Origin of the sequence: Brevundimonas pishanensis (assembly GCF_022750635.1) — a bacterium.
Lineage (GTDB): Bacteria > Pseudomonadota > Alphaproteobacteria > Caulobacterales > Caulobacteraceae > Brevundimonas > Brevundimonas pishanensis.
The window spans coordinates 221,759-336,372 of sequence record NZ_JAJKBG010000003.1; the positions used below are offsets into that span (position 1 = coordinate 221,759).

The 114,614-nt window shown below is 61.5% G+C and carries 109 protein-coding genes (2 of these 109 running past the window's edge); 74 read left to right on the forward strand and 35 right to left on the reverse strand.

Going from position 1 to position 114,614, the window contains the following annotated elements; all coding sequences use genetic code 11:
* Positions 1-982, forward strand: the 3' portion of a protein-coding gene (locus LOX95_RS07445) for a mechanosensitive ion channel family protein (RefSeq protein WP_242913842.1). The gene continues 152 nt to the left of window position 1, outside the view; 982 of the gene's 1,134 nt are visible here — the last part of the coding sequence; its start codon lies off the left edge, out of view; the stop codon is at positions 980-982.
* Here the strand turns inward: LOX95_RS07445 and LOX95_RS07450 are convergent.
* A complete protein-coding gene (locus LOX95_RS07450; RefSeq protein ID WP_242913843.1) occupies positions 979-1,428 on the reverse strand; it encodes a hypothetical protein in 450 nt (149 codons plus the stop codon). The genes LOX95_RS07445 and LOX95_RS07450 overlap by 4 nt on opposite strands.
* A gap of 46 nt (positions 1,429-1,474) precedes the next feature.
* Between LOX95_RS07450 and LOX95_RS07455 the strand changes: the two genes are divergently transcribed.
* On the forward strand, positions 1,475-2,284 hold the full coding sequence (locus LOX95_RS07455; protein WP_242913844.1) for a WecB/TagA/CpsF family glycosyltransferase: 810 nt from the start codon (positions 1,475-1,477) through the stop codon (positions 2,282-2,284).
* Here the strand turns inward: LOX95_RS07455 and smc are convergent.
* From smc to LOX95_RS07475, 4 genes are all read right to left on the reverse strand, one after another.
* Positions 2,274-5,714: a chromosome segregation protein SMC gene (smc, locus tag LOX95_RS07460; protein WP_242913845.1), complete on the reverse strand. Its 3,441-nt coding sequence runs from the start codon at positions 5,712-5,714 to the stop codon at positions 2,274-2,276. The two genes, LOX95_RS07455 and smc, sit on opposite strands and share 11 nt — an antisense overlap.
* Before the next feature lie 9 nt (positions 5,715-5,723).
* The gene (locus LOX95_RS07465) at positions 5,724-6,305 is read right to left on the reverse strand and encodes a thioredoxin domain-containing protein (RefSeq protein WP_242913846.1); all 582 of its coding nucleotides are present in this window, start codon (positions 6,303-6,305) and stop codon (positions 5,724-5,726) included.
* A 93-nt stretch (positions 6,306-6,398) separates the two neighbouring features.
* Complete coding sequence (locus LOX95_RS07470; RefSeq protein ID WP_242913847.1) at positions 6,399-7,004, reverse strand: DsbA family protein; 606 nt, start codon at positions 7,002-7,004, stop codon at positions 6,399-6,401.
* Between the two features lie 233 nt (positions 7,005-7,237).
* Positions 7,238-7,813, reverse strand: a complete 576-nt coding sequence (locus LOX95_RS07475; protein WP_242913848.1) for a DUF721 domain-containing protein — start codon at positions 7,811-7,813, stop codon at positions 7,238-7,240.
* A gap of 81 nt (positions 7,814-7,894) precedes the next feature.
* On the opposite strand from LOX95_RS07475, the gene mutY reads away from it, so the two are divergent.
* The gene (gene mutY, locus LOX95_RS07480) at positions 7,895-8,926 is read left to right on the forward strand and encodes an A/G-specific adenine glycosylase (protein WP_242913849.1); all 1,032 of its coding nucleotides are present in this window, start codon (positions 7,895-7,897) and stop codon (positions 8,924-8,926) included.
* A gap of 80 nt (positions 8,927-9,006) precedes the next feature.
* Here mutY and LOX95_RS07485 read toward each other — a convergent pair whose 3' ends face one another.
* Positions 9,007-10,086, reverse strand: coding sequence for a site-specific DNA-methyltransferase (locus tag LOX95_RS07485; protein ID WP_242913850.1), 1,080 nt, complete (start codon positions 10,084-10,086; stop codon positions 9,007-9,009).
* 288 nt (positions 10,087-10,374) lie between these two features.
* On the opposite strand from LOX95_RS07485, the gene murC reads away from it, so the two are divergent.
* Positions 10,375-11,814, forward strand: coding sequence for a UDP-N-acetylmuramate--L-alanine ligase (gene murC, locus LOX95_RS07490; protein ID WP_242913851.1), 1,440 nt, complete (start codon positions 10,375-10,377; stop codon positions 11,812-11,814).
* 16 nt (positions 11,815-11,830) lie between these two features.
* Here the strand turns inward: murC and LOX95_RS07495 are convergent, their stop codons facing one another.
* Positions 11,831-12,562, reverse strand: coding sequence for a hypothetical protein (locus LOX95_RS07495; RefSeq protein WP_242913852.1), 732 nt, complete (start codon positions 12,560-12,562; stop codon positions 11,831-11,833).
* Positions 12,563-12,619: 57 nt separating this feature from the next.
* On the opposite strand from LOX95_RS07495, the gene murB reads away from it, so the two are divergent.
* The 9 genes from murB to lpxC all read left to right on the forward strand — a co-directional run bounded on the left by murB (position 12,620) and on the right by lpxC (position 30,381).
* Complete coding sequence (gene murB / locus LOX95_RS07500; RefSeq protein WP_242913853.1) at positions 12,620-13,534, forward strand: UDP-N-acetylmuramate dehydrogenase; 915 nt, start codon at positions 12,620-12,622, stop codon at positions 13,532-13,534.
* Positions 13,535-13,681: 147 nt separating this feature from the next.
* Positions 13,682-14,620: a D-alanine--D-alanine ligase gene (locus LOX95_RS07505; protein WP_242913854.1), complete on the forward strand. Its 939-nt coding sequence runs from the start codon at positions 13,682-13,684 to the stop codon at positions 14,618-14,620.
* The gene (locus tag LOX95_RS07510) at positions 14,608-15,453 is read left to right on the forward strand and encodes a cell division protein FtsQ/DivIB (protein WP_242913855.1); all 846 of its coding nucleotides are present in this window, start codon (positions 14,608-14,610) and stop codon (positions 15,451-15,453) included. The genes LOX95_RS07505 and LOX95_RS07510 overlap by 13 nt, the downstream gene beginning before the upstream one ends.
* A 10-nt stretch (positions 15,454-15,463) precedes the next feature.
* Positions 15,464-16,789 carry a cell division protein FtsA gene (gene ftsA, locus LOX95_RS07515; protein WP_427846577.1) on the forward strand — a complete coding sequence of 442 codons (1,326 nt, stop codon included), beginning with the start codon at positions 15,464-15,466 and terminating at the stop codon, positions 16,787-16,789.
* Positions 16,790-17,033: 244 nt separating this feature from the next.
* Positions 17,034-20,375, forward strand: a complete 3,342-nt coding sequence (locus tag LOX95_RS07520; RefSeq protein ID WP_242913857.1) for a TonB-dependent receptor domain-containing protein — start codon at positions 17,034-17,036, stop codon at positions 20,373-20,375.
* A 404-nt stretch (positions 20,376-20,779) separates the two neighbouring features.
* Complete coding sequence (locus tag LOX95_RS07525; protein ID WP_242913858.1) at positions 20,780-24,040, forward strand: TonB-dependent receptor domain-containing protein; 3,261 nt, start codon at positions 20,780-20,782, stop codon at positions 24,038-24,040.
* Positions 24,041-24,444: 404 nt separating this feature from the next.
* The gene (locus LOX95_RS07530; RefSeq protein ID WP_242913859.1) at positions 24,445-27,477 is read left to right on the forward strand and encodes a TonB-dependent receptor plug domain-containing protein; all 3,033 of its coding nucleotides are present in this window, start codon (positions 24,445-24,447) and stop codon (positions 27,475-27,477) included.
* 264 nt (positions 27,478-27,741) lie between these two features.
* The gene (gene ftsZ, locus LOX95_RS07535) at positions 27,742-29,277 is read left to right on the forward strand and encodes a cell division protein FtsZ (RefSeq protein ID WP_242913860.1); all 1,536 of its coding nucleotides are present in this window, start codon (positions 27,742-27,744) and stop codon (positions 29,275-29,277) included.
* Positions 29,278-29,469: 192 nt separating this feature from the next.
* On the forward strand, positions 29,470-30,381 hold the full coding sequence (gene lpxC, locus LOX95_RS07540) for a UDP-3-O-acyl-N-acetylglucosamine deacetylase (protein WP_248286911.1): 912 nt from the start codon (positions 29,470-29,472) through the stop codon (positions 30,379-30,381).
* Between the two features lie 57 nt (positions 30,382-30,438).
* Here lpxC and pgeF read toward each other — a convergent pair whose 3' ends face one another.
* The 3 genes from pgeF to lgt all read right to left on the reverse strand — a co-directional run bounded on the left by pgeF (position 30,439) and on the right by lgt (position 33,183).
* Complete coding sequence (gene pgeF / locus LOX95_RS07545) at positions 30,439-31,206, reverse strand: peptidoglycan editing factor PgeF (RefSeq protein WP_242913862.1); 768 nt, start codon at positions 31,204-31,206, stop codon at positions 30,439-30,441.
* On the reverse strand, positions 31,203-32,228 hold the full coding sequence (locus LOX95_RS07550; protein WP_242914069.1) for a class I SAM-dependent methyltransferase: 1,026 nt from the start codon (positions 32,226-32,228) through the stop codon (positions 31,203-31,205). Before LOX95_RS07550 ends, pgeF begins: the two co-directional genes overlap by 4 nt.
* A gap of 85 nt (positions 32,229-32,313) precedes the next feature.
* Positions 32,314-33,183 carry a prolipoprotein diacylglyceryl transferase gene (gene lgt, locus LOX95_RS07555; RefSeq protein ID WP_242913863.1) on the reverse strand — a complete coding sequence of 290 codons (870 nt, stop codon included), beginning with the start codon at positions 33,181-33,183 and terminating at the stop codon, positions 32,314-32,316.
* 257 nt (positions 33,184-33,440) lie between these two features.
* On the opposite strand from lgt, the gene LOX95_RS07560 reads away from it, so the two are divergent.
* The 3 genes from LOX95_RS07560 (at position 33,441) to LOX95_RS07570 (ending at position 35,074) form a co-directional block, all read left to right on the forward strand.
* Positions 33,441-33,683 (forward strand): accessory factor UbiK family protein, encoded by a 243-nt coding sequence (locus LOX95_RS07560; protein WP_242913864.1) that lies wholly within the window; start codon positions 33,441-33,443, stop codon positions 33,681-33,683.
* Positions 33,684-33,774: 91 nt separating this feature from the next.
* Positions 33,775-34,278 (forward strand): type III secretion system chaperone family protein, encoded by a 504-nt coding sequence (locus LOX95_RS07565; RefSeq protein ID WP_242913865.1) that lies wholly within the window; start codon positions 33,775-33,777, stop codon positions 34,276-34,278.
* Between the two features lies 1 nt (position 34,279).
* Positions 34,280-35,074, forward strand: a complete 795-nt coding sequence (locus LOX95_RS07570) for a pyrroline-5-carboxylate reductase family protein (protein WP_242913866.1) — start codon at positions 34,280-34,282, stop codon at positions 35,072-35,074.
* On the opposite strand, the gene LOX95_RS07575 is transcribed toward LOX95_RS07570, so the two are convergent.
* The 3 genes from LOX95_RS07575 to LOX95_RS07585 all read right to left on the reverse strand — a co-directional run bounded on the left by LOX95_RS07575 (position 35,064) and on the right by LOX95_RS07585 (position 37,753).
* Positions 35,064-35,561 carry a hypothetical protein gene (locus LOX95_RS07575; protein WP_242913867.1) on the reverse strand — a complete coding sequence of 166 codons (498 nt, stop codon included), beginning with the start codon at positions 35,559-35,561 and terminating at the stop codon, positions 35,064-35,066. The two genes, LOX95_RS07570 and LOX95_RS07575, sit on opposite strands and share 11 nt — an antisense overlap.
* 82 nt (positions 35,562-35,643) lie before the next feature.
* The gene (locus tag LOX95_RS07580) at positions 35,644-36,996 is read right to left on the reverse strand and encodes an ATP-binding protein (RefSeq protein ID WP_242913868.1); all 1,353 of its coding nucleotides are present in this window, start codon (positions 36,994-36,996) and stop codon (positions 35,644-35,646) included.
* A 19-nt stretch (positions 36,997-37,015) separates the two neighbouring features.
* Positions 37,016-37,753, reverse strand: a complete 738-nt coding sequence (locus tag LOX95_RS07585) for a response regulator (RefSeq protein WP_242913869.1) — start codon at positions 37,751-37,753, stop codon at positions 37,016-37,018.
* A 96-nt stretch (positions 37,754-37,849) separates the two neighbouring features.
* On the opposite strand from LOX95_RS07585, the gene LOX95_RS07590 reads away from it, so the two are divergent.
* The 19 genes from LOX95_RS07590 (at position 37,850) to LOX95_RS07680 (ending at position 56,223) form a co-directional block, all read left to right on the forward strand.
* Positions 37,850-38,728, forward strand: a complete 879-nt coding sequence (locus tag LOX95_RS07590) for a branched-chain amino acid aminotransferase (protein ID WP_242913870.1) — start codon at positions 37,850-37,852, stop codon at positions 38,726-38,728.
* Between the two features lie 192 nt (positions 38,729-38,920).
* The gene (locus LOX95_RS07595; protein WP_242913871.1) at positions 38,921-40,195 is read left to right on the forward strand and encodes a NupC/NupG family nucleoside CNT transporter; all 1,275 of its coding nucleotides are present in this window, start codon (positions 38,921-38,923) and stop codon (positions 40,193-40,195) included.
* Positions 40,196-40,228: 33 nt separating this feature from the next.
* Positions 40,229-40,846, forward strand: coding sequence for a glutathione S-transferase family protein (locus LOX95_RS07600; protein ID WP_242913872.1), 618 nt, complete (start codon positions 40,229-40,231; stop codon positions 40,844-40,846).
* Between the two features lie 100 nt (positions 40,847-40,946).
* Positions 40,947-41,258 carry a DUF3253 domain-containing protein gene (locus LOX95_RS07605; protein WP_242913873.1) on the forward strand — a complete coding sequence of 104 codons (312 nt, stop codon included), beginning with the start codon at positions 40,947-40,949 and terminating at the stop codon, positions 41,256-41,258.
* Positions 41,242-41,883: a uracil-DNA glycosylase family protein gene (locus tag LOX95_RS07610; RefSeq protein ID WP_242913874.1), complete on the forward strand. Its 642-nt coding sequence runs from the start codon at positions 41,242-41,244 to the stop codon at positions 41,881-41,883. Before LOX95_RS07605 ends, LOX95_RS07610 begins: the two co-directional genes overlap by 17 nt.
* On the forward strand, positions 41,880-42,890 hold the full coding sequence (locus tag LOX95_RS07615) for an alpha/beta fold hydrolase (RefSeq protein ID WP_242913875.1): 1,011 nt from the start codon (positions 41,880-41,882) through the stop codon (positions 42,888-42,890). Before LOX95_RS07610 ends, LOX95_RS07615 begins: the two co-directional genes overlap by 4 nt.
* Before the next feature lie 105 nt (positions 42,891-42,995).
* Positions 42,996-44,084, forward strand: a complete 1,089-nt coding sequence (locus tag LOX95_RS07620) for a Glu/Leu/Phe/Val family dehydrogenase (protein ID WP_242913876.1) — start codon at positions 42,996-42,998, stop codon at positions 44,082-44,084.
* Between the two features lie 175 nt (positions 44,085-44,259).
* Positions 44,260-45,906, forward strand: a complete 1,647-nt coding sequence (gene fliF, locus LOX95_RS07625; RefSeq protein ID WP_242913877.1) for a flagellar basal-body MS-ring/collar protein FliF — start codon at positions 44,260-44,262, stop codon at positions 45,904-45,906.
* Complete coding sequence (gene fliG / locus LOX95_RS07630; protein WP_248286912.1) at positions 45,906-46,943, forward strand: flagellar motor switch protein FliG; 1,038 nt, start codon at positions 45,906-45,908, stop codon at positions 46,941-46,943. The genes fliF and fliG overlap by 1 nt, the downstream gene beginning before the upstream one ends.
* A complete protein-coding gene (locus tag LOX95_RS07635; RefSeq protein ID WP_242913878.1) occupies positions 46,943-47,602 on the forward strand; it encodes a FliH/SctL family protein in 660 nt (219 codons plus the stop codon). The genes fliG and LOX95_RS07635 overlap by 1 nt, the downstream gene beginning before the upstream one ends.
* Entirely contained in the window at positions 47,602-47,934 is a 333-nt protein-coding gene (gene fliN, locus LOX95_RS07640) for a flagellar motor switch protein FliN (protein WP_242913879.1), read from the forward strand. Before LOX95_RS07635 ends, fliN begins: the two co-directional genes overlap by 1 nt.
* Before the next feature lie 35 nt (positions 47,935-47,969).
* Complete coding sequence (gene flbD / locus LOX95_RS07645) at positions 47,970-49,379, forward strand: sigma-54-dependent transcriptional regulator FlbD (RefSeq protein ID WP_242914071.1); 1,410 nt, start codon at positions 47,970-47,972, stop codon at positions 49,377-49,379.
* 4 nt (positions 49,380-49,383) lie between these two features.
* Positions 49,384-50,256 (forward strand): class A beta-lactamase, encoded by an 873-nt coding sequence (gene bla / locus LOX95_RS07650; RefSeq protein ID WP_242913880.1) that lies wholly within the window; start codon positions 49,384-49,386, stop codon positions 50,254-50,256.
* A gap of 59 nt (positions 50,257-50,315) precedes the next feature.
* Positions 50,316-52,415: a flagellar biosynthesis protein FlhA gene (flhA, locus tag LOX95_RS07655; protein ID WP_242913881.1), complete on the forward strand. Its 2,100-nt coding sequence runs from the start codon at positions 50,316-50,318 to the stop codon at positions 52,413-52,415.
* Between the two features lie 50 nt (positions 52,416-52,465).
* A complete protein-coding gene (locus LOX95_RS07660) occupies positions 52,466-53,986 on the forward strand; it encodes a sensor histidine kinase (protein WP_242913882.1) in 1,521 nt (506 codons plus the stop codon).
* A gap of 8 nt (positions 53,987-53,994) precedes the next feature.
* Complete coding sequence (locus tag LOX95_RS07665; RefSeq protein ID WP_242913883.1) at positions 53,995-54,426, forward strand: response regulator; 432 nt, start codon at positions 53,995-53,997, stop codon at positions 54,424-54,426.
* Positions 54,423-55,481 carry a sensor histidine kinase gene (locus LOX95_RS07670; protein WP_242913884.1) on the forward strand — a complete coding sequence of 353 codons (1,059 nt, stop codon included), beginning with the start codon at positions 54,423-54,425 and terminating at the stop codon, positions 55,479-55,481. Before LOX95_RS07665 ends, LOX95_RS07670 begins: the two co-directional genes overlap by 4 nt.
* Positions 55,482-55,491: 10 nt before the next feature.
* The gene (locus tag LOX95_RS07675) at positions 55,492-55,947 is read left to right on the forward strand and encodes an NUDIX domain-containing protein (RefSeq protein WP_242913885.1); all 456 of its coding nucleotides are present in this window, start codon (positions 55,492-55,494) and stop codon (positions 55,945-55,947) included.
* 99 nt (positions 55,948-56,046) lie between these two features.
* A complete protein-coding gene (locus LOX95_RS07680; protein ID WP_242913886.1) occupies positions 56,047-56,223 on the forward strand; it encodes a CsbD family protein in 177 nt (58 codons plus the stop codon).
* A gap of 51 nt (positions 56,224-56,274) precedes the next feature.
* Here LOX95_RS07680 and LOX95_RS07685 read toward each other — a convergent pair whose 3' ends face one another.
* Together LOX95_RS07685 and LOX95_RS07690 are read right to left on the reverse strand one after the other, a co-directional pair.
* A complete protein-coding gene (locus tag LOX95_RS07685) occupies positions 56,275-57,453 on the reverse strand; it encodes a vWA domain-containing protein (protein ID WP_242913887.1) in 1,179 nt (392 codons plus the stop codon).
* A 40-nt stretch (positions 57,454-57,493) separates the two neighbouring features.
* Positions 57,494-58,021 (reverse strand): GNAT family N-acetyltransferase, encoded by a 528-nt coding sequence (locus LOX95_RS07690; protein WP_242913888.1) that lies wholly within the window; start codon positions 58,019-58,021, stop codon positions 57,494-57,496.
* A 120-nt stretch (positions 58,022-58,141) separates the two neighbouring features.
* Between LOX95_RS07690 and LOX95_RS07695 the strand changes: the two genes are divergently transcribed.
* The 4 genes from LOX95_RS07695 to dxs all read left to right on the forward strand — a co-directional run bounded on the left by LOX95_RS07695 (position 58,142) and on the right by dxs (position 61,968).
* Positions 58,142-58,738, forward strand: coding sequence for a histidine phosphatase family protein (locus LOX95_RS07695; protein ID WP_242913889.1), 597 nt, complete (start codon positions 58,142-58,144; stop codon positions 58,736-58,738).
* Between the two features lie 67 nt (positions 58,739-58,805).
* On the forward strand, positions 58,806-59,060 hold the full coding sequence (locus tag LOX95_RS07700) for an exodeoxyribonuclease VII small subunit (protein WP_242913890.1): 255 nt from the start codon (positions 58,806-58,808) through the stop codon (positions 59,058-59,060).
* A gap of 73 nt (positions 59,061-59,133) precedes the next feature.
* Positions 59,134-59,979, forward strand: a complete 846-nt coding sequence (locus tag LOX95_RS07705) for a polyprenyl synthetase family protein (protein WP_248286934.1) — start codon at positions 59,134-59,136, stop codon at positions 59,977-59,979.
* Positions 59,980-60,084: 105 nt separating this feature from the next.
* The gene (gene dxs, locus LOX95_RS07710) at positions 60,085-61,968 is read left to right on the forward strand and encodes a 1-deoxy-D-xylulose-5-phosphate synthase (RefSeq protein WP_242913892.1); all 1,884 of its coding nucleotides are present in this window, start codon (positions 60,085-60,087) and stop codon (positions 61,966-61,968) included.
* A gap of 51 nt (positions 61,969-62,019) precedes the next feature.
* On the opposite strand, the gene LOX95_RS07715 is transcribed toward dxs, so the two are convergent.
* From LOX95_RS07715 to folE, 4 genes are all read right to left on the reverse strand, one after another.
* Positions 62,020-62,847 carry a hypothetical protein gene (locus LOX95_RS07715; protein ID WP_242913893.1) on the reverse strand — a complete coding sequence of 276 codons (828 nt, stop codon included), beginning with the start codon at positions 62,845-62,847 and terminating at the stop codon, positions 62,020-62,022.
* Positions 62,844-64,676, reverse strand: coding sequence for a gamma-glutamyltransferase family protein (locus LOX95_RS07720; protein ID WP_242913894.1), 1,833 nt, complete (start codon positions 64,674-64,676; stop codon positions 62,844-62,846). The genes LOX95_RS07715 and LOX95_RS07720 overlap by 4 nt, the downstream gene beginning before the upstream one ends.
* A gap of 142 nt (positions 64,677-64,818) precedes the next feature.
* Positions 64,819-65,247 carry a biopolymer transporter ExbD gene (locus tag LOX95_RS07725; protein WP_242913895.1) on the reverse strand — a complete coding sequence of 143 codons (429 nt, stop codon included), beginning with the start codon at positions 65,245-65,247 and terminating at the stop codon, positions 64,819-64,821.
* Between the two features lie 223 nt (positions 65,248-65,470).
* Entirely contained in the window at positions 65,471-66,085 is a 615-nt protein-coding gene (folE, locus tag LOX95_RS07730; protein WP_242913896.1) for a GTP cyclohydrolase I FolE, read from the reverse strand.
* A gap of 156 nt (positions 66,086-66,241) precedes the next feature.
* Between folE and cysS the strand changes: the two genes are divergently transcribed.
* A complete protein-coding gene (gene cysS / locus LOX95_RS07735) occupies positions 66,242-67,693 on the forward strand; it encodes a cysteine--tRNA ligase (RefSeq protein WP_242913897.1) in 1,452 nt (483 codons plus the stop codon).
* 317 nt (positions 67,694-68,010) lie between these two features.
* The gene (locus LOX95_RS07740) at positions 68,011-68,220 is read left to right on the forward strand and encodes a cold-shock protein (RefSeq protein WP_242913898.1); all 210 of its coding nucleotides are present in this window, start codon (positions 68,011-68,013) and stop codon (positions 68,218-68,220) included.
* Positions 68,221-68,300: 80 nt separating this feature from the next.
* On the opposite strand, the gene LOX95_RS07745 is transcribed toward LOX95_RS07740, so the two are convergent.
* Entirely contained in the window at positions 68,301-68,918 is a 618-nt protein-coding gene (locus LOX95_RS07745) for a DJ-1/PfpI family protein (protein WP_242913899.1), read from the reverse strand.
* A gap of 371 nt (positions 68,919-69,289) precedes the next feature.
* Positions 69,290-70,582: a lytic murein transglycosylase gene (locus LOX95_RS07750; protein WP_242913900.1), complete on the reverse strand. Its 1,293-nt coding sequence runs from the start codon at positions 70,580-70,582 to the stop codon at positions 69,290-69,292.
* 271 nt (positions 70,583-70,853) lie between these two features.
* Between LOX95_RS07750 and ykgO the strand changes: the two genes are divergently transcribed.
* The 3 genes from ykgO (at position 70,854) to LOX95_RS07765 (ending at position 71,841) form a co-directional block, all read left to right on the forward strand.
* Complete coding sequence (ykgO, locus tag LOX95_RS07755; RefSeq protein WP_003165750.1) at positions 70,854-70,979, forward strand: type B 50S ribosomal protein L36; 126 nt, start codon at positions 70,854-70,856, stop codon at positions 70,977-70,979.
* Positions 70,980-71,202: 223 nt separating this feature from the next.
* The gene (gapR, locus tag LOX95_RS07760; RefSeq protein ID WP_461343633.1) at positions 71,203-71,472 is read left to right on the forward strand and encodes a nucleoid-associated protein GapR; all 270 of its coding nucleotides are present in this window, start codon (positions 71,203-71,205) and stop codon (positions 71,470-71,472) included.
* 24 nt (positions 71,473-71,496) lie between these two features.
* The gene (locus tag LOX95_RS07765; protein WP_242913901.1) at positions 71,497-71,841 is read left to right on the forward strand and encodes a hypothetical protein; all 345 of its coding nucleotides are present in this window, start codon (positions 71,497-71,499) and stop codon (positions 71,839-71,841) included.
* A gap of 2 nt (positions 71,842-71,843) precedes the next feature.
* On the opposite strand, the gene LOX95_RS07770 is transcribed toward LOX95_RS07765, so the two are convergent.
* Positions 71,844-72,488 (reverse strand): hypothetical protein, encoded by a 645-nt coding sequence (locus tag LOX95_RS07770; protein WP_242913902.1) that lies wholly within the window; start codon positions 72,486-72,488, stop codon positions 71,844-71,846.
* A 98-nt stretch (positions 72,489-72,586) separates the two neighbouring features.
* Between LOX95_RS07770 and LOX95_RS07775 the strand changes: the two genes are divergently transcribed.
* Positions 72,587-73,177 carry a DUF805 domain-containing protein gene (locus LOX95_RS07775; RefSeq protein ID WP_242913903.1) on the forward strand — a complete coding sequence of 197 codons (591 nt, stop codon included), beginning with the start codon at positions 72,587-72,589 and terminating at the stop codon, positions 73,175-73,177.
* A 20-nt stretch (positions 73,178-73,197) separates the two neighbouring features.
* On the opposite strand, the gene LOX95_RS07780 is transcribed toward LOX95_RS07775, so the two are convergent.
* Together LOX95_RS07780 and LOX95_RS07785 are read right to left on the reverse strand one after the other, a co-directional pair.
* Positions 73,198-74,673, reverse strand: a complete 1,476-nt coding sequence (locus LOX95_RS07780) for a sigma-54-dependent transcriptional regulator (protein ID WP_242913904.1) — start codon at positions 74,671-74,673, stop codon at positions 73,198-73,200.
* 130 nt (positions 74,674-74,803) lie between these two features.
* Positions 74,804-76,567: a DUF4153 domain-containing protein gene (locus LOX95_RS07785; protein ID WP_242913905.1), complete on the reverse strand. Its 1,764-nt coding sequence runs from the start codon at positions 76,565-76,567 to the stop codon at positions 74,804-74,806.
* A 79-nt stretch (positions 76,568-76,646) separates the two neighbouring features.
* Here LOX95_RS07785 and LOX95_RS07790 point away from each other — a divergent pair, with 79 nt between their 5' ends.
* The 10 genes from LOX95_RS07790 to LOX95_RS07835 all read left to right on the forward strand — a co-directional run bounded on the left by LOX95_RS07790 (position 76,647) and on the right by LOX95_RS07835 (position 84,690).
* Positions 76,647-78,443, forward strand: a complete 1,797-nt coding sequence (locus tag LOX95_RS07790) for a M3 family oligoendopeptidase (protein ID WP_242913906.1) — start codon at positions 76,647-76,649, stop codon at positions 78,441-78,443.
* 91 nt (positions 78,444-78,534) lie between these two features.
* The gene (locus tag LOX95_RS07795; protein ID WP_242913907.1) at positions 78,535-79,848 is read left to right on the forward strand and encodes a serine hydrolase domain-containing protein; all 1,314 of its coding nucleotides are present in this window, start codon (positions 78,535-78,537) and stop codon (positions 79,846-79,848) included.
* Positions 79,849-79,921: 73 nt separating this feature from the next.
* Positions 79,922-80,173 (forward strand): aa3-type cytochrome c oxidase subunit IV, encoded by a 252-nt coding sequence (locus LOX95_RS07800; RefSeq protein WP_242913908.1) that lies wholly within the window; start codon positions 79,922-79,924, stop codon positions 80,171-80,173.
* Positions 80,174-80,302: 129 nt separating this feature from the next.
* Positions 80,303-81,436, forward strand: coding sequence for a Re/Si-specific NAD(P)(+) transhydrogenase subunit alpha (locus LOX95_RS07805; RefSeq protein ID WP_242913909.1), 1,134 nt, complete (start codon positions 80,303-80,305; stop codon positions 81,434-81,436).
* 91 nt (positions 81,437-81,527) lie between these two features.
* The gene (locus LOX95_RS07810) at positions 81,528-81,848 is read left to right on the forward strand and encodes an NAD(P) transhydrogenase subunit alpha part 2 (protein WP_242913910.1); all 321 of its coding nucleotides are present in this window, start codon (positions 81,528-81,530) and stop codon (positions 81,846-81,848) included.
* Positions 81,845-82,144, forward strand: coding sequence for a hypothetical protein (locus LOX95_RS07815; RefSeq protein ID WP_242913911.1), 300 nt, complete (start codon positions 81,845-81,847; stop codon positions 82,142-82,144). Before LOX95_RS07810 ends, LOX95_RS07815 begins: the two co-directional genes overlap by 4 nt.
* Positions 82,144-82,425 (forward strand): hypothetical protein, encoded by a 282-nt coding sequence (locus tag LOX95_RS07820; protein ID WP_242913912.1) that lies wholly within the window; start codon positions 82,144-82,146, stop codon positions 82,423-82,425. Before LOX95_RS07815 ends, LOX95_RS07820 begins: the two co-directional genes overlap by 1 nt.
* 15 nt (positions 82,426-82,440) lie before the next feature.
* The gene (locus tag LOX95_RS07825) at positions 82,441-82,806 is read left to right on the forward strand and encodes a hypothetical protein (RefSeq protein WP_242913913.1); all 366 of its coding nucleotides are present in this window, start codon (positions 82,441-82,443) and stop codon (positions 82,804-82,806) included.
* 23 nt (positions 82,807-82,829) lie between these two features.
* Positions 82,830-84,248, forward strand: coding sequence for an NAD(P)(+) transhydrogenase (Re/Si-specific) subunit beta (locus LOX95_RS07830; RefSeq protein WP_242913914.1), 1,419 nt, complete (start codon positions 82,830-82,832; stop codon positions 84,246-84,248).
* A 64-nt stretch (positions 84,249-84,312) separates the two neighbouring features.
* The gene (locus LOX95_RS07835; protein ID WP_242913915.1) at positions 84,313-84,690 is read left to right on the forward strand and encodes a cupin domain-containing protein; all 378 of its coding nucleotides are present in this window, start codon (positions 84,313-84,315) and stop codon (positions 84,688-84,690) included.
* Between the two features lie 14 nt (positions 84,691-84,704).
* Here the strand turns inward: LOX95_RS07835 and LOX95_RS07840 are convergent, their stop codons facing one another.
* A complete protein-coding gene (locus LOX95_RS07840) occupies positions 84,705-84,986 on the reverse strand; it encodes a hypothetical protein (protein WP_242913916.1) in 282 nt (93 codons plus the stop codon).
* Positions 84,987-85,086: 100 nt separating this feature from the next.
* On the opposite strand from LOX95_RS07840, the gene LOX95_RS07845 reads away from it, so the two are divergent.
* The gene (locus tag LOX95_RS07845; protein ID WP_242913917.1) at positions 85,087-86,064 is read left to right on the forward strand and encodes a helix-turn-helix transcriptional regulator; all 978 of its coding nucleotides are present in this window, start codon (positions 85,087-85,089) and stop codon (positions 86,062-86,064) included.
* Between the two features lie 98 nt (positions 86,065-86,162).
* Entirely contained in the window at positions 86,163-87,584 is a 1,422-nt protein-coding gene (locus tag LOX95_RS07850; RefSeq protein WP_242913918.1) for a M1 aminopeptidase family protein, read from the forward strand.
* Here LOX95_RS07850 and LOX95_RS07855 read toward each other — a convergent pair.
* Positions 87,576-89,021, reverse strand: coding sequence for a helix-turn-helix domain-containing protein (locus tag LOX95_RS07855; RefSeq protein WP_242913919.1), 1,446 nt, complete (start codon positions 89,019-89,021; stop codon positions 87,576-87,578). The genes LOX95_RS07850 and LOX95_RS07855 overlap by 9 nt on opposite strands.
* A gap of 155 nt (positions 89,022-89,176) precedes the next feature.
* Here LOX95_RS07855 and aceA point away from each other — a divergent pair, with 155 nt between their 5' ends.
* The gene (gene aceA / locus LOX95_RS07860) at positions 89,177-90,454 is read left to right on the forward strand and encodes an isocitrate lyase (RefSeq protein ID WP_242913920.1); all 1,278 of its coding nucleotides are present in this window, start codon (positions 89,177-89,179) and stop codon (positions 90,452-90,454) included.
* Positions 90,455-90,489: 35 nt separating this feature from the next.
* Positions 90,490-90,699, forward strand: a complete 210-nt coding sequence (locus LOX95_RS07865; protein ID WP_242913921.1) for a hypothetical protein — start codon at positions 90,490-90,492, stop codon at positions 90,697-90,699.
* 43 nt (positions 90,700-90,742) lie between these two features.
* Here LOX95_RS07865 and LOX95_RS07870 read toward each other — a convergent pair whose 3' ends face one another.
* Positions 90,743-92,974 (reverse strand): ATP-binding protein, encoded by a 2,232-nt coding sequence (locus tag LOX95_RS07870; RefSeq protein WP_242913922.1) that lies wholly within the window; start codon positions 92,972-92,974, stop codon positions 90,743-90,745.
* 286 nt (positions 92,975-93,260) lie between these two features.
* Between LOX95_RS07870 and LOX95_RS07875 the strand changes: the two genes are divergently transcribed.
* From LOX95_RS07875 to phoB, 6 genes are all read left to right on the forward strand, one after another.
* On the forward strand, positions 93,261-94,607 hold the full coding sequence (locus LOX95_RS07875) for an ATP-binding protein (RefSeq protein ID WP_242913923.1): 1,347 nt from the start codon (positions 93,261-93,263) through the stop codon (positions 94,605-94,607).
* A gap of 175 nt (positions 94,608-94,782) precedes the next feature.
* Positions 94,783-96,213 carry a phosphate ABC transporter permease subunit PstC gene (gene pstC / locus LOX95_RS07880; RefSeq protein ID WP_242913924.1) on the forward strand — a complete coding sequence of 477 codons (1,431 nt, stop codon included), beginning with the start codon at positions 94,783-94,785 and terminating at the stop codon, positions 96,211-96,213.
* Positions 96,206-97,501: a phosphate ABC transporter permease PstA gene (gene pstA / locus LOX95_RS07885; protein ID WP_242913925.1), complete on the forward strand. Its 1,296-nt coding sequence runs from the start codon at positions 96,206-96,208 to the stop codon at positions 97,499-97,501. The genes pstC and pstA overlap by 8 nt, the downstream gene beginning before the upstream one ends.
* 59 nt (positions 97,502-97,560) lie before the next feature.
* Positions 97,561-98,364, forward strand: coding sequence for a phosphate ABC transporter ATP-binding protein PstB (gene pstB / locus LOX95_RS07890; protein ID WP_242914073.1), 804 nt, complete (start codon positions 97,561-97,563; stop codon positions 98,362-98,364).
* Between the two features lie 7 nt (positions 98,365-98,371).
* Positions 98,372-99,121 (forward strand): phosphate signaling complex protein PhoU, encoded by a 750-nt coding sequence (phoU, locus tag LOX95_RS07895; RefSeq protein ID WP_242913926.1) that lies wholly within the window; start codon positions 98,372-98,374, stop codon positions 99,119-99,121.
* A 42-nt stretch (positions 99,122-99,163) separates the two neighbouring features.
* Positions 99,164-99,853, forward strand: a complete 690-nt coding sequence (gene phoB / locus LOX95_RS07900; protein ID WP_242913927.1) for a phosphate regulon transcriptional regulator PhoB — start codon at positions 99,164-99,166, stop codon at positions 99,851-99,853.
* A gap of 73 nt (positions 99,854-99,926) precedes the next feature.
* Here phoB and LOX95_RS07905 read toward each other — a convergent pair whose 3' ends face one another.
* The gene (locus tag LOX95_RS07905; RefSeq protein WP_242913928.1) at positions 99,927-100,874 is read right to left on the reverse strand and encodes an Hsp33 family molecular chaperone; all 948 of its coding nucleotides are present in this window, start codon (positions 100,872-100,874) and stop codon (positions 99,927-99,929) included.
* A 193-nt stretch (positions 100,875-101,067) separates the two neighbouring features.
* On the opposite strand from LOX95_RS07905, the gene LOX95_RS07910 reads away from it, so the two are divergent.
* The 5 genes from LOX95_RS07910 (at position 101,068) to LOX95_RS07930 (ending at position 108,119) form a co-directional block, all read left to right on the forward strand.
* Complete coding sequence (locus LOX95_RS07910; RefSeq protein WP_242913929.1) at positions 101,068-101,658, forward strand: hypothetical protein; 591 nt, start codon at positions 101,068-101,070, stop codon at positions 101,656-101,658.
* Between the two features lie 96 nt (positions 101,659-101,754).
* A complete protein-coding gene (gene serA, locus LOX95_RS14320) occupies positions 101,755-103,659 on the forward strand; it encodes a phosphoglycerate dehydrogenase (protein ID WP_242913930.1) in 1,905 nt (634 codons plus the stop codon).
* Positions 103,660-103,785: 126 nt separating this feature from the next.
* Entirely contained in the window at positions 103,786-105,591 is a 1,806-nt protein-coding gene (locus LOX95_RS07920) for an autotransporter domain-containing protein (protein ID WP_242913931.1), read from the forward strand.
* Positions 105,592-105,708: 117 nt separating this feature from the next.
* The gene (locus tag LOX95_RS07925) at positions 105,709-106,677 is read left to right on the forward strand and encodes an ABC transporter ATP-binding protein (RefSeq protein WP_242913932.1); all 969 of its coding nucleotides are present in this window, start codon (positions 105,709-105,711) and stop codon (positions 106,675-106,677) included.
* A complete protein-coding gene (locus LOX95_RS07930; RefSeq protein WP_242913933.1) occupies positions 106,674-108,119 on the forward strand; it encodes an ABC transporter permease in 1,446 nt (481 codons plus the stop codon). Before LOX95_RS07925 ends, LOX95_RS07930 begins: the two co-directional genes overlap by 4 nt.
* 156 nt (positions 108,120-108,275) lie before the next feature.
* On the opposite strand, the gene rpsU is transcribed toward LOX95_RS07930, so the two are convergent.
* Complete coding sequence (gene rpsU, locus LOX95_RS07935) at positions 108,276-108,509, reverse strand: 30S ribosomal protein S21 (protein WP_087139870.1); 234 nt, start codon at positions 108,507-108,509, stop codon at positions 108,276-108,278.
* Positions 108,510-108,701: 192 nt separating this feature from the next.
* Between rpsU and LOX95_RS07940 the strand changes: the two genes are divergently transcribed.
* Positions 108,702-109,403 (forward strand): COQ9 family protein, encoded by a 702-nt coding sequence (locus LOX95_RS07940; RefSeq protein ID WP_242913934.1) that lies wholly within the window; start codon positions 108,702-108,704, stop codon positions 109,401-109,403.
* Positions 109,404-109,437: 34 nt separating this feature from the next.
* On the opposite strand, the gene LOX95_RS07945 is transcribed toward LOX95_RS07940, so the two are convergent.
* Positions 109,438-110,523 (reverse strand): 5-(carboxyamino)imidazole ribonucleotide synthase, encoded by a 1,086-nt coding sequence (locus LOX95_RS07945; protein WP_242913935.1) that lies wholly within the window; start codon positions 110,521-110,523, stop codon positions 109,438-109,440.
* A gap of 5 nt (positions 110,524-110,528) precedes the next feature.
* Positions 110,529-111,020: a 5-(carboxyamino)imidazole ribonucleotide mutase gene (gene purE / locus LOX95_RS07950; protein WP_242913936.1), complete on the reverse strand. Its 492-nt coding sequence runs from the start codon at positions 111,018-111,020 to the stop codon at positions 110,529-110,531.
* 127 nt (positions 111,021-111,147) lie between these two features.
* On the opposite strand from purE, the gene LOX95_RS07955 reads away from it, so the two are divergent.
* Both LOX95_RS07955 and LOX95_RS07960 read left to right on the forward strand, forming a co-directional pair.
* Positions 111,148-111,732, forward strand: a complete 585-nt coding sequence (locus LOX95_RS07955; protein ID WP_242913937.1) for a GGDEF domain-containing protein — start codon at positions 111,148-111,150, stop codon at positions 111,730-111,732.
* A 70-nt stretch (positions 111,733-111,802) separates the two neighbouring features.
* A complete protein-coding gene (locus LOX95_RS07960; RefSeq protein WP_242913938.1) occupies positions 111,803-112,276 on the forward strand; it encodes an Lrp/AsnC ligand binding domain-containing protein in 474 nt (157 codons plus the stop codon).
* 6 nt (positions 112,277-112,282) lie between these two features.
* Here the strand turns inward: LOX95_RS07960 and LOX95_RS07965 are convergent, their stop codons facing one another.
* Genes LOX95_RS07965 through LOX95_RS07975 form a run of 3 tightly spaced genes read right to left on the reverse strand, consistent with a single transcriptional unit; the run spans position 112,283 to position 113,589 of the window.
* Positions 112,283-112,507, reverse strand: coding sequence for a YdcH family protein (locus tag LOX95_RS07965; protein ID WP_242913939.1), 225 nt, complete (start codon positions 112,505-112,507; stop codon positions 112,283-112,285).
* Positions 112,508-112,546: 39 nt separating this feature from the next.
* Positions 112,547-113,011 carry a TIGR02444 family protein gene (locus tag LOX95_RS07970; protein ID WP_242913940.1) on the reverse strand — a complete coding sequence of 155 codons (465 nt, stop codon included), beginning with the start codon at positions 113,009-113,011 and terminating at the stop codon, positions 112,547-112,549.
* Positions 113,008-113,589 carry a UbiX family flavin prenyltransferase gene (locus LOX95_RS07975; RefSeq protein ID WP_242914074.1) on the reverse strand — a complete coding sequence of 194 codons (582 nt, stop codon included), beginning with the start codon at positions 113,587-113,589 and terminating at the stop codon, positions 113,008-113,010. Before LOX95_RS07975 ends, LOX95_RS07970 begins: the two co-directional genes overlap by 4 nt.
* Before the next feature lie 172 nt (positions 113,590-113,761).
* Here LOX95_RS07975 and LOX95_RS07980 point away from each other — a divergent pair, with 172 nt between their 5' ends.
* Complete coding sequence (locus LOX95_RS07980; protein WP_242913941.1) at positions 113,762-113,935, forward strand: YdcH family protein; 174 nt, start codon at positions 113,762-113,764, stop codon at positions 113,933-113,935.
* A 70-nt stretch (positions 113,936-114,005) separates the two neighbouring features.
* Here LOX95_RS07980 and LOX95_RS07985 read toward each other — a convergent pair whose 3' ends face one another.
* Positions 114,006-114,614, reverse strand: the 3' portion of a protein-coding gene (locus tag LOX95_RS07985) for a DUF1013 domain-containing protein (protein WP_242913942.1). 60 nt of this gene lie beyond the right edge of the window; only the last 609 of its 669 coding nucleotides appear in the window; its start codon lies beyond the right edge, outside the window; the stop codon is at positions 114,006-114,008.

A 114,614-nucleotide genomic window follows, 5' to 3' on the forward strand; every position in this document is an offset into this window, starting at 1 on the left:
GTTTTTAGCCCGCAAACGCGATGTCTTCTGGCAGCGCGCGCTCGAAAAGGCGCGGGTCCAGATCGGCGTGCTGGTGATGATAGTCGCGATGGCGCTGGCCGTGACGGTCTCGCCGCTGTCGGTCGAGATGTCGATCATCACGCGGCGGACGCTACTGTTTGCGTTCCTTCTGGTCACAGGCTGGACCTTGGCGGGGCTGGTCGATGCCGGGGCCACGGCCCAGCTCAAACGCTACGACACCGAAGACGACGCCAACACCCACGCTCGCAAGCGGGTAACCCAGACCCGCATTCTTCGCCGCGTTTTGCAGGTATTGATCCTGCTGGTGACGCTGGGTTTGGCGCTTCTGACTATACCGGGCGTTCGCCAGTGGGGCCTGTCGCTGCTGGCATCGGCGGGTGTGGTCGGTATCGTTGCGGGTCTGGCGCTACAGCCTTTCCTCGCCAACCTGATCGCCGGCATCCAGATTGCCACCGCCCAACCCATCCGCATTGACGACGCTGTTGTCGTTGAAGGCGAGTGGGGACGGGTCGAAGAGATCACCTCAACCTATGTGGTGGTCAAGCTCTGGGACTGGCGCCGTATCGTTCTGCCGCTGACCTATTTCATTCAGCGTCCTTTCGAGAACTGGACGCGCATGGATACGCGCCTTTTGGCTCCGGCCTTTCTGTGGGTGGACTATGAAGCGCCCATCGACCGTCTAAGGACCAAGCTGGAACAGATCGTCCATGGCTCCATCCATTGGGACGGCGATGTGGTCTCGCTGGTGGTGTTCGACATCACCGAGCGCACGGCCAAGATCCGTTGTACCGCCAGCGCCCGCAATGCTTCTGCGGCTTTCGACTTGAAGTGCGAGATACGCGAGAAGATGCTGGCCTTCATGCGCGACGAATGCCCCGAGGCCCTGCCGCGCGACCGCGTGGATGTGGCGCAGGCCAAGCCTTTGCCCAAGGGCGCGATCGTTCTTAACGAAGGCGCTTAATCAGCGTCACGTGTCAACTGGATAGCCTTCGACAAATGCGTCGCGTCCACGCGAGGCTCGACCCATCCGCAAGCCACAGCCGCCAGTTCGGCGGCTTCTCCTCCGGGCGATAGCTCGATGACCGGGCCGTCAATCGGCATCACGGGGCCTATCACCAAGTCGTCTCGCAAGGACGCATAGTCCATGCGTTGGCCTGTCTTGGCGATACAGTCGAACTGCCACCAGGAATAGCCGCCGATGTAGTTCTTTCCGCCAATGGCGGATGGCTCCGCGCTCAACTGCACGCTGCGCATGCGGGCGTTGGCCCCGTCGCGAGTGATGCTGTCCAGCTCGGCGAAATAGACGAACCGGCCTTCCCGCACCAACTGCATACGCACGTCTTCTGGCTCGGCAGTCTGGCCACCGGTGAATGCGAGAACTATCGCGAGCGTAGCAAGTTTTGACACTGTGTGAGAACTCATCGTTAATCGGCGTTAGCTAAGCTACAGGTTAATGACCCAACCGCATCTTAACGCCACAGCCACCACCAATATCAAATCGTCCCGACCCGTGGGACAAAGAGTGACTGTGCTCGGCCAACAGATGGACCTGATGACAGGGCGTCAGGTGTTGGAGTGGGTGGTCTATGCCGCGCGCGGCCGCCGGCGTGCGATTGTCGCCAACCACAATCTGCACAGCCTGTATCTGGTCGAGCGCCATCCCGAGATGGCGCGCCTGTATGACATGGCCAATCTCATTCAGGTCGACTCCATGCCGTTGATCCGGTTTGCGCAGATGACCGGAAAACCTGCCAAGGCGGAGCATCGCTCGACCTATCTCGACTGGCGCGACGACTTTTGGGGATTGGCCCAGCGGTTTGGCTTGCGCGTCTTCTATCTGGGCGGGGAGCCCGGCATCGCGACGGGTGCCGTGCGTATGATGGAGATGGCCTATCCCGACGTGCGCTTCTCGGGCCATGACGGCTTTTTCGACGTGACCAAGGACGGCGAGGCGAACCAGAAGGTTCTGTCGACCATTCGGCGCTTTGCTCCTGATATTCTGATGGTTGGCATGGGAATGCCGCGTCAGGAAATCTGGATCGCCGAAAACTATGAAGACCTACCGCCGTGCGTCGTCATGCCAGTAGGGGCCGCTTTCGACTATGAGGTCGGTGCCCAGAAAGCAGCGCCGCGTTGGATGGGCGACTGGGGGATCGAGTGGCTGTACCGACTGTGCAGCGATCCCAAGCGACTGGCGTCCCGCTACCTTTATGAGCCGTGGTTCCTGCTTAAACCCGCCTATCGGGACCTGATCAGGCGTTGATGATGGTCTCGGCCTGTTTCAGGTCGACGCTGACCAGCTGGCTCATGCCGCGTTCGGGCATGGTCACGCCATAGAGGCGGTCCATCCGGCTCATCGTCACCGGATTGTGGGTGATGCAGATGAAGCGGGTGTCGGTGCGCGAACGCATTTCGTGCAGCATCTTGCAGAAGCGGTCGACGTTGGCATCGTCCAGCGGCGCATCCACCTCGTCCAGCACGCAGACGGGGGCAGGGTTGGCCAGGAACACGCCAAAGATCAGCGCCGCTGCCGTCAGGGCCTGTTCGCCACCCGACATTAGGCTCATGACCGACAGGCGCTTGCCGGGCGGGCAGGCGTAGATTTCCAGACCGGCTTCCAGCGGGTCATCGCTTTCTACCAGCTTCAGTTCGGCCTGACCGCCACCGAACAGGGCCTCGAACAAGGCTTTGAAATTCTCGTTGATGATCTCGAAGGCGGCGAGCAGGCGCTCGCGGCCCTCGGCGTTCAGTTCATCAATGCCGTCGCGCAATTTGGCGATGGCTTGGGTCAGGTCGATGCGCTCGGACTTCATCGCGCCCAGGCGGTCGTCGTATTCGGCGGCTTCCTCCTCGGCCCGCAGATTGACCGCGCCCAGCGCCTCGCGCTCGCGTTCCAGCGCGAACAGCAGGTTCTCGGCCCCCTGCGTATCCGGCGGGCGGGCGATGGCATCTTCCTGAAGCTTCTTGCCCAGTTCTTCGGGCGTCATCTGCGCGGTTTCGCCCAAGTTGCGGTCGGCGTCGGCCAGCTTTTCATCGGCCGCTTCGGCGCGGGCCTGAAGGGCGGCGCGGGCTTCGCGGGCCTGACCGGCAGCGGCTTCGGCGGCGCGGGCGGCGCGGTCGGCCTCGGCGGCGTCGAACTCGACATGTTGCAGGGCGTCGGTCGCAGCCTTTTTGCGGTTCTCGGCAGCGATCAGCGTGTCCATCAGCTTGCCGCGTTGTTCGGCAAATCCGGCGGGCGCTTCCTCGGCTTTCTTGAGCTGGGCGGCGGCCTTTTCGGCGTCCTTTTCCAGCGTCTTGATGCGGGCGGTGGCTTCTTTCGAGCGTCCGATCCAGCTTTCATGGGCGCGGGACAGACTACCGAGGCGTTGTTCGCGCTGCTGGCGGTCACGCAGCTCCTCGTCGCGGCGTGAACGGGCGTTCTGCGCGGCCTGACGGGCGTTGTCGGCAGCGCCGCGCGCGGCGTTCAGATCACCGCGCAGGGTGGCGATAGTTTCGGACGCTTCCTCGATGTTTTGCGCGGCGCCGTATGCAGTCTGCGCCTCAGCTGTTTCGGCATCCAATCGAGCGACGGTCTCGTCCAGCGACTGTGCGCGGGCTTCCTTGCGGGTTTGCTCCCTGCGCAGATGCTCCAGCCGGTCGCGGGCACTGGCGACGGCCTTGTCCAGACCGAACGGGCGGGTACGTGCCTGTTTGACGGCTTCTTCGGCAGCGCGGAATGCGTCGGTAGCGGCACGCATGGCGGCTTGTGCCGCCTCCAGTGCAGGACGCCCCGCGTCGATCTCGGCTTCCAATTCCGACAGGCGCGTGCGCTGGGCCAGTCGCACGGCGGCGGGGCGCGGAGCCTCGGCGCGGCTGACGAAACCATCCCAGCGATAAAGGTCGCCTTCCTTGGTCACCAGACGCGCACCTCGCGGCAGACTGCGGGCGAGGTCGGCGACGCGGTCACGCGGGGCAACGCCGCAGAAAGCCAGACGTGCGGCAAGTTGTTCGGGCGCATTCACATGGGCCGACAAAGGCTCGACGCCATCCGGCCAGCTATGCGGCGAGGCCTCGGCTCCGGCCCAGTGCGCAGGGGCAGCATTGTCTAGCGCGGCATCCAGATCATCGCCCAGAGCAGCGGCCAGTGCGGCCTCATAGCCCTTACTGGCCGAAACCTTATCCAGCGCTGGGGCATGCTGGCGCTTACCCGTGACGAGCAGTTGCGCCAGACCACGCGCTTCGGTTTGCAGACGACCCAGACGGTCTTCCAGTTCGCGGGCCTTGGTGCGGGCGTCCTGCTCGGCGCGGGCGGCGTCACCACGAGAGGTCTCGGCAGCTTCCACAGCTTCGCGGGCAGCGACCAATTCGGCTTGGGCGTCGGCCAGCGCCTTTTCGGCGGCGGCAATCTCCGGCGTTTCCAGCGGACCGAGGGCCTCGCGTTCGCGCTTGGCCTGATCGCGCTGTGCGGTCACGCGGGACAAGCGGGCCTCGGCGTCGCGTTTGCGGGCGCTCTCGGCATTGGCGCGGGCCTCGACGGCAGCCAGCGTCCCTGCGAGGCGTTCCACCTCGGTATCGGCCTGTTTGCGGGCGTCTTCGGTCTCAAGGACGGCGCGTTCCAGTTCGGGCGTGCGTTCTGGTGCAGCGGCGATCTCGGCCTTCAGGCGCGACAGATCGTTTTCGATCCGGTCCAGTTCGCGCTGGGCATCGGCGGCCATGCGGCCTTCGCGCTCGATGTCGCTGTTGATGCGGGCGACCTCGGCCTTCAGGCGGTCGACCTCGGCTTTTGCAGCCTGTTCGGCCATGTCGAGGCGGTCGCGTTCCAGCGTGGCGCGGTGGAGCAGGGCCCCGGCGACGGCGTCCTCTTCACGCGCAGGCTTCATCGCCTCTTGCGCATTGAGTGCAGCCGTCTGGGCGGCGGCTGAAGCCGTGGTTGCCTCGGCCACAGCCTGCTCTGCGGCGCGCAGTTCGTTGCGTGAAGCGGCGGCAGCCTGTTTGGCATCGGACCAGCGCACATACAGAAGCGCCGCCTGAAGGGCGCGGATTTCGGCGCTGATCTTTTTGTATTTTTCGGCCTGACGGGCTTCACGCTTCAGGCGGTTGAGCGTGGATTCCAGCTCCTTGCCGATGTCGTCGAGGCGGTCGAGATTGGTCTCTGCCGCCTTGAGGCGCAGTTCGGCCTCGTGGCGCCGGGTGTGCAGACCCGACACGCCGCCCGCTTCCTCAAGGATGCGACGACGGTTCTGCGGCTTGGCCGCGATCAGTTCGGAAATCTGCCCCTGACGCACCAGGGCCGGAGAGTTGGCGCCCGTAGAGGCATCGGCGAACAGCAGCTGGACGTCACGCGCCCGCACTTCCTTGCCGTTGATACGATAGGTCGAACCACGCCCGCGCTCGATCTTGCGCGAGACTTCCAGCACGGCTTCGTCGGTGAAGGGCTGGGGCGCGCGACGCAGGGCGTTGTCGATGGTCAGGGTGACTTCGGCGTGGTTGCGCGGGGGCCTACCCGCCGCACCCGCAAAGATCACATCCTCCATGCCCTGACCGCGCATGGCCTTGGCCGAGTTGGCCCCCATGACCCAGCGCAGGCTTTCCAGCACATTCGACTTGCCGCAGCCGTTCGGTCCCACGATCCCGGTGAGGCCAGGTTCGATCTGGACCTCGGCAGGATCGACAAAGGACTTGAAGCCCGAAAGTCGAAGGCGCTGGAAATGCATCGCTCGGGTTTAGCGCGCCAGAGGCTGGATCGCCGCGACCATGCCTTGCAGCGAATGGTCTTCGACGCGGCGGCCATTCACGAACAGCGACGGCGTCGAGTCGACACCTGCGGCCAAAGCGGCGCTCGTATCGCGTGCCAGGCCTTCGGCGGTCGCGGGCAAACGCATGCAGGTTTGGAGCTCTTGCTCAGTACGGCCCGTGGTGCCGATCGCGGAGTACAGCCAATTTTGCACCGCACCCGAGGCAAAGGCCGAGGCTTGATTGGCCATTAGCTGGCTGGCCATATCAAAGAACTTGCTGGGGGCTGCACAGCGGCCAAGGGCTGCAGCGGCGTTTGCTACCTGAAGCGGCGGGGTCGGCAGATCGCGGAAGATCAGTTTGGCCTTGCCGGTGTCGATGTAACGCGCCTTGAGTTCCGGCAGCACCGTGTTGGCAAAGTCTGCACAGTGCGAGCAGGTGAAGCTGGCGTACTCGATGATGGTGATCGGGGCATCGGCGCGGCCCAGCACACGGTCGCTGGGCAGGGATGCCGGAACCGACACGACAGCCGGAGCTTGCCGTGCCGGAGCGGTGGAACGAGTGGGCGACATATCTGTCATCGCCGATGCACTGCCCGCTACGGCCGTAGCCATCGCAAACGCGGTCAGAAGAGGGATAAAACGCCCACCCATATCCATTCGTCCTTACTTGGCTAGTTCTGCGTCGACGGCAGCCGAAAGGCTGCTGAGCGACGAGTCTACGATCTTCTGATCATTGACGTAGAAGGCGGGCGTGCCGCTCACGCCTTTTTCGATACCGGCGCGGATGCGCTTCTCGAGAGCAGCCAGCGCGTCCTTGTCGTTCAGGCAGGTTTCGATCTCTGCTGCCGACATGCCGGCACCTTGTGCGATGCGGTTCAGGCTCTGGCGCGGCGGAACGCCGGCAGCCCATTCCTGTTGCGAGGCCATGATGGCATGCACGACGTCGAAGTATTTGTCGTTACCGGCACAACGGGCCAGCATGAAACCGGCGGCAGCAATGTCTTGCGGCGGGGTCGGGAACTCGCGGAAGATGAAGCGGACCTTGTTGGTGTCCACGTATTTGGCCTTGAATTCCGGCCAGACTTCCTGGTTCCAAACGGCGCAGTGACCGCAGGTAACCGACGCGTATTCGACCACGGTGACCTTGGCACCCTCTGCTGCGCCCAGCGCCATATCGCCTTCCGCGGCACCACCGGCCTTGGGCGAGCAACCCGCCATGGCAACCATCGCGCTGAGAGCGGCGGCAGTGATTGCTGCGCGGCGGCTCATAGCCGCAAATTTGTTCTTGGAAGCCATTGGTCGGACCTCAATCCTCAGAAGCTAAGATATGGGAACAGTGGGGGGTGTTGTCCTACACGACACCCAGTTCCGTCTAGATTAAACACGCCGATCTCGCTCGATAACGCTATTTCGCGTGGATGGCGGTTATTTAATCTCCAGTACCATTGCGGCACCATGCGAGAACAGTGGTTGTTCATTGCAAACAGCGCGCTATTGCGATGTCAACGATACGGGTCCTCGCCTTCGTCCTGCGAACGGGCGAGGGCGGCCTTGCCGAGTTTGGTCAGAGCTTTGCGTAAATGTTCGGGCAGGTCGGCAACCGACGCTTCCAACTCGGCTTCGGCAGCCGGAGCAATCGGCGGCAAGGGTTTGAGCGTGCGAGAGCGCGGGGCCTTGGTCGAGGTGACAAGCGGCTTTACCGGCCCCTGCTGGATGCGGATTTTTTCGATGGCATTGGCACCGAGGTACAGGTTCACCTGCTCGATGATTTCGTGCTGCTGATGCTGGACCAGAAGCGAGGCGGGGCCTACGACGCGCAGTTCCAGAATGCCCGGCGTATTGCCCTTGCCCTTGATGATTTTTAGCGGGCGCGAAACGCGGGCCATGCGCTCGCCGACAATCTCGGCCCAGCGGCCCTCGAGGCTGTTGGCGCTGCGTCCGAATTTGCTGTCCAGTTCCTTGATGAACTTCTGCAGCTTTTGCGAGGCGCGCGGAGGCGGACGCAGCGGCGGCTTGGTCCTTCGCTGTGCGAGGATCTGGCGGGCTTCTTCTTCGGTGGGCAGGGGTCTGCGCGACATGGAACTGTTATAGGCGAAAGTTGGCCGTTTGCCGATGCGAAGAAAGCTGTCGGCTGCGAATAAAGCCGCTATTCAGGCGGGATGAAGCCCTCCGAAATCGCCCGACTGCGTGCTGCCTTGCTCGATTGGTATGATGCCAACGCCCGCGACCTGCCGTGGCGAACTGAACCGGGCGAGGCAACGCGCACCGATCCTTATCGCGTGTGGATGTCTGAAGTCATGCTGCAACAGACGACGACCGTCCACGCGGCTCCATACTTCCACACCTTTACGAAGCGCTGGCCAACCGTCAGCGACTTGGCGGCAGCGGACGACGCCGATGTGATGGCAGCATGGGCGGGGCTTGGCTATTACGCCCGTGCCCGCAATCTGCTGGCCTGCGCGCGCATGGTCGCCGAGGATTACAACGGCGTGTTTCCCGATACAGAAGAGGCGCTTCTGAAGCTGAAGGGCGTGGGTGCCTATACAGCTGCGGCGGTGGCGGCGATTGCCTTTGGCCGTCCCGCCAATGTGGTCGACGGCAATGTCGAACGCGTCATGAGCCGCCTGTTTGCGGTAAAGAACGAGGTGCCCGCCGCGCGTCCGGAGTTGAAGCGTCTGGCGGGCCTGTTCGTCAGCGACCATCGCCCCAGTGATTGGCCTCAGGCCCTGATGGATCTTGGCGCTCGTATCTGTCGGCCCAAGTCGCCCCTGTGCGAGCAATGCCCGTTGTCGTTTGGCTGTGAAGCCTATGCCGAGGGCGAACCGCAGTCCTATCCGCGCAAGGCCAAAAAGGCCGAGCGCCCGCACCGTCTGGGCCATGCTTTTGTCCTGCGCGATGGCAAGGGCAGGGTGGCTTTGGTCAAGCGCCCCGAGAAAGGACTGCTGGGGGGCATGCTGGGGCTGTTCGGCTCGGAATGGTCTGCTGTTCCTGCCTATGAGCCGCCATTGACAGCGGACTGGGTCGAGGCAGGGACCATCAACCACGTCTTCACCCACTTCTCCCTCGACCTGACGGCGCATGTGGCGACGGGACATGCGGACGATCCATCGTTGATCTGGATAGACGAAGCAGAGGCGCTGAAATCCCTACCGACCGTGTTCAAGAAGGCGCTGGAGCGGGCGCTGGCGTGACAAAGAAAAAGGGCCGCTCCTTTTGGAAGCGGCCCTTGAAGTTTCGGGCGATGCGCCGCCCGCCGTTTGTCCGAGAAAGCTTACTGCATACCGGCGCGGATTTCGGCGCGCAGGCTGTCGATGGGGCGCAGACCCTGATCGGTCTTGAAGCGCCAGTAGGTCCAGCCGTTGCACGCCGGAGCATTTTCCAGCAGGGCACCCAGCTTGTGGATCGAACCCGTCAGTGAACCGGACACCAGCGAGCCGTCGGCGCGGACGCGAGCCTCGTGATCACCCTTGGGGCAATAGAGTTTGTCACCCGGCGACAGCAGACCGGCCTCAACTAGCGCGCCGAACGGAACCTTGGGCTCGGCCTTCTTGGAGCCGGTGACGACAAGGTCTTCTGGATTGGCAGGAATGATCGCGTCGATGCGGGCCTGTGCCAGTTCCGCATAGGTTTCGTCGCGCTCGATACCGATGAAGTGGCGGCCCAGACGCTTGGCAGCCGCACCCGTGGTGCCAGTGCCGAAGAATGGGTCGAGGATCACATCGCCCTGACGGGTCGCCGACAGGATCACTCGGTGCAGCAGGGCTTCCGGCTTTTGGGTCGGGTGGGCCTTGTTGCCGTCGGCATCTTTCAGCCGCTCGCCGCCGGTGCACAGGGCCAGCGTCCAGTCCGAACGCATCTGGGTGTCTTCGTTGAAGACCTTCAGGGCGTCGTAGTTGAAGGTGTAGCGCTTTTGATCGCGCGACTTGGCGGCCCAGATCAGGGTCTCGTGCGCATTGGTGAAACGCGTGCCCTTGAAGTTCGGCATCGGGTTCGACTTGCGCCAAATGATGTCGTTCAGAACCCAGAAGCCGAGGTCCTGCATCGCCGAGCCGAGACGGAAGATGTTGTGATAGCTGCCGATGACCCACAGCGTGCCGTCGTCTTTCAGCACGCGCTGGCATTCTTTCAGCCATGCACGGGTGAAGGCGTCGTAGGCGGCGAAGCTGTCGAACTTGTCCCAGTCGTCGTCGACGGCATCAACTTTCGAGTTGTCCGGACGCAGCAGGTCGCCGCCGAGTTGCAGGTTATAGGGCGGGTCGGCAAAGACCATGTCCACCGACTTGTCCGGCAGGCCCTTCAGACGCTCGATGCAGTCGCCGCGAAGGATGACGTCGGTTTGAATGTCGGACATGGATAATCGGCCCCAGTGGTGTTGAGGGCGCATCGTGAGTCATCGTGGTTAACGCTTGGTAATCAAATCGGTTTTGCGATTCTTCCAAGAGTCAAACGCTGATCTTTGGGACTCTCCAGAGTCCGATGGATAAGGGTTTTGGCAGATTCCGACTCCGCAAAATTTATTTTTGCAGACCCCGCTTGAGCGCGACTTCACTGCGTTCGCCCATCACCAGTTTGTTAATTTCCTCAAGATCGTCCGCATCGGACACTTCGCACGGCCTCAAGAGGGGTCTATGAGGCCCATATGATCCGTCGTCTTCGTCCCGTTCCGTTTGCCCTTGGCCCCGTCCACTTCGTCGGTATCGGCGGCATTGGCATGAGTGGCATCGCCGAAATCATGCTGAAAATCGGCTATCAGGTGCAGGGCTCTGACGCCAAGGCCAGCGCCAATACCGAGCGCCTCGAAAAGCTGGGTGCCCGCATCTACATCGGCCACGACGCTGCCCACATCACCGAGGGTGTGGCGGCGGTCGTCTATTCGACCGCCGTTAAGGCCGAGAACCCCGAGATGGTCGAGGCGCGCGAGCGCCGCATTCCGGTAGTACGTCGTGCAGAGATGCTGGCCGAGCTGATGCGTCTGCAGTTCTCGATTGGTGTCGGTGGTACCCACGGCAAGACGACGACGACCTCGATGGTCGCGGCGCTGCTGGATGCCGGCAACCTTGATCCGACCGTTGTGAACGGCGGCATCATCAACGCCTATGGTACCAACGCCAAGGTCGGCGACGGTGACTGGATTGTCGTCGAGGCCGACGAGTCCGATGGCTCGTTCCTTCGCCTGAAATGTACCGTGGCGATGATCACCAACATCGATCCGGAGCATCTGGATCATTACGGTGACTTTGACGCGGTGAAGAAGGCCTTCCGCGATTTTATCGAGGATACGCCCTTCTATGGTTTCGGCGTGGTCTGCCTTGATCATCCCGAAGTTCAGAAGCTGGCGGCCCAGATCGTTAACCGCCGCCTGATCACCTATGGCCTCAATCCGCAGGCCATGGTCCGCGCCGAGAATGTGCAGATGGATCCGGACGGCTCGACCTTCGACGTCGTGATCCGCGCTTCGCATGCCAGCGATGAAGACACCCGTATCGACGGCGTGCGTCTGCCGATGGCGGGCTGGCACAATGTGTCGAACGCACTGGCGGCCATCTCGGTCGCCCGTGAAGTCGGCGTTGACGATGATGGCATCCGTACGGGCCTTGCCAATTTTGGCGGTGTGAAGCGTCGCTTCACCACCACGGGCTTTGCCCACGGTGTACGTATCATTGACGACTATGGCCACCACCCGGTCGAAATCGCTGCGGTCCTCAAAGCCGCCCGGCAAGTGGTGCAAAACGCCGACCAATCGGGGCGAGTGATCGCTGTGGTACAGCCGCACCGTTACACCCGCCTGCGCGATCTGATGTCGGACTTCTCGACCTGCTTCATGGATGCCGACAGCGTTCTGGTCGCCGACGTGTATCCGGCCGGCGAGCAGCCGATCGAGGGCGTGGACAAACACGCTCTGGTCAGCGGCATCAAACAGTTCGGCCATCGCCACGTCGCGGCTCTTGAAAGTGCCGACGCACTGGCCAAGGTCATCCGCGAAGAAGCCAAGGAAGGCGATCTGGTCGTCTGCCTCGGCGCGGGCGACATCACGGCTTGGGCCTATGCCCTGCCTGAACAGTTGGAAGCGCTGGCCTAAACACCGCGGGCGATGATCAGGCGAGGTATCGCAGGACCAAGCTGCCCAGAAAATAGCACATGAAGCCGGTCATGGTGACGGCGGTCACAAAGGCCGCCAGCCAGTTGAGCCTCAGTTCAATCCGTTGTTTGTCCGCGCCCGTCACCTGACCGGCGCGGACTTTTTTCATGTCACGCTCCATGTAGGTGAATAGAGCGATCATGCCGCCGATCAGCGGCAGCCAGATGATGACGATGGTGGCCAAAGATGCTGCTGAAGCGCGACCCGAACTATAGCGGGCAATGAAGCGGTGAATGGCCTCCTGATGGCCCAAAGGCAGATAGATGAAGAGCAACAGACCAATGGCCGCGGCATAGAGCAGGGCATAGGCCAGCTTTTCACGAGGACTTGCCACTAGGGGAGGGGCAGGTTCAGTTTCCTCCGACCACATGGGCGGGATCTTCTCGCCGACGGCGTACTCTCCCGAGCGCTTCCTCGTTTCAACGTGCCAGAACCAGCGATGGCAGCCCGCATGGCAAATCGGCAGGAACACCAGGATCAGGAACAAGCTAAGCACGGCATTAAACGCCTGCTCGAATGACAGCAGTTGGCCCATGGACTCGGAAAGAAACAGCAGTCCGATAACCAGCGCCAACCCACCCCATACCGCCGGAACCACGACCATAATCAGGATCAGGATGGTACGTAGCGGCTCGCGCACAGACGCGAGTAGGCCTTTCCTCTTGCGCGGGGCAGGCGTTAGAGACATCTACGCATTCCCCTTTAGCCCGCAGACGGGCTTGATCGCACCGCGCACGAGAGATTTATGACTGACTGGACCAAGGCTCCCCCGAGCGTACGCGGCAAACTGCTGCTGAACGAAGCGCTGGCGCCTTATACTTGGTTCCGCGTCGGCGGTCCGGCGGATGCCCTGTTCATTCCGGCCGATGAAGACGATCTGATCGACTTCCTGAAAGCACTGCCCGAAGACGTGCCTGTCTATCCGCTGGGCGTTGGCTCGAACGTCATCGTGCGCGATGGTGGCGTGAAGGGTGTCGTCATTCGTCTGGCCGGACGTGCGTGGGGACAGGTGGTTGCTGACGGCATGACCATTACTGCTGGCGCGGGCGCTCTGGATTCCATGGTCGCGCGTGCGTCGGCCAAGGCGGGCATCGCGGGCATGGAGTTTTATGCTGGCATTCCGGGCTCCATCGGCGGTGCGCTGACGATGAATGCGGGCTGCTATGGCTCTGAGACCAAAGACATCCTCGTCTCTGCACGCGGCGTGAACCGCAAGGGCGAAAAGGTGGAGTTGACGGTCGAAGAGTTCGGCTACACCTACCGCCATTCGAATGCTCCGGCCGACATCATCTGGACCGAGGCGACTTATAAAGGCACCGCTGACGAACCGGAGGCGGTTGCCGCCCGTATCGCCGAGATCACCGAGCGTCGCGAAAAGACCCAGCCGATCCGTGAAAAGACCGGCGGCTCGACCTTTAAAAACCCCGAGGGCCATTCCTCGTGGAAGCTGGTCGATGAAGCGGGCTGGCGCGGCAAGCTATTCAAGATGACCGGCGGCGGCGCGAAGTTCAGCGAGCTGCACTCCAACTTCATGATCAACCCGGGCGAGGCCACCGCTGCCGACCTCGAAGGTCTGGGTGAGACCGTCCGTCAGGACGTTTTCTCCAAAACCAACATCCAGCTGAGCTGGGAAATCAAACGCATCGGCCGTCCGGGCTAAGGCGCTTTGGGCCGCACACGCGGGGGATGAAAAACATCCCCCGTTTCATGCACTTTTTTAAGCGTGGCCGGACGCTTCGGGGTCTATCGTTTCCAACCGGTTAACCCTATTGAGGCGATAGGGGGAGGCTAGTCTTCGGATTGTCTCATGCGCGCGCCTCTTGAAACCCTACATGTCGCTGTCCTTATGGGCGGCATCTCGTCGGAACGTGAAGTTTCGCTGACGTCCGGTGCCGGTTGCGCCGACGCGCTGGAGGGGCAGGTCGGCAAGGTCACGCGCGTAGATGCGGGCCGCGATCTGGCTCAGGTCCTCACCGAACTGAAGCCCGATGTCGTTTTCAACGCCCTGCATGGCGCGTGGGGCGAGGACGGTTGCGTTCAAGGCATCCTCGAGACGCTCGGCATTCCCTATACCCACTCGGGCGTGTTGGCCTCCGCGCTGGCGATGGACAAGGACAAGTCCAAGGCTGTGTTGCACGCAGCAGGTGTGGTCGTCCCGGGCGGCGGTCTTTTTGACCGTCACGAGGTCGCATCGCGCCACGTCATCGAGCCGCCCTATGTGATCAAGCCGAATGCCGAAGGGTCTTCGGTCGGCGTCTATCTGGTGCGCGAGGGCGCTAACCGTCCGGTGGCCGAAGTTGGCGAAGATAGCTGGACCTATGGCGAGCAGGTCATGGTAGAGCCCTTCATCGCGGGAAAAGAACTGGCGGTTGCGGTGATCGGCGATCTGAACGGTCCGCGCGCCCTGACCATCACCGACATTACGCCGACCAAGGGCTTCTACGATTACGAAGCGAAATATTCGCCCGGTGGTTCGCGCCACGTACTGCCTGCGGAACTGCCTGCGCACGTATTTGACAAGGCTTTACGTCAGGCGGAGCTCGCCCACGCGGCCATGGGCTGCCGTGGCGTATCGCGGTCCGATTTCCGTTATGACGACGTTAACGATGTTCTTGTCTTGCTGGAGGTGAACACCCAGCCCGGCATGACCCCGACCTCGCTCGCGCCCGAGCAGGCGGCCTACGTCGGTATGGATTATCGCACTCTGGTTCGTTGGTTGGTGGAGGACGCCTCATGCCGGCGGTAGTACGCGGCGGACGTCGACAATCTGGTAAGGGGCAAGCCCCGCGCGGTGCCCCCAAGGGACGCGTGGCCGATATCGGTCGCATGGATATGTCGCCGCGGGTCGTGGCTGTTTGCCTGGTTGCGGGCGTTGCCGTTCTGGCGGGCGTTCTGGCTACGGGAGCGCGTGCAGAGCGTATCTCTGCCTCCATGCAGGAAAAGTTCGATGCCGTAACAGTCGGCATGGGTCTGAAACTGGAGCAGGTGCACGTCAACGGGGCGTCGCCAGAGGCCAAGGGTCCGATCCAGCGCGCTGTCGGTCTGTATCAGGATCAGCCTATCGTCAGTCTGGACCTCAACGCTGTACGCGAGCGGGTAGAGCAGGTGGGCTGGGTAAAGGAAGCGCGCGTGGTGCGCCTGCTGCCCAACACCATCATCGTGGACGTTAAAGAACACAACCGGCTGGCCGTATGGCAGGTGGGTGGCAAGGCGCATGTCATCGATGCCGATGGCGTTGTAATCCCGGGTGCCGATGCCGGGCGCTATCCCGAATTGCCGCTCATTGTCGGCAAGGGAGCCGATCAGGCCGCCGCCGATATCGTGCCGCTGCTTCGCCAGCGTCCGCGTCTTATGAGCCGTATCGATGCACTGGTGCGGGTAGACGAGCGCCGCTGGGACCTTCGCTTGAAGGACGGTGCCTTGATCCAGCTTCCGGCTGTCGATCAGGACTCGGCCCTGATCCGTCTCGATGCGCTGGACCAGCGTGAACGCCTATTGGATCTGGGCTTTGCCCGGGTCGATCTAAGAACACCTGAAGAAGTGGCGATCCGCCCTTCCGAAGGTGACGCGAGAGGATAGAAGCACAATGATTGGACTTCTCCGCGACCGTAAAGACGATCAGGTCGGTAACTCGTCGCGCGCGCCCGCAGTGGCTGCGCTCGACCTTGGCCAATCCAAGGTCGCCTGTTTCATCATGAAGCCAGAAGGTGTGCGTCGTGCCGACAGCACCATTCGCGTCGCCGGTGCCGGGCACGTGCAATCGCGCGGTGTGCGCGGTGGGGTGATCGTCAACATGGAAGACGCCGCCGACGCCATCGCGCGCGCTGTCGAACGGGCCGAGCGTGCTGCTGGCGCGACGATTTCCGGAGTCGTCGTCACCACCTCGATTGGCCAGATGGCCAGCCACCGCGTGTCGGCCAGTGTCTCGCTCGGCGGCCAGCCGATTTCCGATCCGGACCTTGCTCGCGCCATCAGTGCGGCCTTGTCCAAGATCAGCCTGCCGAACCGCCGCCCGATCCACGTTCTGCCAGTCGCATGGTCTGTGGACGGCTCGCGCGGCGTCCACGATCCGCGTCACTTGCAAGGCCGCACCCTCGGCCTGGACCTGCTGGTGATTTCTATGGCGGAAGGGGCATTCGGTGCCCTCAGCAACTGTCTGGAACGCGCCCACCTCGATCTGCAAGGTGTGGCTTCGGCCCCGCTTGTCACCTCGCTGGCCGCGCTGGAAGAAGACGAGATGGAGCTGGGCTCGCTGTGTATCGACATGGGGGCAGGGACGACCTCTGCCGCTGTGTGGGGCGGGCGTTCTCTGCTGCACATCGAGAGCCTCAGCGTCGGTGGCGATCACGTCACCGCCGACATCGCTCGCGGCATGACAACCTCGCGTGCAGGGGCAGAGCGCCTTAAGACGCTGCATGGCTCGGCCATGGCCAGCAATAATGAAGACCGCGAAATGGTTGAAGCCCCGCCGCGCGGCGAGGATTCGTCATCTGGTCCGGTCGTTTGGCCGCGGGCCATGCTGAAAACCATCATCGCGCCGCGTGTCGAAGAGACGCTGGAGTTGATGCGCGACCGCCTCCGCGCCGCAGGCATGCGTATTGATCCGGGCATGGGAATCGTTCTGACCGGCGGGGCCAGTCAGTTGAACGGCGTGCGTGAACTGGCAGAGCGCGTGTTTGACCACCCTTCAGTGCGTCTGGGACGTCCCCAACGCGCGCCTCACCTTGCAGAAGCTGCGGCAGGACCAGCCTTCTCCTCGGCGGCGGGCGTATTACTGCGTGCTGCCTATGGACCGCGCGAAGCGGTGTCGGTGCACAAGCTCATGACCCGCCACATTACGGCCGCAGACGCTCCGCGTATCCACAGCGGCGGACCGTTCACCCGCGCGGCAACATGGTTGCGAGAGAACTTCTAAGTTCCTGTAACTTATAAATTAAATGATTGGGGTGCGCTGGTTATTGGATCGGCGCACCCTTTTTGATTGTGCGCCTCTACGGGATTCTCCCAATGCGAATTGTGTTAAACTGGTAACATTAGGACTGAAAGTGGCCCACATGATGCCATAATCATTGTTCCACCAACATTGATATGTGAGTTTCCACGCTCGGCGGCCCCCCTTTTGGGGGTCATGGGGAAGCCCCGAACGGGAGTTCGAACATATGAAAATCAAGCGCACTGCTTTGCTTGGCACAACCGTGCTGGCGAGCACTTTGCTCGTCACGGCTGCTCATGCGGAGCAGCAAACCAATCCGACTACGGATCAAGCCACCGAGGTTAGCGAGATCGTCGTTACGGGTTCGCGGATCCGTCGCGACCCGACGACGTCGCCGACCCCGCTTATCCAAGTCTCCCAAGAGCAAATCCTGGAAACCGGTCTGGCGACGGTTATCGACTATCTGTCGACCATTCCTGCGCTGTCGAACTCCGTAATTCCGTCGGACACGACCGGTTCGGGTCTGAACGATGGTGGTCTGTCGATCGCCAACCTGCGCGCACTGGGTTCGGGCCGTACGCTGACGCTGGTTGATGGTCGCCGTCACGTCGGTTCGGTCGGTGGTGGTCTGGGTGTGGACGTCGACACCATCCCGCGCCTGCTGATCCAGAACGTTGAAATCATCACCGGCGGTGCCTCGTCGATCTACGGCGCAGACGCTGTTGCCGGCGTGCTGAACTTCAACCTGCGCGACGACTACGAAGGCGCGGAAATCGACGCCAACTATTCGGTCATCAACCAGGACGGTCAGGCTGCGAAGCGCATCTCGGCCTTGGTCGGTAAGAACTTCTTCGACGATCGTCTGAACGTCTATGCCCACGCCGAGTGGGAGCAGCAGGACGAAGTGACCGGTCTGGACATGGACTGGCTGCGCCGCTCGCCGGTGCTGCTCGGCGTTGACGCTGACCCGACCTCGGCCGCCATTGGCCCTGCTGACGATGGCATCATTGATGCCCAACTGTTTTCGGGTACCAACCTGGTTCGTCTGGACCGTCCGCGCTGGTCGGTGATGACCCTTGCGAACGCCCAGCAGCCGAGCGCTTTGAGCAACCCGAACGTGCCGCTGGCGGCCTGTACCGCATACAACAGCGCGAACTGCTATTCGGTTGATCCGGCCAAGACTTGGTGGTTCGACGGCACGTCCGCTCGTTTGGCCAACTTCGGCCAGCGCATCGGCGCAACGGGTTCCAGCCGTCCGTACAACATCGGCGGTGACGGTGAATCGGCTGCAGTCTTCTCGACCGACTCGCGTCTGCCGCGTTCGGAATCGCAGCGCTATCAGGTCGGTTCGACCTTCAAGATCACGGACCGCATCACGGCCTACGCCGAAGCCAAATATATCACTGAAGAAACGAACGATACGTCGCAACCGTTCTTCTATGACATCAACTTCAGCGACGCCGCCATCTCGGCTGGCCGACATGTGCAGATCACGGCAACGTCGGGCGCAAACATGCGCTGGTCGGACAACGCCTTCATCCCGGCAAACCTGAAGGCCGCTATCGCCGCCAACACGGTCACCAACTATGCTGCTGGCACCCAGAACGCTCCGGGTGCTGTGACCACGACCACGGCTGCACCGTGGGCCCGTCTGTCGGGCTTCGGTAACGACCGCTTCCAGAACAACTTCCGCGACCTGCAGCGTTATGTTGTCGCCCTTAAAGGTGACTACGACCAAGTCGGCTTCGTGAAGAACTTCGGCTGGGATCTGTCCTACACCTACGGCCGTATGGACAACGAGAACCAAGAGTTCGCGGTTGACGCCGAACGCTTCTACTTCGCTGCTGACTCGGTCGTCGACACCGCCGGCGTTCTCGGTGCCGCAGGCGCAGTTGTCTGCCGTGCCAAGCTCCTGGCCGCTCAGGGCGTAAACCTGCCGGACCCGGTCCGCGGTGGTTTCGTTCAGAACAGCGAAGCTGGCCGTGCCGCCATTGATCAGTGCGTGCCGTACAACATCTTCGGTAAGGGCAATCAGTCCGCTGAAGGCACGGCCTACGTCGAAGCCTTCGTTGACGTGACCGAAATGAACGAACAGCACCACGCTGTTGCCGCTGCTTCGGGTCAGCTGTGGGACTTCTGGGGTGCCGGTTCGATCGGTGTCGCTCTGGGTGTCGAATGGCGTAAGGAAGCAACCGAAGGTACCGGCCGTGACCGCCTCTTCGGCGATCGCCTGCTGATGCTTAACGCCAGTGCTGACTTCCCGCTCGCTTCTTATGAGTCCAATGAAGTCTTCGCTGAAGTCTCGCTGCCGCTGCTGCGTGACAGCAAGCTCGGTGAGTATGCAGAACTGAGCGGTTCGTACCGCTTCTCGGACTACTCGACCGTTGGTGGTCAGGAAGTCTGGGGCGCGAACCTGGTCTACCGTCCGATCCCGGACATCGCCTTCAAGACCAGCTACAACACCTCGATCCGCGTTCCGACGCTGGCCGAAGTGTACCGTCCGTACTCGCAAACCTTCGTCGACGTCCAAGATCCCTGCACCACGGCCCGCATCACTGCGCCGACCCTGAGTGCCGAGATCAAGGCTAACCGTATCGCCAACTGTACTGCACTGGCTGCGGCAAAGGGCCTGACCTACGACTTCGCAGGTTCGACCGTTTCGACGCTGGACGACTACGTTCCGGAATACACCTCGACTGTGTCGGGTGTGAACGGCGGTAACATCTATCTGCAGCCGGAAGAGTCGACCTCGTTCACCTTCTCGACGGTTCTTCAGCCGCGCTTCATCCCGAACCTCAGCCTGGTTCTGGACTACTACGAGATCGAGATCACCAACGTGATCGCCGCCGTGGGCGCTGCTACGGTTGCTGCGAACTGCGTGAACGGCCCGACGCTGAACACCGCAGCTTGCGACACCATCTTCCGTAACGTTCCGGCCTCGGCTCTGAACGACACGGCGCAGCAGCGCTCGGAAGCCTTCAAGATCGGTGACCCGGCGACGGGCATCGGCTTCATCCAAGGCTCGATCAACTACGCGAAGCGTACCGTTCGCGGCATGGACTTCACCGGTCGTTACCGTCTCGATAGCCAAGACATGTTCGGTAAGAACTGGGGTGTCTTCGACTACTCGATCAACGGTTCGTGGCTGATTGAACAAAAGCAGTTCAACAACGCGCAAAACCCGGCCGACTTCACCGAGTACGCTTCGCTGGCGTCCACGGGCGGTTCGTTCCCGCGCGTTCGCTTCACCTCGACCCTCGCATGGCAACCGGTTGAAACGGTTCGCGTGGCCTGGATCGCTGACTGGCAGTCGTCGCAAGACATCATCCAGTACCGCGACTTCCTGGCTAACGCCGACTCGCGTCCGGTTGAATACCTGCGCACCGGCAACTTCGTCCGTAACGACCTGACGGTTCGTTGGGATGTCCGTGATAACGTGACGCTGCGTGCAGGCGTGACCAATATCTTCGACGCCGAGCAACCGGCGTGGTTGGGCACCACCCTGTACTCGAACTTCGACCCGTTCGGTCGTCGCTATAACATCGGCCTGAACTACAAGATCTTCTAAGTTCAGCTGATAGAATCGGAAAAGGGCGGTCCTCGAGGCCGCCCTTTTTTTGTTCTCAAAAGGGCATGCCTTATTTTGAAAATCGTCGTTATTGAAATACGCTGTTATATAAATATCCGCATTAGGCAGTTCATTCTAATATCTTCGCCTCGAACCAATTTTTATTTCAACAAGCTTGGCTTTTTAATCCCCCGATTTCAAACATCATGAGTTTTTAGGGATAACTACGTGAATCGGCATTGTGTCGGAAATGTTACGCCAACCTTGCCGTGGGTCGGGTTTTGAGGCGCAAATGCGGCGTTTAGGTTGCGCGTAATTGGTTAGCGTGACAGGCAGGCCACCCTTCAAGTGGCGGGTCCTCACAGGATCTGTCACCCCGTTCCTTTAGCGTGGTTTATTCTTAAATGCGTTCGAAGCGTACTATTCTGCTGGGCACTTCGGTGCTGGCAGGTGTTCTGGCGGCATCGGCCGCCGTGGCTCAAGAAGCCAACGGTTCCCAAGACGTCTCCGCAACCGAAGTCAGCGAAATCGTTGTCACCGGCTCGCGCATCCGCCGCGACCCGGTCACTGCCCCGACCCCGCTGATCCAAGTTAATCGTGAAGCCCTGCTGACCACCGGTCAGAACTCGGTGATCGACCACCTGGCGACCATCCCGGCTCTGATGAACTCGCAAGTTCCGTCGGACACCACTGCAGGCGTTCTGAACGCTGGTGGTCTGTCGCTGCCGAACCTGCGCTCGCTGGGTTCGGGCCGCACTCTGACGCTGGTTGACGGCCGTCGCCACGTTGGTTCGCCGCAAGGCACGCTGGCTGTCGACGTCGACACCATCCCGCGTCTGTTGATCGAAAGCGTTGAAATCGTCACCGGTGGCGCTTCGTCGATCTACGGCGCTGACGCAGTTTCGGGCGTTCTGAACTTCAAGCTCCGCAAGGACTTCGAAGGTCTGGAAATCGACACCCGCTGGGGTCAGATCAACGACGGTGGCCAAGACTCGGAACGCGTTTCGATCCTGGCTGGTAAGAACCTGTTCGACGGTCGCCTGAACGTTTACGGCTTCGCCGAATACGAGCGCCTGGACGAAGTTCTGGCTTCGGACATCGACTGGCTGCAAGACGGCTGGGGCATGGTCGGCCGCGACGCCGATCCGGCAGCTGCCCAGTTCGACGGCATCACCGACTCGGTCCTGTATCGCGACCGTCGCTCGATGCAGATGCGCAAGTGGGGTCAGGTTACCCTGGCTAACAACTACCAGCCGAGCGCTCTGAACAACCCGAACACCATTCCGGTTGCCAACTGCACCACCACCTCGATTACTTCGGCTTCGTGCTTCGGTGTTGCTCCGGGCAAGACCTGGGTCTTCGATGGTCCGGTTGCCCGTCTGGCTGACTTCGGCACCATCATCTCGAACACCGGCACCAACAAAGCCATCAGCATCGGCGGTGACGGCGAGAACCCGAACACGACCTTCAACGTCGATTCGACCCTGCCGCAGTCGGAAAACTCGCGCTTCCAAGTGGGCGCAAACTTCCAGATCACCCCGCGCATCAACCTGTATGCTGAAGCCAAGTACGTTCAAGAGCGTACCCACCTGGCAACCGGTAACTCGTTCGGCGACATCTACATCTCGGATACCCTGAATCCGAACAACTCGATGCAGATCCTGTCGACCTCGGCGTACACCACCCGTACCGACAACGCTTTCATGCCGCTGAACCTGGCTGAAGCGATCCGCAACAACACCGCGGTAACCTACGGCGCAGCGACCCAAACCGCTCCGGGCGCAGCGACCGGCACCACCGCCGCTCCGTTCGCTCGTTACAGCGCATGGCTGCTGGACCGCGCCCAGACCAATGACAAGCAACTGCAACGCTACGTCATCGGCCTGAACGGCAACGCCGGCGACATCGGCTTCGTCAAGAACGTCGACTGGGATCTGGGCTACACCTACGGTCGCGTCGACAACAAGAACGTCGAGCGCGGTCTGGACATCGAGCGTTTCTCGTATGCGATGGACGCCGTTCGTAACTCGGCCGGCCAAATCGTCTGCCGCGTTCAAGACCTGACCGCCAACGGCGGCACCGTCACCAGCCGTAACCCGAACGTACCGGGTACGCTGAACGCCAACTCGGACGTCGTTAAGAACTGCCAGCCGCTGAACGTCTTCGGTGCCGGCAACCAAAGCGCCGAGGCTCTGGCCTACGTCGCTGCCCAACTGCAGATCCAACAACAGAACCAACAGCACGACGTGCTGGGTACCGTTTCGGGTCAGCTGTGGGACTTCTGGGGTGCCGGTCCGATCGGCGTCGCTCTGGGCGCTGAATACCGCAAGGAAATGACCGAAGGTCTGGGCCGCAGCTCCTCGCTGGGCACCACCTACGCTCAGCTGAATGGCGGCGCTGACTTCCTGCCGGCTGAATACGACGCCACCGAAGGCTTCGCTGAAATCTCGGTCCCGCTGCTGCGTGACTCGAAGTTCGGTGAATACGCTGAAATCAGCGGTTCGTACCGCTACAGCGACTTCTCGACCTTCGGCGGTAGCGAAGTTTGGGGCGTAAACCTGGTTTACCGTCCGATCCGCGACATCGCGTTCAAGACCAGCTTCAACACCTCGGTCCGTGCTCCGACCCTGTCGGAAACCAACGCACCGCTGACGCAAACCTTCCTGTCGTTCACCGATCCGTGCGCTACTCTGAACATTCAGAACACCGCCGATCAGGAGAAGAAGGCTAACCGTATCAAGAACTGCGCCGCCTTGGCTCAGCAACACGGTCTGTCCTTCAACTTCACCGACCCGACGGCAGCCGACGCCTACAAGCCGGTCTATTCGTCGAGCGTCCCGGGCAACAACGGTGGCAACCCGTACCTGCAACCGGAAGAGTCGGAATCCTTCACCTTCTCGACCGTTCTGCAGCCGCGCTTCCTGCCGAACTTCGCAGTGGTCCTCGACTACTACGAAATCACCATCGACAAGGTCATCGCATCGGTTACGGCTCAAACCGCCGCTAACAACTGCGTTGAAGGCCCGTCGCTGAACAGCAGCGCCTGCGCCACCCTGACCCGTTCGCGCGTCGACATCGATGGCACCCCGGCCGACGACCGCTTCATGCTGACCGACTTCATCCAGTCGTCGATCAACTATGCCAAGCGTAACGTCCGTGGTCTGGACTTCACCACGACCTATCGCTTCGACACCGAAGAGATGCTGGGCCGTAACTGGGGTTCGTTCTCGCACAAGCTGGCCGGTTCTTGGCTGATTGAGCAGAAGAACTTCAACAACATCGACAACCCGGCTGACTTCACCGAGCTGTCGAGCACGCTGTACTACCCGCGCGTTCGCATGACCTCGACCCTGGCCTGGCAGACCCCGCACGAGCCGCTGCGCATCACCTGGACTGCTGACTGGCAGACCGCGCAAGACATCGTGCAGGCCCGTGACTTCATTTCGAACGCCGACCAGCGCGAAGCGAAGTACATGGACACCGAGAACTTCATGCGTAACGACATCTCGGTCCGCTATCAGGTCCGCGACGACGTCACCGTGACCGGTACCGTCCAGAACGTCTTCGATGCTGAACAAGCACGTTGGCTGGGCGCATCGCTCTACTCGAACTTCGACCCGTTCGGTCGTCGCTTCTCGGTGAGCGTGAACTACCGTCCTTGGTAAGTTCAGTCTGATTTCAGACTAGGAAAGGCGGCTCGAAAGAGCCGCCTTTTCTTTTGCCTGTTCGCATCGCAGGCCGTTTTGAAACGGGGCAGGGCGGAGGAGTAATTGCGGCGCAGGCGGCATTAAGATTGCCATAGCTTCACAAATCCACCCGCCACACGGAGGTGCTGAAAAAGCCTAATTCGCGAGCCATGTAATGTGAAACCCGTAATCTACTGATAAGTATTGAGATTTCGGATCGGTAATATTTCCAAAATCGATCCAGCGTGTCGGTTGTGTGTATTATTTGACACGAGACTTAGGTGTCGTGTTCCTGCGGTTATTGAAGGCCGCGTGCATCAATAATCAAAAACTCTCCATGGCGGACGGGCGAGGGGCCTGTTCCGTAAAGTTGGAGATGGCATTTGCACACGCGCCTAACGGCCCTTCTGGGCACCACCATACTGGCGGGGGCTTTGATTTCCGCCCCGGCTATCGCACAGGAAGTCGACACCGCGACACAGGTCGACGAGATCGTCGTAACCGGCACCCGTATCGTCCGTCCGAACCAGACTTCGGCCACCGCCGTCCAGTCAGTGAACTCTGAAGCGATCGCCTTGTCGGGTCAGACCAACGTGGGCGATATTCTGCGCTCGCTGCCCTCGGCAGGTCAGTCTGCCCTGACACCGTCGAGCAGTAACTTCCTCACCGCCAACAACGGCGTGACCTCGGTGAACCTGCGTTCGCTGGGCGAAGCCCGCACGCTGGTATTGGTCAACGGCCGTCGCTACATCGGCGGCGTGCCGGGAACCTCGACGGTCGACTTCGCGACCCTTCCAACCGAGTTCATCGACCGTATCGACGTCGTCACGGGCGGTGCTTCGTCGGTGTATGGCTCGGATGCTCTGGCAGGCGTGGTGAACATCATCACCCAGCGCAACTACCAGGGCTTTGAAGCCTTCGGCCAATACGGCATCACCGAGCGCGGCGACGGCGAGAACTACAAGTTCGGCTTCAAATTGGGTTCGAACTTTGCCGATGACCGCGGAAACTTCGTCGCCAGCCTGTCGTACAACGAGACCCACGGCATCTATGCTCGCGACCGCGGTGACCGCGGCATGGCGCTGGATGGCACTTCGGACACGTTCAAGAAAACCAAATACTTCTCGGGCTCGTCGGTGACGCCGGGCGGCGTAGCCATCATTCCAGGCCTCGAACAGAACGGCGTAACCCCCGCTTCGCAAAGCTGGACCCTGTGGGACGGCAAGCTGGTCCAGTTCGACAACTCGGTCCACGGCTACAACCGTCAGGACTACCGCGCCCTCATGGTGCCGACCGACGGCCTGCACCTGACGTCGCAAGCCCGCTACGACTTCAACAACGACCACAGCTTCTTCATGGAAGCGTCGGCCTATCGCGGTCGTGCGCAGTCGTCCATGGAGCCGACGGGCGTGCAGAACTCCGACCTTTACAAGGACGGCAGCAACATCACGCGCGACATCGCCTGCACCAGCACCGGCTGCGTGTACGGTATCCCGATCCTGTCGGAGGCTGTGCCGGTCGCCATTCGCGATCTGGTCCGTGCAGCCACCCCGGGCCTGACCGACGAACAGCGCGCCGTCGGTTTCAATCGCCGTTTCTCCGAAGCGCCGAACCGCAGCAACATCGAAGAGCGTAACCACTCGCGCATCGTGGTGGGCCTGCAGGGCAAGCTGGGGACCCCGCTCGACCTCAGCTACGAGATGAGCTTCAACTGGGGCCACCTGAGCAACCAGCGCACCAACGAGGGCGCGCTGCTCAAGGACAACCTGATCAACGCCATCGACGTGGTGAAGCTGGCCGACGGTTCGTTCGCCTGCCGCAGCGAACTGGCCCGCGCCCAAGGCTGTCTGCCGATCTTCGTCTTCGAGGAAGGCGGCGCGTCGAAGGAAGCGATGGACTATGTGCAGATCGTGCACAAGGTCGACAACATGATGGACCAGAAGGTCATCAACGGCTTCCTGTCGGGCACGGCATTCGAGCTTCCGGCGGGGCCGCTGCAGTTCGTCGTGGGTGGCGAATATCGCCGCGAGGAATCCGAACTGGTGCCGGACGTCGCCATGCAGCGCGGTCTGACCACCACCAACCTGACCCCCGTCACGCGCGGCAGCTATGACGTGAGCGAAGGGTTCATCGAGTTGAACATCCCGCTGCTGGCAGACCTGCCGTGGGCGCATCAACTGGACCTGAACCTGTCGGCACGCGTGTCGGACTATTCGACCGTTGGCAAGACCGATGCCTATGCAGCGTCGCTGGAATGGAAGCCGGTCGACTTCCTGAAGGTACGCTCGCAGTACGCCCGCTCGGTGCGTGCCCCGAACATCGCCGAACTGTACGCCGGCGTCAGCCAGACCTATCCAACCGACGCAGACCCGTGCCGTTCGCTGACCATCGTCAACGGTCAGGGGGCCTTCTTCAAGGAACGTAGCGGCTACGACGCCGGCAAGATCGTCGGCAGCGGTGTCGATAGCGGCACTGTCGGCAGCAATGCCGCCAAGGCCTGCCTGGCAGACCCTACGGTTGCGGCTCGTGTCGCCCGAGACGGCCACTACATCCAGACCCAGTCCGAAGCCCAGGGCTATTACGGCTTCAACTCGGGCAACGAGGATCTGGAAGCAGAAACCTCGACCAGCTTCACTGCGGGTCTGCTGTTCAATCCGCGTTGGAACGACTGGTGGTCGGGTCTGTCGGTCTCGGTGGACTACTTCCAGCTCGAGATCGAGGGCATGATCGGCACCCTCGGCCGTTCGACCAGCCTGAACGAGTGCTATGTGAACTCGGGCGGCGTCTATGACCCGAACAACATCTACTGCAAGCAGATCATTCGCGAGGACAAGGGTACGAGCGTCGGCTCCTTCCGTGAAGTGAATTCGCGCACGATGAACCTGGGCGAAAACCGTACCCGCGGCTTTGACCTGCAAGCCCACTACTCGGTCGACCTGACCCGTCTGCCGTACCTGTCAGCGTTCGAGGACGCGGGCCAACTGGCTATCGGCTATTCGCACCAGCATCTCATGACCCGCAAGACCTCGCCTCTGGCGGGTGGAGCGATGGTAGAGTTCGCAGGTCGTTCGGCGACCCCGAAGAACGTCGGCAACCTGAACCTGGTCTATCGCCGTGGCCCGCTGACCACGTCGTGGAAGACCCGCTTCTTGGGCGAGAGCTGCTACCGTTACCTCGACCGTTGCGATCCGAAGGATGACAAGAGCGACTACATCGGCCTGCGTCACTTCTCGGACCTGCAGGTGCGTTATGACGTGACCGACAAGGCCGAAGTGTTCGTCGGTGTGGACAACATCTTTGACGAGTATGTCTACATTGCCCAAACCATCACCTCGGCGACCGGCTGGACCACAGACCCGTCGATCTATGACGGTCTTGGACGTCGTTTCAACATGGGTATGCGTGTGCGCTTCTGATTGAAACTGTAAGCTTTGTTTAGCGGGAGGGGGGCGTTTGCCCCTCTCTTTGCGTTTGGTTAACGGCTTTTGGTCCCGTCAACTGAAAAAATGCACTTAAAGCGTGAAAAACATCAGTGTTACGTGCTTCCAGAAACGCCGACTCATATTAGGTCGGTAATGATCCGTTAACGTTGTCGGGTCTTTTATTAACCCGCTCATAACCAATGCGATTCGGCGGGGGTCGATTGGGATGAATGAGCAGGGTCGGAAGGTCGGAATACAATGTCTCTCTCGCTGGTGAAGCCGCAAGCCACAGAACTGAAGCCACGCATCGTCGTTTTCGGCGTTGGCGGGGCCGGTGGTAACGCAGTCAACAACATGATCGACTCCGGTCTGGAGGGCGTCGAGTTTGTTGTGGCCAACACGGATGCCCAGCATCTGAGCTTTGCCAAGACCGACCGTCGTATCCAGCTTGGCGACACCATCACCCAGGGTCTGGGCGCGGGCGCTCATCCCGAGGTCGGGATGAATGCCGCCGAAGAATCCGCCGACGAAATTCACGCGCACCTCGAAGGCGCGCACATGGTTTTCATCACCGCCGGTATGGGCGGTGGCACCGGTACGGGTGCGGCTCCGGTTATCGCCAAGTGCGCCCGTGACCGCGGCATCCTGACCGTTGGTGTCGTGACCAAGCCTTTCACCTTCGAGGGCCGTCACCGCATGCGTCTGGCCGATGCAGGCATCGCCGAGCTGCAACGCTACGTCGACACCCTGATCGTCATTCCGAACCAGAACCTGTTCCGCGTCGCCAACGAACGCACCACCTTCTCGGACGCCTTCCAAATGGCGGACCAGGTGCTGCACTCGGGCGTTCGCTCGATCACCGACCTGATGATCCTGCCGGGCCTGATCAACCTCGACTTCGCCGACGTTCGCGCCGTGATGTCGGAGATGGGCAAGGCCATGATGGGCACTGGCGAAGCCACGGGTGACGACCGCGCCCTGCTGGCCGCCCAGAACGCTATCGCCAACCCGCTGCTGGACGAAACCAGCCTGCAAGGTGCCAAGGCCGTTCTGGTCAACATCACCGGCGGCATGGACATGACCCTGCTGGAAGTCGACGAAGCGGCGAACGCTATCGCTGCCGAAGTCGACGGTGATGCAAACATAATCTTCGGTGCCGCTTTCGACCCGGCTCTGGAAGGCAAGATCCGCGTCTCGGTTGTCGCCACCGGTATGGACGAAGCCTCGATCCAGCAAATCGAGCCCGTCGCTACGACCCTGAACCGCCGCCAGCCGGAACAAGCTGCTCCGGCACCGCGCGAAGAGGTTCGTATCGAGCCGGTGGCTCAACAGACTGCACCGGAGCCGGTTGCCCGTCAGCCGGAACCGCAAGTGCGCCCCGAGCCGGTAATCCACGACGCGCCGCGCAACCTCGACCCGATCGTTGATCCGTGGGTTGAAGAGTTCGAGCAAGGCCGTGGCGCACGCGGTGCCGCTGCCCAGCAAGAGCAGGGCGACCTGTATATGGAGCGCGAACCGGCCCGCCGTCCGGAACCGAAGCCGGAACCGGAAGCCCCGCGCGAAGAATATTATGACGACTCGCACCGTCGTAGCGGCTGGTCGCTGTTCGGTCGCCGTCGCAACGCGCCGCAGCAGCCGACCTATTCGCCGCCGCCGTCCTCGGGCCCGAACCGCACGACCCAACAACTGCGCCAGACCCAATCGGTCCAGCCGCAGGTTCAGGATCACCAGCGCGGTTACGCTGAAGACGACGATCTGGAAATCCCGTCGTTCCTGCGCCGCCTCGCCAACTAATCGGCGAACGGTCTGAAATGCGAAAGCCCCGCAGCTCCGGTTGCGGGGTTTTTCATTGGCCCGTGCTCAGCAACCGGCATTTGCGGCTGTCGTGATTTCGAAACAATCCGAAACCCGACTTTCATTTCGTGATTGCCGAGGTTTGGTTAAATGCCACCTTCCGGCGCAGTCCCTTTATGGGCGCGCGATACGATGAGTTTTCGAGTGACGGTCTTCAACGACCCCTTTGAGCATACGATCACCGCACCTGCGATTTGCGCAGGCGTGGGCGTCCACACCGGACGTCGTGTGCGTTTGACGGTTCGCCCTGCGGCTGCCGGTCAGGGGATTGTGTTCGTCCGTACCGACATCAAGGATCGCGACAACCGTATCCCCGTTACGGGTGAAGCGGTTATCGACGCCCGCCTGAACACACTGATTGCCAACGCCGACGATGTGCGTGTTTCGACCATCGAGCACCTGATGTCGGCCATGGCTGGCCTCGGCATTGCCAATGCTATCGTCGAGGTGGACGGTCCCGAGCTGCCGATCCTCGATGGTTCGGCTGTCCAGTTCGTGCAACTGCTGGATCGCGCAGGTTTCCGTCGTCAGGAACAACCGCGCCACTTTATCGAAGTTCTGGAACCGATCCGCGTAGAGGAGGGTGACAAAACTGCTGCCCTGCTGCCGTGCGACCGTTTCGAAATGCGCTTCGAAATCGATTTCCCGACTCCGGTGATCGGTAATCAAGTCATCGACTTCGTTGTCGACGAAGCGACCTACCGCTCCGAGATCATGTCGGCCCGTACCTTCGGTTTCGCCCATGAGGTTGAAGCCCTGCGTCAGGCCGGTCTGGCCCGTGGCGGTTCGCTGGAAAATGCCGTCGTGATCGACGGCGATCAGATTTTGAACCCCGGCGGTCTTCGCATGGAACGCGAGTTCGTACGCCACAAGGCACTGGACGCTATCGGCGACCTGTATGTGCTGGGTGCGCCTCTGATGGGCCGCTACGAAGGCTATAAGGCCGGTCACCAGCTGAACAACAAGTTGGTCCGCGCCCTGCTGGCGAACCCGCAGGCATGGCGTTACACGACCAAGGTTCCGGCGCTGGCTATGGCGGGCTGAAAAGCTCTGTCAGCCCAATAAGAAAAAGGCCCGCTGTTTTCGCAGCGGGCCCTTTCTTTATTCAGTAAGCGCGATGGCTCCGATCAGCCGGCCAAAGTCCGGCTCGCCGTTCAGGAAGGCGCGGCGGTTGGAATAGAACCGCCCCTCGTCGGTGCGCGTGTCATCGCCGCTCCAAGCCGCCTGCGTCACACCAGCCTGCTCCAGTCGCCACAAGACGAATCCGGGAAGGTCGAACTGGCGTTTGCCGTCCGATGAACCTGCGGCAAAGAAACGCTCGCTTCCGGGGGCTTCGGCGGCAAAACGGGCCTGATAGTCAGCACCGACTTCATAAGAAGCCTGCGAGATGCACGGGCCAACCACAGCGCGGATGTTCGAAGGCCTGGCACTCAGGGCTACCATCTTATCGACCGTCGCAGCGATGATGCCGCCCAGCGCACCTTTCCAGCCTGCATGGGCCGTGGCCACAACGTGCGCCTCGGGGTCAGCAAACAGGATGGGAGCGCAGTCGGCCGTCAGCACGGTGGCGATTACGTTAGGCGTGCGCGTTACGACGGCATCGCCTTCGGGGCGCTCGCCCCTCCAGCCTCCATCGGCGACTACAGCGTCTGCCGAATGGATTTGGTAGCAGCCGCACAAGTCGTCACCCGAGCCTCCGAACCATTCGGCCACAAGCTGGCGGTTACGCGCTACACGCTCGGGATCATCTTTGGAGCCGACGCCGCAGTTCAAGCCCTCGTAGATACCTTCGGACACACCGCCTTCGCGGGTGAAGAACCCGTGCTTGATACCGTCAAGATCGAGGAGAGGGTGGGTAATCGGCGTCATGCTTCAAATCCCGGAACAGCTAACGAGCGTGGCGAGAAGATTGCAGCGACCTTGAACAGCTCGCCCATCTGGTCCGGTGCCGTCAGTCGCGTGAATTGGCGATGGATGATGTCTGCAGCTTCGGGGCGGGCGCGGGCAAGGCTCTCGGCGCGCTGGATAATGCCCAATCGTGCGAGGAACAGCCCCTGTCCAATGCATCCGGTCACATCGGCACCGCCGCGCACGGCTGCTTCCAGCACCAGCGGGAAGTCGGCCCATTGCGTCAGGTCTGCCTCGCCGGGGTTGCTCAGTACATCGACCTTCTGGTGACGGCGCAGGGCTTGAAGCGTATCGCCCGCCTCGGTTTTGGCGCGTCCGTAGTCAATCAACAAAGCCACACCGGAGCTTTCGGAAACCAAGGCTGCGAGGTCCCGCCCGAAGGCCGCCTGCTGCTCGGATATCTCGAGGACCTGTCCCACCTCGATGTCGATGGCGGGGGTGTCAAAGCCCTCGCTGATGGCGGTAAGCCCGAACACCAGTTCATTGTCGTCGGTGACACCGATGCGGCGCTCGGCCCATCCGCCCTCTGTCCGCACGAACTGGCGGGCAGGCAGGCAGTCCAGTACCTCGTTGGCGATCAGAATGACGGGGGCATCCGTCTCGATCTGGCTGAGGTTTTTGACCCAGCGCGGCTCGAGGTCGGCATCGGCCAGACGCCGGGCCTGTTCGTTTCTTAGCGGACGACTCGGCTCGATCAGGACCAGTTCGGCGGCTTCGAGGAAGGCGGGGGCAAGACGGGCCGCGCGCAGGGCATCGCTCATCAGCGTGCCATCACCCGGGCCAACCTCGACCAGACGCACCTTCTCCGGTGCGCCCAGACGCTGCCATGCCTCGACCGCCCAAAGTCCGATGAGTTCGCCAAACATCTGGCTGACCATCGGAGCGGTGATGAAGTCACCACGCTCACCCAGAGCAGGACGCGTCGCGTAATATCCGTCCTTGGGGTCGTGCAGGCAGCGGGTGACATAGTCCGCAACCGTCATCGGTCCGGTCAGGATGATTTCGCGGATAAGGCGGTCTTTAAGGCTCTGTGTTGCGCCGTCGGAGGGGGAGGAGACGGTCACGTGATCAGTCCTGTAGGGCGGGGCGCTTCAGGGCGCGGGCGATCAGGATCAAGCCGACGATAATCATCGGCGTAGACAGCATCATCCCCATCGTCAGGCCAAAAGGCAGGTTCGACAGGTGGGCGTCGGGCTGACGCACATTCTCCAGCGCCGCGCGAGAGACGCCGTAACCGGCGAGGAAGATGCCCATCACGAGACCCGGACGCTTGAACGCCTTCCACTTCCAGATGGCCAGAGACATGATGATGAACAGCGCCAGACCTTCCAGACCCGCTTCATAAAGCTGGCTGGGGTGGCGCGGCGCATTGCCTGCGGGGCACTGGCCATAGGTGTCCAGAATCTTCTGGTTGCAGAAGCGGATAGCCCAAGGAACGGTCGTCTCTCTGCCCCACAGTTCACCATTGATGAAGTTGGCGATCCGGCCAAAGAACAGGCCGATAGGAGCAACAGGTGCGATCACGTCCCCAAGGCTGAGCGCGGGGATTTTCTTGACGACGGCGAAAAGGGTCGCGGCGATCACCACGCCGAGGAAGCCGCCGTGGAAGCTCATGCCGCCGGTCCACATCTGGAGCAGTTCCAGACGCTCGCCCCACGTATTACCGGTGAAAATCTGGGCGTACAGAGCCGGATTGTAGAACAGCGCATAGCCGAGACGGCCGCCCAGAATAACGCCCAGCACCAGATAGAATACCAGATCGTCCAGTTGCGGTCCGGTGATCGGCGGCTTGCCGCCCGCCCAAAGGCGCGGGGTCTTCACCAAACGCGCCGCATACATCCAGCCCAGAACGATGCCGGCGATATAGGCCAGCGCGTACCAGCGGATCGGCAAGGGGCCGAGGTGGATCAGGACCGGATCAAACTCTGGGAAGGGCAAAGGGGAGGCTCCTGCGCGATCAGTTCGCCAAGGATATAGCAAGTTGGGAGAGTCCCGTCGCCCCGCGATGATGTCTAGCGGGCAGACGGCATGAACCTGCCCGAATGCGTTCGAATCCCGTGACTTGGCGAATAATCACGTCGGAAAACTTCGAAATTTGGCAATACGCTTGAACAAACCGGCGAAGCACCTGATTGAAAGGTTTCGTTCACCAATTCGGGTGAGCTTTTGTTAACCGGACCGGATGGGAGGCTCTCATGCAGACCCGCAATCCAATTCTCGATGAAATCGCCAAGATGACCACTGGCGCTATGGGCTTGGCCCAGGCTGCAGGTGAAGAAGCCAAAACCGCGTGGCGGGCTCAGGCCGATCGTCTGGTGGCCGAACTGGATCTGGTCCGTCGCGACGAGTTCGACGTGCTGAAGGCGGAAATCGCCGCCCTGCGTGCCGAGATTGCGGCACTCAAGGGCGACAACAACAAGCCCTCCACAGAATCGTAAGATTCGGTCGGTTGAGCCGAATCTCCGAACACGCCTACCGTCCTTGTGGCGGTGCAGTTGAGTCGCCCCAGTTTGAGAAGTTGAAGCCCTGATGGACGCCGCTAGACCCGACGAGGTCGAACTGCCTTTTGATCCGCTGGACGTGGTCGAACACGTTCTTGTTGCGGAGAACCTGCCGTTCGACCGTACGGATGATGGTGACCTGGCCTTTGCCCTCGCGGGCAGCTGGAAAGACTACGAACTGTGGTTTGCGTGGCGCCCCGAAGGGGACTGCCTGCAACTGTGCCTCGCTCTGGACCTTCGCGTCAGCAAGAGCCGCCGCACCGCAGCCTATGAGCTGGCTTCGATGATCAACCAGCGCACCTGGCTGGGCCATTTCGAGATCTGGCCGGACGAGGGCGAGATCGTCTTCCGCCACGCACTGGCCCTGCCGCACGGCGAGCGCCCGACCCTGGCACAGGCCGCATCCATGATCGATGCAGCCGTCGAGGCTGCGGACCGTTATTACCCAGCGTTCGATTTTATGAGCCGCGGCTCGAAGAAGCCGCAGGAAGCCATCGACGCCTGTCTGTTTGAAACCGTAGGTAACGCCTAAAATGTCTAATGCAGTTGTTCTTCAAGGGGTTGGTCGTCTGGGGTCAGCCATTCTTGAAGGGTGGCTGCTGACAGGCGCGGTTGATCCCAAAGACCTGATCATCCTGACCCCCAGCGAAAAGCCTGTTGCCGAAAAGGCGAGGGCGCTGGGTGCACAGATTAATCCGGCGTTGGATGCACTGGCCCACGCCAAGGCCTTCGTGATCGGTGTGAAGCCCGCAAAATGGGTCGAAGCGGCCCAACCCATCCTTCAACATTTGAACCCCGAAGCCGTGATCGTATCGGTTATGGCGGGCGTTCCCGAAGTCACTATTTCGGCGGGCTTTGGCGGTCGCCGCGTGGTGCGCGTCATGCCGACGACGGGCGTGGCGCAAGGCAAGGGCGTGGCCAGCCTGTGGTCGTCCGATCAGGCGGCTATGAATATCGGCCTGTCGCTGTTTGAGCCGATTGCCGAGACGGCTGTCCTGACCAGCGAAGACCTGATGCATGCTGCGACGGCTGTGTCGGGCTGTGGTCCGGCCTATTATTTTGCCTTTACCCGCGCGTTGGCTCAGGCCGGCGTCGCGGAAGGTCTGCCGGAAGATGTCGCTGTCAAACTGGCTCGTGCGACCTTGCGTTCGGCTGCTGCGGGCGTTGTCGGTGACGAGAGCCTCGATGCCCTGATCGACCGCGTGGCCTCGCCGGGCGGTGTCACGCAGGCTGGTCTGGTGGTGCTAAACGAAAACGGCGCCCTCGACCGTCCGGTCAAAGGCGCCGTTAAAGCGGCTGTCGATAAATCGACCGAGCTTAGCGCGTAACGAAGCGACCGTTCGCCAGATTGGTGGCGAAGCGCAGATAGGCGCGATTGGCATCGGCCCACGTTGCAGAACCCAGCGAGTCATAGATCGTCGGGGAATAGTAGTCGTATTTGACGTTGTGCTTCACGCCATCGGCCGTGGTGACCGTGCCTTCGAACGCTGCACCGCCAACCGACAGGCTGCGGATCGGGTCCAGACCGGGACGATCCACCATCTGTTGCATGGTCGGGCGGTTCGGCTTGAGGTCGGTGATGACCAGATCAAGCGTCGCGCCTTGAAGTGCGCCACGGCGTTCCAGCGTGCGGTTAAGTTCACGGGTCAGATCGGCGATCTGATCGTCCACTTCACGCTCGCCCAGTTTCTCGACCTGATGGGCGAACTTTGGCGAGATGGTGATGTTGATCGCTTCCGGCTGAGCCAGAGCGGTTCCAGATGTTGCGACCGTCAAAGCAGCGGCGACGACGGCCATTTTCGCGAATGAGCGCATGTTGAACACTCCTATTTCCAGGCCCCCCTGGAACTCCACGAACATGGTTGTTTCCGTGTGTAAAATCTAGGGGGGAGCTCAACTATTCCTTGGGGGCGGGCAGGCGGATTGAAGCCTTCAAGCCGCCAAGCTCACTGCGGCCCAGAACGATATCGCCGCCATGGCCGCGGGCGACATCGCGCGCGATAGCCATGCCCAGCCCGACGCCCTTCCGGTTCTGGCTGCGCGACGGATCGAGGCGAGAGAAGGGGCGGAAGGCTTCGTCGTGCATGTCTTCGGGAATGCCGGGGCCATCATCTTCGACCACAAACTCCACGCCGCCCGAAGCGAGGGCACGCGCGGACAGGCGCACATGCTCACCATGGCTGGCTGCATTGCCGGTCAGGTTGCTAAGAGCGCGCCGGAAGGCGAGGGGGCGCAAAGGAACGGACAGTCCTTCTGGCGCATCGACCTCGACTTCGGCACCGATGCCGCGTGCGTCGGCCGCAGCACGTTCCAGTGCCTCGCGCACATTGACCGGTTGGGCTGCTTCGCCAGCCTCGCCGCGTGCAAAGGCGAGGTATTCGTCGATCATATGCTCCATCTCGTCCAGATCGCCACGCATGGCGTCGGCACGCTTGAATGGAGGGGCCAGAGCCAGTTCGAGCCTCAGACGAGTCAGTGGCGTGCGAAGGTCGTGGCTGACGGATGCCAGCATAGCGGTGCGCTGGTCGATGTGCCGCTGTATGCGCGAGCGCATTTCCAGAAACGCGCTGGCGGCGGCGCGGACTTCACGTGCACCGTGCGGTTTGAAGCGGGGGACGGACTCGCCGCGCCCGAACGCCTCTGCGGCAGCCGCGAGGCGTTCGATGGTCCGGACCTGATTGCGGATGAAGATCACCGCCACAGCCAAGAGAAGGCCCGTCGCCCCCATTAGCCACAGGACGAAGATGTGGGCCTGTGTGGCAACGGCACGCTCGCGCGGGGCGATGATGCGCAACACGCCGCCCTCTTCCTGAACGCGGATGTCGACATAGGCCGGATAGCGGGTCGTATCGAACCAGAACGGCTCCCTCACGCGCATCTGCAAGGCGGATTCCAGCGTCCGGTCAACGACCCCTATCGCACCGCGGCGCTCTTCTTCAGGAAGTTTGGCGTCTTCCTGAAAGGCGATCGACAACTGCATGTTGCGTTCGGCGCGATCAATAATGACCGCCAGATTTTCCGGCGAAGGATCGTCGCGATAGCTCTCTGCCGCCCAAGCGATGTCGCCCGCCAAACTTTCCGACAGGCGCGAGGTCACGGTCTGCCAATGTGCATCGAAGAAGGCGAAGGTCACCGCACCTTGCATGATCAGCACGGGAATGATGATGATCAGCAGCGACCGGCCCCACAGGGAGGTCGGAAGTCGGCGCTTGATCCACCGTGTCCAGACGTTGAACGGCATCAGCCGCATGACAGTTACGCTCCGCCGATCAGTCGGGAGCCAGCATATAGCCTATACCGCGCACGGTTTGCAGGTAGCGCGGGTTCTTGGGATCGACTTCAAGTTTGCGGCGCAGGCGTGTGACCTGAACATCGACGGCCCGACCGGTGATGTCGGCGGTGTCGGGCGACAGGGCCATACGTTCTACCGGCGCATGGGCGCTGATGGCCAAAGTCTTGAGCAGTTGGGCTTCGGCCTCGGTCAGGCGCTGAGGCTGGCCGTTCACGGTCAGCTCCAGCCGCTCCATATTGAAGACGGCGGGGCCCATCTTGATTTCCTTGGCCGTAAGAGGCTTGCCCCCGGTGCGGCGCAGGATGGCTTCGATGCGCAGCGACAGCTCGCGCGGATCAAACGGCTTGGACATATAGTCGTCGGCACCGCGTGACAGGCCCTCGATGCGGTCGTTCGGGTCGCCCTTGGCCGTCAGCAGAAGCACAGGCGTCTTTGACAGAGCCGCTTGCGAGCGGATCCAAGTGGTCAGGTCGAAACCGCTTTCGCCCGGCATCATCACGTCCAGCACGATCAGGTCGAACTCAATCAACTCCACCAGACGGCGGGCCGCGCCGGCGTGAGCCGCACCGGTAACGCGGTAGCCTTCGCGCGCCAGAAATTCTTTGAGCAGTTCGCGGATACGATCATCGTCATCGACAATGAGAAGATGGCGACCGCTGCCAGCGGAGGCGACAGGGCCGGAACGGCTGCTGCTGCGGGGATCGTGAAGGCTCAACGGGGCGCTCCGGTAGAAATCTCGTGGTTATCGGCGTTGACGTAGGGCACCGATAGGGGTCTAAAACGGCCGCAGGTGCAGGGAGATGTATTGCAAATGGCCATAGTTCCTTTCGATGATCGCGACGGTTGGATTTGGTTCGACGGGGAATTCGTTCCCTGGCGCGAAGCAAAAACGCACGTTTTGACCCATGGCCTCCATTACGGCTCGTCAGTTTTCGAAGGCGAGCGCATGTACAATGGCGAGATTTTCAAGCTCACTGAACACAGTGAACGCCTGAAGCGCTCGGCCGAATTGCTCGACTTCGAGATTCCCTACAGCGTGGCCGAGATTGATCAGGCCTGCAAGGACACCTGTGCCCGTAACGGTCTGACAGACTGCTATATTCGCCCAGTGGCGTATCTGGGTGCCGACAAGCTTTCGGTCTCGTCGATCGGCAACAAGGTCCATCTGGCCATCGCCGTCTGGGACTGGCCGTCCTACTTCGACCCTGAAGTGAAGAAGAAGGGCATTCGTCTGGAGTGGGCCAAATGGCGCCGTCCGGATCCGGCAACGGCTCCGTCGACCGCCAAGGCTGCGGGCCTGTACATGATCTGCACCATGTCCAAGAACGCCGCCGAGCAGCGCGGCTATGCCGACGCACTTATGCTGGACTGGCGCGGTTATGTCGCCGAGGCGACCGGTGCCAACGTCTTCTTCGTCAAGGATGGCGTGATCCACACGCCGGACGTGTCAAACATCCTGAACGGCATCACCCGTCAGACTGTGATCGATCTGGCCAAGGCCAAGGGCATCGAGGTTGTGGTCCGCAACATCCTGCCGGAAGAGCTGGCCGACTTCAGCGAATGCTTCCTGACGGGCTCTGCGGCGGAAGTGACGCCAGTGGGTCTGGTCGGCGAATATACCTTCACGCCGGGTGAAATCAGCCTGGGCCTGATGGAAGACTACGGCAAGCTGGTGCGCGGCGAACTGTAATCGCCGAACATTAGGCGATACCGCATTTAAAGGGGCAGGGCGTCATAGACGCTCTGCCCTTTGCGATTCAGACCAAAGAAGCAGCAGTTTTCGGTCGATTAGGGTGGTGCGACCTATTGCCTTACGGGCGAGCCTGTCGTTCAAGCGGAGTTTGGATCAGGCCGGACTGTCCGGCGTAGATGTGCCGGGCCAATGTTCAACCTACTCAACCTCCAGAGCCTTCTGGGTCTTGCCGTTATCGTCGGCGGCTGCTGGGCGATTTCCGAAAACCGAAAACGCTTTCCATGGCGTCTGGCGATCGGTGCCATCCTGCTGCAGGCCGCGCTGATCCTTGCCACCTTCGCTATCCCCGGATCGCAGGTGGTGCTGGATGCCATCAACAACTCGGTGAAGGGTCTGGAACAGGCCACGGCCAAGGGCACACAGTTCGTGTTCGGCTATCTGGCAGGTGGCGACCAGCCTTATGTCGTTGAAAATCAGGGTGCGCTGTTCACCTTCGCCTTCAACGTCCTGCCGCTGGTGATCGTGATCTCGGCGCTGTCGGCGCTGCTGTGGCATTGGCGCATCCTCAAGTGGCTCACGCTCGGCTTCGGCTTTGTGTTTCAGCGCACCATGGGCCTTGGCGGTGCATCGGCGCTGGCAGTGGCGGCAAACATCTTCCTGGGCATGGTCGAGACACCGCTGGTTATCCGCGCCTATCTGGACAAGCTGTCGCGTTCTGAAATCTTCCTGATGATGGTGGTGGGCCTCGGCACTGTCGCGGGCTCGACCATGGTGGCCTATGCGACCATTCTGGCTCCGGTCCTGAAGAACGCCGCCGGTCACGTGCTGGTCGCCTCTATCGTTTCGGCTCCGGCCACAGTGCTGCTGGCGCGTATCATCATTCCGGAAAAGCCGGGCGAGGGCGGCGAGAAGGCCGACTACAACTCGGCCCTGAAATACGACAGTGCCATCGACGCCATCGTTAAAGGCACGGCTGACGGCCTGATGGTCGTGCTGAACATTTCGGCGGTTCTGATCACCTTCGTCGCATTCGTCGCGCTGGTGAACGTGATCCTGGGCAACTTCTGGCTGGGCGGGGAAGCTCTTTCGGTCGAGCGCATTCTGGGTGTCCTGTTCGCCCCGATCGCATGGCTGACCGGGGTCGAGTGGGCCGAGGCGTCCAAGGCCGGCTGGCTGCTGGGCGTCAAACTGACCCTGACCGAGTTCGTGGCCTTCATTGAACTGGGCAAGATCGCCCCTGAAGCGATGAGCGAGCGTACCCGCATGCTGATGACCTATGCGCTGTGCGGCTTTGCCAACATCGGCTCGGTCGGCATCACTGTGACCGGTTTGTCCGTGCTCCTGCCGGAGCGTCGTCCAGAGGTTCTGGGTCTGGTCTGGAAGGCACTGCTGGGCGGCTTCCTTGCCACCCTGATGACCGCCTGTATCGTCGGTGCCTTGCCGTCGGCACTGTTTGGAGCTTAACCTTCGTTTCTAAAAGAAACGGAGGGAAGGCGAGTGAAGCTCTATACGACACGTATGGCTCCGAACCCGCGCCGCGTGGCGTGGGTTCTGGCCGAGAAGAACATCGACGATATCGAGATCGTCGAGGTCAATCTTCTGGCCGGAGAGCACAGGCAGCCCGCCTATCGCGACAAGTTCGGCTTCGGTCATTTGCCGGGGCTCGAACTGGATGATGGCACCTGTTTCACCGAAACGGTTGCCATCGCTCGCTATCTCGAAACCGTCTATCCCGAGCCGAACCTCTTGGGCACCGATGCCAAGGAAGCGGCGATCATCGAGATGTGGACCCGTCGGGCCGAGCTTTATCTGGCCAATCCGATGATGATGTTTGTGCGCATGACCCATCCGGCGCTTTCCGCGCTGGAAGCACCGGTCCCCGAAGTGGGGGCCTATAACAAGGCCAGTGCCGAGCGGTTCATGAAGTCGCTGGATCGCCATCTTGCCGATAACGAATACCTGTCGGGCCGTTTCTCGCTGGCGGATATTGTCGCCGCCTGCGGCATCGATTTTGGCCGTCTGGTCAAATACCGTCCGCCCGAGGAATACCAGAACCTCAATCGCTGGTTGGCCGCGTGCAATGCGCGACCTGCGGCATCGGCAGGGCTGAAATAGCGAAAAGGGCGGTCTGCGGGCCGCCTTTTTCATATTTGGGACCGTCACCGATCAACGTCGGGCCTTACTTCCGGCGCGGACCTGACGCATAAGGGCGGCTATGAGCGACCCCATCGAATCCGCAATCCTCGACCGCCTGAACCAACTGGGTGAAGGCAAGAGCGTCGAGCCGGCTGAAATTGCCAAGATCCTGCAGCCCGAGCAATGGCAGCGCATGCTGCCGAAAGTCCGCGCCATGGCGCTGGGCCTGATGCGTCAGGGCAAGCTGACCATCACCAAAAAGGGCAAGCCGGTTGATCCGGACGCCTTCCGTGGCGTGACCCGCCTGCGTCTGCCGACGGCAGACGAAACGGCGCTGGCCGTGTCCAAATTGCCGCCCAAGCCTGAAGTCGAGGATGAAGACGACTTCTGATCTGGACCAGCTTCTGGGAGAGATCCGCGCCTGTCGGGCGTGTGCGCCATACCTGCCGCATACGCCCCGTCCGGTCATTTGGGTCTTTCCCGAAACCAAGCTGCTGATCTGTGGTCAGGCACCGGGCCGCCGCGTTCACGAGAGCGGACGTCCCTTTACAGACCCCTCCGGCGATCGCCTGCGCCAATGGATGGGGGTTGATTACGACACCTTCTATGCCGATCACCGCATCGGCGTGGCGGCACAGGCCTTTTGTTTCCCCGGCACTAATCCAAAGGGCGGCGACTATCCGCCCCCGCCGCGCTGCGCGGCCCTGTGGCGTGACCGGTTGTTCGAGACCTTGCCGCAGATGGATTTGATCCTCTTGGTGGGCTCGTATTCGATCGACTGGTTCCTTGGAGATCGTGCCAAATCCAACATGACCGAGACTGTGCGGGCGTGGCGCGAATACGGGCCACAGCTATTGCCGCTGCCCCATCCTTCATGGCGCAATACGGCATGGCTTAAGCGCAATGCGTGGTTCGAGGAGGATGTGGTGCCGCATCTAGGCCAGCGCGTGAGTGATATTCTAAGCCCGCCGCTTTCTGTTCGCTCGGACCTGCCACAAGGAACGATGACCCTATGAGTGCCATGCGCGCCCTTTTGTTCTCGATGGCCCTGTCGGGGTTGGCCGCCTGCGCGCCGGTGGTTCAGCAGGCCGTGCCAGCCCCCGCTGGATTCGCCGGTCCCCGCATTGTGGAGCGGCCACTGGGCATAGGCGAGTTCGTGGTTCAGGACGGGGCAAGTCTGCCGTTCTTGCGCTGGAAGACGCAGGGGCCACCCAAGGCGGTCGTCATTGCCTTGCACGGGTTCAATGACCATGCTGCATCGTTCCGGTTGGCCGGACCGTGGTGGGCAGAGCAGGGCATAGAGGTCTGGGCCTATGACCAGCGGGGCTTTGGCGGCGCTCCGAACAAGGGCGTGTGGACCGACCCGGAACTCAGCCGCGAAGATCTGCGCACTGTGGTCGCTCTGGTGCGCGCCCGATATCCTGATACGCCCATCGCCGTTGCGGGCGAGAGTATGGGCGGCGCGATAGGCATCACGGCCTTTGCATCGGCTAGACCCCCGCAAGCTGACCGCCTGATCCTGTTGGCTCCCGCCGTGTGGGGCTGGTCCAGCCAGAACCCGTTCAGCCGTATCGGTCTGTGGACGGCCGCCCATATTGCGCCTTCGCGTCTGGTCGAGCCGCCGTCATTCGCCACGCGCCGCATTCGAGCCACCGATAATGTGGTCGAGCTTTTGCGTAACGGGCGCGATCCCCGCTTCATTCTGTCGTCGCGTTTTGACGCCTTGTACGGATTGGTCGATCTAATGGAGGAGGCCAGCGTCAATCTGGCTCATGTGCGGGTGCCGACCCTCTTGGCCTATGGAGCTTCCGACCAGATCGTCAACAAAGGGGCGACGCGGCTGGCGCTGGACAGGGCGCGGAGCAACCCGAACCTGACGACAGCCTATTATCCGAATGGCTGGCATTTGCTGAACCGCGACATGGATGCCCAGACGGTCTATGCCGATGTCGAGGCCTGGCTGGAGGGTAAATCCCTGCCTTCAGGGGCACTTCCGGTGCGTTCTGCCATCGAACGACCCTGATCCTGATCTTTACCTTGGGGAATACGTCGCTCTGCGACTTGCGGTCGTTCGACCTTGAGCGTATGCGCGAAGAATAAAAATACCCCCAGGAAAGGCCAGTACGGCATGACCCTTTTTGATTCTCCCAGTTTCGCGCAGCACGAAGGCGTACACTCGTTCTATGACGAGAAAACCGGGCTGAAAGCTATCGTCGCAGTCCACTCGACCGCTCGCGGTCCGGCTGTTGGCGGTACCCGCATGTGGAACTACGCCACCGCCGCCGAAGCTCTGGAAGACGTGCTGCGCCTGTCGAAGGGCATGAGCTACAAGAACGCCATCGCCGATCTGGAGATGGGCGGCGGCAAGTCCGTCATCATCGGTGACAGCCGCACGCAGAAATCCCCTGAACTGTTCAAGGCCTTTGGCCGCTTCCTGAACGGTCTGGGTGGCAACTACTTCGCGGCTGAAGACGTCGGCACCTCGGTCGAGGACATCGCCGAAGCCCGCAAGGTCACGCCGTACGTTCTTGGCCTGAAGGACGGTCCGGAAGCATCGGGAGACCCGAGCCCGGTGACTGCCGAGGGCGTGTTCCGCTCCAACCTTGTCGTGGCTCGCCGCCTGTTCGGTAAGTCGGACATGACGGGCCTGACGGTTGCCGTTCAGGGTGTCGGCCACGTCGGTGCTTACCTGTGCGAGAAGCTGCATGCTGCCGGTGCAAAGCTGATCATCACCGACGTCAACCAGGACAACCTGAAGGCTGTCGCTGAAAAGACCGGTGCCACCGTGGTCTCGCCGGACGAGATTTACTCGGTAGAGGCTGACATCTATGCGCCGTGCGCATTGGGTGCGACGCTGAACCCGACGACCATCGATCAGCTTAAGGTCAAGGCCATCTGCGGTGCCGCCAACAACCAACTGGCCACGCCAGACATCGGTGACGAACTGCACCGTCGCGGCGTCCTGTATTCGCCGGACTATGTCGTCAACGGCGGCGGCATCATCAACGTGGCCGCAGAAATGAATGCGCGCCAGAACGGCACGGCATTCGATCCGGCATGGGTTGAGACCAAGCTGGCTCGCCTGATCGAAACGTTCGAGGAAATCCTCGTGCGCGCCGAGGCCGAGCAAAAGCCGACCTACCAGATCGCCGACGCTATCGCCGAAGAGCGTATCAAGGCTGCGGCCGAGCAAAAGGCCGCCGCACTGGCTGGCTAAGACGTTACGGCAGCAATGCATTGAAAGGGCGGCTTTCGGGTCGCCCTTTTTTGATTCCTCGAACGCCGTTTACGCAAAGCTTCTTAACCCATCTTAACGTGGCGTTTACCAAACACGCGGCACTTTCTGCCTAGCGGAGCAGTAAAGCTTCGAATGTGTCTGATGGGCGGGGCGCGTGGGCGGCTTTACGGCGGCAATACAAAAGTTCGGGATCGGTCGTCTGGCCGCCGTGCTGGGCGTTTCCGCCGGTGTGGCTGCGGTGCTGGTCGCCATTATGCTGCGTGTGGGCCAGTCGCCCGACGCGCTGCTCTATTCCAATCTCGACCTGCGTGAAGCGGCGGAAATCAGCGCGGCGCTGGACACGGCCGGCATCAAATACTCCGCCAAAGGGGATGGCTCGACCATCTTCGTCAGCCGTGATGACGTGGGCGCGGCCCGCCTGATGCTGGCAGGGCAGGGGCTGGTGACGTCCGGTTCGGTTGGCTACGAAATCTTCGACAACCAGTCGGTACTGGGCCAGACCGAGTTCCAGCAAAACCTGAACGAGCAACGCGCGCTCCAGGGCGAGCTGTCGCGCACCATCATGTCGATGCGCGGCATCAGCTCCGCACGCGTCCACATCACCATGCCGCGCCGTGAACTGTTCCAGTCCGCGGCTATTGATCCGACCGCAGCGGTGGTTGTGGGTCTGTCGGGCCGCGACCTGACGCCGGACCAAATCCGCGCCATCCGCAATGTCGTGGCCTCCTCGGTGCCGAACCTGAAGCCCGACAAAGTTACCGTCACCGATCAGGCCAACCGCACGTTGGCGGCTGGGTCGGAAGACCAAGGCTTCACTTCGGCCACGGCAGAGCAAGCCAAGGCCACGACCGAAGCCCAGATGCAGGCCCGCATCAAGGACATCGTTGAAGGTGTCGTCGGCGCAGGCGCTGCCCGTGTGCAAGTCACCGCCGACATCGACCACACCCGCGCGACCATTCAGGAACAGAAGTTCGATCCGGATGGCCAAGTCGTTCGTTCGTCCTCGACCAATGGTTCGCAATCACGCGACACCACCGGCGTCCCCCTGGGCGGTGTGACGGCAACCAACAACATCCCGGGTGGCGAAGATCCGGCGCAGGCCGACAATGCGTCGACCACGGCCGAGAACACCGAAACCACCAACTACGAAATCTCCAACACCACCACCACAACCGTGCGCGAGCCGGGCGAGGTAAAGCGCCTGTCGGTGTCGGTGGCTGTTGACGGCAAATATACCCCCGCTGCGGACGGCAAAGGTGCGCCCGCCTATGCCCCTCGCACCGCCGAGGAAGTCGAGCAGATTAAGGCACTGGTCGCGGCTGCTGTCGGCATCGACGCCGAGCGCGGCGATAAGATCGAAGTCATCAATGTCCGCTTCAACCGCGACGCCGAAGGTGTTGGTAATGGCGCGGGTGGCGAGGCCGAGGGCCTGATGTCGAAGCTGGCTTTCGACAAGAACGACATCATGCGCGGCATCGAACTGGCGGTGCTGGCGATTACCGCCCTGTTGCTGATCTTCTTCGTCCTGCGTCCCTTGCTCAAGAGCGCCTCTGACAAGCCGTCCAAGGCCTTGGCCGTGGCGGGTGTGACGCCGGTGGAAGAACAACTTGTTGGCGGTACTCTGCCAGCCGGTGAAGGAGCAGCACTGCTCGCTGCGCCGAGCGAAGTCGAGCAGCGCATCGACATCGCCCGCATCGAAGGCCAGGTGAAAGCCTCGTCGATCAAGAAGGTGGCGGACTTCGTCGAAGCCCACCCAGAGGAATCCACCGCGATCCTTCGCGCGTGGATGAATGAAGCCTGATGGCCGCCCGTCTGATCGCAAAAGCGCCGTCCATAGAGGATGCCCGTAAGCTGACGGGACCTGAAAAGGCGGCGGTCGTCCTGCTGTCCCTTGGCGAAGAACACACTGCGCTGTGGGAGCGTCTGGAAGACGACGAGATCAAGGAAGTGTCCCAGGCCATGGCTGGCCTAGGCACCGTCACCGCTGCGGTGGTCGAGGAAATCCTTGTCGAGTTCGTCTCGGGTCTGGGCGGTAACGGAGCCCTGATGGGTTCCTACGAGCAGACCCAGCGTCTGCTGGCGTCCTTTATGCCTGCCGACCGCGTGGATGCCCTCATGGAGGAAATCCGCGGTCCTGCCGGTCGCACCATGTGGGACAAGCTGGGCAATGTGAACGAGGCGGTTCTGGCGAACTACCTCAAGAACGAATACCCGCAGACCGTTGCTGTGGTCCTGTCCAAGGTGAAACCGGAACACGCCTCGCGCGTGCTGACGGCCCTGCCGGAAGACTTCGCTCTCGAGTGCGTCCAGCGCATGCTTCGTATGGAGCCGGTACAGCGCGACATTCTCGACAAGATCGAGCAGACGCTGCGCACCGAGTTCATGTCAAACCTCGCCCGCACGTCCAAGCGCGACAGCCACGAACTGATGGCCGAAATCTTCAACAGCTTCGACCGCCAGACCGAGGCGCGCTTCATCGGTGCGCTGGAAGAGCGCAACCGCGATGCTGCCGAGCGTATCCGCTCGCTGATGTTCGTGTTCGAGGACCTTTCCAAGCTGGATCCCGGTGGTGTGCAGACCCTGTTGCGCGCCGTCGAGAAGGACCAGCTGGGTATGGCCCTGAAGGGGGCCTCCGACGCCCTGCGCGAAATGTTCTTCTCCAACATGTCCGAACGCGCATCCAAGATCATGCGCGAGGACATGGAGTCGATGGGCCCTGTGCGCCTCAAGGACGTCGACGCCGCGCAGATGGCAATGGTGCAGGTCGCCAAGGATCTGGCCGCGCGCGGGGAGATCATGTTGGCCGGTCAAGGCGGCGATGACGAGTTGATCTACTGATGAACACCATCCCCACCAACGCCCGCCCATTTATCTTCGACACCGAGTTCGATGCCGACGGTCGCGTGGTGCAGCCGTCCCACTGGACGCCGCCCAAGCGCAGCTATCTGCCCGCAGAGGTCGAGGCTATGGTCGCTCAGGCTCGTCTGGAAGGCCGCCAACAGGCCCTGACCGAAGTCGAAGCCTTGCGGGCCAATGCCCTGTCCGCTGTAGCCCAGACGGTAGTGGAAGCCGCGGGACACATTGGCGCGATTGTCGACGATCACCGTCGTCAGTCGGCTGAACTGAGCCTGACCTGCGCACGCGCTCTGGCGTCTTCGGCTATGGAGCTTTATCCGCGCCGCCCGCTCGAAGCCGCCATCGAACAACTGGCCGAGGAGATCGACGCGTCGCCGCGATTGGTCATCCGCGCTCGCGACCTCGATGCCGAGGGGCGTCACCAGATCGAGCAACTGTGCCAGCAGGCCGGCTTCTCGGGCCTGGTGGTGTTCCGCGATGACGCGCCCCGTGCCGCAGCCTTCTCGCTAGAATGGACCGATGGTCGCGCAGGCTTTGATCCGGCCGAGGTCGAAGAGCGTCTGCGCCAACGTATTGCCGCTGTCCTGTCGGGCGGCGAACCAGCCCAATCCCCCACCTTCTCTGACGGGAGTGCCTTCTGATGGCTACCGATGATCTGCCTCTGGAAGAGTTCGGTGCTTCCACCGCCATGGCCTTGCCGGACGACGTCGGCGAAAAGACCGCCGTTGATCTGGCCACTGTGTTCGACGTGCCGGTCAACATCTCGGCTGTGCTGGGCAAGGCGAACATGTCTGTCTCGCAACTGCTGAAACTGAACAAGGGGTCGGTGCTGGAGCTGGACCGCAAGGTCGGCGAGGCCATCGATATCTTCGTGAACAACCGTCTGGTCGCACGCGGCGAGGTGGTTCTGGTCGAGGACCGCCTCGGCGTGACCATGACCGAAATCATCAAGACGGACGACAAGGGCGCCTGATAAGCGACCGAATGAAGGATTAGAGGAGCCCGATGATGCGTCTACTGGTAGTGGGCCGCCTGAGCGGTCAGCTGGCAACGGCAGTGAAGATGGCCATGGCCCACGGGGCCAAGGTCAACCACGTCGAGCGCGCCGATCAGGCGACCGAGCAACTGCGTCGCGGGCAGGGTGCAGACCTGCTGATGGTCGATTACCGTATCGACATTGCCTCGCTGATCGCCGCCAACGAAGCCGAGCGCATCCACGTTCCGGTCGTCGCCTGTGGCGTGGACGCCGATGCGCGGGAAGCCGCAGACGCCATCCGTGCGGGCGCGAAAGAGTTCATCCCTCTGCCGCCGGATGCCGAACTGATCGCAGCGGTGCTGTCGGCGGTGGCCGACGATGCCAAGCCGATGATCCTTGCCGATCCGGCGATGAAGGCCGTTGTGCAACTGGCCGATCAGGTCGCAGGCTCCGAGGCCTCCATCCTGATCACCGGTGAGAGCGGCGTCGGTAAGGAGGTGATGGCCCGTCACCTGCACACCCGTTCGCGCCGCGCCGACAAGCCGTTCATCAGCGTCAACTGCGCCGCTATTCCGGATAACCTGCTGGAATCCGAGCTGTTCGGTCACGAGAAGGGCGCGTTCACCGGCGCTGTTGCGCGCCGCATAGGTAAGTTCGAGGAAGCCGACGGCGGCACCCTGCTGCTGGACGAAATCTCCGAAATGGATGTGCGACTGCAAGCCAAGCTGCTGCGCGCCATTCAGGAACGCGTCATTGACCGCGTAGGCGGCAGCAAGCCCGTGCCGGTCAATATCCGCATCATCGCCACGTCAAACCGCGATCTGGCAAAGTCGGTGGCCGAGGGCAGCTTCCGCGAAGACCTTCTGTACCGCCTGAACGTCGTCAATCTGCGTATCCCTTCGCTACGTGAGCGTCCGGGCGACATTGCCGTTCTGGCCGAGCATTTCGTCAAGAAATACGCCGCTGCCAACGGGGTGCCGGTTAAGCCTATGGCTCCTGCGGCCATTCGCGCTGTCACGGCCCATCCGTGGCACGGTAACGTCCGCGAGCTGGAAAACGCCATGCACCGCGCGGTGCTGCTGTCGGTCGGACCTGAGATCGACGTCGATGCCATCCGTCTGCCGGATGGTCGCCCTCTGCTGGGTGGTGCGATGGCGGGTGCGCCTGCGGCTGCCGCCTATGATCCAGGCGTTGCCGGTCAGGCCGCTCAGGTCGCCGATGCGCTCAATCGCAGCTTCGTGGGCCAGACCGTTGCGGAGATGGAAAAGACCCTGATCCTCGACACCTTGAGCCACTGCCTTGGCAACCGCACCCATGCGGCCAACATTCTCGGCATCTCGATCCGCACCCTGCGGAACAAGTTGAACGAGTATGCCGAGCAGGGCACAACTATTCCGGCTCCGCAATCGGGCGTGGCCAATGCCTATGGATCGGCGGGATAGTGGCATGATGCACCGACGCACCATTCTCATCGGAGCCGGTGCGTTGCCGCTGGTCGGTTGCAAGCCTGCCGTAAGCCAGCAGGTGCCCATACCTCGCCTAGATTTTACCGAGCTTGAACAACGCTTTAAGGGCCGTTTGGGACTCGCTTACTGGGCTGGCAATACGACCAACGGATGGCGTTTCGACGAGCGGTTTGTCTATTGCTCGACCTTCAAGATGTATCTGGCCGCCGCCCTTTTCGTGCGTGCCCAACAGGGTCTGGAAGACCTCGAACGTCAGGTTCCGATCACTCAGTCGGATATGATTTCGCACGCCCCGATCACCGGGAAGGCCGTGGGCGGTAGCTTGTCCATTCGGGCTCTGATGAAGGGTACGGTCGAGGAAAGCGATAACCCTGCGGCCAACATCCTATTGCGCGAGATGGGCGGGCTGGAAGCCATGCGCCAGTTCTATCGCGACATCGGTGATACCACGACGACGGTGGACCGCTTCGAGCCCGAGATGAACCGTCTGGACGGCGACAAGGACACGATCCAACCGCTGCAGAGCATGTCCAACATCAAGCGATTGTTCATTTCCGATGACACGCCTCTGAATGCGGCGTCGAAGGCTGAACTGTTGAAATGGATGCGCGACACGCCCACCGGAAAGGACCGGATCAAGGCGGGTCTGCCGGACGGATGGACGGTGGCGCACAAGACCGGAACGGGCGGTTATGGCCCCACGAACGACATCGGGGTGATCACCACCGCGACCGGCCATCCCATGGTGATCGCGATCTATTTCCACGGTTCGCCCGAATCCACCCCCGAAGGACGCGAGCAGGCTATCGCCGAGGCCACACGCGCCGTTGTGATTGCGTCGGGCCCTGTCTGACCATGACCGAATCCTGTCATCAGTGGCGATAATGCAAAGCTGCGTCGTGAACATCCGCCATGGCTGATGCCCCATCCTTCATGAAGGACGGCATGGCTCGCCCCACAGGGCGGGACGCTTTAGGCTGGCTGTTGCGCGGCGAAGTGGGCATGGCGGCCGGTGTGATCGGCATCATCCTGCTGCTGATCCTGCCGGTTCCGGCCTTCATGCTGGACCTGTTGCTGGCCATCTCGCTGGTTTCCAGCGTGCTGATCCTGATGACCGCTGTAATGATGAAGCGGCCGCTGGACTTCGCCATCTTTCCGACGGTTCTGCTGGTCTCTACGCTTTATCGACTTGGCCTGAATATCGCGTCCACGCGACTGATCCTGTCCGGCGGCGACAGCGGTCACGCGGCTGCGGGTGCCATCATCGCGGCCTTCGGCGAACTGATGATGAGCGGCAGCTTCGTCATCGGTCTGATTATCTTTGCCATCCTGCTGGTGGTGAACTTCGTGGTCATCACGAAGGGTGCGACCCGTATCGCCGAAGTGTCGGCCCGCTTCACCCTGGACTCCATGCCGGGCAAGCAGATGGCCATCGACGCCGATCTCTCGGCTGGCATCATCAGCGAGGACCAGGCCAAGATTCGCCGTAAGGAACTGGAGCAGGAATCGACCTTCTTCGGTGCCATGGACGGTGCCTCGAAGTTCGTTCGCGGCGATGCTATCGCCGGCCTGATCATCACCTTCATTAACATCATCGGCGGTATGCTGATCGGTGTGATCCAGCACGGTATGCCGGCAGGTGATGCCGCCAATACCTATGTGCAACTCTCGGTCGGTGACGGTCTGGTCACACAGATTCCGGCGATCATCATCTCGGTCGCCGCGGGCTTCCTCGTCACCAAGGCGGGTGTTGAGGGTGCCGCTGACAAGGCACTGGTTGCGCAGATGGCGACCAACCCAGTTTCGCTGGGCGTGGTGTCGGGCACCTCCGGTCTGATCGCACTTATCCCGGGCATGCCTATCCTGCCGTTCGCGGCGCTGGCGCTAGGCGCGGGGTTTATGGCGTGGCGCCTGGGGCGTAACCGCCTTAAGCCGCCGCCTGTCGAAGTGGTGGAGACCACGCCCAAGTCGGACGTCGAAGAGCCTATCTCGACCGCTCTGACCATTGATGATGTGAAGATCGAACTGGGCTATTCGCTGCTGGCCCTGATCAACGACCTCGAAGGTCGTCGCCTAACCGATCAAATCCGCGCCCTGCGCCGCTCGCTGGCTCAGGAATACGGCTTCGTCATGCCCAGCGTGCGCATCTTGGACAATATGCGCCTGCCCAATCAGGGCTATGGCATCCGCATCAAGGAAATGGACGCCGGCAATGGCGAGGTGCGCCTTGGCATGCTGATGGCCATGGACCCGTCGGGGCGTCAGGTCGAACTGCCGGGCGAGCACACGCGTGAGCCCGCCTTTGGTCTGCCCGCAACGTGGATCGACGAGTCCCTACGCGAAGAGGCCACCTTCCGCGGCTATACGATTGTGGACCCGTCCACAGTGCTGACCACGCACCTGACGGAAATCCTCAAGGAGAACATGGCCGAGCTTCTGTCCTATACCGAGGTGCAGAAGTTGCTGAAGGAACTGCCGTCAGAGACGCAAAAGCTGGTCGAGGAACTCATCCCCTCGGTCGTGACAGTGACAACGCTCCAACGCGTTCTACAGACCTTGCTGCGCGAGCGTGTGTCGATCCGCGACCTTCCGGCGATCCTCGAGGGACTGGCCGAGGCCGCGCCGCACAGCACCAGCGTCACCACGCTGGTCGAGCACGTCCGCACCCGCCTTGCTCGTCAACTGTGCTGGCAGCATCGCGGCGAGGACGGTGCCCTGCCGATCATTACATTGTCGCCGGACTGGGAACAGGCGTTCGGTGATGCCTTGATCGGGCCAGGCGAAGACAAGCAATTGGCCATGGCCCCCAGCCAGCTTCAGGACTTTATCCGTGTGGTTCGTGAAGTGTTCGAACGCGCGGCTATGACCGGCGAAAATCCGGTGCTGTTGACGGGACCGCAAGTGCGCCCCTATGTGCGATCCATCATCGAGCGGTTCCGCGGCCAAACCGTGGTGATGAGCCAGAACGAAGTGCATCCCAAGGCCCGCTTGCGCACGGTGGGAACCGTCTAGCCTCCGTAACGAAGCTGGACAGGCGCGGATTCACGCGAAAAAGTGCGTTTATGAAATCTCGCCCCCGCCTCGAAATCGCTTCTCTAAATTTTATTCGTCAGTCCCAGCCGTTGTACAGGCGGCTCTTGCTGCTGCTGGGCGCGGCCTTTGTGCTGTTGTTGGTGACCAATATCGCCACCTTCTACATGCTGCGTCAGACAGCGGCTTATACGGCGATCGAGAACCACGGCCACCGCACCCAGATTGCGGGCTGGCAATTGGTCAGCCTGTTGACAGATGCCGAGACGGGACAGCGTGGCTTCATGCTGACGGCTAATCCCGCCTATCTGCAAGTCTATAACAATGCGCTCACCCAGATCCCCTCGGTCGTAGAGACGATGGATGAATTGATCGCCGACGACCCCGAGCTTTCGCCGCGTCTGGAGCGGGTCCGCAGCCTGTACGAAGCTCGGCGCACATTGATGATTGATACGGTCAATATGACCCGTCAGGGCCGGATTGGCGAAGCCGTTGGCGCGGTTCGCAGCGGTCACGGCAAGGCCCTGATGGACGCCATGCGACTGGAAGTCGCCGAGATCTCCAATGCCATTGACCGCAGGACGGAGGCGGCCACCAGCGCGGCGACCAGCTCGCGCCAGTACACCACGGCCTTCAGTGTGTTTGCGGGACTGCTCATTGTGGTTCTGGGGATCATCGGTGCGGGGCTTGTACGCCGCCAGATTGGCGACCTGCTCAAGGCCCAGCGGGAGCTGGACCGAGCGAACTCTGGCCTTGAGGCCGAGGTCCGCGAACGTACTTCGGAACTGGTACGGGCCAACGAGGAAATCCAGAGGTTCGCCTATATCGTCAGCCACGATCTGCGCGCGCCTCTCGTCAACGTCATGGGCTATACCTCGGAACTGGAGCGTATCTCCGGCAAGGTCGATGCCCTGATCGCCAAGCTGGAAGTCGAGCATCCAGACACTGTGTCCGAGGATACCGCGCTGGCAATCCGCGAAGACGCACCGGAGGCCATCGGCTTCATCCGCGCCTCGACCAGCAAGATGGATGGGCTGATCAAAGCCATCCTTCAGCTTTCGCGTGACGGTCGACGCGAGCTGACGCCGAATGAGCTGGATATGAACCAGCTTGTGAAGGGGTTGGTGGATGCTGTGGCCCACCCCCTGTCGGCGGGCGATGGCCGTGTGGAGGTCGGGGACTTGCCGAGCATCGTTAACGACCGCATGGCTATCGAGCAGATTTTCGGCAACCTGATCGACAACGCCATCAAATACCGGAAACCGGAACAATCTTTGCTGTTAGCGATTAAGGGTAAGGATTTGAGCGGGCAGGAAGTGGAATTCGAGGTCACAGACAACGGACGTGGTATTGCGCCCAAGGACCATGAACGCGTGTTCGAACTGTTCCGCCGTTCAGGACGTCAGGACCAGCCCGGCGAGGGACTGGGGCTTGCATTCGTACGCAACACTGTGCGCCGCCTCGGCGGCTCAATCACGGTGGAGTCGGACGTGGGCGAAGGCACGACATTCCGTATCCGTCTGCCCCGAACGTTCGCGCCCCGCGCACTGTAAGGATGGATATGAGTAACTCTGTAAAAATCGTGATGATCGAAGATGATCACGGGCATGCAAAGCTGATCGAAAAGAACATTCGTCGCGCCAATATCTCGAATGATATTCTTCACTTCGATAATGGTGAGGACGGGCTGAACTATCTGTTGAGTGATGACGCCCGCCACGACTCATCCATCCTGATCCTGCTGGACCTGAACCTGCCCGACATGTCGGGCGTGGATATCCTGACCAAGGTGAAGGGGGACGAGGTCCTGCGGCGCGCACCGGTCGTTATCCTGACCACCACGGATGACCGGACAGAGATACAACATTGCTATGACCTCGGCTGTAATGTCTACATTACCAAGCCGGTGGATTACGATGCTTTTGCCTCGGCCATTCGCCAGCTTGGTTTGTTCCTATCTGTCATTCAGGCCCCCACCATTAGTGCAGAGTGATTAACCTGTTCAGGCTGCTTTACATTGATGATGATCCCGCGCTTGGGCGACTGATCCAGAAGCAGTTCGAGCGCGAAGGGCACAAGGTGGATCTGGCCTCCGACGGCGACGTCGGATTAACCATGTTGGGCAGCGAAACCTACGACGTTTGCGCCTTGGACCATCACATGCCTGGCCGCGACGGTCTGGAAATTCTGCCCGAAATCCTGCTGCTCGAGAATGCGCCGCCGGTTGTTTATGTGACCGGGGCGCAGGATGGCCGGATTGCCGTTTCGGCCCTGCGTGCGGGTGCCGCAGACTATGTCATCAAGGAAGCGTCCGACGACTTTACGCACCTGCTGATCCGTGCCGTCGAGGACGCTTTGGAACGCCGGCGTCTCGAGCAGAAGTCGCAGGAATCCCAGATCGAAATCCTGCGCGAACGCGACAGGGCAGAGGCCCTGCTGCGCGAAGTGAACCACCGCGTCGGTAACTCGCTGCAACTTGTGACCAGCTTCATCCACCTCCAGCGCCGTCAGGTTACTGACGAGATCGCGCACGACGCGCTGTCCAAGGTGCAGGCCCGTATCGAAGCCGTGGCCCAGGTTCACCGCCGCCTCTACACCTCGGGCGATGTATCGGGTGTCGCTCTGGACGGGTATCTATGCGGCCTTGTCGAGGAGTTGGCCTCGTCCATGTCTTCGGACAAGGGCCCGAAACTGGCCCTGAAGGCGGACCCTGTCTGGGTCTCCACCGATCAGGCCGTAGCGCTCGGCGTTGTCGTGGCCGAACTGGTCACCAATGCGGTCAAATATGCCTATCCGGCAGGCAAGGGCGGCGAGATTCGCGTGCTCGCCAATCAACCGGATGCGGATACCGTCCTGCTGGCGGTCGAAGACGACGGTGCTGGCCTGTCGGGCGATGCGGCGCAGGGGACGGGATTGGGCAGCCAGATAATGGACGCCATGGCGACCGACCTGGGGACGAAGATAACCTATCAGTCCTTGAATCCCGGCACGCGGGCGCAACTTTTGTTTAAGGCCGCGCCTGTTCGCAAATCGCACGACGGCCTGTAGAAGCCGTTAGATGAAACTGCAGTTTGGCCATGCGCACGCGGGTGTTGAGTACCGCCACCGCGCCGCCGTGTTCGGGATTGCCGAGCGCGACGGTCTTATCGCCTGCGTGCGCATTACGCGTGACAAGGGACCCTATTTCGATCTCCCTGGCGGCGCGGTCGAGGGTGAAGAGACCGAAGCCGAGGCTCTGACACGCGAGTTTCGCGAAGAGACAGGGCTAGATGTCACGCCTATAGATCGCCTGACCGAGGCCTCGCAATACTTTGTGCGCACGGACGGTGAGGCGCTGAATAATGTGAGCGCTTTCTGGACCATGCAGATCGCCGGATCGACCCCTGCAAACAAGCAGGAGGCAGATCATCAACTGGTCTGGCTTACGCCCGATAATGCGCTCGCGTCCGTCAGGCATGAAGCCCATGCGTGGGCAATTACCTGCTGGATGCGGTGGCGAGCGCGTCAGGTCTAGACAAGATCGGATTGCTTAATACCGGAACGGCTCGTCGGGTCATACGTTCTTTTACTGTAGGCAGCGCGTTCCGTGCTGTCCCGGAAATGGAGCTAACCCATGGCTGATAGAGATCGCATTGAAGGTGCTGCCAAGAATATCGGTGGCAAAGTCAAAGAGGGTATCGGCAACCTGACCGGCGATGAAAAGCTGAAAGCCGAGGGCAAGGCCGATCAGGTCGAAGGCAAGGTCCAGAACGCTGTCGGCGGGGCCAAAGACGCCCTTCGCGGCAAGTAATCGCCTAACCCGAGATTAGAAAAGGCCGCTCCGTAAGGGGCGGCCTTTTTGCTATTTCGTCAGCGTGCGCATCGCCCCGTCCAACCCTTCGAGGGTCAGGGGATACATCTTCTCTTCCATCAACTCGCGCAGCAGAGCGACCGACTGGGTGTAGCGCCAGTGGCGCTCGGGGAGGGGATTGAGCCAGACCGACTTGGGCCACTGTTCGCGAGCGCGCTTCATCCACACCGCGCCAGCCTCCTCGTTGAAGTGCTCGACCGAGCCGCCGGGGATGGTGATCTCGTAGGGGCTCATGCTGGCGTCGCCGACGAAGATGGCGCGCCAGTCGCTATCGTATTTGTGGATCAGATCCCACGTCGGAATACGCTCGGTATGACGGCGGCGGTTGTCCTTCCACACACCTTCGTACAGGCAGTTGTGGAAGTAGTAGAACTCGAGGTTCTTGAACTCGGTCTTGGCGGCCGAGAACAGCTCCTCGCACATCTTGATGTGACCATCCATCGAGCCGCCGATGTCGAAGAAAATCAGCACCTTGACCGTGTTGCGGCGCTCGGGCCGCATCTGGATATCCAGCCAGCCCTGACGGGCGGTGCCATCGATGGTGCCGTCGATATCCAGCTCATCCGGCGCACCCGTGCGGGCAAAGCGGCGCAAGCGACGCAGCGCCACCTTGATGTTGCGGGTGCCCAGTTCAACGCTGTCGTCGAGGTTCTTGTACTCGCGCTTTTCCCAGACCTTTACCGCGCGGCCATGCTTACCTGTGCCGCCGATGCGGACGCCTTCGGGATTATAGCCCCCATTGCCGAACGGACTGGTTCCGCCAGTGCCGATCCATTTATTGCCGCCCTGATGGCGTTCCTTCTGCTCTTCGAGGCGCTGTTTCAGCGTCTCCATCAGCTTGTCCCAACCGCCCAGGGCCTCGATCTCGGCCTTTTGCTCGTCGGTCAGGTATTTCTCGTTGATGAGTTTCAGCCAGTCCTCGGGAATGTCGGTGGTCAGGTCCTCGCCCGCGCCCATCGTCTCCAGCCCCTTGAAGGCCTTGTCGAACGCCTGATCGAAGCGGTCGTAGTGTTTCTCGTCCTTGACCAGCACCGCCCGCGACAAGTGATAGAAGTCATCGACCTGCAGGCCCGACACGCCCTTGTCCATGGCCTCCATCAGATGGAGCCATTCCTTCATGGACACAGGAACCTTGTGGTCGCGAAGCGCGGTAAAGAAGGGCAGGAGCATCGGGCTAGATTACCGGATTATCTGACGTTGGCGAGCGCGATCAGGCGCGGCGCAGGATGAACTCCTGATCGATCCATTCCCCGACCGGATAGCCATAGCCGCCGACCTTCTCGAACCCATAGGCTGCATACAGTTTCTGAGCCTTCAGATTGCCGCTCCAGACGCCGATCCATAGGGCTCCGGTGGTGCGTTCTTCCATCCAGGCCAAGGCGCGTTTCAGCAGTTCAGTGCCGAGGCCCAAACCTTGCGCTTCCTTGCCGACATACAGGCGGCGCAACTCCATCTCGCCCGCCTTGGCGTCTTCGTGCGGCAGGTCGTTGGGACCGGCGTGGCACAGGGCGAGGATCTGGCCGTCGCGTTCGGCAATCCAAAAGACGCACTCGTCGTCGTGGATGCGCGGACGAAGCGCCTCGGGGCTAAAGCTCTTTTGGAAAAACGCCTCCAGATCGTCGGCAGGGTAGGGGATGCCGAAGCCGTCCACGAAGGTTTCCACGAAGGTGCGGCGGCTGAAGGCGGACAGGGCTTCGAGGTCGCGGTCTTCGGCGGGACGGATCAGGTATTCGCTCATGCCCGCATCCTTAGCGCCCCCGAAATCGGGACGCCATCCTGTGCTTTGTTCGACCATGCACGGGTTGCGAGTGTCGCAATCGCTGTCTAACCATCGAGGTTCAGTCGAACGGAGTTCACCGTGACCAAGGAGGGATCGCCTTCGCGATACGGCGACATCATATTGGCACGCCACGGCAAACCCGCTCTGTCGCGTAAATGCTGGCTGAGTGCCGAGGAATATCGCGACTGGTGGGCGAGGTACGATGCGGGAGGCCTGTCCGCCGGGCAGACGCCGCCGGACAGTCTCGTTCGAACGGCGGCAGTTGCAGGGACGCTCTATGCCTCGACGCTTCGCCGAGCACAGGAAACCGCGCGCGCCGTCGCGGGTGATCGCCAGTTTCTAACGGACAGCGTCTTTGTCGAAGCCCCGCTGCCTCCGCCGCATTTACCCGACTGGTTCAAACTGCCGCCGCGATTGTGGGGCGTGGTGGCCCGATTCTGGTGGCACGTCTTTGATCACCACGACGGTCAGGAAAGTCGCGCAGAGGCCGAACTTCGGGCGGCAAGGGCGGCACAAATCCTGATCCAACGGTCTTTTGACGGTCGCGATGTGCTGGTGCTCGCACACGGCTATTTTAACCACATGATCGGCCAGAAGCTGCAGGCCGAGGGATGGAAGCTGATCGAGAACCAAGGTTTCAAATACTGGTGCCAGCGGCGTTATCGCCGTTCCTGAGCGCATTTCCTGTTGGCAGGGCGGCATGAGGATTGAACCGCCTGCCACACGGCTCTAGTTTGCCGCCATGACCGAAGCGACCGCAAACACCGTTCCTGCTGATCTCAGCTTTGAAGATGCCCTGCAAAAGCTGGAGGGTATCGTCTCGCGACTGGAATCCGGTCAGGCCGGTCTGGAAGAATCCATCACGCTCTATGAGCAGGGTGCCCAGCTCAAAGCGCATTGCGAGGCTCGCCTGAAGGCCGCCCAACTGCGGGTCGAGAAGATTGTGGTCGGCCCCGATCAACAGGCTACCGGCACCCAAGCTGCCGACTTCGGTTGATCTCGTCGTGACCATCCTTGCGGCGAATTCGCCCGAACAAGCCGTGATTGATCGTGTCGCCGATGTGGCTGACATGGTCACCGTGGCGCTCGACAAACTTCTTCCGCGCGGCTCTGGCCCCGAGGCTCGACTGACCGAAGCCATGCGCTATGCGGCGCTGGGTCCGGGCAAACGTTTGCGTCCGTTCTTCACCATGGAAGCAGGCCGTCTGTTCGACCTCGATGAGGGTGAGCTGCTGCGCGCCGCCTGTGCGCTGGAGTGCATCCACGCCTATTCGCTGGTGCACGACGACCTTCCGGCGATGGACGACGACGACATGCGTCGCGGGCGTCCGACCGTGCACATCGAATATGACGAGATGACCGCCATCCTCGCAGGCGATGCCCTACAGACGGTCGCTTTCGAGATCATGGCTGACGAATCTACCCACGCGGACCCCGCTGTGCGCTGTGAGCTGGTTCGCCGGCTGGCCGTAAACGCCGGTGCGGAAGGCATGGCCGGCGGCCAGATGATCGATCTGCTGGGTGTACGCGACGATTTGGGCGGGGTTGCGCGTATGCAGCGCCTCAAGACCGGTGCCCTGTTCGCCAACGCCTTTGAAATCCCGCTTATCATGGCCGACGCCAGCGATGCCCAGCGCCAGGCGCTTCTTGGTTTCGCGCACGACATCGGTCTGGCCTACCAGATCGTTGACGATGTGCTGGATGCCGAAGGCTCGGCCGAGGAAATGGGCAAAGCTGCGGGCGGCAAGGATGCTGCTCTGGGCAAGACCAATTTCGTTACTCTGCTGGGTGTCGATGCTGCGCGACAACGCGTCGCGCATCTGGCCGATCAGGCCCGCGCCCACCTTGACCTGTTCGGCCACGATGGCGACATCCTCAAGGCCAGCGTGGATCTGGTGCTCAAGCGCCGCTCATAATCCATCGTTTCTGCACAAGACTTTGATACGAACCGCCATGACCCTTCGCGGGTTATGGCTATTATCGACCTTCGCGTCCCAGCCTTTGAAGGCTATTAAGCCCCTATGCCGAATACCCCTTTGCTCGACACCGTAAGCTTCCCGTCCGATACGCGCGGGTTCGATATCCCGCAGCTGAACCAGTTGGCGGACGAGGTGCGCGCCGAAACCATCGATGCTGTCTCGGTGACGGGCGGGCATCTGGGCGCGGGCCTGGGTGTGGTCGAACTGACGGTCGCGCTGCATCACTTGCTGGATACGCCCAAGGACATCCTGATCTGGGATGTCGGTCACCAATGCTATCCGCACAAGATTCTGACGGGCCGTCGCGACCGTATCCGCACGCTGCGTCAGGGTGGTGGTCTGTCGGGCTTCACCAAGCGCTCGGAGAGCGAATACGACCCGTTCGGTGCCGCCCACGCCTCTACCTCGATCTCGGCGGGTCTGGGCTTTGCCGCTGCCCGCGATCAGCAGGGCGAGAACAACAAGGTCGTGGCCGTCATCGGTGACGGCTCGATCACGGCGGGCATGGCCTATGAGGCGATGAACAACGCCATCGAGGCGACGGACGGCCAGTTCATGGTCATCCTGAACGACAACGACATGTCGATCGCCCCGCCGGTCGGCGCCATGAGCGCCTATTTGGCCAAACAGGTTTCGGGCGACGCCTATCAGCGCGTTCGCAACTTCGGTAAGAAGTTCGTCGACCACATGCCGCGCCCCATCCGCGAGACCGCGCGCAAGGCCGAGGAATACGCCCGCGGCATGGTTGCCGGCGGCACCTTCTTCGAGGAACTGGGTTTCTACTACATCGGTCCGATTGATGGTCATGACATGAACCATCTGGTGCCGATCCTGAAGAACGCGCTGGCCATCACCGACAAGCCGGTGCTGGTCCACGTCGTCACGCAAAAGGGCAAGGGCTATGCCCCCGCCGAGAACAGCGCCGACAAATATCACGGCGTGGTCAAGTTCGACGTGGAGTCCGGCAAGCAGGCCAAGGCCATCTCGAACGCGCCCAGCTACACCAAGGTGTTCGGCACCGAGTTGATCAAGCACGCAGCAACCGATCCGAGCATTGTCGGCATCACCGCCGCCATGCCGTCGGGCACGGGCATCGACCTGTTCGGTCAGGCGTACCCTGACCGCGTGTACGATGTAGGCATCGCCGAACAGCACGCTGTGACCTTTGCGGCGGGTATGGCTGCGGACGGTATGAAGCCGTTCTGCGCCATCTATTCCACCTTCCTTCAGCGCGGCTACGACCAAGTGGTCCACGATGTAGCCATCCAGTCGCTACCGGTGCGCTTTGCTATGGACCGTGCGGGTCTGGTGGGGGCCGATGGTGCGACCCACGCCGGATCGTTCGATATCGGCTTCATGGGGGCTCTGCCGGGCATGGTGCTAATGGCTGCAGCTGATGAAGCCGAACTGGCCGCCATGATCGCCACCTCGCTGGAAATCAACGACCGCCCGTCGGCCTTCCGCTATCCGCGCGGTGACGGCGTGGGCGTGGAAATCCCCGAACTGGCCAAGCCGCTGGAAATCGGCAAGGGCCGCATCGTCAAGGAAGGCACCAAGGTCGCCATCCTGTCGCTGGGTACCCGCCTGCAGGAAAGCCTGAAGGCCGCTGACATTCTGGAACAGGCCGGTATCTCGACCACCATCGCCGACGCCCGCTTCGCCAAGCCGCTGGACGAGGAACTGATCCTGCGCCTCGCGCGCGAGCATGAAGTACTGATCACGGTGGAAGAGGGCGCTATGGGCGGCTTCGGTGCCTTCGTGCTGCAAATGCTGGCCGAGAAGGGCGCTCTGGATCGCGGCCTGAAGATCCGCACCATGCATCTGCCGGACATCTTCCAAGACCACAACAGCCCCATGGCCATGTACGACGAGGCTGCCCTCAACGCGAAACACATCGCCGCCAAGGCTATTGAGGCGCTCGGTTAAGCTGCCTAACTACTAATGAAAAAGCCGCTCCGATATGGGCGGCTTTTTTGTTTAGCTATGGAGGTTCAGATATTTCTGAAGGTCGTCAGAGTTTGACACGCCCTGATCATTGGCGATGAAGCTCAAAAGCGTCAGCGGCTTGCCTGTCCTAGCTGCGGCCGCCAGTTTGTGATGACCGTCCAAGAGATAGTGACCCATACAGCGGTGATCTTGGACGTTTTCTATTTCAGGCTGTTTCACATCAAGAACTGAAACTGCAACGGCCGTTGGCATAACCGCCTCTTCTAGGCGCTGCATGTAATAGCGTATCCGCTCCTCATCGAGTTGGTTTTGACGATGTAGCGGGATGATGAAATCGAACGACAGGTCGGTTCGGTCTTGATCACCAATAACTGGCAGTCCTTCTGTCGGCTTAACGCGATAATAGTCGATACGGGGATGGTGAGTTCCACCTTCCATCACCGGATCAAAACCGATTTGCTGCACTTGTTCATGCGCGAAGTAATCAGCGTCGGAACCTGCAGCAATTAGGTGCGGAGTGAGGCGCATCAGGACTAGGTGGTACGAGCCTGAGGGGAGGAGCTTCCCCAACGCGTTCGCCACTTCCGGGTGAATATGATCAATCCCCGCAGCTAGCGTGCCGGATAGTTCTTCGACATCCACACCGTTCGACGCTTCCTCAATGCGCTCGAAGAAGAATTCACATGTGCCGCATATGTTACCTATGAGAAACGCTGGCTCGCCATGGACAACAAGATATCTTTCCCACTCCGGCCAACGGCCAGAGCCTTTGCGCGCAAATGCGACAGCACTCGATAGGTTGGATATATTCACATCCAACCTATCAATGATTGAGGGACGTGTAGGGGCTTTGGTCAATATGCCAGCGCCAACCCGTCTTTGCGCATCTCCGAGGCCGCGCCGTAGGTCCAGCGGCCGTCGGGGTTTTGCTGCATCATGACGTTCTGATAGCCGCCAAAGCCGCCGTCGGGCTCGCCGAGGCTCCAGCCCATTTCGGTCAGGCGGGCCTTGGTGACAGCGGGGACGCCACTTTCCAGATGCAGCTTGCCTGAACCCGCCGCAGCGGCTTCTCCCGTCGGTTCGGTCGAGCCATAGTGCTGCCAGCGCGGGGTATCGCCCGCTTCTTGCGGGTCGAGGCCGTAATCGACCATGTTGATGATGATCTGGGCCTGACCTTGTGGCTGCATGCCGCCGCCCATGACGCCATAGGCCATCCACGGCTTGCCATCCTTGCAGGCAAAGCCCGGAATGATGGTGTGGAAGGGGCGTTTGCCGGGGGCATAGATATTGGGGTGGCCATCGGTGGTGGCGAACATCTCGCCACGGTTCTGGAACATGAAGCCCAGCGTGCGCCCATGTCCGTCATCGGCGACCAGTCCGCAGCCCATGCCGCGATAGTTGGACTGGATCCAGCTGACCATCATCCCGTCACTGTCGGCGACGCTGAAATAGGTGGTGTCACCTTGCGTGGGCGCATCGCCGGGGAAGACGCGATCCATGACGCGGTTCGGATTGATCAGTCGCGCGCGCTCCGCCGCATAGGCCTTGGAGTTCAGATAGGCGACGGGCGTTTCGCTGAAACGGCTATCTGCGAACCATTTGGCGCGATCCTCGAACGCTAGCCGCTTGGCCTCGGCTTGATGGTGGATCGAGGCAGCGGACTGGAAGCCCATGGCTTTCAGGTCGAACTGTTCGCAGATGTTGAGGAGTTGGTTGGTCGACAGCCCCTGAGTGTTCGGGCCAAGGCCATAGACATCCACGCCGCGATAGTTGGTTCGGATCGGCTCGACCCACTCGGTCTGGTGGGCATTCAGGTCTGCCTTGGTCATCCAGCCGCCGATGCGGCGGAAATAGCCCTCGATGGCATCGGCAATGGGGCCGTTATAGAAGGCGTCGCGCCCGCCCTCGGCGATCAGGCGCAGGGTGCGGCCCAGATCGGGGTTGGCGAATATCTGGCCCGTCTTGGCGGTCTCGCCATTGGGGGCATAGACCTTGCGGCGGTTGTCGTGTTCTTCGATCACATCGCGGTTGCGCTCGAACACAGCCATGTTGCGCTCGAGATAGAAGGCGATGACCTGCGGCACCGGAACGCCCTGTTCGCACAGCTCGGCGACGGGCAGCAGCACATCCTTCCACGGCAGCTTTCCGTATTTCTGGTGGGCGCTCCACCATGCATCGACCGTACCGGGCACATTGACCGTCACCGCCCCATAACGGGGCAAGAGGCCATCCTTGGCGCGGCTGCGAGCGGTCTCCAGCCCCAGCAGGCGAGGCGAGGGGCCGGAGCCGTTAAAGCCCACGACCTTGCCCTGTTTCGGGTCCCACAGCATGCAGAAGGCATCGCCGCCGATGCCGTTGCCGGTGGGTTCTAGGAAGCCTAGTGCCGCGTTGATGGCGATGGCAGCGTCGATGGCCGATCCGCCGCGTTTCAGTGTCTCTATGCCCATAAGGGTGGCGATGGGGTGCGCGGTCGCCGCCGCGCCATGCTGGCCCCAGACGGTCGAGCGTCCAACATACTTCGCCCCCGTGATCCGGTCGCCCATGCCGACCACCTGGTCAGGCGGCGTGGGGGCAGGGCGGCTGCGCGGTGCGGGCGGTGTCGCCTGCGTGGCGCTTGCATTGGCGGGCAGGGCTCCGGCCAGAGCGGCTCCGGCGGGCAGGGCGGTCAGGAAGGTGCGACGACGCATGGGATGATCCCCCTCAGGATACTGAGCCTGCATTGGGGGATGAACTTGACCGTGGCGCAAGGGCCAAGCTGACGTTCGGGCAAAGAAAAAGGGCCGCATCCGAAGATGCAGCCCTTAAATCCGTAGGCGATGAAGCCGAAGACTATTCGATGTCTTCGTTCAGCAGGCCGACCTTGAACATGCCGTTTTCCTGCAGGGTGTTCATCACTTCCATGAACTCGTTGTAGGTCACGTCAGCCTGAGCGCGGACGAAGACGCGTTCTTCGCGGCAGTCAGCGACAGCGCCTTGAGCGGCGCAGACGTCAGCAGCCAGAGTCGGCAGAGCCGTCTTCTTGTCTGCGATATATAGGTCACCACCGTTCTGGATGGAGACGTAAACCGGTTCTTTCGGCTTTTCGTTCGAAGCCGAAGGCACTGCCGGCGGCAGGTCCAGCTTGATCGAAACGGTTGCCATCGGTGCCGCGACCATGAAGATGATCAGCAGAACCAGCATAATATCTACGAACGGAGTGACGTTGATCTCAGAGTTCTGAGAAGCACCACCCTTACCGCCACCAAGCTTCGCACCCATGCGATCTCGTCCTCATCATGGCCCAACCGATACGGCGGGCTGCACTGAAAGTCTGGATTAGTTCTTGGCGTCGGATTGACGGCTTGTAAACCCGTCTTTCGGCCCAAAACGTCACAGGACGAAATAAGCTTGCGAAATTAGGGGGTGAAACTTCGCACAGCGAATGAATTCATCCCCTTGAACGCGGTACGCAAACCGCCGGTCTGCGAAATAGAAGCCTGAATCAGCCCTTAGCCAGCTTCAGGAATCGCTCGACCAGAGCGTTATCCTGTTTGAATACGCCGGTGAAACGCGTCGTTACGGTTGTGACGTGGCGGTGATGCACGCCACGGGTGGTCATGCACTGGTGGGCCGCATCGACCATGACTGCCACGCCTTTGGGCTGCAGGTGCTGTTCGATCGCCTCGATGATGTCGTTGGTCAGGGTTTCCTGATTTTGCAGGCGGCGGGCGAAGATTTCGACGACGCGGGCGAGCTTGGAAATGCCGACAACCTTTTCGCCCGGAATATAGGCGACCCATGCCTTGCCGAGGAACGGGGCAAGGTGGTGCTCGCAGTGGCTCTCGACCTCGATCTCCTTGAGGATGACCATGTCGTCATAGCCGGTCACGTCCTCGAACGTGCGCGACAGTTCCTTGGAGGCGTCCGCGTCGTAACCGTCGAACCATTCGCCATAGGCATCAACCACGCGCTTTGGCGTGTCGATCAGGCCCGGACGATCAGGGTTGTCGCCAGCCCACGCGATCAGGGTGCGCACGGCCTCCAGCGCCTGTTCGCGGCTGGGGCGCACGATAGCGCCTTCATTGGCGGCGAGAACGGGCTTGGCGGGCGTGGTCATGAAGATCGTTTCCGAGGGGGACGCGTTTGCGTCCCGTGAATATAGGCGACTACCGCACCCCTAATGGTTTATCAGGACGCGCGGACTGTTTATCAGGCCGCTATATGGGACGTTTGGTACGTCCTGCAAGAAAACTCGCACAAAGACTTTTATACAATGGCCCTGCATATCTATGACACCCTGCGCCGTGAAAAGCGCCTGTTCGAGCCGCGCGATCCGAACCGGGTGACACTCTATGTGTGTGGTCCGACCGTTTACGACTATGCCCACATCGGCAATGCGCGCCCGCCGGTGGTGTTCGACGTGCTGGTCCGTCTGCTGCGCAAGACCTATGGCGAGGACAAGGTGATCTATGCGCGCAACGTCACCGACGTGGACGACAAGATCAACGCCAAGGCCGCCAAGGAAGGCGTCGCTATCGGCGAAGTCACCTCGCGCTATGAAGCAGCCTATTTGTCGGACATGGCGCTGCTGAACGTATCGCCGCCGGACATGGCCCCGCACGTGACCGACCATATGGATGCGATCATCCAGCAGATTCAGGCCATCATCGACAGCGGCTGCGCCTATGCTGCCGAGGGACATGTGCTGTTTGATGTGTCGTCCTATCCCTCCTATGGCGCTCTGTCGGGCCGCAATCTGGATGACATGATCGCCGGTGCCCGCGTGGAAGTGGCTCCCTATAAGAAGAACCCGCACGACTTCGTGCTGTGGAAGCCGTCCAAGAAGGACGAGCCGTCTTGGGCATCTCCGTGGGGCGAGGGACGTCCGGGCTGGCACATCGAATGCTCGGCTATGATCGAGAAGAACCTCGGCCTACCGATCGACATCCACGGCGGCGGTATCGATCTGGCCTTCCCGCACCACGAGAACGAAATCGCGCAGGGCGTCTGCGCCCACGGTCATGCACATGCCGACCACGCGCACGATGAATACGCCCGCTACTGGATGCACAACGGCTTCCTGACGGTGGACGCCGAGAAGATGTCCAAGTCGATCGGCAACGTCCTGCTGCTGAACAACCTTGTGAAGGCCATGCCGGGCGAGGTTGTGCGTTGGGCCCTGCTGAGTGCCCACTATCGCCAACCGCTGGACTGGAACCAGAACCTGCTGGAACAGTCGCGCAAGAACCTAGACCGTCTGTACGGCGTGCTGCGCGATGCCGACGCCAAGCTGAGCGACTTCGACTACGACACGCTCGAAGAGCCGGAAATGGAGTTGGCCGAGCAGGAGTTGAATCCGTTGCTCGATGCGCTGGACGACGACCTGAACACGCCCGGTGCCATTGCCCAGTTGTTCGCTCTGGGGAATGCACTGCGCGACCTGCTGAACGATGCCGAGGCCGACATCAATGATTTGGCCATGGCCCGCTGGAGCCTGCGCGAAGGTGCTGATCTGCTCGGTGTGTTGTCCATGACGCCCGAGCAGTGGTTCACCGGTGGTGACGATGCCCTGAAGGTTGAGGTCGAAGCCCTGCTGGAGCAACGCGCTGCCGCCCGTGCTGAAAAGAACTGGGCCGAGGCGGACCGCATTCGGGATCGTCTCAACGAGCTCGACGTCGTGGTCATGGATGGCCCCACCGGCGCGACGTGGCGCGTGAAGGGCTAAGCTTGTTGCCCCAAGAAAAGTTGAAGCCCCGTGGTGAAAACCGCGGGGCTTTATCTTTTTTGTGCTCAAGTTTTTGAGGGCTGATTTCCTAGAAATGCTGGGGATTTTGGCGGAATGACGAAAGGTATTTCTTGTCGCGACTTATTTATTTTCGATTTGGCACTTGAATAAAAATCAAAAAGGCGCATCTTGGTTTTGTCGAAAATCTCTGCGCAACGCTCTATCTTCTTTGTTCGCATTGAGATCTACCGTTCCCCTAGACCCCGACAGTCCTCAGAAATGTTTTCTGACGATTTCTTTCTACGGAGGTCATTCAAATGGCTACTGGTATCGTCAAGTGGTACAACCCGACTAAAGGTTTTGGTTTCATCGCTCCTGACCAAGGCGGCGGCGACGTGTTCGTTCACGTCTCGGCAGTTGAGCGTGCAGGCATGAATGGCCTGAATGAAGGTCAAGCCGTGTCGTACGAGCTGGAGCGCGACCAGCGCTCGGGCAAGACCTCGGCCGGTCAACTGCAAGCGGCCTAAGCCCGCTTCTCCGGAAAGGCCTTAGGCCTGCTGGAATGCAGATTTGAAAAACCCCGCTGGCAACAGCGGGGTTTTTTATTTCAGGCCGCCTGTGAAGATGGCTGGATGAAGGGGGAGATGGCGTTCATCGCCAGATCCACATGGGTCTGCTTTTCGCCCACGGGGGCCACATAGAAGATGGCTTCCTCGGCGTCCTTCATCGTTGCCATAGATGCGATCATCCAGGCCGCAAGATATTGCGACGCCATACAGCCGCCCGCCGTTGCCACGCGCCCGTGAGCGACAAAGGGGGCCTCAATTACATTCACGCCAGCCTCGACGACCCATGGCTTGGTCGTAAGGTCCGTGCAGGCGGGCAGGGTGCCGATCAGGCCCAGCTTGGCCAGCAGTAGCGTGCCCGAACACTGCGCACCGATGAATTGCCGCGACGGATCCATATGTAGCGAGGCAAGGAAGTCGGCATCCGCCGCATAGTCGCGCGTCTTGATACCGCTCCCCACCAGCACGGCATCGGCCTCGGGCAGAAACTCCAGACCCCTCTGACCGGTAATGGTGACCCCGTTCATGGAGGTGACCTGCGGGGTCGGGGTGGTAATCAGTGCCTCCCACCCCTTTGCGCGCATGCGGTTGAGGATTCCGGCTGCGATAAAGGAATCCAGCTCGTTGAAGCCATCGAGGGTGAGAACGGCGATTTTCATAAGCTGAAGCTCAGTTAAAAACGCCGTCCTGTCTATGGGGTAGTTCACCTTCCGCGCGGCGAATTCATTATCCAGCTATTCGTTGCGCTGTTTGAAATGCTGGATGCGTTCGCCGGTGGACTGGCCCACGCCCGAGTTGTCCACCCGTACCGTCGCAATGACTTTTGCCGCCAGAGCTTCTGCCAGCAGGCCCATGTGGCGCCGGCCAGCACAGCACCACCCGCAGGAATGCTCACCTCTACATCGCGGACCTGTGCTGCTGCCAACGGCACCAAAAGGAATGATGCGGCAAGTCCGGCGAGCAAGGCCGATCATCCGATGCCCGCAGCAAACAAAAGACCCGCTCCGGTGGGAGCGGGCCTCTATGCCGATCAGCGTGCGCGGCGAATGAGTTCTTCGGCCAGCGTATCAGTCAAATAGCCATCAGCGACACGGCCGTTAGCGGCCTGCCAGCGGCGCAGGGCAGCGCGGGTGTTGGCACCGATTACGCCGTCGACGCCTTGGGTGTCGTACCCCATCTTCGTCAGGGCGGTCTGGGCACCGACACGCTGTTCGCGGGTCAAGGGACCGTCGTTGGGCCAAGTCGCCGTCAGGCCCGGCTTGCCGGTCACGCCGTCGGCAATCATGCCGATGGCCAGCGCATAGCTGACCGAGTTGTTATAGCGGCGGATGACATAGTGGTTGGGCAGGGCCAGAAATACCGGACCGCGTGCGCCCTGTGGCAGCAGGATGGTCGCGCCCTCGGCCATTTCGGCTTCGTTGAGTTGCTGGTTGTTGGCCAGACGAACGCCACGCGATTGCCAATACGACCACGGATGCTTGGGACCTTCGGCTTCGGTGTAGTCGAAGTTGGACGGCAGGATGACTTCATAGGCCCAGCCCTGACCACGCTTCCAGCCCGCTTGCGCCAGCAGGTTGGCTGCGGAAGCCAGAGCGTCTGCGTCCGAACCCCAGATGTCGACCTTTCCGTCTTCGTTCTGGTCGACGCCCAGCTTCAGATAGTTGTCCGGCATGAACTGGGTCTGGCCCATGGCTCCGGCCCAGCTGCCTTTCAGGCCCGCGCGGTCTCGCTTCCCGTCCACAACGATATCAAGCGCGTATTTCAGTTGCTCCTCGGCCCAGGCGCGGCGGCGGCCATCATAGGCAAGGGTGGCCAGAGAGCGAATGACGTCAAAGTCGCCCTGAACGGCACCGAAGGCGCTTTCCTGCGCCCAGATGCCGAGCAGGATCTCGGTAGGCACGCCGAATCGTTGCGGCACAGACCACGGCACGCGGTCTACGCGCTGGCGAGCCATGGCGATTCGTGAGGGCGCGGTGGCGTTCTGGATATAGGTGCCGGCCGGACGCGAGAATTCGGGTTGGTTGCGATCCAGTCGGATCACGCTGGCATTGGGGGTCAGACCCTCCAATTCACGGGCGTACTCCCAACGACGGTTGCCACCGTGGCGATCAAGAAAGCCATTGCGCCACTGGTCAAAGCTGACGGCGTCATAAGCACCGCTGAGGTCCGTTTGGGCCGCTGGTGTCGTGTTCGTGGGCTCTGCCGGCGGGGCGACGGGCGTTCCGGACTGCGGGGGGGCAGTGGGGGCGGGAGCGGTCACGGGCACCATAGGTGTGCAGGCTGCAACCGATGCCACCAACATCAGGCGGAGGGTAATACGCATGAACACTAGGGTAACGTCCTCAAAATTCTCGACCACTCACAAGTGCGCGAAAGGAAAAGGGGTTTCCGTGAAAAGACTTAATGCGCGTTAAACTTCCGGCGCAATTCCCGCAGATATGGTGATTTCACCGCCTTCGGGGACTTTGTAAAAAGGCGTCCGGTGTTGACGTCGCGGCCATAGCTCTCTATAGGCACCGCTCCGCCGCGGGTTTGCTCGCGGCTTCGTTATTTTTCCGCCCTCACGGGCCTCCAATCATACGGGACGTCCGACCATGAAGGTCCGTAGCTCGCTGAAGTCGCTCAAGGGTCGCCACCGCGACTGCAAAATCGTTCGCCGCAAGGGCGTTCTGTACGTGATCAACAAGACCGATCCGCGCTTCAAAGCCAAGCAAGGCTGAGGAACGCGTGACGCCGCCGCTTCTTACGAAGCTGCGGATGTCTAGTTGGTGGACACACAGTTCCACAAGGCCATGGGCTCCGGTCCATGGCCTTTTTCGTGGGTGGAATCACGTCACAGCGAATCCGCTACGGTGTTTTTCGAATCTGTGGGTTGAGCCGACGGCGCGGGCGTGATTAGTCGCCAGCCAATCTTTCCTTTCCCGAGATCGCCGGAGGTCCACCTTGGACGACGCATCCTTCGAAAACCCAGACGTCATGACCGCCGCGGCCCAAGGCCGTCTACGCACCATCATCGAGCGCATCGAGCGCCTCGAAGAAGACAAGAAAGCCGTCATGGAAGACATGAAGGAGGTCTTCGCCGAGGCCAAGGGCGAGGGCTATGACGTGAAGGTCCTGCGCAAGGTCATCCGCATCCGTAAGCAGGACCGCGCCAAGCGTCAGGAAGAGGAAGCAATCCTCGACCTGTACCTGTCGGCTCTGGGCGAAGTTTAAGCCCCTTGGGCCTTGGCGACGCGCTTGAAACGAAAGCCGCCACCCAGTCCCTATGAGTTACAGCGCAAGGCTGCCCAGCGGGCGGCCTTGAACGCTCTGAAACGCGCCCGCCGCTCTGCTGAGAAGGCGGGCGTTTCGCTGTCCGAATGGGAGGACGAGTTCCTCACCTCGGTCAGCGAGCGGGTGAAAGAACACGGCCGAGCCTTTGGCGATCCCGAACTGGGTGGCCCCGGTCAGGCTCTGTCGGCGATGCAGGGGCGTAAGCTTAAAGAGATTGCCAAAAAGGCTATTGGCGAGGACAACGGCCCGCCACAACGAAAACGAGGGGCACGCAAACCGTACCCCTCGCGCGATATCAACGACGAATAGTCTTACGGCAGCTTCCCAACGCTCATGGCGTTCAGGAACGGCGCATAGGCCGCTTCCCCCGCAGCCAGACCCACAAGGTTGTCCTGCTCAATATTCATCGTCAGGGCGTAGCGGTCTTTGACCGTGCCGATCAGGGTGCCGACCTTGCCGCCAGTGTCCTTGGCTTCGACCTCGATAGCGTAACGCAGGCCGTTGTCTTCCTTTACGGAGGACAGGAAATCGGGACCGCCCATTTCTGCCAGCGCGGCGGGGGCAGCCTTGGCCATCTCCTCGACACCTGCGGTCATCTGTAGCGCCGTCTTGGCGGCTTGAAGGGGCAGGGTGCGTCCCATCTCTGCCATCTGCGCCATGCCTGCGGGCACGTCTCCGAGGGGGCCTTGGGAATCGACGAGGATGATTGAGGTGCTGCTACCGGCTTCGCCCCACACCATCTCCACGGAGTAGGCTTCGCAGTTGATCGCCGTGACCGGCTTGCCGCCGATGGCTACGGCGTCGGGCATTGCGGGCAGAAGGGGGTGTCCCTCGCAACTTGCAGGAAGAGCCAAAGCGGGCTGTGCAGCGGTCTCACCGGTTGCGGATTGCGGTGACTGGCCACAGGCGCAGAGCACCAACGCGGCGGCCATGACGGTGTAGGCTGATTGTTTCAAAACCCCTCCTCATCTCAACAATGGCAAAGGTTTCAGCATGCTTCGCTGCTTGCTCCAAATCAGAGAACAATGTCACATGTCGCGAAGGGGGAATGTTGATGAACAGTATTGCCAGGGGCTTCAAAAAGCTGCGGGATTTTCAGGGTCGTGATCGTCGATCCGAGTTTTGGCCCTATGCAGGGGTGATCATGGCGGTCAGCATGGTTCTGACGACTGTCGCCATTGTTCCGGCCATGCTCCAGCAGTTCGACCAGACGCTGGCCTTTGCTGAAGCGAACCCTGACAAGGCGAGCGTTTACCGTTCTGCCACCAACGTCCATGTCGTCATCCATGATCCGGCAGGGATGCCGCCGATGGATTACAGCGGGATGCTGGTGCCTTTGGCCATCATGCTGGTTGTCGTTGCGCTGTTGCTGGCTGCGGCGGTCACGCGCAGGCTTCATGACCGTGGCTTGTCGGGGCGCTGGGCCCTAATTCCCTTGGCGCTTTATGGCGTGGGCATCGTGTTCTGGATGCGAATGTTGGCCTCGATGTTGACCGACGCAACCGGCGACCCGTCATTCATGATCACCTTCATGCTGAACTTTCTTGTTCTAATGCTGGGTCAGCTGTCCTTGATTGCGCTGGTGATCGTACTGGCCCTCAAAGGAAAAACCGGTCCCAACCGCTACGGGCCGGAACCGGTTTGAAGGTTCGGGGAGGTTAGCGGTTAGCCCGCTTCCTTAATGTGGTCCTCAAGGCCCTGTTCGCGAACCTTGCGGTACAGGGTCGAGCGACCAATGCCGAGACGGCGGGCGATTTCCGACATGTGGCCGGAATAGACTTCGATGGCATGCTGGATTAGATCGCGCTCGATCTCTTCCAGCGTGCGGACGTGGCCGCGCTCGTCGGTAATGCGGATCGGGCTATCGGGCGCGGGAGATGAGCTTTGAGCCGTTTCGGTCGCGGTTGAGAGGGCTTCGCCGTCAGGGCCTTCCATGACCGCGACCGGAGCATCCAACGGAGCCGCAACGCCCGAGATTGCCGGGAAGTCGTGCGGCTGCAACATCGGAGAATCGGCCAACACCAGCGCGCGATAGATGGTGTTCTCCAACTGGCGCACGTTGCCCGGCCAGTCATAGGCCTGCAGCAGGGCCATCGTCTCCGGCGAACAGCCGACGATGCGCTTGCTCTCTTCGATATTGAAGCGGGTGATGAAGTGGTCGATCAGGGCGGGAATGTCCTCGCGGCGCTCGCGAAGGGCAGGGGCCTCGATCGGGAAGACGTTCAGGCGATAGAAAAGGTCTTCGCGGAATGCCCCTTCCTTTACCTGCTGGGCCGGATCGCGGTTGGTCGCCGAGACGATACGCACGTCGACCTTCACGGGACGCTTGCCGCCCACCGGATCGACTTCGCCTTCCTGTAGGGCGCGCAGCAGTTTGACCTGGATATCCAGCGGCAGTTCGCCGATTTCATCGAGGAACAACGTGCCGCCATTGGCCTCTACGAACTTGCCGGCGTGCTTTTCATGGGCTCCGGTGAAGGCACCCTTTTCGTGGCCGAACAGGATGGACTCAACGAGGTTCGCCGGCAGCGCACCGCAGTTGACCGCGATGAACGGCTTGCCCGCGCGGGGGCTAGCACCGTGCAGGGCACGGGCGATGACTTCCTTACCGACGCCGCTTTCCCCGGTGATCAGAACGGGAATGGACGACTTGGCGGCGCGGGATCCTAGGGCCTTGACCATGCGCATCGGCGGGCTGTCGCCGACGATGTCGTCAAAGCTGGTGCGGCCGGTGGTGCGCTTCTTCAGGCGACCGATCTCGGCGGTGAGCTGCGTCATCTGCAGGGCGTTGCGCACGCCAACCAGAAGGCGCTCGGGACCGACGGGCTTGATGAAGAAGTCCTGCGCACCGGCCTGCATGGCGCGGACGACGGTTTCGATACCGCCATTGGCCGTCAGCACGATGACAGGGATGTTCACCCCCGCCGTGCGCAGTTCGGCCAGCGTCTCGAGGCCCGACGGACCGCCGGGCATGACAAGGTCAAGCAGCACCACATCGGCACCACCGCCCTTGGTCAGGCGGTCGATGGCTTCGCCACCATTTTCGGCGTGGACGACGGCATAACCTTCACGCTCCAGAACCGCCTGAATCAGGCGGCGCTGGGTCGGATCATCGTCGACAACCAGAACGGTCTTGGCCATGGGTAGACACCCCTCACATCACTTAGTGCCGTCTTATTTTGACGAGGAACGGTCACTGATGTTCCTGTCTCTAAACGGCACTAATGAAGAACGGGTTTCCCAAAAACACTAGCTAAGTTAATGGCTAAGCTTAACGAGAGGTTGCGCTGCAATCGTGTTCTACCGCGAAATCAAACACCTTACCGTCCAGCTCCATCGGAACGGGGCCAAAGGGCGGTAACAGTTTCGGCTCGGTCAATTTTATTTTTTCGCCGTCTCCGGGGATCGACCGGCATGGATCGCGGGGTTGGTACATGCCAACGCGCTTCCAGTTAGCTTCGCTGTCCCGTTTGTACACGCCAAAGCCTGAGCCATTATAGTTCACGACGACCTCCGGTGTGCCATCGCTGTCCACATCCAGAAGGCGCGCCGCGCACTCTTGTGCCGTGCAGATATTGGGTGGCGGGAAGCCTTCCGGGGCTTTGGTGCCCTCGGGATAGAACACGATGCGAGAGGGCTGGTCGGGCTGGTTGACCTGCGTATAGCGATTGTCTAGCGCCGCGGTGGCGCGTTTGGCGATTTCTGCGTCCTCGGATTTGGCCAGTTCCTCGAGCGCCGCACGGCCTCGCGCGCCGGACTGCCAGCCAAGCCAGCGATAGGGAATGTCGTCCGCATCAAGGGTCGGCGACTTCAAGCGCGAAAGCTGGCTGTTGATCGATAGCTGCATCGGGTTCAGCCAAGGCGTCGAATAGGCCAGCAAGGTCGCGGCAGTTACCGCTCCCACAGCCACATTGGTGCGCTCCAATAGCGGCAGCCAGCCTTCACTGCGTCCCGCGCCCACGAACTGTGCGGCGACATACCCCAAGGCGTACATCAGCCCGATCACCGCGCCGGTAATAGCGATCACGCGCTCGACCGTCAGGCCATATTGGCCGATGCGCACCCCAACGGCCCATAGCGCGAACAGGGTCATCGGCAGCAGCAACACACAGCCCACGCGCATAATGATGCGCAGCATGCCAGATCCGGACAGGTGTTCGGTCCCGTCCTGATAGACAGTGTTGATCAGGATAATCAGGCCCGCAGACGAAGCCAGCATCAGCCCTGCGGGGCTGAGCGAGGTATTGAGCTTGGAAAAGCCTGCGATAGGCAGTGCGATCAGAAAGGCGCTGGCCAAAAGCACGGCGACGGGCAGCAGCCACGAAAGCAAGGTCAGCGCGACCGTGCGGATACCCTGCGTCAGGCCTTCGCGCACATCGGTGAGTTCCACGCCCAGCGCGAACACCAGAGACGAGGCAAAGAATACGAATGCCTTGTTCTCTATAATGTCTTCTACGACGCCTATGCCAATGGCGTTGAACAGGGCCGCACCCAGCCAGAGGATGAGCCAGAAGACGCCGAGGAACATCAGCGCCAACACAAGCTGGATGCCTGCCTTCCAGGCCGTCTCGTAATAGTTCGCATAGGGGGCGACGATCTGGCCCGACTGGACAGCCGGCACGATCAGGTGATGCGCACAGAACAAGGCTGCGGGCAGGCACACCATCATGACAGGGAAGCTGTAGGCGTTATCGATCAACCCGCTGGCCAATCCCAAACCGCCCAGTATAGCCGTAGCGATGACGCCCCAGATGACCGTCGCCCGAACGGGCATCTGACCGACTGCCGCAAGCCAGACAGGCGGAGCGAATGAGGCGACCAGCGCCCACGCTGCTAGGGGGCCTGTGTTGGTGTCCCGAAACTCGGTCGCGCGGTAAAGGCCGAAGAGCAATGCGCCCTGAAGCAGGCCTACCGCCAACCGGAAGATCAGCCGCCCTGTCCCGTCGTCGTCGCGCCGCCGCCCCAGTCGCGGTCTGGCATTCGGTGAAAACAGGTGGTCCATGGTGGTGCCCCGGTCGATATTTGCGCGGAGCATGACACAGAACGCCAGCCTCACAAGGGATGATGCCCTGTAACCCTTGTCAGCGCAGCATCCAGACCTCACAAACATAGATATGAACGCGCCCGTCAAGCCGACCGAATTCGCCGACGCCCCGCTGTGGGACCTGTCTGATCTCTACGCCTCGCGTGAGGATGTTCGCATCCAGACCGATCTGGATCGCGCCCGTGCACTGGTGGACCAGCTCAATACCTATCAAGGCAAGTTGACCGCACTGTCGGGTGCCGAGTTGGGTCTGGCGCTGGACGAGGTGATCCGCACCTATGAAGAGGCCAGCGAGATCCTCGGGGCGCTGGGCGCATTTGCCTTCCTCGGCGCTTCGACCGACCGCGAAAATGCGCAGGCCCAGAGCTTTGAAGCCGATGTGCGCGAAAAGATCACTGCCATCGCCACGCCGACCGTGTGGGTGACGCTGGAAATCAACCAACTCGAAGACGAGGCCGTGAAGGCAGCGCTTGAGGCTTTTGAGCCAGCCCGCCGCTGGGCACCGTGGCTGCGCCGTTTGCGTGCCATGAAGCCGCACGAACTGTCCGAAGAGCTGGAAACCTTCATCGCCGAGCGCGGCCCGCTGCAAGCCCAGTGGTCGCGCCTGTTCGACGAGACCCTGGCGGCACTGCGGGCCGATGTGGACGGCGAGAAGCTGACCTTGTCCGAAGGCCTCAACCGCCTGACCGATACGGACGAGGCCAAGCGTGCCGCCGCGGGCAAGGCCATGACGGAGGCGTTCAACGGCATCACCCGCACCATGGGTATGGTGCTGAACACCATCGCCGCTGAAAAGGCGCTGGAGGACAAGAAGCGCGGCTTCAAACGCCCCGCGGACAGCCGCCATCTGGCCAATGAGGTTCACGGTGAATCGGTGGACGCCATGGCCGAGGCTGTGGCCAAGGCCTATCCGCGCATCGCCCACCGCTATTACGCGCTCAAAGCCAAGCTGATGGGCAAGGACAAGCTGAACCACTGGGACCGCAACGCCCCGCTGGGTCAGGCCGGTGCCAAGACCTATGACTGGAAGGGCGGCAAGGAGCTGGTGCTCAGCAGCTTTGCCGATTTGGGCGGGGACTTTGCCGAACGGGCGGGCTGGTTCTTTGATCGTCCGTGGATCGATGCGCGTCCGCGTGCGGGCAAGCAGTCAGGGGCCTATTCGCACCCTGTGACGGCGGGCGCCCACCCCTATGTTTTCCTGAACTGGATGGGTGAGCGCCGCGATGTGCTGACGCTGGCGCACGAACTGGGCCATGGCGTTCACCAGACGCTGGCGGCGGGGCAGGGTGGCCTGCTGGCCGACACGCCGCTGACGCTGGCCGAGACGGCTTCGATCTTTGCCGAGGGTCTGACGTTCGACCGTCTGCTGGCCGAGGCGACGGACGAGGACCGCCGCGCTCTGCTGGCGGGCCGTATCGAGGATGGTTTGAACACGGTGGTGCGCCAGATCGCCTTCCACCGCTTCGAGACCCGATTCCACGATGAACGCGCCAAGGGCGAAGTCTCCGTCGAACGCATCAACCAGATTTGGACCGAGGAACTGACGGCCAGCCTTGGTCCGGCGGTTGACCTTGAAGGCTACGAGAACTGGTGGGCCTATGTCAGCCACTTCGTCCACTCGCCCTTCTATGTGTACGCCTATGCGTTCGGTGATCTGCTGGTTGCGGCGCTAATGGAGACGCGGGCCAAGGACCCCGAAGCCTTTACGCCACTGTACCGCGAGCTGTTGGCCAATGGCGGGTCGAAGACCTATGTCGAGGCGCTGGAACCGTTCGGACTGAACCCGCGAGATCCGGCCTTCTGGACCATCGGCACCAAGCGCCTCGAAGGTCTGGTCGATCAGTTCGAAGCGCTCTGCGCGAACTGACGTTCGATAAACGTTGACAGGGTGGGATTAGGGCGAAAACCTCGACCCTATGAAAGCCCTGTTTTCTTTATGCGTCGCGGCGGCCCTTGCCTTGCCCGCATCCGTCATTGCCCAGGTTCCGCAGGCGGTTGCTTCGCATCCCGCGCAACATCGTGCTCTGGCGGCAGGGTACAAGGCGCTAACGGTCTGTAGCGCCCTCAAGACTGCCGAGGCGGCGGGCAGCCAGCGCACGCTGGAAAGCATTGAGCGCAACGAGCTTGTGGGCATCTATCCCGAGCTTCAGCCGATCATCGCTCACCTCACAGCACAGGTTTCGGATCAGCAGGTCTCGGTAGTGTGGGACGATGCGGCTCCACCTCGCGTGGCGACCTATCGCGAGGGGCAGGGCTGCGTGATCCAACCCATGGGTTATGTTTCCGGCCCGGCTTTGCCTGCCGTCGCCCGCCGCGCACATGCGCCTGACATGCCTGTGGCGGCGGTGGCCGGTGACGAAGCCAAGCTGAAGTCCGTGATCCACAGCGCGCTGAACCAAGGGTACGGCGCGGGGACCAACACAACCGGTGTGGTCGTTCTGCAGAACGGCAAGCGTATTGCCGAAGATTATGCAGACGGCTTTGGACCGAACACGCCACAGCGCACTTGGTCTGTTGCCAAAAGCATTGCCGGTACTCTGATCGGCGCGGCGGTTCAGCGCGGCGAGATCAATGTATCCGATCCGGCTCCCATCGCTAACTGGCAAGTGCCGGGTGATCCGCGAGCAGCCATTACGCTGGAAAGCCTGATGCGTATGTCGTCCGGCTTGACCAGCGATACAGCAGGTAACCGAACGGACGCCCTCTATTTCGGCGGGACCGCGGTGGACGAGCAGGTTCCGTACTGGCCGCTGCTCCATCCCGTTGGCTCCACCTATCGCTATGCCAATAACGATACCCTGTTGGCGGTAATGGCCATCGAAGACGGTTTTGCCGCCAACCCTCCGGCGGCATTGTTCGACCGCTTGGGCATGACGCGAACCTATGCCGAGACGGATTGGCGCGGACATTATGTTCTGTCGTCACAGGTCTGGACGACCGCGCGCGACCTCTCGCGACTGGGGCAGCTCTATCTGAATGACGGAGTCTGGGAAGGAGAACGGGTTCTGCCGCAGGGATGGGGCCGGTTCGTCTCTACGCCCTCGGGGCCCCAACCGCCGACCGGTAACTTTGGCTATGGCGCGACCTTCTGGGTCTTCAACCAATCCGAGGGTGTGCCGTCCGACACCTATGCCGCCAACGGAAACAGGGGACAGTACGTCGTCATCGTCCCTAGCCGCGGTGTGGTCATTGTCCGTCGTGGCGAGGATCCGGCAGGCAAAGGATTTGATATTGCAGGCTTCACCCGCGACGTTCTGGCCACGCTAGATTGAACGAGGGTCTTGAGCCGTCTGAACGGGCGCTATAAGACGCATCCAAATCCTGACTCATTTTACCGGAAGTCCCATGGCCGACTCGCACGCTGATACCGCCCACGACCACGTCCACGGCGAGATGGAAATCTCGGCGCAAAAGCACATGTTCGAGCTGTTCATCGCCATGACCAAGTGGTGCTCGCTCGCGATTTCGGCACTTCTGGTTCTGCTGGTCGTCTGGTTCGCAGTGGGCGCAGGCTTCGTTGCCGGCTTCATCGCGGCCGCTGTTGTGACGGTGGTCGGCGTGGTCATGCTGCGCGACAAGAAGACCGCCGAGCACTAAGACTTTCGGCATTCCGCTTGCTTCTTGAAAGCCCGCCGTATTCCGGCGGGCTTTTTTGTTGCTCCAAGTCTTGATCCCTTAGCAATCTCATCTAACACTGATCGATATGGGGATTTCGGGAGCAGGAATTTGGCCGTTGCCATCGCCGTAACGCGTGAACGTCGCGAAGGAGAGACGCGCTGTGCCGTCACTCCGGAGACGGTGAAGAAGCTTCTGGCGCTGGGCGCTGCCGTGACCGTAGAAGCCGGCACTGGGACGGGGTCGTCCTTCTCGGATGCGGAATATGAGGCGGCGGGAGCTACGGTTACGGGCGACCTGGCGGCTGTGCTGGCTGGTGCCGATATCCTGCTTAAGGTGCGGGGGCCGACCGCCTCGGAAACCAGCGCACTGAAAACCGGTGCGATAGTGGTGGCCATGCTGGACGCCCATCGCGAGAAGGCAACGCTCGAAGCGTTGAGAGGGGCCAACGCCACGGCCTTTGCGATGGAGTTCGTTCCCCGCATCACGCGTGCGCAGGTCATGGACGTGCTGTCGTCACAGGCCAATCTGGCGGGCTATCGTGCGGTGATCGAAGCGGCCTATGCCTATGGGCGCGGCTTCCCGATGATGATGACGGCGGCAGGCACAGTCGCGGCGGCCAAGGTGTTCGTCATGGGTGCGGGTGTCGCAGGGCTTCAAGCCATCGCTACCGCTCGTCGATTGGGCGGGGTGGTTACGGCCACTGACGTACGCCCTGCGGCCAAGGAGCAGGTCGAGAGCCTCGGGGCCAAGTTTGTTGCCGTAGAGGACGAAGAGTTCAAAGCCGCTGAAACCTCGGGCGGCTATGCCAAGCAGATGTCGCCTGAGTATCAGGCCAAACAGGCCGAACTGACAGCCAATCACATCATCAAACAGGATGTGGTCATCACGACGGCTCTGATCCCCGGACGCCCCGCGCCCAAACTGGTGACAGCGGAGCATGTGGCTTCGATGAAGGCAGGTTCGGTGATTGTCGATCTGGCGGTCGAGGCTGGCGGCAATGTCGACGGCTCCAAGCCCGACGAGATTGTCACGACGGCCAATGGCGTGAAGATCGTGGGCTGGAGCAATCTGGCCGGACGCATCGCCGCCGACGCCAGCGCGCTTTATGCCCGCAATCTGGCGTCTTTCGTCGGACTGATGGTCAAGGACGGGGAAATCTCCGTCGATCTGGAAGACGAAATCCTTAAGGCCGCCGTGGTCACCCACAAAGGCGCAGTGGTCCATGAAGGCATCAAGGGATGAGCCACAGCGTGCAAACGAGCGCGGATGGCCGTCCACTGATTTGCTTCACGTAACTCGCGCTCGATAAAGAAGAACACAGAGGAATAGCCTGATGGAATACGTCGACCCTACCGTCTTTCGTCTAGCCATCTTCGTGCTGGCTATCTTTGTCGGCTATTACGTCGTTTGGAGTGTAACGCCTGCGTTGCACACGCCGTTGATGGCGGTGACCAATGCCATTTCGTCGGTGATTATCGTCGGTGGCCTGATGGCTGCTGCGGCATTCAGCGGAGGCGAGGCGGGCGGCGCGAATGCGTGGATTGCCAAGGGAGCAGGGATTGCTGCTGTGACCTTGGCCAGTGTGAATATATTCGGCGGCTTCATGGTCACGCGCAGGATGCTGGCCATGTACCGCAAGAAGGATAAGCGTTGAGTATGATTTCTGGCTTTTCAGCCGCGCACTGGATCACGGTCCTTTTGGCAGTTGCCGTAGGGCTGATACTGGTTCTGGTGCTGTTCAGCGGCAAGCTTCCGCCAAAGGTGCGTCGCGGCATCGAGGCCGCCTTGTCGGTTGGCTATCCTGTCTTGGTTGCTGTGTTTTTCGCGCTCCAAAGCTGGACTGAATATCAGGCAGCCAATCAGGTATCCGCCATCGGCTATACCGTAGGCGGCGTTGTGATGGTCGCGTTGGCGACGCGAGGGTATCTGAAGGGCCGCAAGCGCTCATGATGACTCCGGCCGATTTCACCATTGGTCTGTCCGGTGCGCTGACCCTCTACGGCGTGGGTCTGTGGCTGTGGAGCTGGGTCGGCAAATGCCCGCCGGTCATCCGGATGCGCTATCAGGACTGCGGCGTGGTGATCGTCTTTGCCTCGACGTTGGCCCTGTATGCCGTGCGCGAGCGCGAGTGGAATATTTGGGATTGGATTCTGGTGTTTCTCGGACCAGTGTTCATAAGCGCTGCCTTGTGGCGGCTGTTCCGCACCCAAATCTTTATAAAACCTGATTGACGTCAAGTGAGAGTAATGAAGACCGCAATTTCGATCGTAGCCGCCGGACTGACCCTGATTGCTGGCTCTGTTGCCCTGGCCCAACCGGCTGAAGTGGCACAGGACCTGAAGGGTGGATTGCCGTGGGCTGTGGCCGCCGATGCCAATGCAACGTGGCGTCTGGAGTGCCGCTTCCGTCCCGTGACTATCCGTGGCGTCTATCAGAACCGCATGGTGCGCGAGGGCAAGGGCCCGCAAATCGGCAACCTGCCGACCGACAACGGCAGCTGCACCCTAACCCGCCTAACTGGCGAGGGGAATATCGGCGTCGCCGTGATCAAGGACGGCAAGCCAGTGGCCAAGGGCACAACCGGAGCGCCCGCCATTATCAACGTTTTCTGATCCGGAGCTAAACGGGGGAGAGTATGAAAGCATCCATCGCAGCACTGGCCTATCTGGTCTCGGGTGTGCTGTTCATTCTCTCACTCCGTGGCTTGTCCAGCCCGGAAACGAGCCGCCGTGGCAATATGCTCGGCATGGCGGGCATGGCGCTGGCTGTAGGCGTAACGCTCGCGCTGCTGGCCAGTACGGGCGCGCTTGATCCTCTGACACTTGCTTTGATTGCGGGCGGTGTTGTGCTCGGGGGGGGTGCCGGTGCGATCATCGCCAACCGCGTACCGATGACGGCCATGCCGCAACTGGTCGCAGCCTTTCACTCGCTGGTGGGTATGGCGGCCTGTCTGGTGGCTGTGGGGGCCGTGTATGCGCCCGACGCCTTTGGCATTCAGACAGTTACGGGCGGCATCAAGGCGCTGTCGCTGGTAGAGTTGAGCCTCGGCGTGGCCATCGGTGCCATTACCTTCACCGGTTCGGTCATCGCCTTTGCCAAACTGAACGGCAATATGAGTGGCTCGCCGATCCTTCTACCCGCGCGTCACCTGATCAATCTGGGGCTGGCGGCGGGTCTGGTGTTTCTGATCGGTATTCTGATCGGCACGGGCGGAACAGCTGTTTGGGCTTTCTGGGCCGTGTTTGCCCTTAGCCTGATACTGGGCATTACCCTGATCATACCCATCGGCGGCGCGGACATGCCTGTCGTGGTGTCGATGCTGAACTCCTATTCCGGCTGGGCCGCAGCGGCGCTGGGCTTCACGTTGGAGAACATCGCGCTGATCATCACGGGCGCTTTGGTCGGCTCGTCAGGCGCGATCCTCAGTTACATCATGTGCAAAGGCATGAACCGCAGCTTCATCAGCGTGATCCTCGGCGGTTTCGGTGCTGAGACCGCTGCGGGCGGCGATGGTGCCAAGGTGGAAACCCGCCCCGTCAAACAGGGCAGTGCCGAAGACGCCGCCTTCATCATGAAGAACGCCTCCAAGGTCATCATCGTGCCCGGCTATGGAATGGCGGTGGCGCAGGCCCAGCACGCGCTTCGTGAAATGGCAGACAAGCTGAAGGAAGAAGGCGTCGAGGTGAAATACGCCATCCACCCTGTCGCGGGCCGTATGCCGGGGCATATGAACGTCCTGCTGGCCGAGGCCAACGTTCCCTACGACGAGGTTTTCGAACTGGAGGATATCAACTCCGAGTTCGCCTCGGCCGACGTGGCTTTCGTCATCGGGGCAAACGATGTCACGAACCCTTCGGCCAAGACCGACCCGCAGAGCCCCATTTACGGGATGCCGGTTCTGGACGTGGAGAAGGCAGGCACGGTGCTGTTCATCAAGCGCGGGATGGCGGCGGGCTATGCGGGGGTGGAGAACGAACTCTTCTTCCGCGACAACACCATGATGTTGTTCGCCGACGCCAAGAAGATGGTCGAGGGGATCGTCAAGGCGCTCTAGACCATTGGCACCGGCGGACAGATCACCCTATAGCCATGCTCTGACTTCCCCTTGGGCGAGCGCGATGAGCGATACGGACGACGATTTCACGGCAGAAGAGGTGGCGATGAACCTCGGCCTGACGCCGCATCCGGAGGGTGGCTATTTCCGTGTCCTGCCGCATCAGGAAGCCGACGCCGAAAAGATTGCTTCCTACCGGTTGTTGATCGGTGCGGAAGACCCGCAGTGGACACCGATGGAAAGCGAAGAGATGTGGACGACCTATATGGGCTCGCCACTGACGCTGGAAATCGCGACGGGCGGTCCGGTGCATCGCGAGACCTCCAACCCCGGCGACGGTCACTGGCTCAGTGCACCGGCGGGGGCGTGGGTGCGGGTTGTTCCGCAAGGGCCGTGGACGCTGGCGGGGCGGATCGCAAAGCCGGATCCGCTCGTCCACTGAAGCCCTTACGGAAATCAGGCGGCCAGTGCGGCCAGCTCTGAGGCGCTGCGGAACTCGTCCCACATGGCGTCTTCTTCGGAATAGCGGCCCATCGGGGCGCAGATCACGTCAACGACCTGTTCTTCCTGACAGTCCCAGATGACAGCCAGATCGGTCTCGGTTTCGCACGGCACGATCAGATAGCGGTCGGCAAACGACTTACGCTCGAACGGGCGCAGGGTCGGTGCCACGGCATACGGGCTCTGGGCGTTGCGGTCCGATTGGGTGCGGGCGGTGCGGGCGAACGAGAAAGCCATCTGTAGAAAACTCCGGTTGGGAGGCGTCTGCCTCTTGCTGACCAGAACGTTATGAAACAGTATTGCGTCAGTTTCGGTCGTATCTCTGTGGAGAAGTTTCATGCGCCACGACAAGGCAGCCATGGTTATCGATCTGGCGCGCGGCATGGCGGCCAGTGCCGAGGGCATGACTATCAACGATATGGCAGGCCAACTGGGCGTAGGGCGCCGCACGGCCGAGCGCATGCGCGACGCGGTGTTGATGCTTTTCCCGCAGGTGGAAGAAATCTCTGATCCCCCCACCAAGCGTTGGCGCATCCGTGGCGGTCTGTCGGCGTTCGAGCAGGCTCCGACCGCAACCGAAATGTTGGAGCTGACCAAGGCCGCAGCCGCCCTGCACGCAGGCGGCGATCCGGCGCGGGCGGCGGCGTTGGAAAGTCTGGAGCGCAAGATCAAGGCGGCGATGCGCTCGACCACGCTCAACCGCATGGCACCCGATCTGGAGGCACTGGTACGGGCCGAAACCATCGCAGTGCAGGCGGGGCCGCGCCCCGGAGCGGACGAAACAGTTCTGACGACCATTCGCGGGGCAGTTCTGGCCGAAGCGCCGCTGAACTTCATCTATTCGCGACCGGGGGCCGAGGCGCGAAGCCGTACGGTTACCCCGTGCGGTTTGATGTTCGGGCGGGCTAACTATCTGGTGGCCTATGATCCGGCCAACGATCGCATCCAGACCTTCCGACTGGACCGGATGAGTAGCGTCATGGCCGGTGAGGGGACGGCCCGCCCTCCGGCCGACTTCAATCTGGCGGCCTTCGCCAGCCAGTCATTCGGTATCTATCAAGACCAGATCGAGGACGTCGCCATCCGAATTTCGCCCGAAGCCGCCAACGAGGCGCGCGGCTGGCGCTGGCATCCAACGCAGGCGATCGAAGATCAGGATGATGGGGCTGTCATCGTACGCTTCCGCGCCTCGGGCATGCGCGAACTGGCTTGGCACCTGTTCAGCTGGAGCGGCGAGGCGACAATTCTGGAGCCGCAACGCCTGAAGGATGTGATGGCCGACGAACTGGAAAAGGCACGCGCAGCCATCGGCTGAGGAAGGGACGGGAACCCGCCGCGACCTTGCCGATTTGTAAGCTGACACTGTGGCGGCGAACGGCAACGTTGGGCCGCCACGTTTTTCAGGAGTCGGCTTTGGATATTCGCGCAGGTCTGGCGGCAATGGTTTCGGTGGTGGCTCTGTTAACGGGGTGTGCCACGCTTCCGCCCATCGAGCGCGGCGGAGCGCCCTCGGCCAGCGCCAGCGTGATACGACAGGGCGATACGCTGCACCTGCAGTACCAGTTGGATCGCGACGCCGACGTCTGGGCCTTTTTTGACTCCGCGCTGATGAGCGAGGTGCGCGAACCGTGGCGCCCACGCCAATGGCAGGTGCTGACCCCGGGGGTCGTGCTGGATCGGGAGGGCTTCTACGACATCCTGCGCAGTGTGGACGGCGGGCCGGTGCCGCGCACGGTCGATATTCGCATAACCCCAAAAGCCGTCGATCTGGAGGCGGAATATCCGACGCTGAAATTCTCCAACGGCGCTGTGGCCCTGCCGACGCGGCAGATGACGGTCTTTCCAATGGAGAGCGTGGCCGCTGTCGCCGCGCTTCCTTCGGATTTGAATGGTGTCGATCTGGCTACGGGCCCGACGCAGGTGCGTTGGCGGGACGAGGCAGGTCCGGTCCTTTATGCGGGCGAGCGACGACCGGAACTGATTACGCAGTATGAGCGGTCCTACGTTCTGTTGGGTCAGGCGGATGTGACGCGCGATGAGGGTCTCACCGCCGTGATCGATCTGGCGCTGCCGCATTGGATGGCCAACACGCTGGCGGATGCGGCACCGGCAACGGGGCGCTGGTACCGACAGCGCCTCGGGGCAGCATCATCGGGAGCAGAAAAGCCGGTGCTTATGGCGGCATGGAATGGCCCGACCCAGCGCATGACCAGCATGGGCGGCAGCGTGCTTCCGGGTTTGATTGTCATGAGCTTCGAAGGGCGCGGCATCGAAGAGCCTAATCCCGAGATTCGCGAACGCGCCTTGTGGTTTATTGCCCACGAGGCAGCCCATTTCTGGCTGGGCCAGACCGTGCGCTATGAGTACGCCCGCGACGCGTGGATTACGGAGGGCGGCGCAGACCTGATGGCCGTGAGGGCGCTCAAGGCGCGTGACCCCTCCTATGACGACAAATCCGAACTGCAGACCGAGATTGATGACTGCGTGAAATATGCAGCCCGCCCCTTGGGCTCCGCTGGCGAGCGGGGCGAACACCGAGCCTATTATGCCTGCGGAGCGGTATTTGCGATGGCGGCGGAAACAGCCGAGCGGCGAAAGAGCGGCGGGGATTTCCTCGATTTCGTTCGCCTATTGCTGAGCGAGAACCGGCGTGACGGCGTAGTGACGGTTCAGGACTGGATGAGCCTGTACGCCCGCCGTGGGGGCAGACCCGAACAGGCCAGCCTGATGCTCGAGATGGTGAACAACGGAACCCGCGATCCCAAGGCGGCAGTGCTGGCTCTGCTCGAGGGCTGGGACGTTGCGCTGGAGGGGGACCGCGTGGTCCTACGCTGAGGCAAATGGATAGGGGCTGAGTGACTTGGCCCAGTCATCGACGGCGAGCGGGCGGTCGATAGGGGCGGCGGCCCGTTCGGCGCACGGATGGCGGTGGCACAGACGACAGGCTGGACCAATTGGAGTCACATCCGGATTCTGAAGGTCCAGTCCTTGGGCGTAGATTAGACGGTGAGCGTGTTGCAGCTCGCAACCCATGCCGATGGCCAAATCCTGTGCCTCGCCAAACCCGTCGCGCCCTTGGCGCTCGACGGTGCGGGCGAAGGTGAACCAGCGCCCCCCCGGTTTGCCGTCCTGAGCGGGTGTCTCGATGATCTGGGTGATGATGCGGCCGGGGGTGCGGAAGGCGGAATGCAGCCGCCAGCGCGGGCACGCTCCACCAAACCGCGAGAACGGAAAGGCGTCGGCAGCAAACCGTTTCGAGATATTGCCGGCCTGATCGACCCGCATCAGGAAGAAGGGAACGCCGCGCGCCGTGGGACGCGACAGCGTGGTCAGGCGATGGGCAATCTGCTCATACGAAACACCAAATCGCGCGGCCAAGCGATTGAGATCGTAGCGGGTGTCTTCTGCCGCGCGATGGAATGCGCCATAGGGCATGAGGATGCAGGCCGCCAGAGTATTGGTCAGCGCCACTTTCAGCAGATTACGGGTCGCGGGATCGGGCGCTCCCGCGCTTTCTGCCAGCGCGTTCAACTCGGCACCATGTTCGGACAGGGCCAGTTGATACGCCACGGCAAAGGCCCGCGACGACGGGCCGAGGCTCTCGCTCAGCAACAGGCGTCGGCGATGGAGGTCAAAGCGGCGGGTCCACTCCACCATGACTTCCGTTGGTAAGGTCCGCACGGTCAGGCCATGGATGACCGCCAGTCGGTGTCTGGCGCTGGCTTCGAACCCCTCTGCATGGGGTGGCCGTTCATTGGCGAGAACAATTGCCATCGCTTCGCCCAACTGGTCCAGATCGGGGAAGTGGTTGCCGCGCGACTGAATGTATTCGCGCACCCAGTCGGCGGGCGCGGCGTCTTCCAGATTTTCACCCTGTTCGGCGGCGGCGCGGGCGCGTGCCCTTTGGTCGTCGAAGGCCTGATAAAGCCGCAGCAGGGCCTCGGCTACGGCAGGGGCTTCCTCGACCACCTGCATGAGCTCATGGCGCGGCGCTGCAACGCCCTTGAACACGGGGTCGGCGAGGATTTCACTGAGGCGGGCTTCGTCTAGAGCGCCCGCACGGTTCAGGGTGCGCAGGTCCACATCATAGGTCTCGGCCAGCTTTAGAAGCAGTTGTGCCGATACGGGGCGCTGGTTTCGCTCGATGTGGTTCAGATAGGATGGCGAGACCGACAGATCCTCTGCCATCGCCGTCTGGGTCAGGCCAAGATCGCGGCGCAGCCGTTTCAGGCGTGCTCCGAGAAAGAGTTTGCGGTCGGTATTCTCCTCCATGCCGCAGTTAGGTCACAATGTGACTAGAAACGTCAAGTCATATTGTGACTAAGTGACATCAATGTCGCGGCAGATGCTGTGTCTTTTGTGACTGATGCGTGTTCTTTCAACTGTGACGCGGCGCTGACCGCACCATCGCAGAGACGAGAACGCCAATGACGACCTTCCCTGATCTGGTTCCCGCACCCGCTGGCCGTTTCGACGGTATCGAGCGCCCGTACACGCCCGCTGATGTTCAGCGTCTGCGCGGCTCCGTGCCGATCACCCACACCCTCGCGGAACGCGGTGCCAATCGCCTGTGGGAGCTGCTGCACTCGGAGCCGTACATCAACGCTCTGGGTGCCGTCACGGGCAACCAGGCCATGCAGATGGTTCGCGCTGGCCTGAAAGCCATCTACCTGTCGGGCTGGCAGGTTGCGGCCGACGCCAACACCGCATCGGCCATGTATCCGGACCAGTCGCTGTATCCGGCCAACGCCGCGCCGGAACTGTGCCGCCGCATCAATCGCACCCTGCAACGCGCCGACCAGATTGAGCACGCCGAGGGTGGCGCCAAGCGCGACTGGTTCGCTCCGATCGTTGCCGACGCAGAAGCTGGTTTCGGTGGTCCGCTGAACAGCTTTGAAATCATGAAGGCCTTCATCGAAGCCGGTTCCGCTGGTGTCCACTTCGAAGATCAACTGGCTTCGGAGAAGAAGTGCGGCCACCTGGGCGGCAAGGTTCTGATCCCGACCCAAGCGCACGAGCGCAACCTGATCGCAGCACGTCTGGCTGCCGACGTCTGCGGCACGCCGACCCTGACGGTTGCCCGTACCGACGCTGAATCGGCCCAGCTAATCACCTCGGACATCGACGAGCGCGATCATCAGTTCATCGACCGTGAGAACCGCACGCCGGAAGGCTTCTTCCGCCTGAAGGAAGGCACCGGCCTCGATCACTGCATCGCGCGCGGCCTGTCCTATGCCAAATACGCCGACCTGCTGTGGTGGGAAACCTCGCACCCCGATCTGGACGACGCCAAGAAGTTCGCCGAGGCCGTCCAGAAGAAATATCCGGGCAAGCTGATGGCCTACAACTGCTCGCCGTCCTTCAACTGGAAGGCCAAGCTGGACGACGAAACCATCGCCAAGTTCCAGCGCGAATTAGGTGCCATGGGCTACAAGTTCCAGTTCGTGACGCTGGCCGGCTTCCACAGCCTGAACAACGGCATGTTCGAACTGGCTTCGGGCTACCGTGATCGCGGAATGGCTGCCTATTCGGAGCTGCAACAGCGCGAATTCGGCAACGAAGCCATCGGCTACACAGCCACCCGTCACCAGCGCGAAGTCGGCACCGGTTACTTCGACGATGTCGCCACCGTCATCTCGCAGGGCCAGTCCTCGACCACGGCTCTGAAAGACTCCACCGAAACGGCACAGTTCCACGCCGCTTAATACGTCCCCCACGCCTCAGAAAAAGGAGGGTTCACATGGAGCCCCTGACACGTCCGCAAGCCATCATTGATTACTGCCTCGCCCCGCTGGGTCTCAGCGGTTCCGGTGATGCCGAACGCGAAACGCGTCGTCGGCTTGAGCATGTGATCAAGACCTTCCAGGCCAAGGCCAACTCGACGCTCAGCGTGGATTTCTCGTCCATGCCGAGCCAAGTGATCAACGAGGCTGCACACGGCTACGAGTGATCCGCCGCTCCTAGCTGTTGCGCCAGTCAGCCCGCCTGAGAAATCAGGAGGGCTGATGTTTTTGGTTGGTGAGCTGATAGGTCAGTTCCAGCATTTGGCTGACATTGAAGGGCTTGGCCAAATGGGCATCGGCACCGGCGTCAAGGGACGCGGCCACATGCTCGGGCATCGCATTGGCCGTAAGCATGATGATCGGAGTGCGCGGCAGAGCGCGTTCGGTCTCGCGTTCCCGGATCATACGAGTGGCCGTCAGGCCGTCCATGACCGGCATCTGCATATCCATCAACACCAGGTCGAAGGTCTGGTTTTCAAGGGCATCCAGCGCCAACTGGCCGTTCTCGACCTGAAATAGCGTGAAGTTCTGCGGGTCGAGGATCAACTCTACGACCCTGCGGTTTGTGGCGTTGTCATCGGCCAGAAGAATGCGCAGGCCCGTCTTGGACGCCAGACTGGAAGGATTGGCCAATGCCTGAGCGCTGGGGGCGGGATCCGGCGACGGGTTCGGCGGCGTGATGCGCTCCAGCGGTAGTGACACCGTAAAGCTGGAGCCGAGACCGGGCTGGCTGGTCCCGTCAACGGAGCCACCCATCATGTCGGCCAGTTCAGCGCAGATCGACAGTCCAAGGCCCGAGCCACCGAAGCGACGGGTGATCTGGTCATCGGCCTGTGCAAACCGCCCGAACAGGTGGCGCAGGTTCGCCGCTTCGAATCCGATGCCGGTGTCGTCCACGCGGATCAGCAGGTTAGTGCTACGCCGACTGACCGACAGAGAGATATGCCCCTCATTGGTGAATTTGACGGCGTTCGACAGCAGGTTGTTGAGGATCTGGCGGGTGCGCACCGCGTCGCCCATCACCCAGGTGCGGGCCTCGGGCGCGATGTGGCAGGTGAACTGCACGCCCTTTTCACTGGCGGCGTTGGCGTAGAGGTTCTGGGTGTCGTCGACCAACCGCACCAGATCGAACGGCGCGTTGGATATCTTCATCTGGCCGGACTCGATCCGCGCCAAATCGAGAATGTCACTCAGCAAAATCTGCAAGGTCTCGCTCGACGAGCGGATGAGCGCAACCATCTCGGACTGGGTGGGCGTCAGCGCCGACCGCGACAACGCCTCTGTAACGGCCACCATTCCGTTTAGCGGCGTGCGGATTTCATGGCTCATGTTGGCCAGAAATCGGCTCTTGGCGACGTTGGCACTTCGCGCCTGTTCTAGAGCGGCGGCCAGTTCGGCTTCGTGTTTCTTCTGTTCGGTAAAGTCGGACGAGAGGGTGACGAGGCCGCGGTCTTCAATCTCGCGGTTTTGTAGCCGCACCCAGCGTGTGCCGTCCTGTGATTTCAATATCCAGTCCCCGGGGACATGCTGTTCCTGCTTGTTCTTCAACCATTTCGGATCGAAGGCGGCGTTTGCAGGAAACAGGCTGGATTTCAGGCCCGCCTTGAGGGCTTCGGTATAGGTCATTCCCACGCGAAAATCGGGCTTTGGATTGCTCGACAGGCTCCGTAGCGCCTCGTTCCAGACCAGCAGCCGGCGCTTCTGATCATACAGGGCCAAGCCCACCGGCAAGGCCTCGATGGCGCATCTGAGATTGGCAACGAATCGCTGCTGGGACCGCCAGATGGCATAGGCCAGAATGCCGACGCACAGGATGACGGTGGTACCGACCGCCAGCTCCCATGCGGTCATGCTGGACACGTGCCAAAGATATGGCGGGCCACCCCACGATGCCAAATCCGAGCCGAACTGAGCTAATCCTGCGCTCAGCCCGATGGCTACCGTTCCCAGAGCGATATTGAGTGGCCAGTTCTTGCCGAACGGATGAAAGCCGATAAGTGCGATCAGGCCAGGGGCCAGAATGACCATTGCGATGACCGTCGGATTGAAACCGAGTGTGTCAGGGAAGGTAATCGCTAGATTACCGACTACGATTGTCAGGGATGTCCCCAGGGTCCCAGACAGAACTGCCAGATAGGACATGAGGCGAGGGCGCGAGGACCGAGGGCTGGCGATCTCCAACCGGTAGGCCAGATCGAGGCTGATGACTGCGATGGCTTGGCTCAGACAGGAGAGAAAAGGGCCAACAGGACGATCCGTCATCTCGACGAAGTCGAGATGGGGAAGCCACCAAAGCCCGTGTGCCACGAGGCCCAGCGCCATGACGCCGATGATACGGCGCCATCTTTCGGGCAGGGGCAGGGCCAGTCGCACTGTGCTGATCGCCAGCACGAAAATGACCATGGCATACAGACTGGCAACCCAATATCGGGTGTCAGGCATTACTGTTTGCCAACCGAGAATCGGCTCCATCAGACGACCTCCACCACTTGGATAACGATGGTATCCCGTTTCTATGTGGTGTGAATAGCAAAGTCTATTTGCGTACGCCGGGGTGAACGTCGCGCTGGTTTCGCAACGCAAAGATAAAGACGACGAAAACGGCACCGTGGGCTAATGTTCGCGCGCTGATTTCTTGTATTGGACCTCGATGGCTTACGATCCCCAGCATTCGCCTGTTGCGCCCGTTGCTTCGTCCCGTCTCTGGACGGCGGGAGCCAGTGGGGGGATGGCGGTCACGATAATGCTGGTTCTGGCCGTCATGCAGCCCAGCTTGGCAGGGTGGCTGGTACTCGGTGCGCTGGCCGTTGCGTTCACCACATGGATCGTGAACCGCACGCCACCGGCAGAGCAGTCGCATCTTCCCGTGGCAATGGACGCACAGGTCGAGGCAGCGGGCGACGCCGGCCTGATGGCTGACGTTTTCGAGGCCAGCTACGATCCCATGATGATTATCGCGGGCGGCGAGGCCGACGATATCGCGGGCCGCCGCATCCTGTTGGCCAATGCCGCTGCACGCGAGCTTTTCCCTATTAGCAACAGCGGGACGCTGCTGGTTGCGGTTATCCGCGAGCCGGGAGTGCTGGAAGCGGTCGACGAGGCGCTATTCCTGAACGAGGCCTGCCGCGTCGACTATATCGGTGGCGGCGCTCAGGAACGGCACTGGCGCGCGCAGGTCCACCCGCTGCCTGCCCGTGACGGGCAAGGGCGTCAGGAACCCCTGGCGCTTTTGACCCTCAAGGACGAGACCGATCTGCGCCGCATCGAGCGCATGCGTGTGGATTTCCTCGCCAATGCCAGCCACGAACTTCGCACGCCCCTGGCCTCTCTGACAGGCTTCATCGAAACGCTGCGGGGGCATGCCAAGGACGATCCCAAGGCCCGTGACCGCTTCCTCGACATCATGGCAACCCAAGCCGATCGCATGAGTCGACTGGTCGCCGACCTGTTGTCGCTGTCGCGTATCGAGTTGAATGAGCACATCGCACCCCACGGTCGGGTCGATCTGGCACGAGCCACCTCGGACGTGCTGGACGCCGTCAGCGTCATATCGCGAGAGCGCGGTGTGACCGTTCGGGCGGATCTGGGGATTGGCGGTGCGGACGTCATCGGTGAGCGCGACGAGATTGTTCAGGTCGTCCAGAACCTCGTCGATAATGCGCTGAAGTACTCCACGGCAGGCGGCCATATCGAACTGACCATCGAGCGGGACCGCTCTCTGGACGAGACCATGGTGTCGCGCATGCAGGAAAGCACGCGCCTGTCACTGGTGACGCCAGATCGCGAACAGGGCGCGCGATATGTCGTCGTGACCGTTCGGGACCACGGTCCGGGTATGGCGCGCGAACACCTGCCAAGGCTCACCGAGCGATTCTACCGTATCGAGGGACAAAAAAGCGGTGAGCGCCAAGGTACGGGGCTGGGCTTGGCCATTGTGCGTCACATTGTCATCCGTCACCGCGGCGCACTTTCTGTGGAAAGTGTGCTGGGTTCCGGCGCTTTATTCGCTGCGGCCTTCCCAATAGCCCCGCAACGCCAGCTCACCTCTGCAGAAACTTTGGAAGAAATCCTATAGTTTGCAATAGCTTCGCGCTTCAACTTGCGATGCTTTTCCCTGCTATTTATGCGGCCTTGGCGTGTAACAGAACTGTCATGCATCCGTCTTATTCCGCTCGCCTTTCGCGGGCAGTTTCGGCCCGAATTTAAGGTCCTCCATTCGGGGGACTGTTAAGTGTGCCCCTCGGATCTGAATGACCTGGATTTTTCTGATTTTCATGGCGGTGTTTGCGGTGCTGTCCTTCTGGGGCGGTCGCAAGCTGGCTGTGCGTCGTAGCCAAGGCGTCAAACCCCATTCGCGCCCGGGCCAGCATGGTCTGTACGCCGCTATCGGGGTGCTTGCGCCGGCGTTGGCCGTGATGATCCTTGCTGCCGTCTTCTCTGCACCGATTGAGCGTCAACTGATCGCTGCGGGTGCGCCGGAAGCGGTTTCGCAGCTTGAGCCGTTCCGCCGCGAAGCCTTCATCGCCGATGCCCGTCGCGTGGGGCAGGGTGGTGAGGCGCTGCAGATCTGGGCCGCGCCCTATGCGGAACTGCTGCCGACCGAGGGCCGCCGTGCTCATAGCATCCATGCAGCCCTGAGCTGGGGTGGCATGACCGCCGCAGTGATTGCCGCCATTCTGGGCGCACTTTTCGTCGCCTTCCGTATTCGCCCTGAGCTGCGTGCCCGTAATGCGGTCGAAGGCTGGGTCGTGGGCGTACTGTTCGCCTGTGCGACCGTTGCGGTTCTGACGACCGTCGGCATCATCTTCTCGCTGGTCTACGACTCCTTGCGTTTCTTCAGCATGGTGTCGGCATTCGAGTTCCTGTTCGGCACCAAATGGAGCCCGCAGATCGCTATTCGCGCCGATCAGGTCGGCTCGTCGGGTGCGTTCGGCGCTGTGCCGCTGTTCGCGGGTACTTTCCTGATCATGCTGATTGCGATGGCGGTTGCCGCGCCGGTCGGCCTGTTCTCGGCCATCTATCTGTCGGAGTACGCATCCAAGACGACCCGCGCCGTGGTCAAGCCGCTGCTGGAGGTTCTGGCCGGTGTTCCGACCGTTGTGTACGGCTTCTTCGCGGCCCTGACGGTTGGTCCGGCGCTGCGGGTCTTCTTCAACACCATCGGTGGATGGCTGGCGGGTGGTCCGCTGGACGGCATTGGCCAGTATCTGCTGCTGGTCCAGAACCAGATGGCTCTGGTGGCCGGTGCGGTCATGGGCATCATGCTGATCCCGTTCGTGTCGTCGCTGTCGGACGACATCATGAACGCGGTGCCGCAGTCGCTGCGTGATGGCTCCTACGCCATGGGCGCAACCAAGTCCGAGACGGTGAAGAAGGTGCTTCTACCTGCCGCTCTGCCGGGTATCGCCGGCGCTCTGCTGCTGGCTGTGTCGCGCGCGATCGGCGAGACCATGATTGTGACCATGGCCGCCGGTCTGGCCGCCAAGCTGACGCTCAATCCGCTCGAAACCGTCACGACCGTCACCGTTCAGATCGTCACCCTGCTGACGGGTGACCAAGAGTTCAACAGCCCGAAAACGCTGGCCGCCTTCGGTCTGGGCCTGACGCTGTTCGTCGTCACCCTGGCCCTGAACGTGGTCGCCATGCGTATCGTGCAAGCTTACCGTGAACAATATGACTGACGCCGTTACCCCATCGGGCGCTGTCAGTGCCCGCACGCAAAAGCTTCAGGCCCGCCTGAAGTCGCGCTATGCCCGCGAGAACCGTTTCAAGTGGGCGGGACGTGCCGCGATTGGCGCTGCGCTGCTGTTCCTCGTCATCCTGCTCAGCAGCATTGTGATGCAGGGCTATACGGCCTTCTACGCGCACAGCGTGACGCTGCCGGTCTATATGGATCCGGCACGTATTGATCGCGCCTACCCGCAGGGCACCAACTTCGAGTTTATGGTTGCCGAGCAGCAAATGGCGCGCATGGGCGTGACCGACGATGCTGCAGGCACCAAGACCAAGGCCATGCGTGACCTGTTGTCGTCGGAGCTGAAGTTCATCGCTGGCGACCGCGTCCGCGCCCAGCCGGCCCTGATCGGTCAGACCCTGCCGATCTCGACCCCGCTCTCGGACGATGCGGAGATGTATCTGAAGGGCAAGATTACCCGCGATACGCCCGAAGAGTTCCGCCGCGTGACCGACCAGCAGATGGCTTGGCTGGACAAGTTTAAAGCCGATGGTCTGGTGCGCTCGCACTTCAACAGTGCCATGTTCACCAACGGCGACTCCACCCAGCCCGAGCTGGCTGGCCTGTTGGGCGCGGTCATCGGTTCGGCTCTGATGCTGATGGTCACTGCCTTCATTGCCATTCCGGTCGGCGTGTTCGCCGCTGTGTGGCTTGAGGAGTATGCGCCGCGTAACCGGCTGACCGCTATTATTGAGGTCAACATCAACAACCTCGCTGCGGTGCCGTCGATTGTTTACGGCCTGCTGGGTCTGGCGCTGTTCATCAACTTCCTGCACTTGCCGCGTGCCAGCCCGATGGTCGGTGGTCTGGTGCTGGCGCTGATGGCGCTGCCGACCATCATCATCGCCACCCGTTCCGCGCTGAAGGCCGTCCCACCGTCGATCCGTGAAGCGGCTCTGGCCATGGGTGCCAGCCGTACCCAGACCGTGTTCCAGCACGTCCTGCCGCTGGCCATGCCGGGTGTGATGACGGGTTCGATCATCTCGATGGCCCACGCACTGGGCGAAACCGCCCCGCTGCTGCTGATCGGTATGATCAGCTTCGTGCCGGGTATCTCGGCAGCGATTGACGCACCGGCTGGTGCTCTGCCTTCGCTTATCTATATCTGGGAGAATGCCTCGGAGCGCGCGTTCCACGAACGGACCGCAGCCGCCATCCTTGTCCTTCTCGCCTTCATGATCGTCATGAACGCCGCCGCCATTGTTGTGCGTCGTCGATTCGAACGTCGGTGGTAATGCCTATGAACTCCAAGATTACCCGCGCACCGGAAGGCCTGTCGGCCGGTACCGCTTCCATGTCGACCGCTCCGGCTGTGGGCGATTCCGCCCGCGCACCGCTGGGTCCGATCAAGATCGCGGCCAAAGAGGTCAAGGTCTTCTACGGCGAGAAGCAGGCCCTGCACGGCGTCAGCCTCGACATTCCGGACAAGGCGGTCACCGCCCTGATCGGCCCGTCCGGCTGTGGCAAGTCCACCTTCCTGCGTACCCTCAACCGCATGAACGACACCGTCCCGGGTGCGCGCGTTGAAGGCCGCATCGAGATGGACGGCGTGAACATCAACGACAAGAAGATCGACCCTGTTCTTCTGCGTGCCCAGGTGGGCATGGTGTTCCAGAAGCCGAACCCCTTCCCGAAGTCGATCTTCGAGAACGTGGCCTATGGCCCGAAAATCCACGGCCTCGCATCGTCGAAGTCGGAACTGGAAGACATCGTCCAGTCGGCGCTGAAGCGTGCCGGTCTGTGGGACGAGGTCGCCGACCGTCTGCACGCGCCGGGCACCGGCCTGTCGGGTGGTCAGCAGCAGCGTCTGGTTATCGCCCGCGCCATTGCGGTCGAACCGGAAGTCATCCTGATGGACGAGCCTTGCTCGGCGCTGGACCCGATTGCGACAGCCAAGATCGAAGAGCTGATCGACGAACTGCGCGAGCGTTACTGCATCGTGATCGTTACCCATTCGATGGCGCAGGCTGCCCGCGTTTCGCAACGCACGGCCTTCTTCCACATGGGTAACATCGTCGAAACCGGCGACACCGAAGATATATTCACCAACCCCCGCGAGCGTCGCACGCTCGATTACATCACTGGCCGTTTCGGCTAAGGGCGACATGAACCAGCATACCGTCAAAGCCTATGGTGACGAGCTGAACCAGCTCACGGCCGAGGTCGTCCGTATGGGCGGTCTGGCCGAGGCGCAGGTGGCAGACGCCATTGAATCCGTGGCCCGCCGCGATGTGGCACTGGCTCGCGCGGTGATCGAGCGCGACGTCAAGCTGGACACGCTGCACTACGACATCGAGAAGAAGGCGATCCGTCTGATCGCTCTTCGTCAGCCGGTGGCTAGCGACCTGCGCCGCACTCTGGGTGCCATCAAACTGGCTCAGGACCTCGAGCGTACGGGCGACCTCGCCAAGAATATCGGCAAGCGTGCCCTGATCCTCGCCGAGGGCGAGCCGATGCAGGTGTTGACCCGCTCGATCGAGCGCATGGGCCGACTGGTGTCGAACCGCCTGCGCGACGTGCTGGATGCCTATACGGCGTCGGAAGTCGAGCGCGCCATGAGCGTCTGGCAAACCGACGACGAGGTCGACGAGCACTACAACGCGCTCTTCCGCGAACTGCTCACCTATATGATGGGCGACCCACGCACGATCACGGCCTGCACGCACCTGCTGTTCATGGCCAAGAACCTTGAACGCATAGGCGACCACGCGACCAACATCGCCGAGGCCGTCTATTACGAGATCACCGGTGAGGACATGATGGGCGAGCGCCCGCGTGCCGTGCCGGCTCCGGGCGAAGATGCTTCGCCCACTCCGACGATTTCGGCCTCGACCGATCCGTCGGCTGACGACTGACCCTTTGAGTTGAACTGACGTCTCACAGACCGGAGTGCCAAGTTGCAACCCTATATACTGGTGATGGAAGACGAGGACGCGCTGTCGACGCTCCTTCAGTACAATCTGGAGAAGGAAGGCTACGAAGTAGCCGTCGCGGGCGATGGGGAAGAAGGCTGGCTGATGATCGAGGAGCGCCAGCCCGATCTGGTGCTGCTGGACTGGATGCTGCCCAAGCTGTCAGGCATCGAACTGTGCCGCCGCATCCGCGCCAAGGCCGAAACGCGAAACCTGCCGATCATCATGCTGACTGCTCGCGGCGAGGAAACGGACCGCGTGCGTGGTCTGGATACCGGTGCGGACGACTACATGACCAAGCCGTTCTCGATGACCGAACTGACGGCACGCATGCGGGCAGTATTGCGTCGTCTGCGCCCGGGGCTGGCCGATGATCGCGTCAATCACGCCGACATCATCATGGACCGTGTGGCCCACCGCGTGAGCCGCGCAGGACGCGAAATCCATCTTGGCCCGACGGAGTTCCGCCTGCTGGACCACTTCCTGAAACACCCCGGTCGCGTGTTCAGCCGTGAACAGCTTCTGGACGCTGTCTGGGGCTCGGACGTCTACGTCGAGGCCCGCACCGTGGACGTCCACGTCGGACGCCTGCGCAAGGCATTGAACGTGGATGGAACGGTCAATCCGATCCGCACCGTGCGATCTGCCGGTTACTCGCTCGATCTGAACAACTAGTCTTATCGACGCCGAATAGAAAAAGGGCGCTGTGGCCAAAGCCGCAGCGCCCTTTGTTCATTCTGGCTTGGCCTTAGTGGCGAACAGCAGCGGCGTCGACCTCGGCAGCACCGACCTCTGCCGGATCGATCACGTAATCGGTCGAGCAATATTCGCAGTTCGCATGGATGTTGCCGTCGGCTTCAACCATTTCGGCGCGCTCGTCCTCGGGGAAGGATTGCAGCACGGTGACGATACGCTCGCGCGAGCAACGGCAAACGGCCTTCAGTTCGCTGGCACCTTCCAGACGCACGCCGTCTTCGTGGAACAGGCGGTAAAGCAGGGTCTCCGGTGTGATGGTCGGATCGACCAGCTCGTCATCGCTCAAGGTGGCGAACAGTGCGCGGGTGCGGTCCCAGACCTCTTCGGTCGAACCGCGCGACTCGTCGCCTGCGATGACCTGAATAAGGGCACCGCCGGCACGCCACTGGGTGCCTTCGTCGGTCGTGATCTGGCCGACAGCCAGATTGACCTTGGTCGGGATCTGCTCGGACTGGACGAAATAGTGCTCGGCGCAGGAGGCAAGGCTGTCGCCCTCGATAGGGGTCATGCCCTGCGTACGCTCGAAGTCCGAACCGCGGTCCAGCGTCATGATGAACACGCCCTTGCCCAGAAGGTCTTCAGCACCCGGGTTCGGATTGGCGGCAATGGCCTCGGCCAGTTCACCTTCATCATAGCGGCAGAAGCCGCGCATGGTACCATCGGTGCCATAGTCGGCCAGCACATAACGAACCGGACCGTCGCCTTGCGCCTGCACCAGCAGACGACCGTCAAACTTCAGCGCCGAGCCGACCAGAGCAGCCAGAGCCGCAGCCTCGCCCAGCAGGTTTGCGACGGGGGTTGGGTAGTCATGCGAGGACAGGATGGTGTCGATAGCCTTGCCCATACGAACAAGACGGCCGCGCACCGGCCAGCCATCGATCTGGAAGGCTGCAGCCAGATCGTCATGCAGGGCATTGTTAGGGGCGGATGCGTCGGTCACTTTGGGTCCTAAAACACTGATTGTCTCGAAGCCGCGCAACATAGGGAGGCGGCTTGCGTTTTGTAAGGGGTATGGGCCGCACTGCACGTCCGTAACGGGGCAAGCGGCACCGCGAGAACACGAAAAATCGGGAACTCTTGTCCTCAGCAACCGCTGATGTTCAATGATCCCTACGGCTCTGCAGAAGGTGCATATGTTCGAAGAAACCAATCTGATCGACGATCTGGTCGAAGAAGTTCGCAAGCATCCCGGCATTGTGGGCGGTGCAGTGGCCGTGCTCGCAGGTATCGGCTTTGCCACCCTGTTCCTTCGCCAGCGCACCGGTCCGCGCCGCATCGAGGTCATTCGTGAACGCCTCAGCCCGCGCCAATGGGCCGAAGAACTCGGTCTAGGCGAGCGTCTGGGTGCCTTTGGTCGCCGCGTCCGCGAGGATACGATGGATGCTGCCGAGACGTCGCGAGAGCGCGCATCCGACCTTGGCTATGACCTACGTGAACGCGCATCGGATTTCGGCCATGACATCGGGGACCGTGCGCGCGATCTTGGGGACCGTGCACGCGGCCTTGCCGAAGGGGCTCGCGAGCGCCTCGCCGACTGGCGCTATGACCGCCGTCGTCGCCACAATCGCAAGAAGCGGATGGCCTCGGTACGCCATGCCGGAGAGTCCGCACTGGATTTCGCCAGCGACCACAAGCGCGAGGGTGCAGCCCTCCTGACCGTGGCTCTGATTGCCGCCGGTATCGGTGCCATCGCTCTGGAGAATCGCAAGCTCAAGGGGGAGTGAGGGTAAAAAGCGACGTCTTGGAAAATTCATGCGTCGCGGGGGGCTTTGTGCCCCCTTTTTATTGCTGCAAGTGCGAAGCTGGGCTAGTTGCGGGGCATGACCTCGCCTCTGAATGCTTCGCCCGTTTTCGTTTTCGATTTCGATTCGACTCTGGTTCGGATCGAGACTTTGGAGGCTCTGGCCGAGCTGTCGCTCGCGGCCGCTCCTGATGCGGACGAGCGCAAGGCCAAGATCGCCGAACTGACTGATCGGGCCATGGGCGGCGAGATCGGGTTTGGCGAGGCGCTGAAGGCCCGTCTGGACCTGCTGGGACTGCGTAAAGAGCACGTCGAAGCGCTGGCCGACCGCATTCTGGACGAGGCATCCACCTCGATCCGTCGCAACGTCGACTTCTTCGAGCGCAATGCGGAACGTATCTATATTCTGTCCGGCGGGTTCACCGAGATCATTGCCCCGCTGGCCGCGCGTCTGGGCTTGGCCCCGGATCACGTTCTGGCCAATGAACTGGTTTACGACGAAGACGGCCGCGTCACAGGCGTCAACGAAGCCAATCCATTGGCCCGCGAAAACGGCAAGCCGACCGTTATCAAGTCGCTGAATCTCGAAGGGCCGGTGGTTATCGTCGGCGATGGCTGGAATGACGCCGAGGTCAAGTTGGCCGGCGCTGCGGACCGTTTCTATGCCTTCACCGAAGTTGTCAGCCGCCCCAAGGTGACCGAGGTCGCCGACGCCATTGCGGCGTCTCTGGACGAGGTGCTGTTTGCCGAAGGTGTGTCGGGGCGCTGGTCCTATCCGCGCAACCGCATCAAGATGCTACTGCTGGAGAATATCCATCCGGCGGCGGTCGAGCGACTGGAGGAGGCGGGCTATACCGTCGAGACCATGAAAGGCGCGTTGGACGAGGACGACCTGATCGAGGCGATCAAGGGGGTGCACGTTCTGGGCATCCGCTCCAAGACGACCGTGACCAAGCGAGTTCTGGACCATGCTGACCGCCTGATGGCTGTTGCGGCCTTCTGCATCGGCACCAACCAGATCGATCTGGACGCCTGTGCCGACAAGGGCGTGGCCGTGTTCAATGCGCCGTATTCCAACACCCGCTCGGTGGTCGAGCTAGCGCTGGGCATGATGATCGTCATGATGCGCGATGTGGCCGACAAGTCGCGTCAAATGCATCAAGGTATCTGGAACAAGTCGGCGACCGGCTCGCGCGAAGTCCGTGGCAAGACGCTGGGCATCGTTGGCTATGGCGCTATTGGCAGCCAGCTTTCGATCCTTGCCGAAAACCTCGGCATGCGCGTGTTGTTCTATGATCTGAACGAGCGTTTGGCGCTGGGTAATGCCCGTCGCGTGCGCAAGCTGGACGACCTGTTGGCCGAGGCCGATGTGGTCACGCTGCACGTCGATGGCCGCAAGGACAACGCCAACATCTTTGGCCGCGACCAGTTCGCCAAGATGAAGGACGGTGCGCTGTTCCTGAACCTCGCGCGCGGTCACATCGTGGATGTGAATGCATTGGCCGATGCCGTGAAGTCAGGGCGTATCGCGGGTGCCGCAGTGGACGTCTTCCCCGAAGAGCCGCGCACAAACTCCGACCCGTTCGACAGCCCGCTGATCGGTCTGGAGAAGGTTATCCTGACCCCGCACGTTGGCGGCTCGACCGAGGAGGCACAGGAAGCCATCGCCGAGTTCGCGGCAGAGCGACTGCTGAACTATCTGAACCGTGGCGACACGACCTTCTGCGTGAACTTGCCGAACGTGCAACTGTCGGAAGTCAGCCGCGCCCACCGTCTGCTGCACATCCACAAGAACCAGCCGGGCGTGATGGCCGAGTTGAACCGTGGCTTGTCCGAGGCTGGCCTTAACATTCTGGGCCAGCACCTAAAGACCGACGAGCGAACGGGTTATGTCATCATCGATGTGGACCGCGAGTACGATATCGAGGCGGTTAAACGCCTCCGGCTGATCCCCGGAACGGTGAAGTTCCGCATGTTGCACTAATGCCGTTTCAGGTCAGGAAATCGTCTCAACAGCGATGATTTGGCCGAACAGCGTATTGTAATCGCTTCAAACGGGAGCATCCTCCTTCCAACAGCCACAAGTTGATGGCTGGCGGGAGGATGATCTATGAAGGCTTTGATGACGGGTGCCGCCTCTGCGGCACTGGCGGTGGCTTTGGTCGCCATGTCCGGTTCGGCGGCTTCGGCCCAGACCTATGACCGACTGGTCGTGTTTGGCGACAGTCTGTCAGACAACGGCAACCTCTATGGTGCGACCGGCGGGACCCAGCCGGCTTCGCCGCCATATTGGCAGGGCCGGTTCTCGGACGGTCGCACCTTCGCCGAGCAACTCGGGTTTAACGCAGCCAACTTCAACGGCCCCGTTACCGGCAGCATCAACATGGCCTTTGGCGGTGCCCGCACCGACTCGCAAACAGCTCCGCTGGGTATGCAGCTCCAACTCGCCACCTATCTGGCCCGTGGGGGCAAGTTCGGTGGTGGCGATCTAGTCAGCGTACTGGGCGGTGCCAACAATATCTTCCAGGGGCTTCCGGCGGCAGGGGCGTCAACCAACCCGACCGGGACTATCGCCACGACCTCGCGTTCTGCAGCGACCGATGTGGCCGGTCTGGTCAGATCGGTTGCTCAGGCAGGGGCGGGGACTATCGTCGTCACCAACCTTCCGCGCCTCAGCGTCACGCCACAGTTCCGCAATACCGCAGCAGCCCCGCTGGCAGACTTTGCGGCCACGACTTTCAACACGGCGCTCTATAACAATCTGGCCAGCGTCGCGGCGGCCAATGGCGGCACCAATATCATTCAGGTCGACCTGTTCACGGCGGGCGACGCCATCGCGGCTGATCCCGCTGCCTTTGGTATCAAGAATGCGACCGCTGCCTGCTTCAACGGCGTGACTGTCTGCGCCAACCCCGGCGAGTATTTCTACTTCGACGGCGTGCATCCCACCACCAAGGGTCACTCCATCATCGCCGCGCTGGTCGATGACTACATCTATTACGGCGCGGCGGGTTCGCGCATGGCAGTGCTGGGCGAAACGTCATGGCGCAGTCGCGAAGACGATCTGGACGAAGCTACCCGCGTCCTTTCCACCCGCGAAGGGTGGGGCGAGGGCACGCGCCTGACCATGTCCCTCCTCGCTAGCACGGCCAAGACCGACGCCCGCGGGGTCATCGATGAGGTCAAGACGGACGGTTATGGTGCCCGCCTCGCACTCGAGACCGGCAATGAGACCGTGCGCTTCGGTCTGGCGGGCGGTATCCGCCAGTCAGAGTTGGATGCGGGCGTTGTCACCGCGGACATCGATAATTTCAGCATCGACGTTTACGGCGGTTGGCGCTCGGAAACGGCGTTTGTGAACCTCGCTGCTGGCGCGGCACAGGACGACTATAATGACGTCAAACGCCTGACCGCTCTGGCTCCGCTGGTTCATACGACTTCGACGCGGGGCAAGTCATTTGGTGCGCGCGCACAAGGGGGCATGTGGTTCCAGCAGGGCAATCTGGGGATTTCACCCCGCGTCGCCGTCGCTTGGGTGGACACCTCGGTCGACGAGTTCTTTGAGGCTGGACCGGCCGCCGACTATCACTATGCCGAGCGCAAGTTGGACGCGGTGACAGGCGAGGTGGCCTTGCGGCTGGAGCACGGCACCGAGCGGACCCAGTTCTTCGTCGAAGGCGGCTGGCGCGACACGTTGAGCGACAACAGCGACGACGCGCGCACCGGTATTTACGGCAACACGGCCAAGGTGCTGGCCCAAACGGTTGATCTGCCCTTTGGCTCGCAAGGACTGGCTTCGGTGGGCCTGTCGCACCGCCTTGGCGACAAGACCAATGTCGAGGTGTCGTATCGCGGCCGTTTCGGCAGCGACTTCAACAGCCATCTGGGCGGCGTGCGTTTGAGCTACGCCTTCTAAGCTACTGAATTACCGGCGAGAGGTAGCGGAGACCTCTCGCCGGTAGTTTAACCGCTTGCGCAATGGGCATGTTTCCGTGACTGCTATCACAACGGCCTAACGGCGCGAGGAGGTGGCATGTCGACTGTTCTCAGACTGTCTGACGTCAGTAAGAGTTACGGCAATTTTCAAGCCGTAAAATCATTGGGTTTCGAGGTTCAGCGCGGCCAGATTTGCGGTTTTCTAGGACCGAATGGCGCAGGCAAGACCTCCAGCATCCGCATGATTCTGGGCCTGCAGGCGGCGACCTCCGGCTCCATCGAAATCTTGGGCGCGGACGACGGGCGGAAGGTACGCGACCGGATCGGCTTCCTGCCCGAAGAACGCGGCCTCTATAAAAAAATGACGCCGGTCGAGGCCATTGCCTATCTCGGCTCGCTCAAGGGCCTCCCTGCCAGCGAAGGCCGCAAGCGCGCCCGTGACATGCTGGAACAGATGGGCCTGGGCGACTCCCAGAAGAAAAAGATGAAGGACCTGTCCAAGGGCATGGCCCAGAAGGTCCAATTGATCGCCTCGGTGGTTCACCAGCCAGAGTTTGTCATTCTGGACGAGCCCTTCTCGGGGCTGGACCCGATGAACCAGCAGGGGCTGGAGGCGATGATCCGCTCGCTGGCCGAAAATGGCGCGACTGTCCTGTTCTCCACCCACGTGATGCAACATGCAGAGCGTCTGTGCGACAAGGTTGTGTTGCTGGCGCGCGGCCAAAAGGCCTTCGAGGGAACGGTTGAGCAGGCGCGGGCGACTTCGCCGCGCTTCCTCGAAATCAACGGTGCGCTGGACCTGAAGTCGGTTGCGGCCCTGCCGGGCATCAGCGGCTTTGAACAGGTCGAGCAGCACGGCGACGTTTTTAGCATTAAGGCCCGTCTGGCTCCCGATGCCGAGGTGCAGCAGACCTTGAGGACGGCATTCATGTCGAACATGGACGTGCGCAGTTTCGCCTTGCGAGAGCCATCGCTGCACGACGCCTTTATCGCCCTGACGGGGGCAAATCCGGACGATGACCAGAGACACAAGACGGATGCCGCTGTGACGGAGACCGCCCGATGAACCGCACCCTTTTGATCGCCCAGCGTGAAGTGCTGGCCTATGTAAAGACGGTCGGGTTCTGGCTGTCGCTGCTCAGTCTGCCGTTCTTTGCCGTTCTGGGCGGGTTCATGCCGGTCCTGTTGAAACGGGCCGAGCCTCTGCAGCAGTATGCCATTGTCGAAGATGGTGCCGGAAACGGTACACTGGCGGCCAGCGTGCGTCAGGCGCTGGAAGCGGACTATCAGCGGAACACGCTGTCTTCGCTGGCTTTGGCGGCTGTGGCAGAGGCCGGGATTACCGGGCGAGATGCCGTGCGCAAGGCTGGCGATACCGGCGGCTATGATGCCGCTTTGGCGGAACTGAAGCGTGTCGCGCCACGGGCCGCGGCCTCGTTCAAGCAGCCCCGTCGTTCGGTCGTCGAAGTCGAGGCACCGAGTGATCTGGTCGCCGCCGCAGCGGGGACGGCCAAAGACGACATGGCGCGCCAATGGGTGGACGGGGATGCCACGGTCGGCGAGCACAAGCTGTCGGCTGTTGTCATCCTCTCCGAAAAGAACGGCGCACCTGCGGCTCGCATCTGGTCACGTCGCGCGGCCAACAACGACGTGGAGGGTATGATCAAATCGGCTCTGGCCGAGGTGAACCGCAAGCAAACCTTTGCAGCCAACGGCGTGGATGCCGATGTGGTCAAGGCGGTCGAGAGCTATCGGCCGGACGTGACCTTCCTGTCTCCCCGTGCGGCATCTGGCGGTGAGGTCAGCTTCCGCGACCGTCTGCCGATGATCATTGGTCTGGTCTGCGGCTTCATGATGTGGTCGCTGATCCTGACGGGAGCCACCATGCTGATGAACGGTGTAATGGAGGAGAAGTCGAACAAGATCCTCGAGGTCCTGCTGTCGTCGGTAACGGCGACCGAGCTTCTGGTAGGCAAGGTTCTCGGCGTGGCGGTCCTGACCCTCACGGTGATGGGTGGATGGGCCCTGATCAGCACTGTTGGCCTGTCTGTGACCCTTCCAGAGGTGGCGCGGGACATTGGCTCGGTGATGCTGGCCAACGGGCTGTGGCTCTACCTGCTGCTTTATCTTGTGGGTGGCTATCTGATGTATGCGGTTTTGTTCGCCGCCATCGGGGCCTTCTGCGAAACGCCGCGTGACGCACAGACCCTGATGGGGCCGGTGATGATGGCTCTGATCGTGCCGCTGTTGTTCATGCAGATGGCCATTCGTTCGCCGGATGCACTGCTGCTGAAGGTGCTGAGCTTCATCCCGCCTTTCACGCCCTTCATCATGTCGGCCCGCGCACCCAGCCAGCCGCCAATGATCGAGGTGATCGGCAGCCTGATCGTGATGTTCGCTTTTGCGGTCCTGATGATGTGGCTGTCGGGGCGTGCCTTCCGTGCGGGGGCTATGTCCGACGCCAAGCTGTCGTGGAAGTCCTTCCTGGGGGCCATGCGCAGCCAGTAAGGCTCGCATTGGACATTGGTCCAAGACGGCAAAAAGGCGGGCTTCGGGCCCGCCTTTTTTATGCCTGTCGCCGAGACGGGGAGCAGGCAAAAGAAAACCCGCCCTGCGCAATCGCGGGGCGGGTTTTCTAGAAGCCATTGAAAGGGCGTCGCTGTATTAGCGGCCGCGACCCTTCGGTGCCGGCAGCAGGCCTTCGCGTTGTGCACGCTTGCGAGCCAGCTTACGAGCGCGACGGACAGCTTCTGCCTTTTGACGGGCGCGCTTTTCCGACGGCTTTTCAAAGTGCACGTGACGCTTCATTTCGCGGAAGCTGCCTTCACGTTGCATTTTCTTTTTCAGAGCCTTGAGGGCCTGATCGACATTGTTGTCGCGAACGAAAATCTGAACCAGGGTTCTCTCTCCTTTGGCCGCCCGCCGCGTCCTTTTGAAGGGAAGACGGGCAGACAAAACAAAATTCTGGTCCAAAGAGACGGGCCCCTTTGGATGAAGGCGGCGGAATACATGATCTTTGGGGGACTGTCCAGCCAACGCCGACAATCGTGATGGGTCGAAACCCAATCATTCTGCGGGTATTGTAGGTGAATGACCGATACTTCGCACACCACCGAGACATCGAACGGCCAAGAGCACGCAGCCAAGGGCCCTGCGGACTGGGCAATTCGGACCGAACAAGCGGTTCTGGACGCGGCAATTGCCCGCGCGGGGCGTCTGGGTTGGAACAGCCAGCTTGTACGCGCGGCATGCGAAGCCGAGGGACTTTCCCTTGGAGATCAAGAGCTTCTGATTCCCCACGGGGCACGCGATCTGGCCGCTTTGTTGTCCCGTCGCCACGATGAGGCAGCCCTGAAGGCACTGGAGGCGACGCCTGCGCACACTCTGAAGATTCGCGAACGAATCGCGGCGACGCTTTCGGCCCGTCTGGAGGCGGCGGCCAACGATGCCGAGGCGTCGAAAAAATGCGCCGGCTTCCTCGCGCTTCCATTTAACGCTGATCTTGGAATCAGCCTGACGTGGGAAACCGCCGACAAGCTGTGGCGCTGGGCGGGGGATACGGCCACTGACCAGAACCATTATTCCAAACGCACCATCCTGAGCGGCATTCTGGCTCCGGCCCTAACCATCCGCCTGTTCGAGGGCATGGAGGCCGCAGACAAGTTCTGCGCCCGTCGCATCGAGAATGTGATGCAGTTCGAAAAGTGGAAGGCGGGCAAGGACTTCGACGCGCCGATGCGCAAGATCACCGACTTCCTTGGTCGTATGCGATACGGTCCCAAGGCCGGATAAGAAAAAGGGCCGCTCAAATGAGCGGCCCTTTTGATTAGAGGCGTTCCAGCACCTTGTTGATGTGGGCCATCTTGCGACCCTCGCGGGCTTCGCGCTTGCCGTAGAAATGCAGGTGGGTGTCCGGATCGGACGCCATGGCGTGCCAGTCGTTGATTTCGTGGCCCAGCAGATTGGTCATCTCGATCTTGGCATGGGCTTTGGTCGACCCCAGCGGCCAGCCTGCGATGGCACGAATCTGTTGCTCGAACTGGTCACAGCCACAGCCGTCCTGCGTCCAGTGGCCGGTGTTGTGAACGCGCGGAGCAATCTCGTTGACCAGAAGCGTGCCGCCCAGATCGAACAGCTCGACTCCGATCACGCCCACATAGTCTAGACCGTTCAGAATGGAGGTGGCGATTTCGACGGCGCGGGCTTGTGTGGCGTCATCCACTTCGACCGGAGCGATGGTGGTGCGCAGGATACCGTTCTCGTGGATGTTCTGGCCCAGCGGATAGACGGAAACGCTGCCGTCCGTACCGCGTGCAGCAATCACCGACAGTTCGCGCACGAACGATGCGCGGACTTCAAGGATAGACGGCTTGTTACCGACTGCAGCCAGCGCGGCCTGGGCTTCGGCGGCGTCCTTGATCCACACCTGACCCTTACCGTCATAGCCTTCGCGGCGGGTTTTCAGCAGGGCAGGGAGGCCGAGCTTTTCGATGGCGACGGTCAGGTCGTTCAGGTCATCGACCTTGGCGAAACCGACCGTGGTCGCGCCGACGCTGTTGAGGAAGGTCTTTTCGGTGACGCGATCCTGAGCGGTGGCCAGCGCACGGCCGTTGGGAGCCACGCGCACGCCCTCGGCTTCCAGCACGGCGACGACGGAGGCGGGGACGTTCTCGAACTCGGTTGTCACCACGTCACTGAGGGCGGCCAGCTTTTTCAGGCCGTCCACGTCATCGTATGCGGCCTGAATATGGTGGGCGGCAACGCGGGACGCAGGGCAATCGGCCTGCGGCTCCAGAATCGCGACGTCGAAGCCCAGCGTCGATGCGGCCTCGGCCAGCATGCGCCCCAATTGGCCGCCGCCAAGGATACCAATGGTGGAACCGGGGGGCAGGACGGCAATCGGGGCAGTCATACGCTTTAGTCCTCGACGGTTTCGAGTACGGATTCGGTCTGGGCGGCGCGGAAGTCGCTGAGGCGCTGGGCAATGTCCTCGTCCGACAGGGCGAGGATTTGCGCGGCCAAAATACCGGCATTGGTGGCACCAGCCTCGCCGATGGCGAGGGTGGCAACCGGAACGCCGCCCGGCATCTGGACGATGGAAAGCAGGCTATCCATGCCCTTAAGAGCCTTGGACTGCACCGGAACGCCCAGCACCGGCAGATCGGTCATGGAGGCCGCCATACCGGGCAGGTGGGCCGCACCGCCGGCACCGGCGATGATGACCTTATAGCCGTTGGACTTGGCCGAGGTAGCGAAGTCGTACAGGCGATGGGGGGTGCGGTGGGCGCTGACGACCATAGCCTCCCACGCAACGCCGAGCTGATCGAGCTTGTCGGCGGCCAGCTTCATTGTCGGCCAGTCCGAACGGCTGCCCATGATGATGGCGACAGGCGGGGTGGAGGCGGTCATGCTGAATAGCTCCCCATGCAGAAAGTGGCCGCTTATAGCAGGCGCGTTGCGTCCGCAACCAAGACCGTTAATGTGATGGGTCTAAAACCCAACACTCTTGAATAGCTTTGTTAGGCCGGAGCCCGAATTGGTCGAACTGTTAGCCAGTGATCGTGCGAGCCTGATCGCGCAGATCGAGCAGTTGCGTAACGAGGTCAGCAACCTGCGGGCAAGAGCTGAACGCGCCGAAGCGCTGGCCGATCACGATGTGCTGACGCCGACCCTTAACCGCCGGGGTTTTCTGGATAATTTAACGCGCGTAATGGCCTATTGCCGCCGTCACAAGCTTGATGCGGCGCTGCTCTATCTGGATTTGGACGACTTTAAAAAGATCAACGACTGTCATGGCCATCCGGCCGGGGACGCCGCCCTCATCGCTGTGGCCAACCTGCTATTGGCGGGTGTGCGCGAATCGGATGCCGTGGGGCGCATGGGCGGGGATGAATTCTGCGTCCTTCTGATTGATGCCAATATGGAGGCTGCGCGTCACAAGGCTGATGAGTTAGCCAAGCGTCTGGACGAAGGGGGCTTTATCTGGGGCGATCGTCGTTACAGCCTGTCCGGCTCTATTGGCCTGAAGCCATTGTCCGATCAGCCCGATCCCGAGACCTGGGTGGCCGAGGCCGATGCCGCCATGTGGTTGCGCAAGGGGGCGGACCTTGCGGCCCGCTAACGGCTAAGTCGCAGTTGTCAGCCGCAAGCTGTCCCTCTAAGTCGTGGTGACGACGTACAGGGGACCGAGGATGAGCGCATCGGAATACAAGCTTGATGAAGCCGATCGCCGCATCCTGCGCGTGTTGCAGCAGGACGGCCGGATTACCAATCAGGACCTTGCTGCCGCCTGCAATATGTCGGCGTCGTCGTGCTTCGAGCGGGTGCGTCGACTGCGCGAGAAGGGTGTGATCCTTGGCTATACGGCCCTGATCGACCCGAAATACGCAGAGCGTGAACTGCTGATCTTTATCGAAGTGCTGCTGGACCGCACCACGTCGGACATTTTCGATCAGTTCGCAGCCCGTATCCGTCGCTCTCCCGAGGTGCTGGAGTGCCACATGGTGGCGGGCGGCTTCGACTATCTGGTCAAGGTGCGCATGAAGGATATGGCGGCATACCGCGCCTTCCTGGCCGACACCCTGGTGATCATGCCGGGCGTTCGCGAAACGCGTACTTATGCGGTGATGGAAGAGGTCAAGGACACCTCGGTCCTGCCGCTCTAGGCGTTATCAGGCGATAATGTCGGGCAGGATCTGGTCGCGGATTTTCACGATCTCTTCCTTGAGGACCAGCTTCTTGCGTTTTAGACGCGCGATCATCAGCTGATCGGGCGAAGGCATCTGGCCCAGTGCCTCGATGGATGCATCCAGATCGGCGTGCTCTTGCTGGAGCAGAGCCAGCTTTTTCAGCAGCTCTTTCTCTTGTTCGGTCTGGATCGGATCGTGGTCGTTCATGTCAGTCCCCGCGCGTGCAGGCTTATACCCGAGTGAGGGTCAGGCTGAAAGCCGATCCGCCAAAGTGGTCAGTGCAGGGCGGGGGACAGTTTTGTCCCACTGTTTGGCTACGCTAACCAATCCATCAATGATCGGGCGGGGGGCGGCTGTGACTGCGGGGGCTTCGCTCTCTAGCTGGGCCAGCAGGTGCCGCTCAGCGGCCAACTCGACTGCTTTGACCTGCTCGCGCACGGCTTCGCGGGCGGCGCTGTCCAGATCGGGCATCGGCTTTTTCAGCGTCCGACGTATGGCGCGAAGGGGCGCAATGGTCGTGTCCTGCCATGCGCGGGCAACATCGCAGGCGGCTTCGACTTGGTCATCGTCTGGACGGCGCCCCGTCTCGGCGCACCACGCCGCCCACAGCAGAAGACAGACGTTCTGGTCGAAATAGTCCTGAAGCTGCAAGCAGGCTTCGGAAACACCTTCGCGGCCATAGGCTTTGACCGCCCACTCCCACAGTGTCATCCGGCATCGCCCCGTTCGCCGGTTCCCTTCAGGCCTTCCCACCGGCGCACAGGCGACCAGTCCAGACCGAACAGGTCTAGTGCACGGCCGACAGACTGATCGACAATCTCTTCGACGGACTGCGGGCGGGTGTAGTGGGCAGGCAGGGGCGGCGTGATGATCGCGCCCATTTCGGTCAGGCTGGTCATGGTACGCAGGTGACCCAGATGCAGCGGCGTCTCGCGCACCAGGAGCGCCAGCGTCCGGCGCTCTTTCAGTACGACATCTGCGGCGCGGGTCAGCAGGGTCGAGGTTACGCCGGTGGCGATCTCGCTCATGGTCCTTACCGAGCAGGGCGCGATCAACATGCCCAGAGTGCGGAACGAGCCCGAGGCGATCGTCGCCCCGACGTCGGCAATGCGGTGAACCACGCTGGCCTTGGAGGTGACGTCGTCCAGCGTCAGATCAGTTTCTTGTGAAAGGGTCAGGACCGCTGCGCGCGACATTACCAGATGGCTCTCGATGCCCAATTCCTTGAGCGCATCGAGCGCGCGCACGCCGTAAATCACGCCAGATGCACCGGAAATCCCGACGATCATCCTGCGCGGCGTCGACTGAACAACGGTAGAGTTCACAACATTGACCCTTTCGGTTCCTACGGTTCACGCCGTGGGGCAGAGATGAAGCGAAGCCGTTTCACTGGAATGTGATTCCCACTTCGCGAAATCCCTGCGCTCACTGTGTGGTCCCTTAGCTATGGAGGCGCAAGCCATGACCATTGAGGCGCGTATTCGCGAGTTGGGTAACCGGCACCGGAACCTGGACGACGCAATCCAGCAGGAGGTTCGACGGCCCGCCGCAGATGCCACCCGATTGCGAGAACTCAAACAGCAGAAGCTGAGGCTTAAGGAAGAGATCAGTTCCCTCGAAAGTCGACCGCACTGATCCGAAACTGAATATGAGAAAGGCCCCGAAGCCGAGACTTCGGGGCCTTTTTTCATGCACGCGAGCGCGATTAGTCGCGCGAGCCGAACACCGATTCAGCGGTCGGTTCACCGGCACCAAAGCGGTTCGGTTCGTCTTCTTCGAAGATGACGACCGGCTCTTCGGTTTCGGTGACAACCGGTTGGAGGATGCCGTTCTTGGCGTCTTCTTTGGCCTTCTTGTCAGCAGCCTTGCGGACGACTTCGTCCAGTTGCAGCTGGCCGACGAGGCCGAGGGTCACCGGATCGACCGGCTTGATGTTGGCCGAGTTCCAGTGGGTGCGGTTACGCACCGACTCGATGGTGGCCTTGGTGGTGCCCAGCAGCTTGCCGATTTGGGCGTCCGGCACTTCCGGGTGGTTGCGAACGAACCACATGATGGCGTCCGGACGGTCCTGACGGCGCGACACAGGTGTGTATTTCGGCGGAGCCTTGGCAGGCTTCAGCAGTTCGGCGTGGCGGCTGACCACAGCCTTCATGCGGTAAGCCGTGTCGTTCTGGGCTTTTTCCAGTTCTTCACGGGTGAGCTGGCCGTTGACGATCGGGTCAGCGCCGCGAATGTCGCGAGCCACGTCGCCATCGGCGATGCCACGAACTTCCAGCGGGTGCAGGCCGCAGAAGTCGGCAATCTGCTCGAACGT

Bases quoted from the DNA above. Each gene is read 5' to 3' on its own strand.
- LOX95_RS07455 (WP_242913844.1), top strand. From the start codon at position 1,475: ATGACCCAACCGCATCTTAACGCCACAGCCACCACCAATATCAAATCG.
- smc (WP_242913845.1), bottom strand. From the start codon at position 5,714: ATGCATTTCCAGCGCCTTCGACTTTCGGGCTTCAAGTCCTTTGTCGAT.
- LOX95_RS07465 (WP_242913846.1), bottom strand. From the start codon at position 6,305: ATGTCGCCCACTCGTTCCACCGCTCCGGCACGGCAAGCTCCGGCTGTC.
- LOX95_RS07470 (WP_242913847.1), bottom strand. From the start codon at position 7,004: ATGAGCCGCCGCGCAGCAATCACTGCCGCCGCTCTCAGCGCGATGGTT.
- LOX95_RS07475 (WP_242913848.1), bottom strand. From the start codon at position 7,813: ATGTCGCGCAGACCCCTGCCCACCGAAGAAGAAGCCCGCCAGATCCTC.
- mutY (WP_242913849.1), top strand. From the start codon at position 7,895: ATGAAGCCCTCCGAAATCGCCCGACTGCGTGCTGCCTTGCTCGATTGG.
- LOX95_RS07485 (WP_242913850.1), bottom strand. From the start codon at position 10,086: ATGTCCGACATTCAAACCGACGTCATCCTTCGCGGCGACTGCATCGAG.
- murC (WP_242913851.1), top strand. From the start codon at position 10,375: ATGATCCGTCGTCTTCGTCCCGTTCCGTTTGCCCTTGGCCCCGTCCAC.
- LOX95_RS07495 (WP_242913852.1), bottom strand. From the start codon at position 12,562: ATGTCTCTAACGCCTGCCCCGCGCAAGAGGAAAGGCCTACTCGCGTCT.
- murB (WP_242913853.1), top strand. From the start codon at position 12,620: ATGACTGACTGGACCAAGGCTCCCCCGAGCGTACGCGGCAAACTGCTG.
- LOX95_RS07505 (WP_242913854.1), top strand. From the start codon at position 13,682: ATGCGCGCGCCTCTTGAAACCCTACATGTCGCTGTCCTTATGGGCGGC.
- LOX95_RS07510 (WP_242913855.1), top strand. From the start codon at position 14,608: ATGCCGGCGGTAGTACGCGGCGGACGTCGACAATCTGGTAAGGGGCAA.
- LOX95_RS07520 (WP_242913857.1), top strand. From the start codon at position 17,034: ATGAAAATCAAGCGCACTGCTTTGCTTGGCACAACCGTGCTGGCGAGC.
- LOX95_RS07525 (WP_242913858.1), top strand. From the start codon at position 20,780: ATGCGTTCGAAGCGTACTATTCTGCTGGGCACTTCGGTGCTGGCAGGT.
- ftsZ (WP_242913860.1), top strand. From the start codon at position 27,742: ATGTCTCTCTCGCTGGTGAAGCCGCAAGCCACAGAACTGAAGCCACGC.
- lpxC (WP_248286911.1), top strand. From the start codon at position 29,470: ATGAGTTTTCGAGTGACGGTCTTCAACGACCCCTTTGAGCATACGATC.
- pgeF (WP_242913862.1), bottom strand. From the start codon at position 31,206: ATGACGCCGATTACCCACCCTCTCCTCGATCTTGACGGTATCAAGCAC.
- LOX95_RS07550 (WP_242914069.1), bottom strand. From the start codon at position 32,228: ATGACGGTTGCGGACTATGTCACCCGCTGCCTGCACGACCCCAAGGAC.
- LOX95_RS07560 (WP_242913864.1), top strand. From the start codon at position 33,441: ATGCAGACCCGCAATCCAATTCTCGATGAAATCGCCAAGATGACCACT.
- LOX95_RS07565 (WP_242913865.1), top strand. From the start codon at position 33,775: ATGGACGCCGCTAGACCCGACGAGGTCGAACTGCCTTTTGATCCGCTG.
- LOX95_RS07570 (WP_242913866.1), top strand. From the start codon at position 34,280: ATGTCTAATGCAGTTGTTCTTCAAGGGGTTGGTCGTCTGGGGTCAGCC.
- LOX95_RS07575 (WP_242913867.1), bottom strand. From the start codon at position 35,561: ATGCGCTCATTCGCGAAAATGGCCGTCGTCGCCGCTGCTTTGACGGTC.
- LOX95_RS07580 (WP_242913868.1), bottom strand. From the start codon at position 36,996: ATGCGGCTGATGCCGTTCAACGTCTGGACACGGTGGATCAAGCGCCGA.
- LOX95_RS07590 (WP_242913870.1), top strand. From the start codon at position 37,850: ATGGCCATAGTTCCTTTCGATGATCGCGACGGTTGGATTTGGTTCGAC.
- LOX95_RS07595 (WP_242913871.1), top strand. From the start codon at position 38,921: ATGTTCAACCTACTCAACCTCCAGAGCCTTCTGGGTCTTGCCGTTATC.
- LOX95_RS07605 (WP_242913873.1), top strand. From the start codon at position 40,947: ATGAGCGACCCCATCGAATCCGCAATCCTCGACCGCCTGAACCAACTG.
- LOX95_RS07610 (WP_242913874.1), top strand. From the start codon at position 41,242: ATGAAGACGACTTCTGATCTGGACCAGCTTCTGGGAGAGATCCGCGCC.
- LOX95_RS07615 (WP_242913875.1), top strand. From the start codon at position 41,880: ATGAGTGCCATGCGCGCCCTTTTGTTCTCGATGGCCCTGTCGGGGTTG.
- LOX95_RS07620 (WP_242913876.1), top strand. From the start codon at position 42,996: ATGACCCTTTTTGATTCTCCCAGTTTCGCGCAGCACGAAGGCGTACAC.
- fliG (WP_248286912.1), top strand. From the start codon at position 45,906: ATGGCCGCCCGTCTGATCGCAAAAGCGCCGTCCATAGAGGATGCCCGT.
- LOX95_RS07635 (WP_242913878.1), top strand. From the start codon at position 46,943: ATGAACACCATCCCCACCAACGCCCGCCCATTTATCTTCGACACCGAG.
- fliN (WP_242913879.1), top strand. From the start codon at position 47,602: ATGGCTACCGATGATCTGCCTCTGGAAGAGTTCGGTGCTTCCACCGCC.
- flbD (WP_242914071.1), top strand. From the start codon at position 47,970: ATGCGTCTACTGGTAGTGGGCCGCCTGAGCGGTCAGCTGGCAACGGCA.
- bla (WP_242913880.1), top strand. From the start codon at position 49,384: ATGATGCACCGACGCACCATTCTCATCGGAGCCGGTGCGTTGCCGCTG.
- flhA (WP_242913881.1), top strand. From the start codon at position 50,316: ATGGCTGATGCCCCATCCTTCATGAAGGACGGCATGGCTCGCCCCACA.
- LOX95_RS07660 (WP_242913882.1), top strand. From the start codon at position 52,466: ATGAAATCTCGCCCCCGCCTCGAAATCGCTTCTCTAAATTTTATTCGT.
- LOX95_RS07665 (WP_242913883.1), top strand. From the start codon at position 53,995: ATGAGTAACTCTGTAAAAATCGTGATGATCGAAGATGATCACGGGCAT.
- LOX95_RS07675 (WP_242913885.1), top strand. From the start codon at position 55,492: ATGAAACTGCAGTTTGGCCATGCGCACGCGGGTGTTGAGTACCGCCAC.
- LOX95_RS07680 (WP_242913886.1), top strand. From the start codon at position 56,047: ATGGCTGATAGAGATCGCATTGAAGGTGCTGCCAAGAATATCGGTGGC.
- LOX95_RS07685 (WP_242913887.1), bottom strand. From the start codon at position 57,453: ATGCTCCTGCCCTTCTTTACCGCGCTTCGCGACCACAAGGTTCCTGTG.
- LOX95_RS07690 (WP_242913888.1), bottom strand. From the start codon at position 58,021: ATGAGCGAATACCTGATCCGTCCCGCCGAAGACCGCGACCTCGAAGCC.
- LOX95_RS07700 (WP_242913890.1), top strand. From the start codon at position 58,806: ATGACCGAAGCGACCGCAAACACCGTTCCTGCTGATCTCAGCTTTGAA.
- LOX95_RS07705 (WP_248286934.1), top strand. From the start codon at position 59,134: ATGGTCACCGTGGCGCTCGACAAACTTCTTCCGCGCGGCTCTGGCCCC.
- dxs (WP_242913892.1), top strand. From the start codon at position 60,085: ATGCCGAATACCCCTTTGCTCGACACCGTAAGCTTCCCGTCCGATACG.
- LOX95_RS07720 (WP_242913894.1), bottom strand. From the start codon at position 64,676: ATGCGTCGTCGCACCTTCCTGACCGCCCTGCCCGCCGGAGCCGCTCTG.
- LOX95_RS07725 (WP_242913895.1), bottom strand. From the start codon at position 65,247: ATGGGTGCGAAGCTTGGTGGCGGTAAGGGTGGTGCTTCTCAGAACTCT.
- folE (WP_242913896.1), bottom strand. From the start codon at position 66,085: ATGACCACGCCCGCCAAGCCCGTTCTCGCCGCCAATGAAGGCGCTATC.
- cysS (WP_242913897.1), top strand. From the start codon at position 66,242: ATGGCCCTGCATATCTATGACACCCTGCGCCGTGAAAAGCGCCTGTTC.
- LOX95_RS07740 (WP_242913898.1), top strand. From the start codon at position 68,011: ATGGCTACTGGTATCGTCAAGTGGTACAACCCGACTAAAGGTTTTGGT.
- LOX95_RS07745 (WP_242913899.1), bottom strand. From the start codon at position 68,918: ATGAAAATCGCCGTTCTCACCCTCGATGGCTTCAACGAGCTGGATTCC.
- LOX95_RS07750 (WP_242913900.1), bottom strand. From the start codon at position 70,582: ATGCGTATTACCCTCCGCCTGATGTTGGTGGCATCGGTTGCAGCCTGC.
- ykgO (WP_003165750.1), top strand. From the start codon at position 70,854: ATGAAGGTCCGTAGCTCGCTGAAGTCGCTCAAGGGTCGCCACCGCGAC.
- LOX95_RS07775 (WP_242913903.1), top strand. From the start codon at position 72,587: ATGAACAGTATTGCCAGGGGCTTCAAAAAGCTGCGGGATTTTCAGGGT.
- LOX95_RS07780 (WP_242913904.1), bottom strand. From the start codon at position 74,673: ATGGCCAAGACCGTTCTGGTTGTCGACGATGATCCGACCCAGCGCCGC.
- LOX95_RS07785 (WP_242913905.1), bottom strand. From the start codon at position 76,567: ATGCTCCGCGCAAATATCGACCGGGGCACCACCATGGACCACCTGTTT.
- LOX95_RS07790 (WP_242913906.1), top strand. From the start codon at position 76,647: ATGAACGCGCCCGTCAAGCCGACCGAATTCGCCGACGCCCCGCTGTGG.
- LOX95_RS07800 (WP_242913908.1), top strand. From the start codon at position 79,922: ATGGCCGACTCGCACGCTGATACCGCCCACGACCACGTCCACGGCGAG.
- LOX95_RS07810 (WP_242913910.1), top strand. From the start codon at position 81,528: ATGGAATACGTCGACCCTACCGTCTTTCGTCTAGCCATCTTCGTGCTG.
- LOX95_RS07820 (WP_242913912.1), top strand. From the start codon at position 82,144: ATGACTCCGGCCGATTTCACCATTGGTCTGTCCGGTGCGCTGACCCTC.
- LOX95_RS07825 (WP_242913913.1), top strand. From the start codon at position 82,441: ATGAAGACCGCAATTTCGATCGTAGCCGCCGGACTGACCCTGATTGCT.
- LOX95_RS07830 (WP_242913914.1), top strand. From the start codon at position 82,830: ATGAAAGCATCCATCGCAGCACTGGCCTATCTGGTCTCGGGTGTGCTG.
- LOX95_RS07835 (WP_242913915.1), top strand. From the start codon at position 84,313: ATGAGCGATACGGACGACGATTTCACGGCAGAAGAGGTGGCGATGAAC.
- LOX95_RS07840 (WP_242913916.1), bottom strand. From the start codon at position 84,986: ATGGCTTTCTCGTTCGCCCGCACCGCCCGCACCCAATCGGACCGCAAC.
- LOX95_RS07845 (WP_242913917.1), top strand. From the start codon at position 85,087: ATGCGCCACGACAAGGCAGCCATGGTTATCGATCTGGCGCGCGGCATG.
- LOX95_RS07855 (WP_242913919.1), bottom strand. From the start codon at position 89,021: ATGGAGGAGAATACCGACCGCAAACTCTTTCTCGGAGCACGCCTGAAA.
- aceA (WP_242913920.1), top strand. From the start codon at position 89,177: ATGACGACCTTCCCTGATCTGGTTCCCGCACCCGCTGGCCGTTTCGAC.
- LOX95_RS07865 (WP_242913921.1), top strand. From the start codon at position 90,490: ATGGAGCCCCTGACACGTCCGCAAGCCATCATTGATTACTGCCTCGCC.
- LOX95_RS07870 (WP_242913922.1), bottom strand. From the start codon at position 92,974: ATGCCTGACACCCGATATTGGGTTGCCAGTCTGTATGCCATGGTCATT.
- LOX95_RS07875 (WP_242913923.1), top strand. From the start codon at position 93,261: ATGGCGGTCACGATAATGCTGGTTCTGGCCGTCATGCAGCCCAGCTTG.
- pstC (WP_242913924.1), top strand. From the start codon at position 94,783: ATGACCTGGATTTTTCTGATTTTCATGGCGGTGTTTGCGGTGCTGTCC.
- pstA (WP_242913925.1), top strand. From the start codon at position 96,206: ATGACTGACGCCGTTACCCCATCGGGCGCTGTCAGTGCCCGCACGCAA.
- pstB (WP_242914073.1), top strand. From the start codon at position 97,561: ATGTCGACCGCTCCGGCTGTGGGCGATTCCGCCCGCGCACCGCTGGGT.
- phoU (WP_242913926.1), top strand. From the start codon at position 98,372: ATGAACCAGCATACCGTCAAAGCCTATGGTGACGAGCTGAACCAGCTC.
- LOX95_RS07910 (WP_242913929.1), top strand. From the start codon at position 101,068: ATGTTCGAAGAAACCAATCTGATCGACGATCTGGTCGAAGAAGTTCGC.
- serA (WP_242913930.1), top strand. From the start codon at position 101,755: ATGACCTCGCCTCTGAATGCTTCGCCCGTTTTCGTTTTCGATTTCGAT.
- LOX95_RS07920 (WP_242913931.1), top strand. From the start codon at position 103,786: ATGAAGGCTTTGATGACGGGTGCCGCCTCTGCGGCACTGGCGGTGGCT.
- LOX95_RS07925 (WP_242913932.1), top strand. From the start codon at position 105,709: ATGTCGACTGTTCTCAGACTGTCTGACGTCAGTAAGAGTTACGGCAAT.
- LOX95_RS07930 (WP_242913933.1), top strand. From the start codon at position 106,674: ATGAACCGCACCCTTTTGATCGCCCAGCGTGAAGTGCTGGCCTATGTA.
- LOX95_RS07940 (WP_242913934.1), top strand. From the start codon at position 108,702: ATGACCGATACTTCGCACACCACCGAGACATCGAACGGCCAAGAGCAC.
- LOX95_RS07945 (WP_242913935.1), bottom strand. From the start codon at position 110,523: ATGACTGCCCCGATTGCCGTCCTGCCCCCCGGTTCCACCATTGGTATC.
- purE (WP_242913936.1), bottom strand. From the start codon at position 111,020: ATGACCGCCTCCACCCCGCCTGTCGCCATCATCATGGGCAGCCGTTCG.
- LOX95_RS07960 (WP_242913938.1), top strand. From the start codon at position 111,803: ATGAGCGCATCGGAATACAAGCTTGATGAAGCCGATCGCCGCATCCTG.
- LOX95_RS07965 (WP_242913939.1), bottom strand. From the start codon at position 112,507: ATGAACGACCACGATCCGATCCAGACCGAACAAGAGAAAGAGCTGCTG.
- LOX95_RS07970 (WP_242913940.1), bottom strand. From the start codon at position 113,011: ATGACACTGTGGGAGTGGGCGGTCAAAGCCTATGGCCGCGAAGGTGTT.
- LOX95_RS07975 (WP_242914074.1), bottom strand. From the start codon at position 113,589: ATGATCGTCGGGATTTCCGGTGCATCTGGCGTGATTTACGGCGTGCGC.
- LOX95_RS07980 (WP_242913941.1), top strand. From the start codon at position 113,762: ATGACCATTGAGGCGCGTATTCGCGAGTTGGGTAACCGGCACCGGAAC.